General features: G+C 72.6%; 103 protein-coding genes, 1 tRNA gene, 1 pseudogene and 1 riboswitch (1 of these 106 running past the window's edge). Of the genes and pseudogenes, 59 read left to right on the forward strand and 46 right to left on the reverse strand.

Annotation, left to right across the window (positions count from 1 at the left end; all coding sequences use genetic code 11):
* Together ABT008_RS25585 and ABT008_RS25590 are read left to right on the forward strand one after the other, a co-directional pair.
* A partial coding sequence (locus ABT008_RS25585) for a ClpB D2-like domain containing protein (RefSeq protein ID WP_502890507.1) occupies positions 1-471 on the forward strand: 471 nt, incomplete at its 5' end.
* 313 nt (positions 472-784) lie between these two features.
* Positions 785-1,438 carry a C39 family peptidase gene (locus ABT008_RS25590; protein ID WP_350699340.1) on the forward strand — a complete coding sequence of 218 codons (654 nt, stop codon included), beginning with the start codon at positions 785-787 and terminating at the stop codon, positions 1,436-1,438.
* A gap of 283 nt (positions 1,439-1,721) precedes the next feature.
* On the opposite strand, the gene ABT008_RS25595 is transcribed toward ABT008_RS25590, so the two are convergent.
* Complete coding sequence (locus ABT008_RS25595) at positions 1,722-2,624, reverse strand: iron-sulfur binding domain-containing protein (protein ID WP_350699161.1); 903 nt, start codon at positions 2,622-2,624, stop codon at positions 1,722-1,724.
* 133 nt (positions 2,625-2,757) lie between these two features.
* Between ABT008_RS25595 and ABT008_RS25600 the strand changes: the two genes are divergently transcribed.
* The 3 genes from ABT008_RS25600 (at position 2,758) to ABT008_RS25610 (ending at position 4,733) form a co-directional block, all read left to right on the forward strand.
* A complete protein-coding gene (locus tag ABT008_RS25600) occupies positions 2,758-3,270 on the forward strand; it encodes a glycine cleavage system transcriptional repressor (protein WP_350699162.1) in 513 nt (170 codons plus the stop codon).
* A gap of 23 nt (positions 3,271-3,293) precedes the next feature.
* On the forward strand, positions 3,294-3,854 hold the full coding sequence (locus ABT008_RS25605; RefSeq protein WP_350699341.1) for a peptide deformylase: 561 nt from the start codon (positions 3,294-3,296) through the stop codon (positions 3,852-3,854).
* A 147-nt stretch (positions 3,855-4,001) separates the two neighbouring features.
* Positions 4,002-4,733, forward strand: a complete 732-nt coding sequence (locus tag ABT008_RS25610) for a hypothetical protein (protein WP_350699164.1) — start codon at positions 4,002-4,004, stop codon at positions 4,731-4,733.
* Between the two features lie 61 nt (positions 4,734-4,794).
* Here the strand turns inward: ABT008_RS25610 and disA are convergent, their stop codons facing one another.
* From disA to ABT008_RS25630, 4 genes are all read right to left on the reverse strand, one after another.
* Positions 4,795-5,973: a DNA integrity scanning diadenylate cyclase DisA gene (gene disA / locus ABT008_RS25615; RefSeq protein WP_350699166.1), complete on the reverse strand. Its 1,179-nt coding sequence runs from the start codon at positions 5,971-5,973 to the stop codon at positions 4,795-4,797.
* Between the two features lie 101 nt (positions 5,974-6,074).
* Positions 6,075-7,526, reverse strand: a complete 1,452-nt coding sequence (radA, locus tag ABT008_RS25620) for a DNA repair protein RadA (protein WP_350699168.1) — start codon at positions 7,524-7,526, stop codon at positions 6,075-6,077.
* 91 nt (positions 7,527-7,617) lie between these two features.
* The gene (locus ABT008_RS25625) at positions 7,618-8,355 is read right to left on the reverse strand and encodes a hypothetical protein (RefSeq protein WP_350699170.1); all 738 of its coding nucleotides are present in this window, start codon (positions 8,353-8,355) and stop codon (positions 7,618-7,620) included.
* A 141-nt stretch (positions 8,356-8,496) separates the two neighbouring features.
* Positions 8,497-9,336, reverse strand: coding sequence for a UbiA family prenyltransferase (locus ABT008_RS25630; RefSeq protein ID WP_350699172.1), 840 nt, complete (start codon positions 9,334-9,336; stop codon positions 8,497-8,499).
* A 45-nt stretch (positions 9,337-9,381) separates the two neighbouring features.
* On the opposite strand from ABT008_RS25630, the gene ABT008_RS25635 reads away from it, so the two are divergent.
* Genes ABT008_RS25635 through ABT008_RS25655 form a run of 5 tightly spaced genes read left to right on the forward strand, consistent with a single transcriptional unit; the run spans position 9,382 to position 13,774 of the window.
* Positions 9,382-10,119, forward strand: a complete 738-nt coding sequence (locus ABT008_RS25635; protein ID WP_350699174.1) for a class I SAM-dependent methyltransferase — start codon at positions 9,382-9,384, stop codon at positions 10,117-10,119.
* A gap of 41 nt (positions 10,120-10,160) precedes the next feature.
* On the forward strand, positions 10,161-11,333 hold the full coding sequence (locus ABT008_RS25640) for an acyl-CoA dehydrogenase family protein (RefSeq protein ID WP_350699176.1): 1,173 nt from the start codon (positions 10,161-10,163) through the stop codon (positions 11,331-11,333).
* Positions 11,334-11,367: 34 nt separating this feature from the next.
* Positions 11,368-12,417, forward strand: a complete 1,050-nt coding sequence (locus tag ABT008_RS25645) for a type III polyketide synthase (RefSeq protein ID WP_350699177.1) — start codon at positions 11,368-11,370, stop codon at positions 12,415-12,417.
* Between the two features lie 25 nt (positions 12,418-12,442).
* Entirely contained in the window at positions 12,443-13,048 is a 606-nt protein-coding gene (locus ABT008_RS25650) for a hypothetical protein (protein ID WP_350699179.1), read from the forward strand.
* Positions 13,049-13,075: 27 nt separating this feature from the next.
* Positions 13,076-13,774 carry a hypothetical protein gene (locus ABT008_RS25655; RefSeq protein ID WP_350699181.1) on the forward strand — a complete coding sequence of 233 codons (699 nt, stop codon included), beginning with the start codon at positions 13,076-13,078 and terminating at the stop codon, positions 13,772-13,774.
* Positions 13,775-13,874: 100 nt separating this feature from the next.
* On the opposite strand, the gene ABT008_RS25660 is transcribed toward ABT008_RS25655, so the two are convergent.
* The gene (locus ABT008_RS25660; protein WP_350699183.1) at positions 13,875-14,552 is read right to left on the reverse strand and encodes a hypothetical protein; all 678 of its coding nucleotides are present in this window, start codon (positions 14,550-14,552) and stop codon (positions 13,875-13,877) included.
* A 394-nt stretch (positions 14,553-14,946) separates the two neighbouring features.
* Here ABT008_RS25660 and ABT008_RS25665 point away from each other — a divergent pair, with 394 nt between their 5' ends.
* The 4 genes and pseudogenes from ABT008_RS25665 to ABT008_RS25680 all read left to right on the forward strand — a co-directional run.
* Positions 14,947-15,432, forward strand: coding sequence for a CarD family transcriptional regulator (locus ABT008_RS25665; RefSeq protein WP_007073334.1), 486 nt, complete (start codon positions 14,947-14,949; stop codon positions 15,430-15,432).
* Positions 15,433-15,488: 56 nt separating this feature from the next.
* Positions 15,489-16,184 carry a 2-C-methyl-D-erythritol 4-phosphate cytidylyltransferase gene (gene ispD / locus ABT008_RS25670; RefSeq protein ID WP_350699185.1) on the forward strand — a complete coding sequence of 232 codons (696 nt, stop codon included), beginning with the start codon at positions 15,489-15,491 and terminating at the stop codon, positions 16,182-16,184.
* A 16-nt stretch (positions 16,185-16,200) separates the two neighbouring features.
* Positions 16,201-16,680, forward strand: a complete 480-nt coding sequence (gene ispF / locus ABT008_RS25675; protein ID WP_350699186.1) for a 2-C-methyl-D-erythritol 2,4-cyclodiphosphate synthase — start codon at positions 16,201-16,203, stop codon at positions 16,678-16,680.
* Positions 16,681-16,689: 9 nt separating this feature from the next.
* A pseudogene (locus tag ABT008_RS25680) lies at positions 16,690-17,364 on the forward strand (tetratricopeptide repeat protein); the annotation flags it as partial.
* 873 nt (positions 17,365-18,237) lie between these two features.
* Here ABT008_RS25680 and ABT008_RS25685 read toward each other — a convergent pair.
* Positions 18,238-19,404 (reverse strand): homogentisate 1,2-dioxygenase, encoded by a 1,167-nt coding sequence (locus ABT008_RS25685; RefSeq protein ID WP_350699188.1) that lies wholly within the window; start codon positions 19,402-19,404, stop codon positions 18,238-18,240.
* 78 nt (positions 19,405-19,482) lie between these two features.
* Between ABT008_RS25685 and ABT008_RS25690 the strand changes: the two genes are divergently transcribed.
* The 4 genes from ABT008_RS25690 to ABT008_RS25705 all read left to right on the forward strand — a co-directional run bounded on the left by ABT008_RS25690 (position 19,483) and on the right by ABT008_RS25705 (position 23,399).
* Complete coding sequence (locus ABT008_RS25690) at positions 19,483-20,343, forward strand: hypothetical protein (RefSeq protein WP_350699190.1); 861 nt, start codon at positions 19,483-19,485, stop codon at positions 20,341-20,343.
* A gap of 31 nt (positions 20,344-20,374) precedes the next feature.
* Positions 20,375-21,571, forward strand: a complete 1,197-nt coding sequence (gene fahA / locus ABT008_RS25695; RefSeq protein WP_350699192.1) for a fumarylacetoacetase — start codon at positions 20,375-20,377, stop codon at positions 21,569-21,571.
* A gap of 171 nt (positions 21,572-21,742) precedes the next feature.
* Positions 21,743-21,952 carry a DUF397 domain-containing protein gene (locus ABT008_RS25700; protein ID WP_350699194.1) on the forward strand — a complete coding sequence of 70 codons (210 nt, stop codon included), beginning with the start codon at positions 21,743-21,745 and terminating at the stop codon, positions 21,950-21,952.
* Between the two features lie 187 nt (positions 21,953-22,139).
* A complete protein-coding gene (locus tag ABT008_RS25705; RefSeq protein WP_350699196.1) occupies positions 22,140-23,399 on the forward strand; it encodes an outer membrane protein assembly factor BamB family protein in 1,260 nt (419 codons plus the stop codon).
* Positions 23,400-23,505: 106 nt separating this feature from the next.
* Here ABT008_RS25705 and hisC read toward each other — a convergent pair whose 3' ends face one another.
* Genes hisC through hppD form a run of 4 tightly spaced genes read right to left on the reverse strand, consistent with a single transcriptional unit; the run spans position 23,506 to position 27,653 of the window.
* Positions 23,506-24,606 carry a histidinol-phosphate transaminase gene (gene hisC / locus ABT008_RS25710; protein ID WP_350699198.1) on the reverse strand — a complete coding sequence of 367 codons (1,101 nt, stop codon included), beginning with the start codon at positions 24,604-24,606 and terminating at the stop codon, positions 23,506-23,508.
* Positions 24,603-25,613 (reverse strand): RDD family protein, encoded by a 1,011-nt coding sequence (locus ABT008_RS25715; protein WP_350699200.1) that lies wholly within the window; start codon positions 25,611-25,613, stop codon positions 24,603-24,605. The genes hisC and ABT008_RS25715 overlap by 4 nt, the downstream gene beginning before the upstream one ends.
* 22 nt (positions 25,614-25,635) lie before the next feature.
* Complete coding sequence (locus ABT008_RS25720) at positions 25,636-26,436, reverse strand: RDD family protein (protein WP_350699202.1); 801 nt, start codon at positions 26,434-26,436, stop codon at positions 25,636-25,638.
* A gap of 11 nt (positions 26,437-26,447) precedes the next feature.
* The gene (hppD, locus tag ABT008_RS25725) at positions 26,448-27,653 is read right to left on the reverse strand and encodes a 4-hydroxyphenylpyruvate dioxygenase (protein ID WP_350699204.1); all 1,206 of its coding nucleotides are present in this window, start codon (positions 27,651-27,653) and stop codon (positions 26,448-26,450) included.
* A gap of 139 nt (positions 27,654-27,792) precedes the next feature.
* Between hppD and ABT008_RS25730 the strand changes: the two genes are divergently transcribed.
* Entirely contained in the window at positions 27,793-28,278 is a 486-nt protein-coding gene (locus ABT008_RS25730; RefSeq protein ID WP_350699206.1) for an Lrp/AsnC family transcriptional regulator, read from the forward strand.
* Positions 28,279-28,448: 170 nt separating this feature from the next.
* Here the strand turns inward: ABT008_RS25730 and ABT008_RS25735 are convergent, their stop codons facing one another.
* Positions 28,449-29,441 carry an ArsR/SmtB family transcription factor gene (locus ABT008_RS25735; RefSeq protein ID WP_350699208.1) on the reverse strand — a complete coding sequence of 331 codons (993 nt, stop codon included), beginning with the start codon at positions 29,439-29,441 and terminating at the stop codon, positions 28,449-28,451.
* A 66-nt stretch (positions 29,442-29,507) separates the two neighbouring features.
* Here ABT008_RS25735 and ABT008_RS25740 point away from each other — a divergent pair, with 66 nt between their 5' ends.
* The 3 genes from ABT008_RS25740 (at position 29,508) to ABT008_RS25750 (ending at position 34,288) form a co-directional block, all read left to right on the forward strand.
* Positions 29,508-30,773, forward strand: a complete 1,266-nt coding sequence (locus ABT008_RS25740; RefSeq protein ID WP_350699210.1) for an MFS transporter — start codon at positions 29,508-29,510, stop codon at positions 30,771-30,773.
* Positions 30,774-30,936: 163 nt separating this feature from the next.
* Complete coding sequence (locus ABT008_RS25745) at positions 30,937-32,370, forward strand: outer membrane protein assembly factor BamB family protein (protein ID WP_350699211.1); 1,434 nt, start codon at positions 30,937-30,939, stop codon at positions 32,368-32,370.
* 250 nt (positions 32,371-32,620) lie between these two features.
* Positions 32,621-34,288 (forward strand): fumarate hydratase, encoded by a 1,668-nt coding sequence (locus tag ABT008_RS25750; protein ID WP_350699213.1) that lies wholly within the window; start codon positions 32,621-32,623, stop codon positions 34,286-34,288.
* Between the two features lie 60 nt (positions 34,289-34,348).
* On the opposite strand, the gene ABT008_RS25755 is transcribed toward ABT008_RS25750, so the two are convergent.
* The gene (locus ABT008_RS25755; protein ID WP_350699215.1) at positions 34,349-36,769 is read right to left on the reverse strand and encodes a hypothetical protein; all 2,421 of its coding nucleotides are present in this window, start codon (positions 36,767-36,769) and stop codon (positions 34,349-34,351) included.
* 167 nt (positions 36,770-36,936) lie between these two features.
* On the opposite strand from ABT008_RS25755, the gene ABT008_RS25760 reads away from it, so the two are divergent.
* Positions 36,937-38,346, forward strand: a complete 1,410-nt coding sequence (locus ABT008_RS25760; RefSeq protein ID WP_350699217.1) for a class II fumarate hydratase — start codon at positions 36,937-36,939, stop codon at positions 38,344-38,346.
* A gap of 57 nt (positions 38,347-38,403) precedes the next feature.
* Here ABT008_RS25760 and ABT008_RS25765 read toward each other — a convergent pair whose 3' ends face one another.
* Both ABT008_RS25765 and ABT008_RS25770 read right to left on the reverse strand, forming a co-directional pair.
* Positions 38,404-38,712 (reverse strand): hypothetical protein, encoded by a 309-nt coding sequence (locus ABT008_RS25765; RefSeq protein WP_350699219.1) that lies wholly within the window; start codon positions 38,710-38,712, stop codon positions 38,404-38,406.
* Positions 38,709-39,002: a hypothetical protein gene (locus tag ABT008_RS25770; protein ID WP_350699221.1), complete on the reverse strand. Its 294-nt coding sequence runs from the start codon at positions 39,000-39,002 to the stop codon at positions 38,709-38,711. Before ABT008_RS25770 ends, ABT008_RS25765 begins: the two co-directional genes overlap by 4 nt.
* A 274-nt stretch (positions 39,003-39,276) precedes the next feature.
* Here ABT008_RS25770 and ABT008_RS25775 point away from each other — a divergent pair, with 274 nt between their 5' ends.
* Positions 39,277-40,074 carry a helix-turn-helix domain-containing protein gene (locus tag ABT008_RS25775; protein WP_350699223.1) on the forward strand — a complete coding sequence of 266 codons (798 nt, stop codon included), beginning with the start codon at positions 39,277-39,279 and terminating at the stop codon, positions 40,072-40,074.
* Positions 40,065-40,247, forward strand: a complete 183-nt coding sequence (locus ABT008_RS25780) for a DUF397 domain-containing protein (protein WP_350699225.1) — start codon at positions 40,065-40,067, stop codon at positions 40,245-40,247. Before ABT008_RS25775 ends, ABT008_RS25780 begins: the two co-directional genes overlap by 10 nt.
* Positions 40,248-40,551: 304 nt before the next feature.
* On the opposite strand, the gene ABT008_RS25785 is transcribed toward ABT008_RS25780, so the two are convergent.
* Positions 40,552-41,097 carry a CGNR zinc finger domain-containing protein gene (locus ABT008_RS25785; RefSeq protein WP_350699227.1) on the reverse strand — a complete coding sequence of 182 codons (546 nt, stop codon included), beginning with the start codon at positions 41,095-41,097 and terminating at the stop codon, positions 40,552-40,554.
* A gap of 84 nt (positions 41,098-41,181) precedes the next feature.
* Between ABT008_RS25785 and ABT008_RS25790 the strand changes: the two genes are divergently transcribed.
* Positions 41,182-42,141, forward strand: coding sequence for an EamA family transporter (locus ABT008_RS25790; protein ID WP_350699229.1), 960 nt, complete (start codon positions 41,182-41,184; stop codon positions 42,139-42,141).
* 155 nt (positions 42,142-42,296) lie between these two features.
* Positions 42,297-43,973: a S8 family serine peptidase gene (locus tag ABT008_RS25795; protein ID WP_350699231.1), complete on the forward strand. Its 1,677-nt coding sequence runs from the start codon at positions 42,297-42,299 to the stop codon at positions 43,971-43,973.
* Between the two features lie 83 nt (positions 43,974-44,056).
* Here ABT008_RS25795 and ABT008_RS25800 read toward each other — a convergent pair whose 3' ends face one another.
* Positions 44,057-44,920, reverse strand: a complete 864-nt coding sequence (locus tag ABT008_RS25800; protein WP_350699232.1) for a hypothetical protein — start codon at positions 44,918-44,920, stop codon at positions 44,057-44,059.
* A gap of 121 nt (positions 44,921-45,041) precedes the next feature.
* Positions 45,042-45,722 carry an IclR family transcriptional regulator gene (locus ABT008_RS25805; RefSeq protein ID WP_236145580.1) on the reverse strand — a complete coding sequence of 227 codons (681 nt, stop codon included), beginning with the start codon at positions 45,720-45,722 and terminating at the stop codon, positions 45,042-45,044.
* Between the two features lie 63 nt (positions 45,723-45,785).
* Here ABT008_RS25805 and cysS point away from each other — a divergent pair, with 63 nt between their 5' ends.
* Both cysS and rlmB read left to right on the forward strand, forming a co-directional pair.
* Positions 45,786-47,201, forward strand: coding sequence for a cysteine--tRNA ligase (cysS, locus tag ABT008_RS25810; RefSeq protein ID WP_350699234.1), 1,416 nt, complete (start codon positions 45,786-45,788; stop codon positions 47,199-47,201).
* Positions 47,201-48,322, forward strand: a complete 1,122-nt coding sequence (gene rlmB / locus ABT008_RS25815) for a 23S rRNA (guanosine(2251)-2'-O)-methyltransferase RlmB (protein ID WP_350699235.1) — start codon at positions 47,201-47,203, stop codon at positions 48,320-48,322. Before cysS ends, rlmB begins: the two co-directional genes overlap by 1 nt.
* A 77-nt stretch (positions 48,323-48,399) precedes the next feature.
* Here rlmB and ABT008_RS25820 read toward each other — a convergent pair whose 3' ends face one another.
* Positions 48,400-49,491, reverse strand: a complete 1,092-nt coding sequence (locus ABT008_RS25820; protein WP_350699237.1) for an ABC transporter ATP-binding protein — start codon at positions 49,489-49,491, stop codon at positions 48,400-48,402.
* Positions 49,492-49,815: 324 nt separating this feature from the next.
* On the opposite strand from ABT008_RS25820, the gene ABT008_RS25825 reads away from it, so the two are divergent.
* Positions 49,816-49,892: transfer RNA gene (locus tag ABT008_RS25825), tRNA-Thr, on the forward strand.
* A 294-nt stretch (positions 49,893-50,186) separates the two neighbouring features.
* Complete coding sequence (locus tag ABT008_RS25830) at positions 50,187-50,954, forward strand: enoyl-CoA hydratase/isomerase family protein (RefSeq protein ID WP_350699239.1); 768 nt, start codon at positions 50,187-50,189, stop codon at positions 50,952-50,954.
* A gap of 64 nt (positions 50,955-51,018) precedes the next feature.
* On the opposite strand, the gene ABT008_RS25835 is transcribed toward ABT008_RS25830, so the two are convergent.
* Positions 51,019-52,545, reverse strand: coding sequence for a hydroxysqualene dehydroxylase (locus ABT008_RS25835; RefSeq protein WP_350699240.1), 1,527 nt, complete (start codon positions 52,543-52,545; stop codon positions 51,019-51,021).
* 152 nt (positions 52,546-52,697) lie between these two features.
* A complete protein-coding gene (locus ABT008_RS25840; protein ID WP_350699242.1) occupies positions 52,698-53,162 on the reverse strand; it encodes an MSMEG_6728 family protein in 465 nt (154 codons plus the stop codon).
* A gap of 101 nt (positions 53,163-53,263) precedes the next feature.
* Between ABT008_RS25840 and ABT008_RS25845 the strand changes: the two genes are divergently transcribed.
* The gene (locus ABT008_RS25845) at positions 53,264-55,051 is read left to right on the forward strand and encodes a potassium channel family protein (protein ID WP_502890508.1); all 1,788 of its coding nucleotides are present in this window, start codon (positions 53,264-53,266) and stop codon (positions 55,049-55,051) included.
* Between the two features lie 33 nt (positions 55,052-55,084).
* Here the strand turns inward: ABT008_RS25845 and ABT008_RS25850 are convergent, their stop codons facing one another.
* Together ABT008_RS25850 and ABT008_RS25855 are read right to left on the reverse strand one after the other, a co-directional pair.
* Positions 55,085-56,317, reverse strand: a complete 1,233-nt coding sequence (locus ABT008_RS25850; RefSeq protein WP_350699246.1) for an APC family permease — start codon at positions 56,315-56,317, stop codon at positions 55,085-55,087.
* A gap of 9 nt (positions 56,318-56,326) precedes the next feature.
* Complete coding sequence (locus tag ABT008_RS25855) at positions 56,327-57,058, reverse strand: phosphatase PAP2 family protein (protein WP_350699342.1); 732 nt, start codon at positions 57,056-57,058, stop codon at positions 56,327-56,329.
* A 135-nt stretch (positions 57,059-57,193) separates the two neighbouring features.
* Here ABT008_RS25855 and ABT008_RS25860 point away from each other — a divergent pair, with 135 nt between their 5' ends.
* On the forward strand, positions 57,194-58,405 hold the full coding sequence (locus ABT008_RS25860) for a DUF4032 domain-containing protein (RefSeq protein WP_350699248.1): 1,212 nt from the start codon (positions 57,194-57,196) through the stop codon (positions 58,403-58,405).
* 11 nt (positions 58,406-58,416) lie between these two features.
* On the opposite strand, the gene nagA is transcribed toward ABT008_RS25860, so the two are convergent.
* From nagA to ABT008_RS25875, 3 genes are read right to left on the reverse strand one after another with little or no spacing between them, the layout of a single operon-like run.
* Entirely contained in the window at positions 58,417-59,526 is a 1,110-nt protein-coding gene (nagA, locus tag ABT008_RS25865) for an N-acetylglucosamine-6-phosphate deacetylase (RefSeq protein ID WP_350699250.1), read from the reverse strand.
* On the reverse strand, positions 59,526-60,593 hold the full coding sequence (locus tag ABT008_RS25870; RefSeq protein WP_350699252.1) for an ROK family protein: 1,068 nt from the start codon (positions 60,591-60,593) through the stop codon (positions 59,526-59,528). The genes nagA and ABT008_RS25870 overlap by 1 nt, the downstream gene beginning before the upstream one ends.
* Positions 60,590-61,519 carry an SIS domain-containing protein gene (locus ABT008_RS25875; RefSeq protein WP_350699253.1) on the reverse strand — a complete coding sequence of 310 codons (930 nt, stop codon included), beginning with the start codon at positions 61,517-61,519 and terminating at the stop codon, positions 60,590-60,592. Before ABT008_RS25875 ends, ABT008_RS25870 begins: the two co-directional genes overlap by 4 nt.
* 264 nt (positions 61,520-61,783) lie before the next feature.
* Between ABT008_RS25875 and ABT008_RS25880 the strand changes: the two genes are divergently transcribed.
* From ABT008_RS25880 to ABT008_RS25905, 6 genes are all read left to right on the forward strand, one after another.
* Entirely contained in the window at positions 61,784-62,569 is a 786-nt protein-coding gene (locus ABT008_RS25880) for a DeoR/GlpR family DNA-binding transcription regulator (RefSeq protein ID WP_350699255.1), read from the forward strand.
* 154 nt (positions 62,570-62,723) lie between these two features.
* The gene (locus ABT008_RS25885) at positions 62,724-63,734 is read left to right on the forward strand and encodes an ABC transporter ATP-binding protein (protein WP_350699257.1); all 1,011 of its coding nucleotides are present in this window, start codon (positions 62,724-62,726) and stop codon (positions 63,732-63,734) included.
* Positions 63,731-64,738, forward strand: a complete 1,008-nt coding sequence (locus tag ABT008_RS25890; RefSeq protein WP_350699259.1) for an ABC transporter permease subunit — start codon at positions 63,731-63,733, stop codon at positions 64,736-64,738. The genes ABT008_RS25885 and ABT008_RS25890 overlap by 4 nt, the downstream gene beginning before the upstream one ends.
* Positions 64,739-64,892: 154 nt before the next feature.
* The gene (locus ABT008_RS25895; RefSeq protein ID WP_350699260.1) at positions 64,893-65,303 is read left to right on the forward strand and encodes a DUF3263 domain-containing protein; all 411 of its coding nucleotides are present in this window, start codon (positions 64,893-64,895) and stop codon (positions 65,301-65,303) included.
* A 54-nt stretch (positions 65,304-65,357) separates the two neighbouring features.
* A complete protein-coding gene (locus ABT008_RS25900) occupies positions 65,358-66,329 on the forward strand; it encodes a hypothetical protein (RefSeq protein ID WP_350699262.1) in 972 nt (323 codons plus the stop codon).
* A 103-nt stretch (positions 66,330-66,432) separates the two neighbouring features.
* A complete protein-coding gene (locus ABT008_RS25905) occupies positions 66,433-66,933 on the forward strand; it encodes a GNAT family N-acetyltransferase (protein ID WP_350699264.1) in 501 nt (166 codons plus the stop codon).
* Positions 66,934-67,194: 261 nt separating this feature from the next.
* Here the strand turns inward: ABT008_RS25905 and ABT008_RS25910 are convergent, their stop codons facing one another.
* The 7 genes from ABT008_RS25910 to ABT008_RS25940 are packed head-to-tail and all read right to left on the reverse strand — an operon-like array spanning position 67,195 to position 75,613.
* Complete coding sequence (locus ABT008_RS25910) at positions 67,195-69,492, reverse strand: AAA family ATPase (RefSeq protein ID WP_350699265.1); 2,298 nt, start codon at positions 69,490-69,492, stop codon at positions 67,195-67,197.
* Positions 69,493-69,530: 38 nt separating this feature from the next.
* Positions 69,531-70,040: a hypothetical protein gene (locus tag ABT008_RS25915; RefSeq protein ID WP_350699267.1), complete on the reverse strand. Its 510-nt coding sequence runs from the start codon at positions 70,038-70,040 to the stop codon at positions 69,531-69,533.
* A gap of 41 nt (positions 70,041-70,081) precedes the next feature.
* Positions 70,082-70,846: a GTP-binding protein gene (locus tag ABT008_RS25920; RefSeq protein ID WP_350699269.1), complete on the reverse strand. Its 765-nt coding sequence runs from the start codon at positions 70,844-70,846 to the stop codon at positions 70,082-70,084.
* Complete coding sequence (locus ABT008_RS25925) at positions 70,824-71,306, reverse strand: DUF742 domain-containing protein (protein ID WP_350699271.1); 483 nt, start codon at positions 71,304-71,306, stop codon at positions 70,824-70,826. The genes ABT008_RS25920 and ABT008_RS25925 overlap by 23 nt, the downstream gene beginning before the upstream one ends.
* The gene (locus tag ABT008_RS25930; RefSeq protein ID WP_131055729.1) at positions 71,303-71,773 is read right to left on the reverse strand and encodes a roadblock/LC7 domain-containing protein; all 471 of its coding nucleotides are present in this window, start codon (positions 71,771-71,773) and stop codon (positions 71,303-71,305) included. Before ABT008_RS25930 ends, ABT008_RS25925 begins: the two co-directional genes overlap by 4 nt.
* The gene (locus ABT008_RS25935) at positions 71,770-74,454 is read right to left on the reverse strand and encodes a sensor histidine kinase (protein ID WP_350699273.1); all 2,685 of its coding nucleotides are present in this window, start codon (positions 74,452-74,454) and stop codon (positions 71,770-71,772) included. Before ABT008_RS25935 ends, ABT008_RS25930 begins: the two co-directional genes overlap by 4 nt.
* Positions 74,441-75,613, reverse strand: a complete 1,173-nt coding sequence (locus ABT008_RS25940) for a hypothetical protein (RefSeq protein WP_350699275.1) — start codon at positions 75,611-75,613, stop codon at positions 74,441-74,443. Before ABT008_RS25940 ends, ABT008_RS25935 begins: the two co-directional genes overlap by 14 nt.
* A gap of 367 nt (positions 75,614-75,980) precedes the next feature.
* On the opposite strand from ABT008_RS25940, the gene ABT008_RS25945 reads away from it, so the two are divergent.
* Positions 75,981-78,848: an alpha/beta fold hydrolase gene (locus ABT008_RS25945; RefSeq protein WP_350699277.1), complete on the forward strand. Its 2,868-nt coding sequence runs from the start codon at positions 75,981-75,983 to the stop codon at positions 78,846-78,848.
* Complete coding sequence (locus tag ABT008_RS25950; protein WP_350699279.1) at positions 78,848-79,747, forward strand: ABC transporter permease; 900 nt, start codon at positions 78,848-78,850, stop codon at positions 79,745-79,747. The genes ABT008_RS25945 and ABT008_RS25950 overlap by 1 nt, the downstream gene beginning before the upstream one ends.
* On the opposite strand, the gene ABT008_RS25955 is transcribed toward ABT008_RS25950, so the two are convergent.
* Positions 79,737-80,429 (reverse strand): DUF4232 domain-containing protein, encoded by a 693-nt coding sequence (locus tag ABT008_RS25955; RefSeq protein ID WP_350699280.1) that lies wholly within the window; start codon positions 80,427-80,429, stop codon positions 79,737-79,739. The genes ABT008_RS25950 and ABT008_RS25955 overlap by 11 nt on opposite strands.
* A gap of 399 nt (positions 80,430-80,828) precedes the next feature.
* On the opposite strand from ABT008_RS25955, the gene ABT008_RS25960 reads away from it, so the two are divergent.
* The 4 genes from ABT008_RS25960 to paaN all read left to right on the forward strand — a co-directional run bounded on the left by ABT008_RS25960 (position 80,829) and on the right by paaN (position 85,932).
* Positions 80,829-81,278 (forward strand): DoxX family protein, encoded by a 450-nt coding sequence (locus tag ABT008_RS25960; protein WP_350699282.1) that lies wholly within the window; start codon positions 80,829-80,831, stop codon positions 81,276-81,278.
* A 194-nt stretch (positions 81,279-81,472) separates the two neighbouring features.
* Positions 81,473-81,608, forward strand: a riboswitch (SAM riboswitch).
* 9 nt (positions 81,609-81,617) lie between these two features.
* The gene (gene thrC / locus ABT008_RS25965) at positions 81,618-82,904 is read left to right on the forward strand and encodes a threonine synthase (RefSeq protein ID WP_350699284.1); all 1,287 of its coding nucleotides are present in this window, start codon (positions 81,618-81,620) and stop codon (positions 82,902-82,904) included.
* A 282-nt stretch (positions 82,905-83,186) separates the two neighbouring features.
* A complete protein-coding gene (locus tag ABT008_RS25970) occupies positions 83,187-84,206 on the forward strand; it encodes a GNAT family N-acetyltransferase (RefSeq protein ID WP_350699285.1) in 1,020 nt (339 codons plus the stop codon).
* Positions 84,207-84,258: 52 nt separating this feature from the next.
* On the forward strand, positions 84,259-85,932 hold the full coding sequence (paaN, locus tag ABT008_RS25975; RefSeq protein ID WP_350699287.1) for a phenylacetic acid degradation protein PaaN: 1,674 nt from the start codon (positions 84,259-84,261) through the stop codon (positions 85,930-85,932).
* Between the two features lie 988 nt (positions 85,933-86,920).
* Here the strand turns inward: paaN and ABT008_RS25980 are convergent.
* Positions 86,921-87,451, reverse strand: coding sequence for a GNAT family N-acetyltransferase (locus tag ABT008_RS25980; protein WP_350699289.1), 531 nt, complete (start codon positions 87,449-87,451; stop codon positions 86,921-86,923).
* A gap of 210 nt (positions 87,452-87,661) precedes the next feature.
* On the opposite strand from ABT008_RS25980, the gene ABT008_RS25985 reads away from it, so the two are divergent.
* The 3 genes from ABT008_RS25985 (at position 87,662) to groL (ending at position 91,102) form a co-directional block, all read left to right on the forward strand.
* Positions 87,662-87,862: a cold-shock protein gene (locus ABT008_RS25985; RefSeq protein WP_099852798.1), complete on the forward strand. Its 201-nt coding sequence runs from the start codon at positions 87,662-87,664 to the stop codon at positions 87,860-87,862.
* Positions 87,863-87,988: 126 nt separating this feature from the next.
* Positions 87,989-89,206, forward strand: coding sequence for a hypothetical protein (locus ABT008_RS25990; protein WP_350699291.1), 1,218 nt, complete (start codon positions 87,989-87,991; stop codon positions 89,204-89,206).
* 273 nt (positions 89,207-89,479) lie between these two features.
* Positions 89,480-91,102 (forward strand): chaperonin GroEL, encoded by a 1,623-nt coding sequence (gene groL, locus ABT008_RS25995; protein WP_350699293.1) that lies wholly within the window; start codon positions 89,480-89,482, stop codon positions 91,100-91,102.
* Positions 91,103-91,154: 52 nt separating this feature from the next.
* Here groL and ABT008_RS26000 read toward each other — a convergent pair whose 3' ends face one another.
* From ABT008_RS26000 to ABT008_RS26010, 3 genes are all read right to left on the reverse strand, one after another.
* The gene (locus tag ABT008_RS26000) at positions 91,155-91,394 is read right to left on the reverse strand and encodes a hypothetical protein (protein ID WP_350699295.1); all 240 of its coding nucleotides are present in this window, start codon (positions 91,392-91,394) and stop codon (positions 91,155-91,157) included.
* Between the two features lie 69 nt (positions 91,395-91,463).
* Positions 91,464-92,405, reverse strand: a complete 942-nt coding sequence (locus ABT008_RS26005; RefSeq protein WP_350699297.1) for a GNAT family N-acetyltransferase — start codon at positions 92,403-92,405, stop codon at positions 91,464-91,466.
* A 51-nt stretch (positions 92,406-92,456) separates the two neighbouring features.
* Complete coding sequence (locus ABT008_RS26010; RefSeq protein ID WP_350699299.1) at positions 92,457-95,069, reverse strand: S8 family serine peptidase; 2,613 nt, start codon at positions 95,067-95,069, stop codon at positions 92,457-92,459.
* 50 nt (positions 95,070-95,119) lie between these two features.
* Between ABT008_RS26010 and ABT008_RS26015 the strand changes: the two genes are divergently transcribed.
* Both ABT008_RS26015 and ABT008_RS26020 read left to right on the forward strand, forming a co-directional pair.
* Entirely contained in the window at positions 95,120-96,979 is a 1,860-nt protein-coding gene (locus ABT008_RS26015; protein WP_350699301.1) for a glycerol-3-phosphate dehydrogenase/oxidase, read from the forward strand.
* Positions 96,980-97,089: 110 nt separating this feature from the next.
* Positions 97,090-97,590, forward strand: a complete 501-nt coding sequence (locus tag ABT008_RS26020; RefSeq protein WP_350699303.1) for a hypothetical protein — start codon at positions 97,090-97,092, stop codon at positions 97,588-97,590.
* 45 nt (positions 97,591-97,635) lie between these two features.
* Here the strand turns inward: ABT008_RS26020 and ABT008_RS26025 are convergent, their stop codons facing one another.
* Complete coding sequence (locus ABT008_RS26025; protein WP_350699305.1) at positions 97,636-99,030, reverse strand: FAD-binding oxidoreductase; 1,395 nt, start codon at positions 99,028-99,030, stop codon at positions 97,636-97,638.
* A 23-nt stretch (positions 99,031-99,053) separates the two neighbouring features.
* Between ABT008_RS26025 and ABT008_RS26030 the strand changes: the two genes are divergently transcribed.
* Complete coding sequence (locus ABT008_RS26030) at positions 99,054-99,443, forward strand: DUF4031 domain-containing protein (protein WP_350699307.1); 390 nt, start codon at positions 99,054-99,056, stop codon at positions 99,441-99,443.
* Here ABT008_RS26030 and ABT008_RS26035 read toward each other — a convergent pair.
* On the reverse strand, positions 99,333-100,004 hold the full coding sequence (locus ABT008_RS26035) for an HD domain-containing protein (RefSeq protein WP_350699308.1): 672 nt from the start codon (positions 100,002-100,004) through the stop codon (positions 99,333-99,335). The two genes, ABT008_RS26030 and ABT008_RS26035, sit on opposite strands and share 111 nt — an antisense overlap.
* A 163-nt stretch (positions 100,005-100,167) precedes the next feature.
* Between ABT008_RS26035 and ABT008_RS26040 the strand changes: the two genes are divergently transcribed.
* Both ABT008_RS26040 and ABT008_RS26045 read left to right on the forward strand, forming a co-directional pair.
* On the forward strand, positions 100,168-101,382 hold the full coding sequence (locus tag ABT008_RS26040) for an FUSC family protein (protein WP_350699344.1): 1,215 nt from the start codon (positions 100,168-100,170) through the stop codon (positions 101,380-101,382).
* Positions 101,383-101,400: 18 nt separating this feature from the next.
* Entirely contained in the window at positions 101,401-102,903 is a 1,503-nt protein-coding gene (locus tag ABT008_RS26045; protein ID WP_350699310.1) for a PrsW family intramembrane metalloprotease, read from the forward strand.
* Between the two features lie 16 nt (positions 102,904-102,919).
* On the opposite strand, the gene ABT008_RS26050 is transcribed toward ABT008_RS26045, so the two are convergent.
* Together ABT008_RS26050 and ABT008_RS26055 are read right to left on the reverse strand one after the other, a co-directional pair.
* Positions 102,920-103,087, reverse strand: coding sequence for a hypothetical protein (locus ABT008_RS26050; RefSeq protein WP_162854396.1), 168 nt, complete (start codon positions 103,085-103,087; stop codon positions 102,920-102,922).
* 143 nt (positions 103,088-103,230) lie between these two features.
* Positions 103,231-103,569: a GroES family chaperonin gene (locus tag ABT008_RS26055; RefSeq protein ID WP_131057469.1), complete on the reverse strand. Its 339-nt coding sequence runs from the start codon at positions 103,567-103,569 to the stop codon at positions 103,231-103,233.
* Positions 103,570-103,739: 170 nt separating this feature from the next.
* On the opposite strand from ABT008_RS26055, the gene ABT008_RS26060 reads away from it, so the two are divergent.
* Complete coding sequence (locus ABT008_RS26060; protein ID WP_350699311.1) at positions 103,740-105,038, forward strand: AI-2E family transporter; 1,299 nt, start codon at positions 103,740-103,742, stop codon at positions 105,036-105,038.
* 50 nt (positions 105,039-105,088) lie between these two features.
* Here ABT008_RS26060 and ABT008_RS26065 read toward each other — a convergent pair whose 3' ends face one another.
* Positions 105,089-107,323, reverse strand: a complete 2,235-nt coding sequence (locus ABT008_RS26065; protein WP_502890509.1) for an ATP-dependent DNA helicase — start codon at positions 107,321-107,323, stop codon at positions 105,089-105,091.
* A gap of 67 nt (positions 107,324-107,390) precedes the next feature.
* Between ABT008_RS26065 and ABT008_RS26070 the strand changes: the two genes are divergently transcribed.
* From ABT008_RS26070 to ABT008_RS26085, 4 genes are all read left to right on the forward strand, one after another.
* Positions 107,391-107,897 carry a DUF402 domain-containing protein gene (locus ABT008_RS26070; RefSeq protein WP_350699314.1) on the forward strand — a complete coding sequence of 169 codons (507 nt, stop codon included), beginning with the start codon at positions 107,391-107,393 and terminating at the stop codon, positions 107,895-107,897.
* A gap of 58 nt (positions 107,898-107,955) precedes the next feature.
* Positions 107,956-108,885: a PPK2 family polyphosphate kinase gene (locus ABT008_RS26075; RefSeq protein ID WP_350699316.1), complete on the forward strand. Its 930-nt coding sequence runs from the start codon at positions 107,956-107,958 to the stop codon at positions 108,883-108,885.
* Positions 108,886-109,014: 129 nt separating this feature from the next.
* The gene (locus tag ABT008_RS26080) at positions 109,015-109,641 is read left to right on the forward strand and encodes a DUF47 domain-containing protein (RefSeq protein ID WP_350699318.1); all 627 of its coding nucleotides are present in this window, start codon (positions 109,015-109,017) and stop codon (positions 109,639-109,641) included.
* A gap of 4 nt (positions 109,642-109,645) precedes the next feature.
* On the forward strand, positions 109,646-110,650 hold the full coding sequence (locus ABT008_RS26085; protein ID WP_350699320.1) for an inorganic phosphate transporter: 1,005 nt from the start codon (positions 109,646-109,648) through the stop codon (positions 110,648-110,650).
* Between the two features lie 62 nt (positions 110,651-110,712).
* On the opposite strand, the gene ABT008_RS26090 is transcribed toward ABT008_RS26085, so the two are convergent.
* Complete coding sequence (locus ABT008_RS26090; protein ID WP_350699322.1) at positions 110,713-111,681, reverse strand: Gfo/Idh/MocA family protein; 969 nt, start codon at positions 111,679-111,681, stop codon at positions 110,713-110,715.
* Between the two features lie 76 nt (positions 111,682-111,757).
* On the opposite strand from ABT008_RS26090, the gene ABT008_RS26095 reads away from it, so the two are divergent.
* Complete coding sequence (locus ABT008_RS26095; protein WP_350699324.1) at positions 111,758-112,603, forward strand: NUDIX hydrolase; 846 nt, start codon at positions 111,758-111,760, stop codon at positions 112,601-112,603.
* Between the two features lie 6 nt (positions 112,604-112,609).
* Here ABT008_RS26095 and mshD read toward each other — a convergent pair whose 3' ends face one another.
* Positions 112,610-113,551 carry a mycothiol synthase gene (gene mshD / locus ABT008_RS26100; RefSeq protein WP_350699326.1) on the reverse strand — a complete coding sequence of 314 codons (942 nt, stop codon included), beginning with the start codon at positions 113,549-113,551 and terminating at the stop codon, positions 112,610-112,612.
* A 57-nt stretch (positions 113,552-113,608) separates the two neighbouring features.
* Positions 113,609-113,801, reverse strand: the end of a protein-coding gene (locus ABT008_RS26105) for a polysaccharide deacetylase family protein (protein ID WP_350699328.1). The gene runs 689 nt beyond the window's last position; the window shows 193 of its 882 coding nt (coding positions 690-882); its start codon lies beyond the right edge, outside the window; its stop codon occupies positions 113,609-113,611.

Consider the following 113,801-nt stretch of genomic DNA (forward strand, 5'->3'; position numbering starts at 1 on the left):
GACCGGATGAAGCAGAAGGTCAACGACGAACTCAAGCAGCACTTCCGGCCCGAGTTCCTCAACCGCATCGACGACACCATCGTCTTCCACCAGCTACGCCAGAACGAGATCCTCCAGATCGTGGACATCATGATCGCCCGGATCGAGACCCAGCTGCGCAACAAGGACATGGGTCTCGAGCTGACCGACAACGCCAAGAAGTACCTGGCGCTGAAGGGCTTCGACCCGGTCCTGGGCGCCCGGCCGCTGCGTCGCACGATCCAGCGCGACATCGAGGACAACCTGTCCGAGCGGATCCTGTTCAACGAACTGACCCCCGGTCAGATCGTGGTGGTCGACTGCGAGGGCGACCCGAACGACATCGACAAGTCCAAGCTCGTCTTCAAGGGCTCCGACCGGCCGGTCACCGTGCCGGACGCGGTCCCGGCCGACCTCGGCGGCAGCACCGCTGCGGCAGGCGCAGACGAGTAGGTAGATCGGCTGGCTCGACCAGCGGCGGCCCGGTGGCATCTGCCACCGGGCCGCCGTCGTCTGTCGTCACCTCGGTGAGTCCCGAATCGGACATCCGGCCGGTTCGGCCGCATTCGGTGGCATTCCGCAGGGCGGCGGATGCACCCGCCGGTGTACGCCCGGTAAGCCCGGAATGTGTGGCCTATCCGAGCCGTTGCACCCATGGCAGGCCACCCCACCGATCGTGGTGCCACCTGCTTCTTCCTTCCGATGCGGTATCCGCACCCTCCTGTACTTCCGGGTGTCGTGTCGATCCCCCGAGCTGGAAGGCATGATCATGACGACGTTGATGCGTAAGGCCGCCCTGACCGCCGCCGGTGCCGTCTGTGCCGGTGGAATGATCAGCGGGCCGATGGCCGCGGTGGCGGCGACGAACAACACCGACGCCCTGTCCGCCGTGACGGATCGTGGCCACGGCAAGGGTGAGCGGCAGCTCAAGGTCCGCTACCAGGCCCAGCCGAACTTCTACTACTGCGGTCCGGCGGCGGTGCGAAACGCCCTCAGCGTGTTGGACAAGGACGTCTCCCAGGACGACCTGGCCCGTGAGATGGGCACCACCGAGCGGGGCACCGACTCCGCGTTCGTGATCACCAAGGCGCTGAACAACAAGGCCGGTAAGGACGTCTACCGCACCGTGGAGATCCCCGGCCAGGTCGCCGACGAGGCCGAGACCGAGCGGTTGCGCGAGGACGTCGTCCGTACGGTCGACGACGGCCGGAGCGTGGTCGCCAACGTCTTCGGCACCGCTTTCGACACCGGCGGGGGCAGCCACTCGTTCGAGGCCGGCCACTACATCTCGGTGACCGGCTATCGCGACGGCGGCAGCCAGGTGAAGATCGCGGACTCGGCGGATCCCGCCAAGGCCGAGTACTGGATGGACACCGAGGTGCTGGCGGACTGGATCGCCAGCCGCGGCTACTCCGCCTGACCGAGCACCATCGATCGGGCAGGCTTCCGGATGCGGATCGTGCGGATCGGGAAGGCCAGCCGCGCCAGGCAGAACCGAGCGGGCCGGCTCCCCATATGGGGAGCCGGCCCACTTGTCTGTCCAGCCCACAACCGGCCCGGTCCTGACATCAGATCGGCGTCCGGGCCACCGTGCGGGGTCAGGCGGCGTCCGGCTCGCCGTGCGAGGTCAGGCCGCATCCGGGAGTCCGAGGCCGGGCGGCGTCCGAGCGTCCGAGGTCAGCTCAGCGTCCGGGCGTCCGAGGTCAGGTCGGCACCGGGGCCGGTGGGCCGTCGCCGACCAGGCGGAACGCGGTCTCGCCGACCGGCTCGACCAGGCCGTCGGTCACCAGCCCGGACAGCGCCCGGGCCCGCTGCACGTCGTCCGACCAGACCTGGTCCAGCCGCTGGTGCGGCACCGGGCCGGTCGCCTCGCGCAGCACCCCGAGCAGCAGGCCGCGTACCTGGCGGTCGGTGCCGGCGTACCGCTGCGGTCGGCGGGTCGGGCCGTCCGGGGCCACCTGGCCCGACGCGCGCCACGCACAGCTCGTCTCGACGGGGCAGACGCCGCAGCGGGGCGAGCGGGCGGTGCAGACCACCGCGCCCAGCTCCATGAACGCGGCGCTGGCCAGGGCGGCGGCCGCCGGTTCGACCGGCAGCAGCTCCTCGGTGGCGACCAGGTCCGCCGGCCGGGTCGCCGGGCCGGCGTCCGGCTCTCCGGCGATCGCCCGGCAGACCACCCGCCGCACGTTGGTGTCGACCACCGGGTGCCGTTGCCCGTACGCGAAGGCCGCCACCGCCCGCGCCGTGTACGTGCCGACCCCGGGCAGGGCGAGCAACTGCTCCAGTTGATCGGGCACCTGACCGCCGTGCCGCTCCACGACGGCGACCGCGCACTCCCGCAGCCGGACCGCCCGGCGGGGGTAGCCGAGCCGCCCCCACATCCGGATCGCCTCGGCCGGGGTGTCCTGCGCCAGTGCCGCCGGGGTGGGCCAGCGGGCCAGCCACGCCTGCCAGGCGGGCAGCACCCGGACCACCGGGGTCTGCTGGAGCATGACCTCGCTGACCAGGATGGCCCACGGGCTGACGTCGGGATGGCGCCACGGCAGGTCCCGCGCGTTTCGCTCGTACCACCGGCTCACCAGGCCGGCGAAGGTGGGTTCTGTCATCGCGTCGCCGATCATGCCACGGGCGCCGGATCCCGCCGACTGGACGGTCCGGCCAGGGGCGCGGGATTCCGCCGACTGGACGGTCCGGGCGGGCCGCCACCGTCGGCGTTGGTGGATCGGGGAGAATGCCCGGATGAACGAGCTCGCGATCACCGTCATCGGTCGGGACCGACCCGGCATCGTGGCCGACGTCGCCGAGGTGCTGGCCCGGCTCGGGGCGAACCTCACCGACAGCACCATGACCCGGCTGCGCGGACACTTCGCGATGACCCTGATCTGTGTGGGCCCGGCCGCCGCCGAGGTGGAGGCCGCACTGGCCACGCTGACCGCCGACGGTCAACTGCTGGCGACCGTACGCGAGGTCACGCCGGACGGGGAGACGGCTCCGGCCGGCGAGCCGTACGTGGTGGCGGTGCACGGGGCGGACCGGATGGGCATCGTGGCCGCGATGACCCGGGTGCTGACCGAGGCCGGCGGCAACGTCACCGATCTGAGTACCCGGTTGGTGGGGTCGCTCTACGTGGTGGTGGCCGAGGTCGAGTTGCCGCCGGGTGCGGCCGGACCGCTCGCCGCCCGGCTGTCCGAGGCCGCCACGAATCTCGGTGTCGACGTCACTCTCCGTCCCGCCGAACCGGATCTGCTGTGAGCGGCGACGCGGGTACGCCGGACCTGGCCGCCGAGGCGTACGCCGGGTTGGGGGCATGGACGCCCGAGTCGCTGGGTGCCGGCGCGGTCCTGCCGGTGGTCTCCGCCCCGCACACGGTGCTCAGTCGGGCCGGCGCGGAGGTCGACCCGACCGACGAGGAGACGGTCCGGCTGGCGGCCGACCTGATCGCCACCATGCGGGTCTCGCCCGGCTGCGTCGGTCTGGCTGCACCGCAGGTGGGGGTGGGGGCGCACGTGTTCGCGGTGGACGTGACGGGCCACCCCAAAGCGGTCACGCTGCACGGCACGTTCGCGCTCTGCAACGCGCGGGTGGTCGAGGCGACCCGGTGGAAGGCGGGCCGGGAGGGGTGCATGTCGGTGCCGGACCTGACCGGTGACGTCAAGCGCGCGAGCCGGCTCGTGGTCGAGGGGGCGCTGCCGGGCAGTGGCGAGCTGGTACGCCTGGTCACCGACGGTTTCGAGGCGCGGGCCCTGCAACACGAGATCGACCACTGCGCCGGGCTGTTGTTCCTGGACCGGGTGGCCGGCGCGCACGCGATCTACCAACGCAAGGTGTATCTCTGACCGAGGCCGAACAGATACGGTGAGTGACGAATCGGCCTCGCTCACACCTCACACCGTCGTGAATGGAGAGTGGGTTCCGATGGGTGCTGTCGACCCCGGCGCGTCGCTACCGTCCGTCGTGTGCGACGCCGCTACGGTGGGGGCATCATGCGTCTGACGGTCGGCCCCCTGTCTCCCGCGGTGTATTGGCGGCGTCGTGCCGTCGTGCTCGGCGCGGTCCTGCTCCTGCTGGTTGTCGTGCTCTACTCCTGTAACGGGCAGAGCGGCGACCCCGGTGCGACCGGCAACGGTCAGCCCGATCCCGGTGCGTCGACCGGTACGCCGGGGCCGACCGGGTCGGTGTTGACCCCGGAGACCGGCTCGCCCCCGTCAGGGGACGCCGGGGCCGGTCCGTCCACGCCGTCCGGCGACCCGGCGGCCAGCCCGTCGAACGAGCCGTCGCTCAGCAACGACCCGCCGGTCAACAACACCTCGACCGACGACGGCTCGTGCACCGACAACGAGATCGTGGTGACCGCCCAGGCTCTGCCGGGCGAGGTGGTACGCGGTGCCGCCGTCGACCTGCACCTCAAGATCCGCAACCGGGCGGAGCGGACGTGTAGCCGGGACGTCGGCGCGGACGCGCAGGAGATCTTCATCAAGTCCGGCGCCGAGGTGGTCTGGTCCTCGGACACGTGTGGTACGGCCTCCGGGTCGGACGTCCAGTCCTTCACGCCGGGCTTCGAGCGTTCCTACCAGGTCGGCTGGAACGGCAAGGACAGCAGCCGGTGCGCTGAGGGAGTGGCGAACGGCCCGGTCGTGCAGGCCGGGACGTACGAGGTCTTCGCGCGGGTGGGTACCCGACTGAGCCAGCCGGCCAAGCTCCGGCTGACCGGCTGACAAGTACCGGCTCACGGCTCACCGGGCGGGGACCCGGGCCGGCCGGTGATCGCGGCCCGGCTCAGACGTAGCGTTCCAGGATGGACGCCTCGGCGAGCCGGGAGAGTCCCTCGCGTACGCCTCGGGCCCGCGCGTCGCCGACGCCCTCGACGGCCTGCAGGTCCTCGACCGTAGCGCCGAGCAGCCGCTGGAGGCTGCCGAAGTGCAGCACCAGCCGGTCCACCACCGCCACCGGCAGTCGGGGCACCTTGGCCAGCAGCCGGAAGCCGCGCGGGCTGACCGCCGCCTCCAGTGCGTCGGACGCGGCCGGGTAACCGATCGCCTTGGCGACCGACACCAGGTCGATCAGCTCGGTGGCGCTGAGCAGGTCCAGCTCGACCAGGGCCTCGTCGAGGGTGCGGGGCTTACGGCCGGTGGGCAGGTAGTCCCGGATGACGAGGGTGCGGTCGGCGTCCACGCCGGCCATCAGCTCGTCGAGTTGCAGGGCGAGCAGTCGGCCGTCGGTGCCCAGCTCGACCACGTAGCCGGCGATCTCGTCGGCGATCCGGCGGACCATCTCCAGCCGCTGCACCACGGCCACCGCGTCCCGGACGGTGACCAGGTCCTCGATCTCCAGCGCGGAGAGGGTGCCGGAGACCTCGTCCAGCCGGAGCTTGTAGCGCTCCAGGGTGGCCAACGCCTGGTTGGCCCGGGACAGGATGGCCGCCGAGTCGTCCAGCACGTGCCGCTGGCCGTTGACGTAGAGGCTGATGATCCGCATCGACTGACTGACCGAGATCACCGGGTAACCGGTCTGCCGGGCCACCCGCTCGGCGGTGCGGTGCCGGGTGCCGGACTCCTCGGTCGGGATGGTCGGATCGGGCATCAGGTGCACGGCGGCCCGGACGATCCGGGTGCCGTCGCTGGAGAGCACCACCGCGCCGTCCATCTTGCACAGCTCACGGACCCGGGTGGCGGAGAACTCGACGTCCAGCGGGAAACCGCCGGTGCACAGACCCTCGACCACCTTGTCGTACCCGAGGACGATCAGTGCGCCGGTGCGACCGCGCAGGATGCGCTCCAGGCCGTCGCGGAGCGCGGTGCCCGGTGCCATCAGCGCCAGATTCGCGCGCAGCGGGTCGCCGGCGCTGCCGCCCCCGGTCACGCTGACGCTGATCGGACGAGCGGGCGAGCCCACGGCACCGGTGCGGGCGTGGGGTGTCGCGCCGGCAGGCTTGGTGGTTTCGCGGTCGATCGGCACGGGCACAGTCTACGGACTGCCCTGCGGTGGGTGCTCCCGTGGTTACTGGGATGTGTCACGAATCGGCCCGTCCCGTCCGTCCCGTCCGCCGGAGATGCGGCTCACTCCGCCGAAGCCCGGGCTGCGGCCTGCAACGCCGCCCGGACGTCGGACACCTCCACCACCCGCATCTGCTCCGGCCCGGCGCCGGTGCTCGCGGGTCCACAACCGGGCGGCACCAGGGCCAGCCGGAACCCGAGCCGGGCCGCCTCGGAGAGTCGGCGCGGCACCGCCCCCACCCGGCGTACCTCGCCGGTCAGGCCGACCTCGCCGATCGCCACCAGGTGCGGCGCGATCGCCAGGTTCAGGCCGCCGGAGGCGACCGCGAGGGCGACCGCCAGGTCCGCCGCCGGCTCCACCACCCGGATGCCGCCGACGGTGGCCGCGAAGACCTCCCGGTCGTGCAGGGTGAGCCGCTCGGTGCGACGCTGGAGCACCGCCAGCACCATCGCCAGCCGGGCCGAGTCCAGCCCGGAGACGGTACGCCGGGGCGAACCGGCCACCGTGGCACCGATCAACGCCTGCACCTCGGTCACCAGTGCCCGGCGTCCCTCCATCGCCACCGTCACGCAGGTGCCCGGCACCGGCTCGCTGTAGCGGGTGAGGAACAGCCCGGACGGGTCGGCCAGGCTGCTGATGCCGCCCTCGTGCATCTCGAAGCAGCCCACCTCGTCGGCGGCGCCGAACCGGTTCTTGACGCCGCGCACCATCCGCAGCGAGGAGTGCTTGTCGCCCTCGAAGTGCAGCACCACGTCGACCAGGTGCTCCAGCACCCGGGGACCGGCCACCTGGCCGTCCTTGGTCACGTGCCCCACCAGCACGGTGGCGATGCCGCGCTCCTTGGCGACCGCGACCAGGGCGGCGGTGACCGCCCGCACCTGGGTCACCCCGCCCGGCACGCCCTCGGTGCCGGTGGTGGAGATGGTCTGCACCGAGTCGAGCACCAGCAGGCCGGGCTTGACCGCGTCGAGGTGGCCGAGCACCGCCGCGAGGTCGCTCTCGGCGGCCAGGTAGAGCTGGTCGTGCAGGGTGCCCATCCGCTCGGCCCGCAGGCGTACCTGGCTGACCGACTCCTCGCCGCTGACCACCAGCGAGGGGCTGCCCGCGCCGGCGGCCCACTGCTGGGCCACGTCGAGCAGCAGGGTGGACTTGCCGACTCCCGGCTCACCGGCGAGCAGCACCACCGCCCCGGGCACCAGCCCGCCGCCGAGCACCCGGTCCAGCTCGCTGACGCCGGTGGGCCGGGCGCGCGCCGGTGCGGCACTGATGGTCGCGATGGGCCGGGCCGGCTCGGCGGGCATCCGGGAGCTGACCACGCGTCCGGAGACGGTCGGGCCGGTGACGGTGCACTCGACCACCGAGCCCCACTCGCCGCACTCCGGGCAGCGCCCCACCCACTTGGGCGGCTGGTGCCCGCAGGCGTCGCACTCGTACGCGGGGCGGGGCTCGCGGGCGGCGGCCCGGCCGCGCCCGCCACCCGCTCCCCGGGCCGGGGTCGATCGGGAGATGCTCACCCGAGCGACGCTAACCCCCCGGTACGACGACGGCACCGCCGGCATGGGTGCACCACGCCGACGGTGCCGTCGGAAACTCCGGCGGGACGGGTCAGTGGCCGCCTTCGCCCTCGAACTCGGTGTGCCGCTCGATGATCGGCGACGGCGGCGGGGCCGGGCTGAGCGGCACGGCCACCGGCGCCGGGCTGGTGATCGTGTTGCCGTCGCCGAAGTCGAAGCTGACCGTGATGTTCTGACCCGCGAGCAGAGCCGAGTTCAGCCCGAGGAGCTGGAGCACCTGCTCGCCCTCGGTGTTGAGCTGCACGTAGCTCAGCGGCGGGATCTCGATCCGGGCCGGGCCGCCGGCCGGCGACTCGGTCGCGTCGGGCGAGTCGTCCGGCGACGGCGAGTCGTCGGGCGAGGGGGTGCCGTCCGGGGAGGGGGTGCCGTCCGGGGACTGCTCCGGCGACGGGGAGCCGGTCGGCGAGGGCGAGGCCGTGGGCGAGGGGCTGGTCGCGGCCTGGACCGTGGTGAGCACCACCTCGCGGGCATCCGACGAGGTGACGGTCACGGTGACCGGGTCGGGCGAGTCGTTGTAGAAGAGCGCGTTCAGGATCGCGTCGTCGCCGGCCTGGTAACCCTCCACGCCGGGGTAGGCGATCAACACGCTGCGTACGCCGTACCGGCCGTCCTCGGCCTGGAGGTCGACGCCCTGGATCGACGGGACCTTGTTCGCCGTCTCGGAGATCTGACCGGCGCCGCATCCCGACAGCAGCAGCATGCCGGCTGCCGCCGCGATCCCGGGCAGCAGTACGGCAGCCCGCCGGGAACCCCTGATCGAGCGCGTCACGTCGGTCCTCCTCGTCACGATCACACCCCGGCGACGTCGCCGGAACCGCTGGCCATACCCGCGCAGACCGCTTCCCAGCGTAGTTGGAGCTGATCGTGGCCCGCACGGCGACCCGGTGCTGCCACCTGCCGGGGGACGTGGTCAGACCAGTCGACCGCTCGTGACCAGCAGGACGACATCGATCAGGGCCACCAGCATGACCGCCCGGAAGGCGGCCACCGAGCGGGCGCCGGGCCGGTTGGCGGTGCGTCCGGCGTACCAGGCGAGAACCAGGATGATCACGGCCGCGACGACCGCCGCGAGCCCCAGCCCGGACGGCGGACCGGGCGGCCCCAGCACCAGCGTGACGGTCGCCGCGACGAGCAGCCCGACGGCGGCCGCCCGGCTGCCCGCCGGACCCACTCGATGCGGCAGGCCGCGCACCCCGGTCCGGGCGTCGTCGGCGAAATCGGGCAGCACGTTGGCGAAGTGCGCACCGGCGCCGAGCAGGGCCGCAGCGGCGATCAGCCACACCGGCGGCGTCGGCGCGCCGGGCAGCGCCAGCACCACGAAGGCGGGCAGCGCGCCGAAGGAGATGGCGTACGGCAGCACCGAGACCGGGGTCCACTTGAGCGGCCAGTCGTACAGCAGGGCCGAGACCAGCGCGACGACGGCGCAGAGCGCAGCGGCCGGGTTCGTGGTCAGGGCCAACCCCACGGTCGTGACGGCGGCCAGCCCGGCGGCCACCGCGACGACCCGCCGGCTGACCGCACCGGCGGCCACCGGCTTGTCGGTACGCCCCACCGCGGCGTCCCGGTCGGCGTCGAGCGCGTCGTTGGTCCACCCCACCGCGAACTGGCTCGCCGCCACCGTCAGCGCCACCACGGCGATCCCGCCGGGCGGGTGCCCGACGCCGGCCGCGAGCAGACCGGCCACTGTGGTGACGGCGACCGTCGGTTCCGGATGGCTCGCTCTGACCAGCCCTAACACCGTGGACGACATAACGGAAGTCTGGTCGTTACCGGCTGGTCGTGCCACGCTCGGTGAATGCGTGACGCCGGCTTGAGCCTGCCCCGCAACGACCCGCGTCAGTACGACGACCTGGCCGGCGAATGGTGGCGGCCGGACGGCGCGTTCGCGATGCTGCACTGGCTGGCCGAGGCGCGGGCGGCCATGGTGCCACCGGCGAGGCGACCCGACGCGCTCCTGGTCGACCTCGGGTGCGGCGCCGGTCTGCTCGCCCCGCACCTGGTCGGCAAGGGCTACCGCCACGTGGGGGTGGACCTGACCCGGTCCGCGCTGGCCCAGGCGGCCGCGCACGGGGTGACGGTGGTCAACGGAGACGCCACGGCGGTGCCCCTCGCCGACGGGTGCGCCGACGTGGTGGCCGCCGGTGAGCTGCTGGAACACGTACCCGACTGGCGGGCCGTGGTGGCGCAGGCGTGCCGCCTGCTGCGTCCCGGCGGGCTGCTGGTGCTGGACACGCTCAACGACACCGCGCTGTGTCGGCTGGTCGCGGTCCGCATCGCCGAGCGGCTGCCGACCGTGCCGCGCGGCATCCACGACCCACGGTTGTTCGTGGACCATCGTGAGCTGATGGCCGAGTGCGCCCGCCACGGTGTGGACCTGCGGGTCCGGGGTGTCCGCCCGGCGGTGCCGGGCCTGCTGCGCTGGCTGTTCCGGCAGGTACGCGGCGCGGCGACGCCGCCCGGTCAGGCGCCCCGGATCGTGCCGACCGGTTCGCCGGCCGTGCTCTACCAGGGACGCGGGGTGTACGGCGGGTAGCCGGTCCCGGCGGGGGTAAGGAAAGCCGAGAAGGGGGTTCCATGAGCGAGCGCTTGGCAGCGGTGGACGCCGCACGGAGACTGGCGCCCCGGCTGGCCGCCCGCGCAGCCGAGCACGACCGGGACGGGGCGTTCCCGGTCGACGACTTCGCCGATCTCGGTGCGGCCGGGCTGTTCGGGCTGATGGTCCCCGCCGAGCTTGGCGGCACCGGCTCGACGTTCGCCGGGTACGCGGCCGTCGCCACCGAACTGGCCCGGGGCAACGGTGCCACCGCTCTGGTGTTCAACATGCACGCCTCGGTCACCGGCGCCCTGGGCGCGGTCACCGAGGAACTGGCCGAGGCGTTGGGCGTACCGGAGGAGGCGCTCGCCGCCCGCGACCGGTTGCTGCGGGCGGCGGCCGAGGGTGCGTGGTACGCGGTCGCGATGAGCGAACGCGGGGCCGGCGCCCGGCTGTCCCAGCTCACCACGGTCTACGAGCCGGTGGACGGCGGCTGGCGGATCAAGGGCAGCAAGACCTTCTGCTCGGGCGCCGGTCACGCCGACGGTTACCTGGTGGCGGCCCGCAGCGCGGCCGACCCGTCGGTGGTCTCGCAGTTCCTGGTCCCGGCCGGTGCGGGCCTGACCGTCGAGCCGACCTGGGACGCGCTCGGCATGCGCGCGACCGCCTCGCACGACCTGCACCTGGACGTCACCGTGCCGGCCGATCGGCTGCTCGGCGGGGTCGAGGGCCTGGCTCTGGTGGTCGCCCAGCTCATGCCGCACTGGCTGGTGGCCAGCTACGCCGCCGTCTACGTCGGGGTGGCGCGGGCGTCGATCGACGCGGCGGCGGAACACCTGCACGCCCGGGGTCTGACGCACCTGCCGGCGGTCCGCGCCCGGTTGGGGCGGGCCGACGCGGCGGTGGCGGCGGCGCAGCTCGCGGTCGCCGAGGCGGCCCGCCGGGTGGACGAGGCGCCGGGCGACGCCGAGACGAACCGCTGGGTGTGGCGGGCCAAGCTGCTGGCCGGTACGACCGCAGCGGAGGTGGCCGCGTCCATGCTGGAGGCGGCCGGCACCTCCGCCACCCGGCGTGGTCACCCGTTGGAGCGCCTCTATCGGGACGCCCGTTGCGGGTCGCTGCATCCGGCCACCTCCGACGTCTGCGCCGACTGGTTGGGCATCGCCGCGCTCGGCGGCGACCCGGACCGTGACGGGTCGGCTCCTCGTTGGTGAGCGTGAGGAGCCCGAGCGAGCGGAAGGTGGGACGGTGACCGTACCGGTGATCGCGGGTGTGGGTACGGCTCATCCGCCCTCGGCCGACCAGCAGGAACTCTGGGAGAGGTTCTTCTCCCGGCACTACTCCGGCACCACCCGTGCGCTCGCCGAACGGATCTTCGCGAACTCGGGGGTGACCCGCCGACAGGCGGCGGTGAGCCCGTTGATCGAGGACGTCTCGGACTGGCCGACCGAGCGGCGGATGCGCCGCTACCAGGTGGAGGCGTTGCCGCTGGGCAAGGAGGCGGTCGGTCGCGCGTTGACCTCGGCCGGCCTGGACGCCGGGGACGTCGGTCTCTTCGTGGTCTGCTCCTGCACCGGGTACGCCACCCCGGGGCTGGACATCCTGCTCGCCCGTGACCTGGGCATGTCGCCGACGACACAGCGGATGTTCGTCGGCCACATGGGCTGCTACGCGGCCCTGCCCGGGTTGGGTGCGGCGAGTGACTTCGTGGTCTCCCGGGGGCGCCCGGCGTTGCTGCTCTGCGCCGAGCTGACCAGCCTGCACCTGCAACCCTCGTCGGCCCGGGTGGACACCCAGCAGATCGTCTCGCACGCGCTCTTCTCGGACGCTGCGGTCGCCGCCGTGATCATGCCCGGTGGCCGGGGGTACGCGGTCCGTGAGGTCACCTCGGTCACCGACACCTCCACGGCCGATCACATGACGTGGGACGTGACCGACACCGGCTTCCGGATGGGGCTCTCGCCGAAGGTGCCGCAGGTGCTGTCGACCCACGTACGCGGGCTGGTGGAGGATCTGCTGGCCCGGCACGGCGCCACGGTGTCCGGGGTGGACGGCTGGGCGGTGCACCCGGGCGGCCCTCGCATCCTGAACGTGGTGGAGCGGGAACTGGAGCTGCCGCTCACCGGGTTGGCGGCGTCCCGGGCGACGCTGGACGAGCACGGCAACTGCTCGTCCCCGACGGTGCTGCTGATCCTCGACCGTCTGCTGCGGGCCGCGCCGTCACCGCGCCGGGTGGTGATGCTGGCCTTCGGACCCGGTCTGACCCTTTACGCGGTTCTGCTGGAACGTCATGTCTGACCGTGCGGGCGGCTATTCTTCAAAGATGCACGTCGATCCGGTGCACCGGTTGCGCGGCGCTCTGCTCGCCGGGATCGGTGCGGTCGCGCTGATGCTCGGGGGCTGGTGGTGGCAGGCGCAGGAGCCGACGCCGGGTGCCCGGGCGCCGATCGCTTCCGGCGACGGCCCGAGGTCGGCGACGACGTGGCGGATGGAATCCGGCACCAGGACCAGTGTCGTACTCGACACACGAACCGGCGCCGTCGTCTCGGCGTCTCCCGGCGGCGGGTACGGGCCACCCGGCGGCACGGTGGACGCCTCGGCCAGTGCCGACAATCGGAGCCTACGGCGGGCGGAGGTCCGCAATGTGGTCTGGACCGAGCTGACGAAACTGACCGAGGGCGCGTCGGTGGTCCGACAGGCCCCGATCGGGTACGGGGAGACGTTCCGCCTCCGCTTCCGGTGCGTCGGGCCGGGAGACCTGTTGGTGACGGTGGACGGAGCGCGGGCGGCCGATCCGATCACGATCGGCTGCGACGGTGCGGCGGCCATGACGGAGGTCACCGGCACCGGCGGGCCGGTACGCATCTCGTTCTCCACGGCCGGTGCGGAGTCGTTGCAACTGGAGGCCCGCCTGATCGCCCCGTCCTGAGCCCTTCGAGCATCTACTCTCTCCGGCATGCGTGATGATTCCGTCCATCGGCTCCGAGGCGCTCTGCTCGCCGGTGTGGGCGTGGTGGCGCTCGTTGCCGGTGGCGGTTGGTGGCAGGCGAACGCACCAAGCGTCGGCACCGGTGCCCGGTCGGCGTCGGACGGCTCCCCGCAGACGATCGAGTGGCCGGTGGATCCGTTCGCCGGTGGTGGGAACCGGCAGAGCTCCGGTCCTGCCTCGGTCCGGCCCGAGGCGACGGCGTCGTTCTGGGTGGATCCGGCCACCGGCGCGGTGATCGGGGTGGATCCGGCCGCCGGTTCCTCTCTCGTGCTCGAACCGCGCGACGGCACGAGGCGCGTGCTGGCCGAAGCCGGGTCCGGCGACGTCGGCGCTCCGGACACCGGAGAGTCGGGCCGGCGGCGAGCGGGCGGCGGCAACGTGGTGTGGTTCGACCGGTCGGCGTTGCGGGCGGGCGAGCCCGTGGTCCGCACGGCTCGGGTCGGCGATGGTGACCAGTTGGCGCTGTTCGTCACGTGCACCGGCTCGGGCGAGGTCAATGTCGCCGTCGACGGTGCCCGGGGGGCGCTCTACCCACACAGGGTCGAGTGCACGGGAGCGGTGTCGACGATCGGGATCACCGGTGCCGGTGGGCGGCTGCGGGTCACGTTCCATCCCGGCGACGCGGCGCAGGTTCAGCTGGTGGCGCGCCTGGTCGCTCAGTCCTGAGATCGGCCGTGGCCGCCGACCAGCGGCCGGTGCCGGAAGGGCCGGGTGTCGCGGTGGCAGGACGGGCCAGGCGTTCGCGGTCCGGCTCGCCGGGTCGCGGTCAGCCCGCCAGACGGGCGAGTTCGGCCTGGTAGTCGGCGAGCGAGTGGACCTCGGGCACGACCAGGACGACCCGGCCGGTGCGGTCGGCGAGCAGGGCGGTCACGGTGTCCGGTCGGGCCGGCAGGTGCAGGAAGTCGCGGAGGCCACCGGCCGGATCGGCCAGCGCGCGGAGATCGGTGCCGGCCGGTGCGGCCCGGGGGCGGGCTGCGGCGACGGTGACCACGCTCACTCCGGCAGGTGCCGCCGCCGCTGCCTCAGCGACCCGCTCCGGGCAGGCGCAGCCGTCGACCAGCAGCACCACGGTCGGCACCAGGCCGCGCAGCGGCACCGGGGACTGGCCGCCGTCGACCAGGTCCAGGGCGGGCAGCGGTCGTCCGGTGAGCCGGATCGGTTCCGGGTCGCCAGTGCCGGTGGTCGGCCCGGGGGAGCGGCCGGCGCGGGGCCAGGTGGCGGCGGCCAGGCCGGCGACGGTCGCCACGACCGCGAGCAGCAGCGCGAGCAGCGGCAACGCGGACGAACGCCACCGCCGGGCTCGTCCGGCGGCGGGGCCGTGCAGCTCACGGCGTACCTGCGCGGCCTCGTCCGCGAGCGCGGAGGCGTCGTCGGGGACGACCACCCGGCCCCACTCGGGCGGCAGGTCGGGCAACCCGGGACCGTCGGCGTCGGCCTTGCCCATCACCACCTCCTCAGTGCGACCGGCGGTGGAACCGCCCTGTCGCCGGTCGCTCTCGACCGTCGCGGATGTGCGTACGTGGGCACCCCTCAAGCGTCTCGTACCAGGCCCGGGTCGCGCTACCGCTGCCCACACTCTTCAACGGCGGGATATCATGGGGCGGGTGGCGTAGGCCCTGACGTGCGATGCCAGTCGTGATCTTCGATGCTCTTCGCCGGGCGATGTCCGGGGGTCATCTGCTGATTACGCAGCGTGGTCGAATCATTGTTTGGGCGGTCTGTCAAGGCGAAGAAATACCTCTCACAGGGCCCCTGAGCTGCGCCAACGGTCAGGACAGCGGTGAGACATCGGTGCCTGAGCGTGTTACCCTAGACACAGCGAAAGGGGTTTCGAACCTATGGTTTTCAGTGTCGGCGAGACCGTTGTTTACCCCCACCACGGGGCCGCACTCATCGAGGCAATCGAGACTCGGGTCATCAAGGGCGAGCCCAAGCAGTACCTCGTCCTGAGGGTCGCGCAGGGTGACCTGACGGTCCGGGTGCCCGCTGAGAACGCCGAGATCGTGGGTGTGCGCGAGGTGGTCGGCGAAGAGGGTCTCGGCAAGGTCTTCGACGTTCTCCGGGCTCCGCACACCGAGGAGCCGACCAACTGGTCGCGGCGTTACAAGGCAAATCTGGAGAAGCTGGCCTCCGGCAACCCGCTGAAGGTGGCCGAGGTCGTGCGTGACCTGTGGCGCCGGGAGCGGGAGCGCGGGCTGTCCGCAGGCGAGAAGCGGATGCTCGCCAAGGCTCGCGACATTCTCGTCGGCGAGGTCGCGCTGGCCGAGAAGAGCACCAAGGACGAGGCGGAGACGCTGCTCGACAAGGTGCTGACCGAGGCCTAGTCCGCACAGCATCGTCGTACCCACTTCGTAGCGAAGAAACCATCGAGGACCGCGACGTGACCGCGCAGCTTAATCCGCGCGGTGACGTCGCGGTCCTCGTGCCTGCGGCCGGTGCCGGCGTACGCCTGGGGCCCGGCCGCCCGAAGGCACTACGCCTGCTGGCCGGCGAGCCGCTGCTGGTGCACGCGGTCCGCCGGCTCGCCGCCGCCGCGTCGGTGCACACCATCGTGGTGGCCGCCCCGGTCGCCGACGTCTCGGCGGTACGCGAACTGCTCGCCCCGGTCGCACCGGTGACGGTCGTGCCGGGCGGGGCGGAGCGGCAGGCGTCGGTCGCCGCCGCGCTGGCCGCCGTGCCGAGGGGCCCCGAGATCGTCCTGGTGCACGACGCGGCCCGCGCGTTGACCCCGTCGAAACTGGTGGAGTCGGTGGCCGCCGCGGTCCGGGACGGGCACGACGCGGTGATCCCCGTGCTGCCGGTGGTCGACACGATCAAGGAGGTCGACGCGGGCGAGGTGGTGCTCGGCACCGTCGACCGGGCCGCGTTGCGGGCCGTGCAGACGCCGCAGGGCTTTCGCCGGGCGGTGTTGACCGCCGCGCACGCCGCCGCCGGTGACCCGCTCACCGACGATGCCGGGCTGGTCGAGAAGCAGGGCGTACCGGTGTACTGCATACCCGGGTCGGACCACGCTATGAAGATCACTCGGCCGTTCGACCTGGCGCTTGCCGAGCACCTGCTCCTCCTCGGCGCCTAGCGCGTACCCTCGTTTCATGATCGTTCCTCGGGTGGCCATCGGCACAGACGTGCACGCCTTCGAGGCCGGTCGGCCCTGCTGGGTGGCCGGTCTGCACTGGCCCGACCAGGACGGCCTGGCCGGGCACTCGGACGCGGACGTCGCCGCCCACGCCGCCTGCAACGCGCTGCTCTCCGCCGCCGGCCTCGGCGACCTGGGCGCCAACTTCGGAGTGGACCAGCCCGAATGGGCGGGTGCCAGCGGGGTGGCGCTGCTCACCGAGTCGGCCCGCCGGGTGCGGGCCGCCGGTTTCGCCATCGGCAACGTGTCGGTGCAGGTCGTGGGCGTACGCCCGAAGATCGGTCCACGCCGTGCGGAGGCCGAGCGGGTGCTCTCCGAGGCGGTCGGCGCACCGGTCACCGTCTCCGCCGCCACCACCGACGGCCTGGGCTTCACCGGGCGCGGCGAGGGGCTCGCCGGGATCGCGGTGGCCCTGGTCCACGAGCCGGCGAGCTAGGCTCGCGCGATGTCCGCCGACGTCCCCACCGATCCGCCCACCGCCGACGGCTACCTTGAGCGCGCCACCCTCCTCGGCGAGCTGGGCCGCTACGACGAGGCCGCCGCCGAGCTGGGCTTCGCCCTCGCCCTCGACCCCGCCGCCGTCGAGGTGTCGACGATGCTGGCCCGGGTGCACCTGGCCGCCGGCCGCCCGGCCGAGGCCCTCACCGCCGCCGAGACCGCCGTGGCAGCCGCGCCGGGGCAGCTCGCCCCACTCGTCGTGCGGGGCCTGGCCCTGGGCGACCTGGAACGGTACGCAGACGCCGCCCGTACCGCCGACGAGATCCTGGCGCTGGGGCCGGAGGACGCGTACGCGCAGCGCAGCGCGGCGGCGATCCTGGCCGGCTCCCGCAACGGACAGCCGGCGCTGAACGCGGCCTGGCACGGGGTGGAGCTGGCGCCCGAGGAGCCGCAGGCGCATCTGGTGCTGGGCCTGGTGGCGGCCAACATGCAGATGTACGACCTGGCCGAGCGCGCCTACCGGGAGGCGCTGCGGCTGGACCCACGGCTGGCCGAGGTGAGCGAGGACGTCGGTGTGCTGCGGTTGGAGCAGCGCCGGTGGAGCGCGACTCTGGAGCAGCTCGCGGAGGCGGCGGTGGCGAGCCTGCCGCCCGATTCGGGCCGCCGGGATGGGTCGCGGACCGACCCGAACCGGCCGGACACCGTCCCGGACGACCTGAGCGGTCTCGACCAGAGCCGGAACGACACCTCGGACGGGCCGAAACCGGGTCAGAGCGGGACGGGCGGGCCGACTTCAGGCCAGGGCGGTCCCGGGTGGCCCGCCGCAGGCCGGAGCGGCCCGAGTTGGCCCACCGGCGGCCCGAGTTGGCCCACCGGCGGGCTGAGCTGGCCCACAGCGGGCCAGAGTGGGACGGGCCGCCCGGACGGACCGAGCGGACCTCAAACCGGCCAGCCGGACGCTCAGAGCGGCGCCGGTTGGCCCCTGAGCGGCCCGGGCGGACCGGAACAGGGCGGCGCGAACCAGGCCGGGGCGGGCGCCGGCCGGTCGGCCGGCGGGCGGGACGAGCCGCCGACCTGGCCGTCCGAGAGCGGGTCGGCCGGCGGGTACCAGGGTGATCCCTTCGCCGCGCCGGGCAGCGCGGGGCCGGTCGGTCCGGTCGCCGACCGCACCGTGCCGGCGGCGTTGCGGCAGCTCGTCGTCTGGGGCGCCGGCTGGTCGGTGATCGCCGCCGTCATGGTCGCCTGTTCGGCCGCCACCGGGCCCGGCTTCTCCCGCATGATGGCGCTGCTGGCCGCAGCCGGCGGCGGCTTCGTGGTGTGGCGGCAGGCGTCGCGGCTGCCCGGCCTGACCCGGACCGTGCTGCCGGTGCTGCGGCGTACCGACCGGACGCTCGCGTTCGCCGTCTACGGGGCCTGCGTGGCGCCCGTACTGATCCTGCTCTACGCCCTGCTGGGCACCCCGTGGCCGCTGGTGCTGGCGATCGGGGTGGCGATGGCCGCGCAGCTCGCGATCATCACCCGACCGGTCGCCTGACCGGCCGGGTGACGCGCTGGTTCAGGGCCGGCGGGCCCAGGTCCAGGCGTACGCGTCGTCCTCGCATTCGCTCGCCGCGTCGCACAGGTCGAGTGGCCGGAAGGTGTCGACCATGACCGCCAGCTCGTCGAAGAAGTCCACGCCGATCGAGCGCTCGGCCGCGCCGGGCTGGGGACCGTGCGTGAAGCCGGACGGGTGCAGCGAGATGGACCCCTGCTCGATGCCGGAGCCGCGCCGGGCCTCGTAGTTGCCGCCGGTGTAAAAGAGCATCTCGTCGGAGTCGACGTTGTGGTGGTGGTACGGCACCGGGATGGCGCCCGGGTGGTAGTCGACCTTGCGCGGGACGAACGAGCAGATCACGAAGTTCGGCCCCTGGAACGTCTGGTGCACCGGTGGCGGCTGGTGGACCCGGCCGGTGATCGGCTCGAAGTCGTGGATGGAGAACGCCCACGGGTACATGTGCCCGTCCCAGCCGACCACGTCGAACGGGTGGTTGGCGAAGACGTGTCGCGTCCAGCCTCGACGGTGGCGGACCAGCACGTCCACGTCGGTGCCGTCGACCAGCAGCGGCGTGTCCGGTCCCCGGACGTCGCGCTCGCAGTACGGCGAGTGCTCCAGGAACTGCCCGCGTACGGAGAGGTAGCGCTTGGGCGGGCCGATGTGACCGGACGCCTCGACGGCGAGCAGCCGGGTCGGCGTGTCACCGGTCGGCACCAGGCGGTGCACCGTCGAGGTCGGGATGATCACGTAGTCGCCGGCGGTCACGTCCAGCACCCCGAAGGTCGACTCGACCCGCAGTGCCCCGGACTCGACGTACAGGCAGTGGTCGCCGGTGGCGTCCCGGAACAGCGGAGAGGGCCGGTCGGCCAGCACGTACGCGATCCGGACGTCGTCGTTGGCGAGCAGGTAGCGCCGACCGAGGACCGGGTCCGCACCGGTGCCGTCGAGCTTGTGGGTACGCAGGTGCCGGGGCTTGAGCGGCAGGTTGGGCGCCCGGGTCACCGCCGGTGGGGTGAACTCCTCGGCGGCGACGATCGCGGTCGGCGCGTACCGGTGGTAGAGCAGGGACGAGTCGGAGGAGAAGCCCTCCTGGCCCATCAGCTCCTCGGTATAGAGGCTGCCGTCGGGCTGCCGGAACTGGGTGTGGCGCTTCCGTGGCACCTCGCCGACGCTGCGGTAGTACGGCATCTCGCCTCCCGTCACCAGCGCGTCCGATAGTCGGACGCTGTTGTCCGCTTCTTAGAGCGTCCCGTACATTCTTGTCTCGTGTCAACGCAGCTACCCGCGCTCGTCACCGGACTCGTCGACGACGCCGCCGTCTTCCCGCCGGGCAGCGCGTCGTTGCCCGACGCCCTCGCCGCCCACCGGCAGCACCGCACCGCCTGGTACGCCGACCTCGTCGGCCCGCTGCTGCTGCCGGCCTCGACAGTGGCCGCAGGCGAGCTGGACGGACTGGTCGATCCCGGGCTCGCCATCGGGCTGATCGGCGACACCGGTGTCGACCATTTGCCCTTCGCGCTGTCGTGCCTGCCGCCGCTGGGGGTGACCGCCCGGCAGGTCGAAGCGCCCGTCGCCCGGCGCGGCGAGGACCCGCAGCCCGGCCTGGCCGAGCTGGTGGCGCTGACCGAACGGCTGGACGGCGTACCCGTCTACGCCGAGATCCCGCTGACCTTCGGGCTGATGGGGGCGCTGGACGCGCTGGCCGAGGCGCGGGCCGGTGGACTGCCGGTCGCCGCGAAGTTCCGCACCGGCGGGCTGGCCGCCGAGCTGTTCCCCACCCCCGCCGAGCTGGCCGCGGTGATCTGCGCCTGCCGGGACCGACGGCTGCCGTTCAAGCTGACCGCCGGGCTGCACCACGCGGTGCGGCAGGTGGATCCGGAGACCGGATTCACCCACCACGGCTTCGGCAACGTGCTGGCCGCCACGCTGGCCGCCGCCGACGGAGCCGGGGTGGACGCCGTCGCCGAGCTGCTCACCGTGCGCGACGAGCGACCGCTGGTCCAGGGCACCGAGGGACGACGCGACTCGGCGCGCCCGCTCTGGGTGGGCTTCGGCTCGTGCAGCATTACCGAACCACTGACCGACCTGATCCGGCTCGGGCTGGTGAACGGAGGATTCGAGGGATGAGCGAGTGGGCACGGTGGAACGGAGGGTCGGCGTGAGCTGGGTGACGGGTGCCGAGGGTTCCGGGTACGGGGTGCACCACCTGCCGTACGGGGTGTTCCGGGTGGGCTCCGGCGAGCCCCGGATCGGCGTACGCGTCGGGGACCTCGTGCTGGACCTGGCCGGTGCGGAGGAGGCGGGCCTGGTGCTGGCCGGCGGCGCGCTGCGGCAGTCCACGCTGAACGCGTTCCTGGCGCTGGGCCGCCCGCAGTGGACCACCGCCCGACAGCGGATCACCGAGCTGCTCACCGACGAGGCCCACCGTGCGGCGGTGGAACCGCTGCTGGTGCCGCTGGCCGAGGTGACGATGGAACTGCCCTTCGAGGTGGCCGACTACGTCGACTTCTACTCCTCGGAGCACCACGCCTCGAACGTCGGGCTGATCTTCCGGCCGGGCCAGCCGCCGCTGCTGCCGAACTGGAAGCACCTGCCGATCGGCTACCACGGCCGGGCCGGCACGGTGGTGGTCTCCGGCACCCCGGTGGTACGCCCGCACGGCCAGCGGCCCGGTCCGCAGGGGCCGGTCTACGGCCCGTCCGCGCGCCTGGACATCGAGGCCGAGGTCGGGTTCGTGGTGGGCGTGCCGAGCCCACTCGGACGCCGGGTCGCCGCCGCCGACTTCGCCGATCACGTCTTCGGGGTGGTGCTGGTCAACGACTGGTCGGCTCGGGACATCCAGGCGTGGGAGTACCAGCCGCTCGGACCCTTCCTCGGCAAGTCGTTCGCCACCTCGGTGGCCGCGTGGATCACGCCGCTGGACGCGCTGCGACACGCCTTCGTACCCGCCCCGGAGCAGGACCCGCCGGTGGTCGACTACCTGCGCGAGGAGTCGCGCCTGGGGCTGGACCTGCGGCTGACCGTGCGCTGGAACGGCGAGGCGGTCAGCGAGCCGCCGTTCGCCGGCATGTACTGGACGCCGGCCCAGCAGTTGGCGCACCTGACCGTCAACGGCGCCTCGCTGCGCACCGGCGACCTGTACGCCTCCGGCACCGTCTCCGGCCCGCGCCGGGACCAGGTCGGCTCGTTCCTGGAGCTCACCTGGGGCGGCACCGAGCCGGTCGTGGTGGACGGAGCGGAGCGAACCTTCCTCGCCGACGGGGACACGGTGACCATCACCGCGACCGCTCCCGGACCGGACGGCAGCACCATCGAGTTGGGTGCGGTCACCGGCACGGTCACGCCCGCGAACTGACCCCAACCCGACACTATTCCTCGATCGCACTCGATGTGCGATCAAGGACCGTCACCGACTTCGTTGATGACCTCGGAATCGCGTCGCCACGAGGAGCCGGGCCGGCTGGTGCCCCCCGTTCCGGTCGGCCCGGCCCCGGCTGGCGACACGTCACAAACCGAGGAGATGACGATGCACGAACTCGTGGGCGCGGTCTGGCGCACCAGCAGCCGCTCGAACGACCAGGGACTCTGTGTGGAGGTGGCCGACAACCTGGCCCGTGTCCACGGTGTGGTGGGCATACGCGACTCCAAGGACCAGGCCGGGCCGGTCCTCGTGGTCAGCCCGCCGGACTGGACGTCGTTCGTCGGCGCGATCCGGGTCGGGCGCTTTACCCGCTGACACCGCAGGCCGTGTTCCGCGAGCGCCCATCGCTCTCGTGGGACACGGCCTTCCCGTGACCGACGGCCCCGACCCGGCCGTTCCCCGTACCGCGACGGCCCTACCGGTGGGCGTGACGTCCGAACCCTCGGGGCCGTACCCCGGCGTACTCAGCCCGGCTGGATAGGGTGCCGGTCGGAGGTGCGGGATGGGGTTGACGACGGGCCGGCGACGGATCGTGGCGGTGGTGTCCGTGGCTGTCATGGTCGCGGTCACTGCGATCACCGCGTATCGCGTACTCGCTCCGGCCGAGGTCAGCACGACCGCACGGGGCGAGTACCCGGCCGCCGCCGACCGGGAGGCCGGGGTGGTCGGCCGGCTGCCGGTGGCGCCGCTGATCGTCGACGGTCGCCTCCGCGTGTACGCGGCACAGCGTCAGGTGTACGCCGACGGGCCGGTGGACGCCCGGCACCGGGGCACGCCGTACTGGTCGTACCGGCGCTGGCCCGCCGAGGTGAGCGGGGTCGTCGCGAACGGAACCACGGTGGTCAGCCACTGGTCGGACGGGAAGCTGGTGGCGCTGGACGCGCGTACCGGACAGGTGGCCTGGCAGGTCGACGGGCCGGCACCCGCCGAGGGGTGGACCGCGCGCCGCACCGGTGCCGGCGCGGTCTGGAGCCCGGCGGGCCTGTTCCACGCCGGAGCCGGCGACTCGCCGACGATCGTGGTGTCCGGGCCGCAGCGACTCGCCGCCTTCGCGCTCGACGACGGCCGGCAACTCTGGTCGACGGAGGTGGACGGCGCTTGCCGCACCGACGTCGGCACCACCTCGACCGGCCGATTCGCCGTGCTGGACCGGTGTGGGGGTCCGGCGGTGGTCGAGTTCCGTGACGTGACCACGGGTGTGCCGGACGATCGCTGGGAGCCGCCGGGTGCCGCCGCCGAGTGGAGCGTCACGCCGGTCGGCTGCCTCACCGAGGGCGTGCGCTGCGGTGGCCTGCGTGTCACCGGCCCCGGCGACGACGGGGGGCGAGGCTGGCTGCTGGCGGCGGACGGCCCGGTGGCCGCAGCCGCACTCGATCCGGCCGACGCGGAGTTGACCGGCGAGTGGGTCGTCCGGGCGGCGGACGGCGTGGTCACCGGACGGTCCGCCCGTGACGGCGGGGAGGGCGAGGAGGTCTGGCGGCGTACCGACCTCGGGCCGGTCCGGATCGTGGCGGTCCAACCCGACCGGGTGCACCTGATCAGCGAGACGAACGACCTGATCACCGTCGACCCGGCCACCGGAGCCGAGCGGTCCCGCTTCGTGCTGAACGTGGGGGCCGACGGGGTGGGCTGGACGCCGGGGGCGGCGTACGCGAGCGGTGGCTACCTGGCGGTGGAGCGGCTCCGGCAGCCGCCCGCACCGGACGCCGACGACCAGCGCTACTTCCTCACCTCGGAACCGCTGGTGCTGGCGGCGACCTAGGAGCTAGCGAGTCTCGGGCAAATCGGACAAAAGTTACGTATGCTCTCGGTGGGCTTCCGGGCCGGTCCGCTGGGGGATGGCGGATCGGCCCGGCACCGCTCGTGGCTCAGCCCAGCGCGGACTCGGCGGCGGCCAGGAAGGCGTCGTTCTCCTCCGGCGTACCGATGGTCACCCGCACCCCGTCGCCCGCGAACGGCCGGACGATCACGCCCCGCGACTCGCACGCCTTGCCGAACGCCAGCGCCCGGTCGCCCAGCGGCAGCCAGACGAAGTTCGCCTGGCTGGTGGGCACGTCCGGGACGAGCTTGCGCAGCGCCTCGGTGACCCGGTCCCGCTCGGCCACCACCAGCGCGCACCGCCGCTGCACCTCGTCCGCCTGGGCCAACGCGGCCAGCGCGCCCGCCTGCGCCGCCATGCTCGTGGAGAACGGCGTGACGACCTTGCGGACCGCCGCCGCCACCTGCGGCTGCGCGACGAGGAAGCCGATCCGCAGACCGGCCAGTCCCCACGCCTTGGACAGGGTGCGCAGCACCGCCACGTTCGGCCGGTCGGCATAGGTCAGCCCGTCCGGCACCTCCGGGTCCGTGACGAACTCCCGGTACGCCTCGTCGATGACCACCAGCACGTCGTCCGGCACGGCGTCCAGGAAACGGTCCAGCTCGGCCCGGCGTACCGCGGTGCCGGTCGGGTTGTTCGGGTTGCAGACCAGGATCATCCGCGTCCGGTCGGTCACCGCCGTGGCCATCGCGGACAGGTCGTGCCCGTGCCCGGCCTCGTTGGGCACCTGCACGCTGGTCGCGCCGCTGGTCGCCGCGATGATCGGGTACGCCTCGAACGAGCGCCACGAGTAGACCAGCTCGTCACCGGGCAGGCAGGTGGTCCGGACCAGGTGCTCGGCCAGCGCCACCGAGCCGCAGCCGGTCGCGATGCGGTCCGGGTCCACGTCGTACCGGTCGGCCAGCGCCTGACGCAGCGCGACGACGCCCATGTCCGGGTAGCGGTGCACACCGGCGACCGCCTCGGCGACCGCCTCCACGACCCCGGGGAGCGGGCCGTACGGCACCTCGTTGCTGGCCAGCTTGATGGCCTCGGGCAGACCCAGCTCGCGGGCCAGGTCGGCCGGGCTGCGTCCGGGTACGTAGTTGGGCAGTGCGTCCAGGTCGGCGCGGGTCAGCCGGGGTGTCGGCCGTCGTCCGGTGTCGGTCATGGGGTGTCTCCCGATGTGTCTGCACGGTCGTCAGGGGTGCGGGGAAGCTGGACCACCACGGTCTGTGCCCGCTTGTCGTGCAGGGCCTGCCGTAGCGGATGGTCGAAGAGCGGCGAGAGCGCGTCGATCAACTGGAGCAGCAGGCCGAGGCCGCAGCAGTACCAGAGCAGGGTGGGCAGGCCGAGCGTGTTCCACCGGCGCAGGGCCCGGGCGAAGCCCAGCGGCGCGTCCGCCTCGACCGGCACCGCCTTGACCCGGAGCAGCCGCTTGCCGAAGGTCTGCCCGTTGGCCGCCATGGCCGGGACCTCGTACGCCAACCACAGCGCGGTGGCGAGCAGCAGGATCACCACCACCAGCGAGCCGGCCTGGTCACCCGCCGGGGGCAGCGGGTCCGTGGTGCGGTCCTGCGCCTCCACCCGCCGCCAGAACTCGTTGAGCGGCGTGGCGTACGCCTGCGCCAGCCAATAGACGAAGATCCCGTTCACGAACACGTTGAGCAGGAAGACGATGCCGAAGTCGATCAGTCGGGCGCCGAACCGGGCACCGAACGAGGCCAGCGGCAGACCGTGCGGCCGGGGCGGGGGCGGCTGACCGGGCCAGGTCGGATACGGCCAACCCGGCGGCGGTCCCGAGCCGGGCGGCCAGCCCGGCTGCTGTCCGGGGTGGCCGCCGTGCTGTTCGGTGGTGCCGCCGAGGTGGCCCGGCTGTGGTCCGGGCGTGCCGCCGGGCTGGCCGGGCCAGCCGGTGGGCTGGCCGGGTGTGCCGGTGGGCTGGCCTGGCCAGGTGTTCTGCGGGCCCGGCTCGGTGGGTGTGCCGGTCGGCGAGCCGGCCCCGGCGGCCGGGGTCGCCGGCTCGGGTTCGGGCGTCGGCTCGGGTTCCGGTGGGGGTGGGCCCTCGGGTGGGGTGGCGTCCACCGGGATGGGCGCGCCGATCCAACCCTCACCGTCCCAGTACCTGCGGGTCTCGGGGTCTGCGGGGTCGACGTACCAACCGGGTGCCACGCTCACGTTGCGGCCTCGCTGCGCTCGTTCACCTCGACACCTTAACGACGACGGTCCCGGCGAACTTGTCGTGGAGGCACTGCTGCCAGGGCTTGTCCCACAACTGCCAGAGCCCGTCGATGTAACTGCCACCCGGCACCAGGGAACCGCCGACGAACTGCACGAGGTACCGCTTACCGGCCGCCCGGCGGTCCAGGGTGTGCGTCGGGTCGAGCATCACCACCCGCAGGTTCATCACCCGCTTGCCGACGCTCTGCCCGCCGTTCCGGATCAGGTACTCCACGTGGTAGACCCAGTACAGCCCGAACATCGCCACGAAGAGACCGGCCTGGAGCAGCAGGAACGGCACCAGGAAGTCGGTGACCATGGTCCCCGGATCCGGCTCGACCAGGGTGCCGTCCGGGTTGGTCCGGGTCAACGTGCTGAACATCCGGAACCAGACGAAGAGGAAGGCCGGCACGAACAGCACCATCAGCACCGCGCCGGCGATCAACGCGTCGATCAGGTACGCGACCAGCCGGTCGCCGAAACCGGCCAGCGGCTGCCCGCCCGGCCCGAGTACCGGTGGCACCACACCCGGCGCCCAGCCCGGCGGCGGCGGTTGTCCGGGCGGACCCGACCAGCCCGCGCCCGGCGGCTGCTGCGGTCCAGGCGGGCCCGACCAGCCGGGCGGTGGCGGATAACCGGGTGGCGGATAACCGGGTGGCGAGTGGCCCGGTGGTGCGTACTGGGGCGGAATCGGATGCGGCGGGCCGAGGGGCGGCGGTGCGCCGCCGGCCGGGGGCGTAGGCCCACCGGCCGGCGACGGGTGCACGGGAGGCTGGGTCACGCTGGACAGTGTTACAGGTTGCCGCGCTTGTCCTGCTCCCGCTCGATCGCCTCGAAGAGCGCCTTGAAGTTGCCCTTGCCGAAACCGAGCGAGCCGTGCCGCTCGATCAGCTCGAAGAAGACGGTCGGCCGGTCCTGCACCGGCTTGGTGAAGATCTGGAGCAGATAGCCGTCCTCGTCCCGGTCGACCAGGATCTTGCGGGACTTCAGCTCCTCGATCGGTACCCGTACCTCGCCGATCCGGGCCCGCAGCTCCGGGTCGTCGTAATACGAGTCCGGGGTCTCCAGGAAGTCGACCCCGGCGGCGCGCATCGCGTCGACGCTGGCCAGGATGTCGTTGGTGGCGACGGCGATGTGCTGCGCGCCCGGACCCTGATAGAACTCCAGGTACTCGTCGATCTGCGACTTCTTCCGGGCGATCGCCGGCTCGTTGAGCGGGAACTTCACCTTGCGGGTGCCGTTCGCGACGACCTTGCTCATCAGCGCCGAGTAGTCGGTGGCGATGTCGTCGCCGACGAACTCCGCCATGTTGGTGAAGCCCATCACCCGCCGGTAGAACTCCACCCACTCGTCCATCCGGCCCAGCTCCACGTTGCCGACCACGTGGTCGACCGCCTGGAAGAACCGCTTGGGCTGCACCCCGGCGTCGATCATCGGCTGCCGGTCCACGATCGGCTTGCGGGCGACGAACCCGGGCAGGAACGGGCCGGAGTACCGGGAGCGGTCGACCAGGGTGTGCCGGGTGTCGCCGTAGGTGGCGATGGCGGCCAGCCGTACCGTGCCGTGCTCGTCGGTGACGTCGTGCGGCTCGGCCAGCCCGGTGGCGCCCTGCGCGGTGGCGTGCGCGTACGCGGCGTCCACGTCCGGCACCTCCAGCGCGATGTCCGAGACACCGTCACTGTGCCGGGCGACGTGCTCGGTGCCGGTGGCGTCCGGGCGGACCGCCCCGGTGAGCACGAACCGGGCCGAGCCGCTGGTCAGCACGTACTCGGCGTGGTCCCGGTGGCCCTGCTCCGGGCCCCGGTACGCCACGCAGGTCATGCCGAACGCGGTGGAGTAGTAGTGCGCGGCCTGCTTGGCGTTGCCCACCAGGAAGCGCACGTGGTCCATGCCCTTGACCGGGAACGGGTCCTTGCTGGTGTCGTGGTCGACGGCGCCGACGAGGGCGTCGATGTCGACCTCCTCGGTCGACTGGGGTCGGTCGATCGCCTGGGTCATGGTGGCCTCCCTTGCGTACCGGCCGGCCTCGTGGGCCGACGGGGTCGTCTGCTGCTGCGAGCATCGCGGTGACCGGGCTCACTGGGCAACACACTCCTCTTGCGCTGGTCAGGTTGCGCAAACGGTATGGTGTTCACGCATGAACCCTGGACAGGTTGTACAGCTCGACGCGTTGGACGCCAGACTGATCGAGTTGCTCGCCGAGGAACCCCGCATCGGTGTGCTGGAGTGTTCCCGTCGACTCCAGGTCGCCCGGGGCACCGTCCAGGCCCGGTTGGACAAGCTGGTCGGTCGGGGCGTGATCGCCGGCTTCGGGCCGGACCTCGGGCCCGCCGCCCTCGGCTTCACGGTGACCAGCTTCGTCACGCTGGAGATCAGCCAGCGGCTCGGACACGACCCGGTGACCCGCCACCTCGCGGCGATTCCCGAGGTGCTGGAGGCGCACACCATCACCGGCTCGGGCGACGTGCTCTGCCGCATCGTGGCCCGGTCCAACACCGACCTACAGCGGGTGATCGACCAGATCGTGGCGTACGAGGGGATCACCCGCGCCTCGACGATCATCGCCCTCGCCGAGCAGATCCCCTACCGCGTCCTCCCGTTGGTCCGCTCCGCCGTCGAATGAAGGCCGTCGTACGGCGGTTGTAGCGCCGCGCAGGGGGGTGCTGTGTAAGGAAGGGTCCCCTGCTAACGCCTCGTGTATAGGAAGGGACCCCTCCTAACATCCGGACCGGACCGGACGGGGCGGACGCGCTGGGCGCGTTGGACGCGGTGGGCGTGGCGGTGTGGGAGTCGTCAGCGTTCGGCCAGGGCGTCGCCGAGCGGGGTGCGTCGGTAGCGGACGGCGCGACCGGAACGTACCCGGCTGACCAGGCCCGCCTCGCGCAGCACGGTCAGGTGGTCACCGACCCCGCCCAGGCTCAGCCCGAGTTGGGCGACGAGCTGACTGGTGGTGGCGGGCAGCGCGAGCGCTCGTAACACCGCCGCCCGCGACCGCCCGACCAGGCGGTCCAGCACGTCGTCCGGGCGGCCCGGATCGGGTGGCCCGAGCATTTCCGCCGCACCGTAGGCCGGGTAGACGATCGCGAACGGCCAGGGCGGTTCGAGGTATTTGATCAAGATGCCGAAGACGGTGGGGACGAAGAGCAGGCCCCGCCCGGCCAAGGAATGCGTCTCCTCCTGGTGCGGGTCGTCGACCTCGATGGTGCCCACGTCGCCGCCGGGCACCCAGCGCAACCGGGGGTCCAGGTCCGCGACCGCCGCCCCCCAGCCGTACGCGAGCAGTCGACCCGCCCGGTGCAGCAGGTCGCGTTCCAGGACCGCCCGCAGGCGGGGCCAGTCCGGCTGTACGAGTGTCGTCCAGGCCGCCTCGATCGCGTCCGCGAGCAGGTCCACCACGTTCGGCGACCGGTAGATCCGGCGGGCGTACTCGGGTGGTGTGGTGTGCGGGGCGACGAGGTTGCGGGCCAGTTCGTCCCGGGCCTGGGCGAGCGGGGTGGCCCGGACCACCGCCAGTTCGTCGGCGAAGTCCTGGGCGGTGTCGGCCGGTGGCGGATGGATGAAGTCGGCGTTGTAGCCGCCCCGGCGCATCAGCGCCAGCAGCGCGCCCACCTCCGGCAGCTCGCGCCGCAGCCGCTCGTACACCGGCCGTTGCCGGGCCACCCAGGGGGTGAGCCCGGGGGCGGTGTTCAGCCCGGCCAGCAGCCGCAGCGCGGAGACCGTCTCACCCAGTGGTGAGACGGCGAACCGGCTCGCCGCCAGGTCAGCCGGGGTCACCTCGATGCGCATGCCACGACCTTTCGCTCCCTGGCGAAAGGATAGAGCCGGACGGGCCGTACCACGAAGCTTGCCGGCGTGAACAGCACCAGTACCACCGCAGCTCAGGCGGCTGCCGACCGGCCGGCGACGTTCCGGGACGTCTTCGCCGTCGCCGAGTTCCGGGTGATCTTCGCCAGCTTCGGCGTCTTCATGATCGGCGAGACGGTGAAGATGCTCGCCCTGTCCGTGCTGGTCTACGAGCGCACCGGGTCCGGCCTGCTGGCCGCCCTGGCGTACGTGACCGGGTTCCTGCCGCACGCCCTGGGCGGGGTGTTCCTGCTGGCGCTGGCCGACCGGTGGCCGGCCCGGGCCATGATGGTCGGGTACGACCTGCTGCGGATGGCCATGGTGGCGGTACTCGCCGTCGGGGTGCTGTCCCCGTCGGCCATGCTCGGGCTGGTCGCGGTGGTGGCCCTGTTCGGCCCGGTCAGCAACGCCGCCCGCACCGCGCTGTTGCCCGAGGTGCTGCACGGCGACGCGTACGTGCTGGGGCGCTCGCTGCTCTCGGTCGCCGCCGGCGGGACCCAAGTCGCCGGGTTCGCGGTCGGCGGACTGCTGCTCGGGCTGGTCGGCCCGTACGGTGCGCTCTGGTTGACCGCGGTGACCTGCGGGCTCTCGGCGCTGCTGGTGCGGGTTGGTCTCACCCGACGCCCGGCCCGCGTCAAGTACGCCCCGACGACCGACACGCCTGCGCGCGGTGCGGTACGCGAGACGCTGCGGGTCAACCGGACGCTGCTCGCCGATCGCCGGATCCGGGGACTGCTGCTAGCCCAGTGGCTGCCCGGCTCGCTGCTGGTGGGCGCGGAGGGGGTGGCCGTGCCGTACGCGGCCGACCTGGGGCCGGGGGCCAGCGCGGGCGTACTCCTGATGGCCGGCGCGGGCGGCATGCTCGTCGGTGACCTGCTGGTGGGGCGGTTCGTGGCGCCGGCCCGGCGGGAACGGTGGACGCCCTGGCTCGCGTTGCTGCTCGGCGTACCGATGCTCGCGTTCGTGGCCCGGCCGTCGCTGGTGCCGGCGGCGGCCCTGTTCGCGGTGGCCACCGCGGGCTTCGCCTATCAGCTCGGGTTGGCCCGGCGGTTCCTCGACGCGGTGCCCGAGGGGCGGCGTGGTCAGGCGTTCGGGCTGGTCAGCACCGGCATGATGGCGATGCAGGGGTTGGCTGCGGCGGGTGCGGGCGCGCTCAGCGAGGTGCTCGCGCCGGGCATCGTGATGGCGCTGGCCGGTGCCGCGTCGGCCACGGCGACGCTGATCCTGTGGCCGGTGCTCGCCCCGAGCGGCCGCACGCGCCGGGTCGCCGCGTGAGGTGCCGCCGCGTCCGGTCGCCGCGTTCGGTCGCCGCGTCCGGTCGTCGTGTGAGGTTAGGAAGGGACCCTTTTACCACCGGAGGCGTTAGAAAGGGTCCCTTCCTTTCACGACACGCGGGGCGGTGCGGGCGGTTGAGGGCGCGGGTGGCTACCGTGATCCGGTGGCGAAGGGCAGCGGGCTCGGCGTGCGTGGCGGCCTGCTGCTCGGGCTGGCCACGGTGGTGGCGCTCGCCGCGACCGGAGTGTGGAATCCGTTCCCCACGATGTGGGACTGGGTGAACCGGCGTCAGCCCATCTCCTCCCCGGACGTGCTGTGGCAGCAGCGCATCGGCGGCACCCCACGCAGCGTCACGATCGCCGGCGAGGCGGTGATCGTCGAGCAGCGCACCCGCGTCGAGGCCCGCAGCCTGGCCACCGGCTCCCAGCTCTGGGAACGCAAGGCCGACTGGAGCGCGGTGGCGGGCGTCGGCCCGGAGTCTGTCGTCGCCGTGGGCAAACTGCTGGTCAAGGGGTACGAGGTCCTTGACCCGAGCACCGGCGTGACGCGACGACGTGACGACGACGCGGTGGCCGTCTGGACGTACCGGAACATGCTGCTCGACGCGCGGTGCGTGGAGGCCACCGACTGCACGCTGAGCGCCTGGGACCCGCGCGGCTCCGCCCCGATCTGGACCGCGTTCCTGCCCGGAGTCAGCAGCGGCCTGCTCGCCGACAACCCGAACCTGCTGGACACCCGTCGACTCGGCACCAACCGCATCCACGAGGAGGTGGCCGGCCCGGAGTCGGTGCCGCCGCTGCTCGGGTTCCCGGTCGACGGCCGGGTGCACGTGGTCGACACCGCCACCGGCCGGGTGCTCCAGAACGTGGAGCCCGGCCGGGACGAGCGGCTGGCCGTGATCGGTGGGCGCCTGCTGCACATCGCCGCCCGCTCGCAGGACGGCAACTGCTACTTCGCCATCACCGGCCGCGACCCGGCCACCGGCCAGGAGGCGTGGCGGCGGTCGGGGATCAACCTGCGGACCGCCGACAGCGCGGGCTGCGTGCAGCGGGAGGACCCGTACGGTGCCCGCAACGTGCTGATCGGGGTCGCGCCCGATGGCCGGGAGGCGGTTCTCGACGGCTACGACGGGCGGCTGCTGCTGGTGGCCGCCGAGGGGGAGCGGGTGCTGGCCGTCGACGACCGGTACGGCGTGGTGCGGACCGCCGACGGGGACACCGTCTCCAGCCGGGAACTCGGCACCGACCGGACCAGGTGGAACCGGCCCACCGGGGAGAAGACGGGTGCCGCGCTGACCCCGTACGCGGCCGTGCTCACCGACGAGAAGCCGAACCGGCTGGTGGCGCTCGACCCGCGTACCGGTCGGGAACTGGCCGTGCTGCGGACCTCCGCCAACGCCCTCGCCGTCGGCCCCGCCGGCATGGTGATCGGCGAGGGCCGCGAGATCGGGTACGTCCGCTTCGGCGCCACGGGCGACCCGGCGCGCGACGGTGACGGGGGAGTGCCGGGTCCCGCCGGCACCGGGCAGGTGCCGCAGCCCCAGGAGAGTTGCGGCCCCAAGAACGAACTCTGCGCCGCCCCCGATCCCGGCAAGTGAGCCGGTCACCGGGGCGGATGAGTGCGACGCCCCACCACCTGACCCGGCGGGTGGGACTGATCGACCCTTCTGCCCTAGGCTTTGCCGTCATGAGCGAGCGCCAGCGAGCGAATCATCAACTCAGTGCGGTGATGGCCTCATGGCGGCACGCAGCGAAGCGGAGTGTCGTCATGAGCGAGCGCCAGCGAGCGAATCATCAGCGCAGTGCGGCGGTGCCTCGTGGCGGCGCGGAGCGAAGCGGAGTGCCGTCATGAGCAGTGCCGTGGACTTCTCGTACGCCCCCCTGCTGCCGACCGGTCCCGACCAGACGGAGTACCGCCTGATCACCGACGAGGGCGTCGACGTCGTCAACGGGCCCGGTGGTCGGCGGTTCCTCACCGTGGATCCGGCTGCGCTGACCGCGTTGACCGCCGAGGCGATGCACGACATCGCGCACTTCCTGCGTCCGGCGCACCTGGCCCAGTTGCGGTCGATCGTCGACGACCCGCAGGCTTCGCCGAACGACCGGTTCGTGGCGCTCGACCTGCTGCGTAACGCCAACATCGCGGCCGGCGGGGTGCTGCCGATGTGCCAGGACACCGGCACCGCGATCGTGATGGGCAAGCGCGGCCGGCACGTGCTCACCGACGGCAGTGACGCCGAGGCGATCTCGCGGGGCGTGTGGCAGGCGTACACGCGGTTGAACCTGCGCTACTCCCAGCTCGCCCCGCTCACCATGTGGGAGGAGCGCAACACCGGCAGCAACCTCCCGGCCCAGGTGGATCTGTACGCGGAGGACCCGGACGGGCACCCGGACGCGTACAAGTTCCTGTTCATGGCCAAGGGGGGCGGCTCGGCCAACAAGTCGTACCTCTATCAGGAGACGAAGGCGCTGCTGAACCCGACGCGGATGATGCAGTTCCTGGACGAGAAGCTGCGGCTGATCGGCACCTCGGCCTGTCCGCCGTACCACCTGGCGGTGGTGATCGGCGGCACCAGCGCCGAGTACGCCCTGAAGACCGCCAAGTACGCCAGCGCCAAGTACCTCGACGCGCTGCCCACCTCCGGCTCGATGACTGCGCACGGCTTCCGGGACCTGGAGTTGGAGGCCGAGGTGCTGGAGCTGACCCGCAACTTCGGCATCGGCGCGCAGTTCGGTGGGCGGTACTTCTGTCACGACGTGCGAGTGGTGCGGCTGCCCCGGCACGGCGCGTCCTGCCCGGTGGCGATCGCGGTGTCCTGCTCGGCCGACCGCCAGGCGGTTGCGAAGATCACCCCGTCGGGTGTCTGGCTGGAGCGACTCGAAACCGACCCGGCCCGCTATCTGCCCGAGGTCACCGAGGGGCAGTTGGACGCCACCGAGGTGGTCCGCGTCGACCTGAACCGTCCGATGGACGAGATCCGCGCCGAGCTGTCGAAGTACCCGGTGAAGACGCGTCTGTCGCTGACCGGCCCGCTGGTCGTGGCCCGCGACATCGCGCACTCGAAGATCGCCGAGCGGCTGGACGCGGGCGAGTCGATGCCGCAGTACCTCCGCGACCACGCCGTCTACTACGCCGGTCCGGCGAAGACCCCTGAGGGGTACGCCTCCGGCTCGTTCGGCCCGACCACGGCCGGGCGGATGGACGCGTACGTGGAGAAGTTCCAGGCGGCCGGCGGCTCGATGGTGATGCTCGCCAAGGGCAACCGGTCGACCCAGGTGACCCGCTCCTGCGAGCAGCACGGCGGTTTCTACCTGGGCTCGATCGGCGGGCCGGCGGCCCGGCTCGCGCAGGACTGCATCAAGCACGTCGAGGTCCTGGAGTACGCGGAACTCGGCATGGAGGCGGTCTGGAAGATCGAGGTGGAGGACTTTCCGGCCTTCATCGTGGTCGACGACAAGGGCAACGACTTCTTCGCCGAGGTGACCAAGCCGGTCCTCAGTATCGGTCGCCGCTGAGCACACCCGACATGACGAGGGGCGCCGGGCGGAAGCCCGGCGCCCCTGTCGTTGCGGAGGTCAGCTCTGGCTGCGCACGTAGAAGTAGTAGTAGTCCTCGCCGGACGTGATGCCCGACGCGGTCCTGCTCGACACGTACAGGTAGTTGCCGCCGTCGTACTGCGGGGTCAACGTGATCGTCGCCGTGCCGTCGGCTCCCGCCGCGACCGTCCGCTCCTCCCCGTTGTACCGGTAGACGAACTCGGTGCTGCCCGGCATCTGCGCGGTCAGCGTGAACTGACCTGGCACGTTCGGGGCACCGCCCCCGGTGGGCGGATAGTCCGCGCTGGTGACCGTCGGCGTCAACGGGTTGAGGGCGAAGGCGTACTCGACCTGGTCCGAGACCAGCGATCCCGACGTGGCGCGTACGGTCAGCCGCACCCAGCCGGAACGATCGGCGGGGTAGGACTGCGGCGTCCAGTTGACCTTGGCCATCCCGTCGGCGCCCGCCGTGACCGTCCGCTCCTCCTCGCCCTCGAAGGTATAGACGTAACCGGTCACCCCTTCACGGGCCGGGCGGAAGGTGAACTCACCGGTGACCCCCGGCCCGCCGCTTGACTGGTATTCGGGATAGTTCGCCGACTCGATCGTCGGTGCCCAGGAGGTCGCTCGGAAGTACGCCGAGGCGGTCTCGGAGACGGTGCCGTCGGCGGTCCGACTGTAGACCTCCATCCAGTGGAACCCGCCGAAGGTGGAGGTGAAGGTCACGCTCGCCGTGCCGTCCGCCTCGGCGGCGACCGTCCGTTCCGGCCCGCCGGCCACCGACCAGACGTACTCGGTCACGCCGGGCATGCCAGGGCGGAAGACGAACGTGCCGGCGGTGCCGACGAGGGCGCCCTCGCCGCCGCCGATGGGGTACTGCTCGGACGAGACGGTGGGCAGGGTCGCCAGACGGAACTGGAAAACTGCCTCGCCGCTGGGCAGCCCACCTGAGGTCCGACTGGTCACGGTGACCCGGTTCATGCCGGACTTGCGGGGGGTGATCGTCACCGTGGCGCTGCCGTTCGTCCCGGCCGGCACGGTGGCCGGCTCGCCGTCGTTGAGCCGGTAGGTGTACTCGACCACGTCATCCATGCCAGGCGTGAACGTCAGCTCGCGGGGCTCACCGATCGCGCCGTCCGGGTTCCCGTCGGTTACCTGAGGTGCGGTGTCGCGCACCGTGAACTCATACCTCATCTGCGCCGAGCGGTTGCCGGTCCGGTCCGCGGTCTGCACGTACAGCTGGTTGAAGCGGCTGCGCGTCGGCGTGTGGCTGATGGTGGCCGTCCCCGACCCGTCGGCGGCCACATAGTGGAGCGGACTGCTCTCGCCGTAGTAGAAGCCGGCGATGTCGTCCGCGCCCGGCGCGGAGAAGTGGAAGGCGCCGGGGATACCGGGACCGCCGTGACCTGGCTGGGTCCGGCCGGACGGGTAGTCGGTGGAGGTGACCGTGGGGGCCGGTGGGCGTACCGTGTCGACGGTGAACCGGCACTCTGGTGACCAGTCGGAACTGGCGTGTTGGTCGGCGGCGCGCACCGAGAAGGCGTACGTGCCGCCGTTGACCATTCCACCCGCCGGCACGGTGTAGAAGAAGCGGCTCGGCGCGTAGATGCGGTAGGACGTCCACTCGGTGCGCTCGGTGGGCCGATCGACGGGCCACCAGGCGAAGGTCGCGGTCACCGGATCTCCGGCGGACCCGTCTACCGCGTCCGGGTCGGTGACCTGGGCGCTGAGTACCGGCTCGGTGGTGCCGATCAGACGGCCGTCCGCGCAGGCCAGACCGGCGACGGTCCGCGCGCCTGGCACGTCGGGTGCGGCGTTGGCCTCGATCGAGATGCCCAGCGGCGTGATCCACCGGCTGAGGCGCTTGTTCTTCTCATGGTTCCCGGCGATCCGGGCCATCAGGGTGAGGCTGTCCTGACCGCGGGTCACCGCTTGGCGCAGCGTCTCGGTGAGATCGAGTTCGAGGTAGCTGGCCGGGCAGGCGGGGGAGTTGTAGACGTCCCCACCCCGCTCGTGTACCTGCGGGGCGGTCTGCCAGGTGGGCGGCGTCGACGGCGTGTCGGTACGCCAGATCTCGATCTTGCGAGGCTGGCCGCAGTCGGCCACCGACGACTCGCCGATGACCCCGACCGCGTTGATGATCTCCTTGCCCTGGTAGCGCGTGAGATCGAAGGTGAAGTACGCCCGCGAGGTGTGCTTGCCTCCGTCGGACGTCCAGGTGCCGACCGGCACCTTGTCGGTGGTGCCCATCGGAAATGCGACGGTCGGCTGCTTGAGGTCGGTGTGACTGATGCTCGTCGGGCGTTCGAACCTGGTCACCCCGGCGGCCGCCGGCGCGCTGGTGACGAGCACGGCGATCGGTGCGGTCAGCAGGGCGACCGCGCCCGTGATGAGGAATCGACGCGGTGTGCGCCGTCGGCGCGCGGTACGCACGCCGGTGTTGTCCCCGTTGTCCTGCAAGGTGTGAACCCTTCGATGAGAGTGGCAGACCTCGAAGATCTTAAAAGAATCGTTGTCTTGGTCGCGCCGCACTTTCGGGTGGAACGGCGCCTCCCGGCCGGTTGTTGTTCGATCTCAGGTCGAGCGGCTGGGGCGAACATCTGCACGTGCCCGCTACGCGGGGCAGGATGGTATGCGTGACGACTCCAGAGGCGACGGGCTACCGGATCGAACGCGACTCGATGGGCGAGGTGGAGGTGCCCGCCGAAGCGCTCTGGCGGGCCCAGACGCAGCGGGCGGTGCAGAACTTCCCGATCTCTGGCCGGGGGATCGAGCCGGCGCAGATCCGGGCACTCGCGCAGATCAAGGGCGCGGCGGCCGAGGTCAACGGGGATCTGGGCGTGATCGACGCGAACGTGGCCGCAGCGATCGCCGCCGCCGCCGCGCACGTGGCCGACGGCGGGTACGACGACCAGTTCCCGGTCGACGTGTTCCAGACCGGCTCCGGCACGTCGTCCAACATGAACACCAACGAGGTGATCGCCACGCTCGCCGGGCGGGAGTTGGGCGGCAGTGTCCATCCCAACGACGACGTGAACGCCTCGCAGTCCAGCAACGACGTCTTCCCCTCCTCGATCCATCTGGCGGCCACCGAGGCCGTCGTACGGGATCTGCTGCCGGCGCTGGACCACCTGGCCGCCGCGCTGGAGGCGAAGGCGTCGGAGTTCGAGACCGTGGTCAAGGCCGGGCGCACCCACCTGATGGACGCCACGCCGGTGACCCTCGGGCAGGAGTTCGGCGGGTACGCCGCCCAGATCCGCTACGGCCTGGAACGCGTGGAGGGCGTGCTGCCCCGGCTGGCCGAGCTGCCGCTGGGCGGTACGGCGGTGGGCACCGGCATCAACACGCCGCTCGGGTTCGCCGCCCGCGTGATCGAGAAGCTGCGTGACTCGACCGGGCTGCCGGTGAGCGAGGCGCGCAACCACTTCGAGGCGCAGGGCGCCCGCGATGCGCTGGTGGAGACCTCGGGCCAGTTGCGTACCGTCGCGGTGGGGCTTTACAAGATCGCCAACGACATCCGCTGGATGGGCTCCGGCCCGCGCGCCGGCCTGCGCGAACTGCGCATCCCCGACCTCCAGCCGGGCTCCTCGATCATGCCCGGCAAGGTCAACCCGGTGGTCTGCGAGGCGGTCCGGCAGGTCTGCGCACAGGTGATCGGCAACGACGCCACGGTGGCCTTCGCGGGCTCGCAGGGCGACTTCGAGCTGAACGTCATGCTGCCGGTGATGGGCCGCAACCTCCTGGAGTCGATCCGGCTGATCGCCGCGTCGAGCCGCCTGCTCGCCGACCGCTGCGTGGTCGGCCTGGTCGCGGACGCCGAGGTCTGTCTGTCGTACGCCGAGGGCTCGCCGTCGATCGTCACCCCGCTCAACCGCCACCTCGGGTACGACGAGGCCGCCTCGATCGCCAAGGAGGCGCTGGAGAAGCAGATCTCCATCCGGGAGGTGGTGGTGTCGCGTGGCCACGTCGAGTCCGGCAAACTCAGCGAGACCCAGTTGGACGAGGCGCTCGACCTGCTCCGCATGACCCACCCCTGAGAGTGGACCCCTGTGGGTGCGCCGGTCACGGGCCGGGGTGTCACGGGTCGGGGTGTGTCACGGGTCGGGCTGGTCACGGTCGGGCTGACCGCGCGGCACCCAGGCGAGGAAGCGGGCGAAGAGTGCCGCCGGAGTCGGTCCGTCGTGCGGGTTCAGGCGGTACAGGTCGGCGGTGGCGTCGTGCAGCACCGCACACAGGTAGACGCTGAGCGCGACGCGGTCATGGGCGTACTCGGCGACGAGGGCGAGCCGCGCGGTGGCGCAGGGCCAGGGTGCGGCGCAGACCCGGCACAGCCACAGCGGACGCAACGCCAGGTGCGGACGGACCGGCGTGACCGGCGTAACCGGCACCGACGGGCCGGTCACCAGTGGCCGCCGTTGGCCCGCCAGGACTGTGCCGGCGTGAGCCTGCCGGCCCTGCCGACCTGCGGGTTCGCCACGGTTGCCTGGGCCCACGAGGGACGGTTCGGAGGCGACGCGGCGGTCGGCTCGGTCGGCACCGAGGCGTGCCGGTCCGGGCAGGTGCGCCAGCGCAGGCCACAGGAGCAGTAGCGGCGCAGCCCACGCCAGACCCGACGGTGCCGAGGTGCGAGGGGGATCGGCCGCTGATTGCGGCGGGTGCTGCGGAACCAGGTCGGACGGGCGGGTCGGGACATGGCACGGGTGTCCTTTCGAGCTGAGTCGGATATGCCATCGCCCCCGGCAGTGGGACCGCCCGGCCGGGGGAGCGGACGGTCCCACCTCGACGTTTCGCGCTCGGGGGATGAGCGGTGAACGTCGGTCTTCACAGTCTGCTGACGACCCCACTACGGTCGGAAGGGTTCGACCGTCCTGTCCGAGGCCCACTGCGATGGCTGGGCTCGCCGGTGGCGGGGCGCTGGAGTCGATCGACCGGTTCCTGGAGGGCGGTTGGAGATGACGGGTGGGCAGATGACAGCGGCGACATTCCTGGTCGCGGAGCTGCGTCGGGCGCGGATGCGACGCGGCTGGAGCCAGGAGGACCTGGCCAAGGCGGTCAACTACTCGGCGTCGATGGTCAGTGCGGTGGAGTTGGGGCAACAGCCGCCCACCCCGAAGTACCTGGAACAGTTCGACAAGGCCCTCGACACCGGCGGCCTCTACGGCCGGATGCTCACCGACCTCGTCGCCCTCGACAAAGCCCAGGTCTGGCTACGCGGGGCACAGACGATCGTCGGGCAGGCGGCAAAGCTCCGGTGGTACGAGCCGCTGTATGTCCCCGGTCTGCTGCAAACCGAGGCTTACGCACGCGCCGTCTTCGAGGCTGGTGGTCTGCTGGATCCAGACGAAGTGGAGCGCAGGCTGACGGAGCGGATGGAGAACCAGTTGGTCCTGTCCGGGGACCACTCGCCCTACCTGATCGTGATCATCGACGAGGCTGCGATTCGGCGGTGTGTCGGCGACCGGAAGATCGTCTCCGAGCAGGTCTCGCATCTTGCTGACATTGCCGGCGAGCACCCCCGCATCCGGGTGCACGTGGTTCCGCAGGCGGCGGCGGAGTACCCCGGCCTGGGTGGACCCTTCCTGCTCGCGAGCGGGAGGGACGGCACCGAGGTGGCCTTTCTAGGTAGCCATATCGGTGGCCAGGAGCTGGATCGGTCGGAGGATCTCGATCTTCTCAGGCAGGTGTGGGAGGTTTGCCTTGGCGAGGCGTATACGCCTCGCCAGACGATCGAGCTGTTGAGGGAAGTGGCCGAGGCATGGAGCTGACCGGAGCCCATTGGCGCACGAGCAGTCGGAGCGCGCAGTCCAACGACTGTGTCGAGGTGGCGTTGAACGTTCGCGGGGTGGTCGGGGTGCGGGACAGCAAGGACCCGGCGGGACCGGTGTTGGCCTTCGACCCGTACGCCTGGCGGGTCTTTGTCGCCGCGCCGCCGCGCTGACGTGATCGCCTCGTCCTGTGGTGGGTAGGTTTCTTGTCGCTGGGGCGACAAGAAACCTACCCACCTCCTGTGCTTTCACCGACGGTGCTCGACCAGAGGGGACGACCGGTCGTCGCGGAGGGCGAGGCGTGCTGTCCCGTCGGCTCCGTGTGTCTCGGGATACCAAGATCATGCTCGATCCCGGATCGAGTGGCATCGGCCGCCCGCGATAACCACTCGATCCTGGATCGAGCGTGACCTTGACCGTGACCTCGATCCCGAGCGTGGCAGGGCGGGGCGATGAACGGCTCGGGGTCGGGTCAGGTCAGGAGCGGGCGGCGGCTTTGCGGGCACGGTAGGCGCTGACGGCGGCCCGGTTGCCGCAGCCCGCCTCACAGAACCGGCGGGACCGGTTCTTCGACAGGTCGACCAGTACGTTGTCGCAGTCGGGGTGGTCGCAGGTCCGCAGCCGGCGCAGCTCGCCACCGCGTACCACGTCGGCGACCGCCATCGCGGCCTCGACCGCCATCCGGGTGGCCAGCGGGGCGTCGCGGGGGACGGCGTGCAGGTGGTACGGCTCGTCGTCGTGCGTGATGAGCTGCGGCAGGGCGCGATGCTCGCGGAGCAGCCCGTTGACGATCTCGACGATCTCGTCGACGTCGGCGGACCAGAATCGTCGCAGCCGGGGACGCAGGGCGCGTACCGCGCGGAGTTCGGCCTCGCTGTGCTCGTGCCGGCCGCTGTAGGAGTGGGTGACGTAGAAGGCGTCCAGCGCGGCGACGTCGGGCAGCTTGTCGCCGTCCCGGCCGTCGGTGTTGACCAGCGCGGCGGCGGCGGTCAGCGAACATTCGGTGTCATGGGCGAAAAGCAACTTGACTCCTGTCGTGGCCCCGCTTTAGCGTCATCGGTGTAAGCCTAGTTTGCCCATGGCGGGCGACCGTGCCAAGGAGAGTCGATGCGTCATTCCCCCGTCGCGGGGGCCGGGCTCGCCCTGGCCCTGCTCTCCGCCGTCACGTTCGCCACCTCGGGCACCTTCGCCCGTTCGTTGATCAACGAAGGCTGGTCCGCCGAGGCGGTCGTCGTCGCCCGGGTCGGCATCGCGGCCCTGGTGCTGGCCGGGCCGGCCCTGCTCGTGCTGCGGGGTCGGTGGGCGGTGCTGCGCCGCAACATCGCCTCGATCGGTGTCTTCGGGCTGCTCGGGGTGGCACTCGCCCAGGTGTGCTTCTTCAATGCGGTCCGTTACCTGCCGGTCGGCGTCGCGCTGCTGCTGGAGTACCTCGGCATCATTCTCGTCGTCGGGTGGACCTGGTTGATCCAGGGGCAGCGCCCCCGCCAGCTGACCGTGGCCGGCTCGGCGGCGGCCCTCGCGGGTCTCTTCTTCGTGCTCGACCTCACCGGAGCCGGGCGGCTCGACCCGATCGGGGTGCTCTGGGGGTTGGGTGCGGCGGTCGGTCTGGCCGGCTACTTCGTACTGGCCGGCCGGGTCGACGCCGCGTTGCCGTCAGTGGTCATGGCCAGCGGCGGAATGGCCGTCGGTGCGGGTGCGCTGCTGCTGCTCGGCCTGCTCGGTGCGCTACCGCTGCGGGCCAGCTTCGGCACGGTCGAGTTCGCCGGGCAGGAGACGAGCTGGCTGGTGCCGATCGTCGGCCTCGCGCTGGTGGCGGCGGTGGTCGCGTACCTGGCCGGGATCGCCGCGGCCCGCGTCCTGGGTGCCCGGATGGCCTCCTTCGTCGGACTCACCGAGGTGATGTTCGCGGTGCTGATCGCCTGGCTGGTGCTGGGTGAACTGCCGACGGTCGTGCAACTGATGGGCGGCGCGTTGATCGTCGCCGGGGTGGCCCTGGTCCGCCTCGACGAGCTGCGCGCACCCGTCGCCGCAGATCAGGCGAAGGCAGCGGAGCCGGCCCTCACGTGAGCCGCGACAGTGTCCTCGCTTGCCGAGTTGCCTGCCGTCCTGGTCGGCCTTTCCGGCGAAGCGGAACTTCCGCCGTGTTACCGACGCCGGTCTGGCGAAACGTCATGCGTTGATGTCTGATGACGCCACGTCCCTCAAAGAGAGGATTCGATGTGGTGAGCAAGCGCTTCACCGTCGGCGTCGTCGCGACCGCGGCGGCACTGGCACTCACGGTGACGGGTCTGGGCGTGCCGGCCAGCGCCGAGCCGACGACCGTCCGGACGTTCACCGTGGTCGCGGAGGACGGGTACTCCGCCGACGCGGCCCTCGCCGCGATCCGGTCGGCCGGCGGGACCGTGGTGTCCCGCACCGACGAGGTCGGCGTGTTCCAGGTGACCAGTGACCGGGCCGACTTCGCGACGAAGGCTACGGCTGCCGCCGCGCTGATCGGCGCCGCCGAGCAGAAGGCGATCGGCCGCAAGCCCAAGCTGGACCGGGTCGAGCAGGAGCACCTGCTGGCCGTGGCCGCCGCGAAGGGCGCCGGCAAGCAGCGGGGCAAGAAACTGGACCCGCTCGACGACAAGCTCTGGGGCCTGGAGATGATCCGGGCCGACAAGGCGCGCAAGATCGAGCCCGGCGACCGTCGGGTGACCGTCGGCGTGCTGGACACCGGCGTGGACGCCGCCCACCCGGACATCGCGCCGAACTTCAACTGGGCCCTGTCGCGCAACTTCGCCCCGGACATCCCCGAGATCGACGGGGAGTGCGAGGTGCCGAGCTGCCTCGACCCGGCCGGCACCGACGACGGCGGGCACGGTACGCACGTCGCCGGCACCATCGGCGCCGCCGCCAACGGCTTCGGCCTCTCCGGCGTCGCCCCGAAGGTCTCCCTGGTCAACCTCAAGGGCGGCCAGGACTCCGGGTACTTCTTCCTGAACCCGGTGGTCAACGCGTTGCTGCACGCCGGCCGGTCGGGCCTGGACGTGGTGAACATGTCGTTCTATGTCGACCCGTGGCTCTATAACTGCACGGCGAACCCGGCCGACTCCCCGGAGGCGCAGGCGGCGCAGCGGGCCACGATCCGCGCCATGAAGCGGGCCCTGACCTTCGCCCACAACCGGGGCGTCACGCTGGTCGGTGCGCTCGGCAACAACCACGAGGACCTGGGCGACCCGCGAACCGACGTGTCCAGCCCGAACTACGGTGACGTCGCGCCGTACCCCCGGGAGATCGACAACGACAGCTGCTGGGACCTGCCCGCCGAGGGGCCGCACGTGATCAGCGTGTCCTCGGTCGGCCCGTCCGGCAAGAAGGCCGACTACGCCAACTACGGCACCGAGCAGACGGCGGTGGCCGCTCCGGGTGGTTGGTTCCGGGACGGCTTCGGGACCGACACGTTCCGCACCGACGCCAACATGATCCTCTCCACCTATCCCAAGAAGGTGCTCCAGGAGGAGGGGACGGTCGACGAGGCCGGCAACATCGTGCCGGGTGCCGAGACCTTCGTGTTCAAGGAGTGCAAGGCCAACGGGCAGTGCGGCTACTACACGTACCTTCAGGGCACCTCGATGGCCGCTCCGCACGCCTCCGGCGTGGCCGCGCTCATCGTGAGCAGGTACGGCAAGCCGCAGGGCCGGGGCGACTTCGGCCTGGCTCCGAAGCTGGTCGAGAAGCACCTGCTCCGCACCGCCACCGAGCGGGCCTGCCCCGAGCCTCGGTTGCAGACCTACACCAACGAGGGGCGGCCGGCCGAGTTCGACGCCTACTGTGACGGTTCGGTCGACTTCAACGGCTTCTACGGGCACGGCATCATCGACGCGTACGCGGCCGTGACCGCGCCGCTGCGCCGATGACCGGGTAGGACACCCGCCCTCGACGGGCGAACAGACGGCCCGGCCGGGTTGCCCCCGGCCGGGCCGTCCCCCGTTCTGCCCCCTCACCGGCGGCGTCCGCCGTCCAGAAGTGCGGCGCGGATCTCGCGGGCGACCCCGGGGAGGTCCTGGTGCAGGCGTCGACCGGTGACGTGCCGTATCAGCCAGCCCGCCCCGGCCAGCGGATAGAGCCGCTGACCGTCGAACTCCACCGCCACGCGCTGCTCCGGCCAGGCCAGGCCGGGTCGCAGCACCGCGCCGCCGGACAGGCTCACCGGATGGTGGGCCACCGGGCGCGGTAGCCCGGCCAGCACCAGTCCGACCCGCAGCCGCGACTCGTCGGGAGACTGCGCGGCCGGGTCGGCCAGGTCGAACACCCAGCGCGCCCGGCGCCCGCCGGGGCGGTCGTCGTTCGCGGCCGCCACCTCGGCCAACGCCGCCGGGGTGGTCAGCCCCCGGCCCAGCAGCGCGTCCACGATGCCGACCGAGCGGCTCGGCTCCAGCCACACCGCGCTCTCCCAGGCGGCCCGGGCGGTGTCGGTGTGCGGTGGAGTGCCCTTGATCGTCAGCCCGGCCAGCGACTGCGGGGACTCGGTGTGCACCTGGAGCCCGCGCTGGCTGCGTAGCCCGGCCCGGGTCGGCACCAGGACGTGGACGGCCTGGTCGAAGTCGGCGGCGTGCCCGATGCCGTGCAGATAGGCCGCGGACGGGCCTGCGACGGCCGCCCCGGCGGGCAGTTGCAGGGCCGCCGCGCGGCAGGCCAGGGCGTGGTCCCGGTCGAGTCGGGCGTCGGCGTAGACGTCGTGCCGCAGTCGGACCCAGGCGGAGTTGCGGAGTTGGTGGGCGGTGAGCAGACCTCGGCGGACGACGTCCGAGCCGCGGAATACCTGCCACGCCAGGGCGTCCGGTGGCTGTGTGCGAGCTGGCATGAGAGCAGCCTGCGACCCGTGTCACCGGCCCGGCGACCCCTGTGGACAACCGCGACGACGACCGGAACCACCGCCTGTGGACAACCCCCGCCGAGGGCGCGCGTTGTGGTATGTCGCCGGGTCAGCTCAGCGCGGTGGCGATCGCGGTGGCGGCGGCGAGCACCTGCGCACCGACCGCCTCGGCGTCCAGCGGGGCTAGGGCGACGACCCCCACACTGGCCTCCAGGCCCGGCACCCCGAGCACCGGCGCGGCCACCCCGTACGCGCCGGGTTGCAGCTCACCGGCGGTGCTCACCGGGCCGACGGCGCCGGTCCGCCCGGCGAGGATGGCCTGCCCGGCGGCACCCCGCTCCAGCGGGTGCCGGGCCCCGGTCCGGTACGCCACGTGGAACGACGTCCAACTCGGCTCCACCACCGCCAGCGCCACCCCCTCGCCGCCCTCCACCACGGTCAGGTGGGCGGTGGCCCCGGCCTGCTCGGCCAGCCGACGCAGCGCGGGCAGCGCGCCCTCGGCGAGCAGAGGTTGGGCCCGCCGGGCCAGGTGCAGCACCCCGGCACCGAGGCGGAGTCGACCGGCGGCGTCCCGGCGCAGCATGCCGTGCCCGGCCAGCGGGCCGACCAGCCGATAGACGGCCGCCCGACCGATGCCCAGCCGGGTCGCCGCCTCGGTGACCGTCAGCCCGCCCGACGCCTCCGCGACCAGGTGCAGCAACCGCAGGCCACGGTCCAGCGTCTGCGACGTCTCGCCACCGGGTACGGCGGGTGACGGCGGATCGATGTCGGGCGTCGCTGCGGAGTCCACGACCAGCAGCGTACGACCCGGCTCCGGCGGACCCGGAAAACGACGGACGGCTACCCTTGTACGGTGACGCTACGCCTGTATGACACCGCCACCCGATCGGTGCGGGACTTCGTCCCGCGGGAAGCCGGCAAGGTGGGGGTCTACCTGTGTGGTCTCACCCTCCAGGCCCCGCCGCACATCGGCCATCTCCGTTCCGGCGTCAACTACGACGTGTTACGGCGCTGGCTGCTGGCCGCCGGCTTCGAGGTCACCTTCGTCCGCAACCTGACCGACATCGACGACAAGATCCTGGTCAAGGCGCAGGAGCAGGCGCAGCCGTTCTGGTCGATCGCGTACGCCAACGAGTTGAAGCTCGGCGAGGCGTACCGGGCGTTGAACGTGCTGCCGCCGACCTACGAGCCGCGCGCCACCGGGCACATCCCGGAGATGCACCAGCTCATCGCGGAGTTGATCGAGCGGGGGCACGCGTACCCGGCCACCGACGACTCCGGGGACGTCTATTTCGACGTGCGGTCCTGGTCGGCGTACGGCGCGTTGTCCAACCAGTCGCCGGACGACATGCTCTCCGCCTGCGAGGGCCCGGAACGCGGCAAGCGGGACCCGCGTGACTTCGCGCTCTGGAAGGGCGTGAAACCGGACGAGCCGGCCGACGCCTACTGGTCCTCGCCGTGGGGGCGGGGTCGTCCCGGTTGGCACATCGAGTGCTCGGCGATGTGCTGGCGCTACCTCGGTGCCGAGTTCGACATCCACGGCGGCGGGCTGGACCTGATCTTCCCGCACCACGAGAACGAGCTGGCCCAGTCGCAGGCCGCCGACCTGCCGTTCGCCCGGTACTGGGTGCACCACGGCCTGCTCGGCATCGGCGGCACCAAGATGGGCAAGTCGCTGGGCAACACCCTCGACCTGGCCTACGTCGCCTCGCTCGGGGTACGCCCGGTCGAGCTGCGCTACTACTACGTGGCCGCGCACTACCGTTCCCGGATCGACTACTCCGAGGACGCGTTGCGGGAGGCGGCCGTCGCGTACCGGCGGATCGAGGGCTTCGTCCAGCGGGCCGTCGAACGGGTCGGGGTCGGCCAGGTCGGCGAGGTGCCGGCGGCGTTCGCCGCGGCGATGGACGACGACCTCAACACCTCGGCCGCGCTGGCCGTGCTGCACGACGTGCTGCGCGACGGCAACACCGCGTTGGCCGACGCGGACGATGTGACCGTCCGCACGACGCTCGCCGACGTCCGGGCCATGCTGGATATCCTCGGCGTCGACCCGCTCGACCCGGTGTGGACGGGTGGCGCCCGGGCGAGCGACCTCCGTGGCGTGGTGGACTCCCTGGTCGCCCTGGCCCTCGAACAGCGCGCACAGGCCCGGGTCCGCAAGGACTGGGCCGCCGCCGACGCGCTGCGGGATCAACTCAAGCGAGCCGGTGTGGTGGTCGAGGACACCCCGCAGGGCCCGCGTTGGACAATTGGAGAACATGACTGATGGCCGGCAATTCGCAACGCCGTGGCCGGCGGATGACGTCGAAGGCGGGAGCCCCGAAGGGCTCCGGCGGCAAGAACCGGGACTCCCTCGCCGGGCGTGGCCGGACCCTGCCGGCCGACGAACGTCCCTGGCACAAGGGTTACTCGGGCACCGAGAAGCTGCCCCAGCGCACCGCCTGGAAGCAGGAGAAGGAGCGGCGGGCGGCAGCCGAGGAGGGGCGTGCCCCCAAGATCGGCACGCCCGGCAGCAAGGACACCACCTGGGGTCGGGGCGGCGGTCGGGGCACCCAGGCGGCCAAGCCGACCCGGGGTAAGCAGCCCGTCGGGCGCGGCGGCCCCCGGGTCGCGCCGGGCCGCAAGTCGAACCCGGCGAAGGACACGCCGGAGCTGCTGGTCGGGCGCAACCCGGTGCTGGAGGCGCTGCGCGCCCAGGTGCCGGCCACCGCGCTCTACACGGCGCAGGGCATCGACGTCGACGACCGGATGAAGGAGATCGTCCGGACCGCGGCCGACCGGGGCATCGCGATCCTGGAGGTCAGCCGGGCCGAGTTGGACCGGATGACCGGGGGCGTGCTGCACCAGGGCGTCGGCCTCCAGGTGCCGCCGTTCGCGTACCAGCCGTTCGAGGACCTGGTCGCGGCGTCGGTGGAGCAGGCGGCACCGCTGCTGGTGGCGTTGGACGGCGTCACCGATCCGCGCAATCTCGGCGCGGTGATCCGCTCGGCCGCCGCGTTCGGCGCGCAGGGTGTCTTCGTACCCGAGCGGCGGGCCGCCGGGATCACCGCGACCGCCTGGCGGACCAGTGCCGGTGCGGCGGCCCGGGTGCCGGTGGCGCAGGTCACCAACCTGACCCGGGCGTTGAAGGCGTGCCAGGACGCCGGTTTCCTGGTGGTCGGCCTGGACGCCGACGGCGAGACGGACCTCTACGACCTGGAAGCCGCCGTCGGCCCGCTGGTCGTGGTGGTCGGCTCGGAGGGGCGCGGGCTGTCCCGGCTGGTCGGCCAGACCTGCGACCTGACCGTGAGCATTCCGATGATCTCCGAGGTGGAGTCGCTCAACGCGAGCGTCGCCGCCGCGGTGACGCTCGCCGAGGTGGCGCGCCGCCGCGCCGTCGAGCTCTGACCTCCCGCCACGAGCCACCGGGAGTACGCGGAAGGGGCGGCCCGCCATCGGCGGACCGCCCCTTCGCGGTTGCTACGTCAGATCCGCTTGCCGTTGGCGGCGTGGAAGACGTGGCTGCGGCCGGTACGCGGCTTCACGAAGATCGTGTCGCCCATGTTCGGGCTGTGCTGCCGGTCGGTCCGCACCACGAAGCGCTCGGAGGAGCCGTCCAGGGCGGCGTGCCCGTAGACGTTGGCGTCCGAACCGAGGTCCTCGACCAGCTCGACGACGACCGGCATGCCGCCCTCGGTCGGGCTGACGATGTCGCAGTCCTCCGGGCGGAAGCCCACGGTGACCTTGCCGTCGCCACCCTCGGCGCGGGCCGCCTCGGCCTGCTCGCGGGTCAGCGGGACGAACAGCTCGGCGAACGCCGCGCCCTGCTCGGTGAGCGGCACGGTCTTGATGTTCATCGCGGGCGAGCCCATGAAGCCGGCGACGAAGACGTTGGCCGGGGTGTCGTAGAGCGCACGCGGGGTGTCCACCTGCTGGAGCACACCGTCGAGCATGACCGCCACCCGGTGACCCATGGTCATGGCCTCGACCTGGTCGTGCGTCACGTAGACGGTGGTGACGCCGAGCTTGGCCTGCAGCGAGGCGATCTGGGTACGGGTCTGCACCCGGAGCTTGGCGTCGAGGTTCGACAGCGGCTCGTCCATGAGGAAGACCTGGGGCTCCCGGACGATGGCGCGGCCCATCGCGACACGCTGGCGCTGACCACCGGAGAGCGCCTTGGGCTTGCGGCTGAGGTACTCCTCCAGCTGGAGCAGCGCCGCCGCCTCCTTGACCCGACGGTCGATCTCGGCCTTGGAGGTCTTGCGCAGCTTGAGCGCGAACGCCATGTTCTCGTACACCGTCATGTGCGGGTACAGAGCGTAGTTCTGGAAGACCATCGCGATGTCGCGGGCCTTCGGCGGGAGGTGCGTGACGTCCCGGTCGTCGATGTAGATCGCGCCGTCGTCGACGTCCTCCAGGCCGGCGAGCATGCGCAGGCTGGTGGACTTACCGCAACCGGAGGGGCCGACCAGGACGAGGAACTCCCCGTCGCCGATCTGGAGGTCGAGCTGGTTGACCGCGGGGCGTTCGGTGCCCGGGTAGATCCGGGACGCCTTCGCGTACGTGACCGTAGCCATGAGGGGGTGCGCTTCCTTTCACCGGCAGGAACGTGCCGGACGATCCGAGTGAAGGAGCAACCGGCACGGGAGCCCCGTACCGGTGCCACGGACGACGTGAGGAAAACCCCGGTGTCGTCCGTGTCACTGCACGGTAAACGGCTTTCGCCGCAATGCCAAGGTTCGGGACGATGCATGGGACTGAGAGCATTCGCATTCCGGTCACTCGGGCACGGTCGGACACGAATCGACGCCCGCAGGTCGGGATGTTGACGTTTCCCGTGCTCGGGACCCCTGCCGAGCGGGAAAAGCAGACGTCGGTCGCTATGCTGACCGGGAAACAACGCCCCTGTAGCTCAGCTGGCCAGAGCACCCGCCTTGTAAGCGGGATGTCGCCGGTTCGATCCCGGCCGGGGGCTCCATCCGTATCGCGCACGGAACACCGGGCGACACCTCGTCGTAGCCGGGCGCTCAGGCGGGCTGTTTACCGTCCGCCTGGTCCCTCGGGCACCGGCGGACGTACGTCCTCGGCGCGCCCTTGGCGTGGCGCTGGGCCCGGTGACGGTCTGCCGCTATCGGCAGGAGTGCCGGTCGAAACGGGTCCGCCGAGGCGGCCCGTCGGTGAATGCCGGGCAGCTACCAGGCGTACAGCTCGGTTCACCGGACGGGCGCGGGGCCGGTGCGGGTTACCCTCAGGCCGTCGAAGGGGGTGGGTGGTGGCGGACGCGGAACTCGTCGTCGAGGTGACCGGCGCGGTGGCCACGGTGGTGATCCGCAACCCGGGCCGCCGCAACGCGATGACGACGGCGATGTGGCGGCAGCTCCCGGTGCTGCTCGACGGCCTGGCGGCCGATCCGGCGGTACGCGTCCTGGTGCTCACCGGCGCGGACGGCACCTTCTGCGCCGGTGCCGATCTCGGTGACCTCGACGAGGTGCTGAACCCGGGCGACGGCAACGTGGTGGACGTGGCGGAGCGGCGGCTGGCCGACTTCGCCAAGCCGACCGTCGCCGCCGTGCGGGGTGCCTGCGTCGGCGGTGGCTGCCTGCTGGCCGTCGCCTGTGACCTGCGGCTGGCCGCCGACGACGCGCGGTTCGGCGTACCACCTGCGCGGCTCGGCCTGGTCTATCCGGCGCCGGCCACCCGACGGCTGACCCGGCTGGTCGGCCCGTCGACGGCCAAGCATCTGCTCTACACCGGTGAGCTGGTCGACGCCGACCGGGCGCTGCGCACCGGCCTGGTGGACGAGATGCTTCCCGGCGCCGACCTGGCCGTCCGGGTCGCCGGGCTCACCGCGACGATCGCCGAACGCTCGCAGCTCAGCGTGGCCGCCGCCAAGGAGATCGTGGACGGTCGAGCCGACGCCGACCGCATCGCCTGGTGGCACGGGCAGGCGCGGGACAGCGGCGAGGCCCGGGAGGGCGTCGCGGCCTTCCACGAACGCCGTCCGGCCCGCTTCGGCTGGACCCCGCCGACGGCCGACTGACCCGTCCTCCCTGACCCGTCCCGCCCTGGCCCGGGTCGGTCAGGGGCGGACGAGACCCGGCGGCTCAGGGGCGGGCGAGCAGGCCCCGGGGGCGTACCGAGTGGATCGGCTCGGCCGCGCCGCCCTCGGCCCGCAGGATGTGGTTCGCGGCCAGGATGCCGGTGGCCGCGGACCGCTCCATCAGCGCGCTCGGGAAGTCGGTGCGAATGCCGTCGCCAGCCAGGTAGAGCCCGGCGGCCTCGGTGCGTACCCCGGGCCGTCCGGGATGGCTGCCGGGGGTGAAGGCGGGGGCCTTGGCCTCCACCCGGGCGCGCCGCTCGCGGACCCGCAGCCGGTGCGTCTCCGGCCAGAGCGCGCCCAGGTCGGCCCACATCCGGTCGGCCAGCTCGTCGGCGGGCACGTCCGGATCGCAGGCGTACGCGTGCAGCTCGATCACCGAGCCGCCGGTCTGCGCGGCCCAGCGTCGCGGCTCCTCCTCCAGCCGGTGGTACAGCGTCACCGAGTCCAGGGTGGACTGGCGGGACACCCCGTTGAAGGTCGCCCGACCCGGGTCCACGTCCCCGTCGCACCAGTGCCTCGCCACCGCGTACGGCGGACCGGGCCGACCGTACGCGGGCATCGCCGCCGCCATGGCCGGTGCCGCCTCGGCCAGTGTCGGGGAGGCGGCGACCAGGTCGGCCAGCGCCGGCGGGTCGAGGGCCAGCACCACGTGCCGGGCCGGGTACGAGCCGTCACTGGTGCGTACCCGCCAGCCGGTGCCCTCGCGGTCCAGCGCGGTCGCCGCGACACCGGTGTGCACGCGACCGCCGTGGCGTTCCAGGTGCCGGGTCAGCGGCTGCCAGATCGCGGTGGCGTAGTCCTCGTCCGGGCAGTCGAAGGCCAGCCCCTCGGGGTTGCCGAGCAGATAGAAGTGGAACTGGGCGATCATCTCGGCGGCCGACATCTGCGCCTCGTGGTTGAAGAACGAGTGCGAGAAGACCTCGAAGAGCATGGCCCGCGCCCGGTCCGGCAGCCGCAGCGAGGTGAGCAGTTCGTCGGCGGTGCGGTGGTCGAACTCGGCGTAGGTGCGCTCCGGATGGTAGGTCAGCAGCGGCAGGGCCGCGTCGCGGTCCATCGTGCGCAGGTCACGCAGTCGCAGGCTGGGGCTGCGGGCCAACAGGGTGAGCAGGTTGGCTGGCGGTGCGGGTGGCAACCGTCCGAACTCCTCGGTCGGCCACTGCGCGCTGAGCACCGGATAGCCGGGCACCGGGCGCAGGAAGCGGAGCGTCGGATCGACGCGACGCAGGATGTTGCGCCAGTTGTAGTACTGCCGGAAGAAGGCGTGGAAGCCGTGCTCGTCGACCTGCGGGGTACCGTCCGCGAGGGTGTCGGGCCAGGCGCCGAGCCGGCCGCCGAGCGTCGGTGCGGCCTCCAGCACCGTCACCTCGACACCGCGTTCGGCGAGCACCACCGCCGCCGACATCCCGGCGATGCCGCCACCGATCACGACCGCCTGCACCGGATGCGGCACCCGGGTCGCGCCACCGCCGCCCGGGTCGACCTGGTGCGGCCGTACGCCGATGAGCCGACCGAACACCTGTGACAGCTTCACACCGCACCTCCCGATGGCCCCTCAGTCTGCCCGACGGGGGTCGGCACCGCCGTACGTGCCGGTGCGCTCGGTGCCGCCGTACGTGCCGGTGCGCTCTCGTGTTAGCAGGGGGCCCTTGTAATACACGAGGCGTTAGCAGGGGACCCTTCCTTTCACCGGTCGGACGCCGGCCAGACGTACTCGACGTCGGTGGGGGTGTCGTCGCCGAAGATCGGGCGGTAGTGCGCGGGATCCTTGCGCAGCAGCGACGAGCGGTGGCTCAGGTGCAGGTCGGCGCGGCCCAGCCAGGGCGGCAGTTCGCCGGCCTCGGCCAACTCCTGCTGGGTACGGACCCGTTCGATGCCCCGGGCGGCGGCGAGGTCGGCGGTCAACGTGGTGGCGCAGGTGTCGGCCCGTCCGGTCGCACGCCAGACCGCGCAGACGTCCAGCCCGTAGCGGGTGAGGGCCTCCTCGTAACCGGTCCACATCTTGACAGCGGGATGGTGACGCCAGCCGTACCCGGGGCGGGTCAGCCCACGCAGCACCTGGATCGCCTCCACCCGCTGCTTGCCGAGCCGCCGTTGGTCCAGCGTGCCGGCGCTGGCCAGGAAGTCCGGGTACGGCAGGAAGGTCTGCATGGGGCTGCCGTACCCGTCCACGACCCGGACATGCCGGGCCGGGACCTGCATGATCGTCGCGGGGCTGCGCGGACTGCGACCGGCTGTTTACCATGCGAAGCATGGCGGAGCCGCTGCTCGATCGCGCCCGGCGGGCAGGCCGCCGGTTGCGGGTCAACGGGGAGCCACGGGCGCACTACGTGGTCTGCGGCCAGGATCCCCTGGCGTACTGGGTGGTGCGGGCGATGCTGGCCGCCGAGACGCAGGCCGGGCGGCTGCGGATCACCCTGATCGTGCCCGAGCGACAGCGGTCACCCGGCCCGGACGGGCGTGACCTGCCCGGCATCGAGGTGATCCCGGCCGACCGGCTGGACGAGGCCACGTTCCGCCGGGCCGGGCTGGCCGGTGCGGCCGGGCTGGCCCTGCTGCACCAGGACGACGTGGGCAACATGCAGGCCGCCCTCTGCGCACAGGAGGTCGAGCCCCGGCTGCGGCTGGTCGTGCGGATGTTCAACACCGGCCTGGCCAACGGCGTACGGCAGATCTTCCCCGATTCGTCGGTGCTCTCCGACGCCTCGATGGCCGCCCCGGCCTTCGTGGCCGCCGCGCTGGGCGAGGTCGCGCCGACGCACTTCCGGCACGGCGGGCGCACCCTGTACGTGGCCCGCCGCGACGACGTACGCCCGAGCGAGATCGTCTGCGGGGTGGCCGACACCCGCGACTCCCAGCAGGACCTGGTGCTTCCCGCCGACGACGAGGACGCCGACGTGGTGCTCGCGGAGGCCGTCGGCCGTCCGGCCGGCACCGAGTTGGCCGCCCGCCGGCTGGTCCGCGCCCGACGTCGGCGACGCCCGGTCGCGATGTTCCTCGGGGCCGTGCGGGGCTTCGCCACCCGCAAGATCGGCATCGCGGTGTTCGTGCTGCTCGCCGTGATCGCCGCGCTCGGCGGGCTCTACGGGCGCGCCGACCACGTCCCCTGGGCCGAAGGGCTCTACCTGACCATGGTCACCACGCTCAGCGGTCAGGACCCGAACACCGACAAGGGCGGCGTCGTGCAGGCGATGCAGGTGCTGCTCAACCTCGCCGGGGTGGCCCTGATCCCACTGATCACGGCGGTGGTCGTCGACGGCGTGGTCCGGGCGCGGCTGGCCCTGCACGCCGGGCGGAACTTCATCGAGCGTTCCGGGCACGTCGTGGTGGTCGGGTTGGGCAACATCGGCACCCGGGTGATGGCCCAGCTCAACGACTTCGGCGTCGAGGTGGTCGCGATCGACAGCAACGCCGACGCCCGGGGTGCCGGGTTGGCCCGGCGGCTGGGCGTACCGCTGGTGGTGGGCGACGCGGCGCAGGAGGAGACGCTGCGCGCCGCCTCGGTCGCCACCTGCCAGGCGCTGGTGGTGGTCTCCACCGACGACGGCGCCAACCTGCGGGCGGCGCTGAACGGCCGGACCGTGAACGACCAGCTCCGGGTGGTGCTGCGGCTCTTCGACGGCGACTTCGCCGAGCGGGTGCAGCGGGCCTTCGGCATCGGCACCTCCCGCAGCGTCTCCTACCTGGCAGCACCGTCGTTCGCGGCGGCCCTGCTGGACCGCGCGGTGATCGCCACCATCCCGGTGGGTCGGCACGCGTTGCTGGTGACCGAGGTCGCGGTGGCGGCCGGTTCGAGGCTGGACGGCCGGACACTCGCCAGCGTCGGCCGACCGGGCAGCGTCCGGTTGCTCGCGCACGCCCGGGTCGGGCAGCGTCTCGACTGGTCGCCGGACCGGCGGATGATGGTCTCGGCGGGCGACCGGCTGACCGTGATGGCCCGCCGCGCCGGGCTGAACTCCCTGCTCCGCGAGGTCGCGCCGCCCGAGCCGGAGCCACCGGCACAGACCGGCCCGCCGGTCCCGCGCGAGGCCGATGAGTGACGGCACCGGCCACCACCGAGTGAGCAGCTCGGGTCAGGCGCGGGTGGGGCGCAGCGCGTACCAGGCGGCACCGAGGGCGAGTACCCCGAGGCCGGCGAGCACGCTGGTCAGGGGCAGGTTGACCGCGAGCAGGATGCAGCCGACCAGGCCCACCACCGCGAGCGCCCGCACCGGCAGCCTCCGTGCCGGGTCCCGGCCGAGGGTCAGTGCCGCCGCGTTGGTGATCGCGTAGTAGACCAGCACGGTCACGCTGGAGAAGCCGATCGCGGCCCGGACGTCGCCGAGCGCCACCACCAGGATCACCACGGCGGCGACGGCCAGTTCGGCGCGGTGCGGCACCCGGTGTACGGGGTGCACGGCCGCCAGGGCGGCGGGCAGGTCGCGGCGGCGGGCCATCGCCAGCGTGGTGCGGCCCACCCCGGCCAGCAGCGACAGCAGCACCCCGGTCACCGCGACGGTCGCCCCGGCGCGGACCACCCACGCCAGGCCGGGCAGCCCGGCGGCGCTCACCACGTCGGCCAGCGGTGCGGTGGATCCGGCGAGCCGGTCGGGCCCGAGCACTCCGAGTGCGATCACGGCCAGCACCAGATAGATCACCAGCACCAGGCCGAGCGCCAGCGGCACCGCCCGAGGGATGGTCCGCTCCGGCTCGCGCACCTCCTCACCGAGGGTGGCGATCCGGGCGTACCCGGCGAAGGCGAAGAAGAGCAGCCCGGCGGCGGTGAGCACACCCCGCGCGGAGCCGCCGGGCTGGTCGATCCGGTCGATCTGGACGCCGGTCGCGCCGGCCACCGCGACCAGGGCCAGCACCGCCAGCACGACCAGCACCAGGACCCGGGTGGCGGTGGCGGTCTTGGCGACCCCGCGCAGGTTCACGCCGGTCACCGCGACGACGGCGGCGACGGCCACGAGCCGGGTCTGCCCGGGCCAGAGGTACGCCCCGACGGTCAGCGCCATCGCCGCGCAACTGGCCGTCTTGCCGACCACGAATCCCCAGCCGGCGACGAAGCCGGCGAACGGGCTGAGCCGTTCCCGGCCGTAGACGTAGGTGCCGCCGGACTCCGGGTAGTGGGCCGCCAGCCGGGCCGAGCTGGTCGCGTTGCAGAACGCCACGGCACCGGCCAGCGCCAGCGCGACCAGCAGCCCGGTGCCGCCGGCTGCCGCAGCGGCCGGTGCGAAGACCACGAAGACGCCCGCGCCGAGCATCGACCCCAGACCGATGACGACCGCATCCGGTACGCCCAACCGCCGTGCCAACCGTTCCACGGCGGCAGCCTAGGGGAGTTCGGTGAACGGAGCGCTCCAATCGCGTAGCCGACCGGGGAGCGGTAGCCCGTCCCAGGGCACCCGGTGCAGCAGCCGGTCCAGCAGCAGGCCCAGCAGCAGGGCGGCCAGGCCGTCGGTGAGCCAGTGGAAGTTCAGGTACGTGGTGGTGACCAGCAGGATCGCCGGGGGCGCGTACCGGACCAGCCGGTAGAGCCCGGTCGGGAGCCGGCCGGCGGTCAGCGAGAGCAGCAGCACGGCGATCACGCCGTACCAGACGATCGCGTTGGCCACGTGGCCCGACGGGTACGACAGTGAGTAGACATCCGGTGGCAGTGCGTGGAAGATCTGCACCGCCTCCTCCGGTGCCAGGAACGGCTCCTTGACCGAGGCGGTCGGGGCGGCCCGGTCGGTCCAGAGCTTGAGCGGGCCGATCGTCAGCATGGTGATCACGAAGGCGGCCCCCACCAGCAGGAACGGCCGGATCGTACGGCGCCGCCAGGCCACCGCCACGGCCAGTCCGCCGGAGAGCGGCAGCAACAGCCCGCCGCCCTGACCGAGCAGGTTGAACGCCCGGGCGATCCAGTACACCGGGGTCGGTGCGTGGGCGAAGGCCCACTCGCTCACCGCGAGGTCGAGACCGTAGTACCGGCCGGTGGCGAGCACTGCGGTCAGCGCCGCGAACCCGGCGATCAGCAGGGCGTCGAACCACCAGCCGGCCGGGCGTACCGGCGCCGGGCGCAGCCTCCGGGGTGTCGTTTCCCGCACCCCGCCACGCTACCGGCCCGCCCGGACGGACGGACCGCGCCTCCGCCTCGGCACTGTGGGGCCGACCACGCGGGGAAGCGTTCCGGGCGGCGAGCCGTCAGACTTGACGCCGTGCGGATCACTTCGGCCCTCGTAGACCCGGCGTTGCTCGACCTGCCCTGGTCGACACCGCTGGAGGAGTGGCCGGCCGAACACCTGGTCGCGCTGCCGCAGGGCATCTCCCGGCACGTGGTGCGCTTCGTACGCCTCGGCGGGTTCGTCTACGCGGTCAAGGAGACCGGCGAGCGGGTGGCCGAGCGGGAGTACGACCTGCTGCGGGCGCTGGAACGGATCGACTTCCCGTCGGTGGAGGCGGTGGCGATCGTCGCCGACCGGCAGTCCGACGCCGGTGAACCGCTCGACCCGGTGCTGATCACCCGCCACCTCCAGTTCTCCCTGCCGTACCGGGCGTTGTTCTCGCACACGCTGCGGCCGGAGACGATGGGCCGCCTGCTGGACGCGCTCGCCGCGCTGCTGGTCCGGATGCACCTGACCGGCTTCTTCTGGGGCGACTGCTCGCTGTCGAACACGCTGTTCCGGCGGGACGCGGGCGCGTTCGCCGCATACCTGGTCGACGCCGAGACCGGGGCGCTGCGTAGCGCGCTCTCCAACGGCCAGCGCGGTGAGGACCTGGAGATCGCCCGAGTCAACATCTTCGGCGAGGCGCTCGACCTCGCCGCCGCCGGCCTGCTGCACGACTCGATCGACCCGGAGGTGGTCTGCGAGGAGGTCGTGCAGCGGTACGAGCGGCTCTGGCACGAGATCACCTACGAGCAGCAGGTGGAGCGGGACGCCCGACACGACGTCGAGGGACGCATCCGGCGGCTGAACGAGTTGGGCTTCGACGTGGCCGAGGTGGCCATGTCGACGATCGACAACGGGCGGTACCTGATCCGGCCGAAGGTGGTCGACGCCGGCTACCACCACCGGCGACTGCTCCGGCTCACCGGTCTGGACGCCGAGGAGAACCAGGCCCGCAGGCTGTTGAACGACCTCGACGCGTACCGGGCGGAGAGCGACCTGATCGACGAGCAGCAGGCCGCGCACCGCTGGTTGACCGAGGTGTTCGAGCCGGTGGTCCGCGCCGTGCCCGCGCACCTGCGGCGCAAGTTGGAGCCGCAGGAGCTGTTCGCGCAGATCATCGAGCACAAGTGGCTGCTCTCCGAGGAGGCTGGCCGGGACGTCGGAATGCGGCACGCGGTGCACTCGTTCCTCGGCGACGTGCTGGTGCACCGCCCCGACGAGCAGGCGGTGCTCGGCGTGGAGATCCCGGCGCCCCGCTGACCCCGGTCGGGTCACTCGACCCAGGCGCCGCCGCGCATCACCCGGACGACCCGCAGGTCGTCGTCGAGCACCACCAGATCGGCGCGCAGGCCGGGCTGGAGAGCGCCGACCTGGTCGGCGAGGCCGATCGCGAGGGCCGGCGTGGTGGACACCATGCGGACCGCGTCGGGCACCGGGACCCCGGCGGACACCGCGTTGCGCAGCGCCGCGTCCATGGTCAGGGTGCTGCCGGCGATCGCGCCGTCCCGGGCCAGCCGGGCCTCGCCGCCGGTCACGGTCACCGCCTGCCCGCCCAACTCGTACTCGCCGTCGGGCATCCCGGCGGCGGCCATCGCGTCGGTGATCAGCGCACAGCGCTCCGGGCCGGCGGTGCCGGTGGCGAAGGTCAACGTGCCCTGGTGCAGGTGCACCCCGTCGGCGACCAGCTCGCACACCACGTTGGGCGCGGTCAGCAACGCCACCACCGGCCCCGGCTCGCGGTGGTGCACCGGACGCATCCCGTTGAACAGGTGGGTGCCGACGTTCGCCCCGGCCGCCACCGCGGCCACGGTCTGCTCGTACGTCGCGTCGGTGTGTCCCACCGCAGCGACCACGCCGTGCCGGGTGAGCAGCTCGATGGCCTCCAGCGCGCCGGGGCGCTCCGGGGCGAGGGTGACCATCCGGATGGCCCCGTCACCGAGCTTGATCAACTCGTCCAGCTCGTCGGTGGACGGGTCGCGGAGGAACTCCGGGTTCTGCGCGCCGCACCGGGCGGCGGACAGGTACGGCCCCTCGAAGTGGATACCGGCCAGCACGCCGTCGCCCACCAGCGGCGCGAACGCGGTGGTGGCCGAGCGCATCAGGTCGAACGGCGCGCTGACCAGGCTGGCGAGCAGGCTGGTGGTGCCGTGCCGCAGGTGGAACGCGGCGGCGGCGCGGGCCTGGTCGGCGTCGCCGGTGGTGAAGGTGTGCCCACCGCCGCCGTGGGTGTGCATGTCGACGAAACCGGGCACCACCCAGTGGCCGTCCCGGACCGACGGGTACTCGGCGACAGCGCTGATCCGGTCACCCCTGACCTCGACGCAACCCTGCCGGACCACCCCGCTCGGGGTGACCACCTTGCCGTTAACCCGTTCGGTCATCACGTCTCCAACTGGTCGAGGGCGAGCAGGGCGGCACCGAGGCAGCCCGCCTCGTCGCCGAGGGCGGCCGGGACCAGTCGCGGCTCCCGGTGGAACGTCAGCCGGTCCCGCAGCGCCGTACGCAGCGGGTCGAACAGCCCGGCACCGGCCTGGGCGAGCCCACCGCCCAGGACGATCGTCTCCACGTCGAAGAGGGCCTGGCCGGTGGCCAATCCGTCGGCCAGCGCCGCGACGGCCTCCCGCCAGACCCGACTGGCGATCTCCTCACCGGCCGCCGCGCGGGCGGCCACCTCGGCGGCGCTCACCATCGTCTGCCGCGTACCCGAGCCGGTGGCGGACCCGCCGTCCGACCCGGCGCGGTCGGTGGCGGCGCTCGACCCGGCGTGTTCGGCGTCGGACCCGTCGGTGGCCGGCGTGGTGGCGGACCCGTCGATGACCGACGTGCTGGCGGCGGTGGTGAGTGCGGCGTAGCGGCGGGCGACGGCCGAGGCGGAGGCGATCGACTCCAGGCAGCCGGCCCGGCCGCAGCCACAGGGCGGGCCGTCCGGGCGGACCAGGATGTGGCCGAGTTCGCCGGCCGCGCCGTGCGCGCCGGTGGCGGCCGATCCGGCGACCACGTGTGCGGCGGCGATGCCCGTGCCGATGGCCACGAACAGCACGTGCCCGGCGTCGCGACCGGCCCCGAGGCGCGCCTCGGCGAGTCCGCCGGCCCGCACGTCGTGCCCGAGCGCCGTGGGCAGGCCGAGCCGTGCCGTGGCCAGCGCCCGCAGGGGTACGTCCCGGAAGCCCACGTTCGCCGACCAGACCGCGACGCCGCGTGCCTCGTCGACGACGCCCGGCACCACGATGCCGAGCGCGGCCGGGGCGAGGCCGTCGGCGCGGGCCTTGTCGGCCAGCCCCTCGGCCACGGCGAGGATCGTGTCGACGACCGCCTCGGCTCCCCGGGCCGCCTCGGTGGGGTGTCGTTCGGCGTGCACCACGGCACCGTCGGGTCGGATCAGCGCGCACTTCATCCCGGTGCCGCCGACGTCGAGTGCGACGACGACCCGCTCGTGTGCTGCGGTCACGTGAGTACCACGGACCTGCTCAGGTGCCGGGGTGCGTCGGGGTCGAGCCCGCGACTGGTGGCCAGGGCGACGGCGAAGCGTTGCGCCAGGATCAGGTCGGCCATCGGGTCCACCGGCGTACGCCCGGCGGCCCAGCGGCCGAGCACGGTCCGGACACCGTGGGTGCGGCTGTGCGCGAACGCGGCACCGGTGGCGGCGACGTCCTCGGGCAGCCCGTCGGGCAGCTCGCCGAAGGCCCAGACCAACCGGCCGGGCGCGGCCACCGAGATCGGGCCGTGCCGGTAGTCCATCGCCGGGTACGCCTCGGCCCAGAAGGTGGCCGCCTCGCGGCACTTGAGCGCCGCCTCCTGGGCCAGTCCGATCGTCCAGCCCCGGCCGAGGAAGGTGACCTGCTCGATCAGGCTCGGGTCGATCGGCAGCGGAGCGCGGACCGCGACCTCCGCGTCGGCGACCAGCGCGGTGATGTTGTCGCCCAGGTGGGCGCGGAGCAGCGCCAGCGCGGTGGTGGGGAAGCGGGTCTGGATCACCGAGCGCTCGTCGGCGAAGGGCATGGGGACGCTGGCGTCGGCGATGTCGACCGCCGGTGAGGCGGGGTCGCCGACCAGCACGGTGGTCGGGATCTGCCCGCGTACCGCGGCGAGCAGGTCGAGCACCTCGGTCGTGGTGCCGGAGCGGGTGATCGCCAGCAGCCGGTCGTACCGTCGGCCGGCGGGGAACTCGCTGGCCTGGAAGGCGTCGGTCTCGCCGTGCCCGGCGGCCTCGCGGCGGGCCGCGTACGCGGAGGCCATGAACCACGAGGTGCCGCAGCCGACGACGGCGACCCGTTCACCGGTGCGGGGTAGCCGGTCGACCACCGAGGGAGCCAGCTCGGCCGCCTGGCGCCAGCAGTCCGGCTGACTCGTGATCTCCGCGGAAACGTAGGTCATGAGAACTCCTCGCAGGCCGGCTCGCTGCGCGGGGCAGCGTGTCGCGTGGTGCAACGTGTCGCGCGGTGCAACTCAGGTGCGCAGTGCGGCTAGCTGCGCGATTAAGCTCGTTAACCGCATCTTTCGAGCGCCATTCTGCTCGAAACGCGGTGGTAATGGCAACCGCAGGGGTGAACGCGCAGCCGGAGGTTTTGCCACATCGTAGTTTCGCGCACTACTGTGCACGCAACCAATCACGGATCGTGCAGTGACGGAGGCTCCGGGGTGGACCGCTACGCGAGATGGAACGCCCTGCTCGAAATGCTGACCGACTCCGGTCGGGTCACCGTCGAGGAGGCCGCCGAGCGCCTGGACGTCTCCCAGGCCACCATCCGCCGCGACTTCGACCAGCTCGCCCAGCAGCAGATGATCACGCGTACCCGGGGTGGTGCGGTCGCCAACGGCGTCTCGTACGACCTGCCGCTGCGCTACAAGACGGCCAAGCACTCCGCCGAGAAGCAGCGCATCGGCACCGCCGCCGCGGCGCTGGTGTCGCCGGGCACGGTGGTCGGCCTCAACGGCGGCACCACCAGCACCGAGGTCGCCCGGGCGCTGGCCGTCCGCCCGGATCTCAACACCAACGCCGAGGGCGCGCAGTTGACCGTGGTCACCAACGCCCTGAACATCGCCAACGAGCTGCTTGTCCGGTCTCGGATGAAGGTCGTGGTGGCCGGCGGGGTGGTGCGGCCCAAGTCGTTCGAGCTGGTCGGCCCGCTGGGCGGGGCGCTGCTGCGCGAGGTCACCCTGGACGTGGCGCTGCTCGGCGTGGACGCGATCGATCCGCAGCTCGGCGCCGCCGCCCACCACGAGGGCGAGGCGGCGATGAACAACCTGATGGTGGCCCGGGCCAAGCGGGTGGTGATCATCGCGGACTCGTCCAAGTTGGGCGGTCACGCCTTCGCCCGCATCTGCTCGGTGGACCGGGTCGAGACGCTGGTCACCGACTCGGGTGCGGCACCCGAGGTGGTCGATGCCTTCCGCGTCGCGGGCGTCCACGTCATCTGCGCCTGACGTGTAAGGAAGGGCCCCTTCCTAACGTCTCCGGTAGAGCAGGGGACCCCTGCTAACACATCTCCCGGCGTGGCGGTGCATACCGGGTATTGTCATCCGCTGCATACCGCGTATGGTGTCGTCGTCGCCCACACACCAACGGGGGAGGTGCAGCTTGCCAGCTGTCCTGGAAATCGAAGGTCTACGAAAGACGTACCGGAGCCGACGACGTGGCACCCGCAACGCCTTGGACGGCTTCGACATGCGCGTCGAGGCGGGGCAGGTGCACGGGTTCCTCGGCCCCAACGGGTCGGGCAAGACCACCACACTGCGTACGCTGCTCGGCCTGATCCGGCCCGACGGCGGCCGAATGGCGATCCTCGGGCACGAGGTGCCCGCAGCGCTGCCGCAGGTCGCCGGTCAGGTCGGCGCGATCGTGGAGAGCCCGCAGTTCTTCCCGCACTTCAGCGCCAAGGACACCCTGTCGCTGCTGGCCGGCGCCGGTGACGTGCCCGCGCAGCGGGTCGACGAGGTGTTGGAACTCGTCGGCCTGCGCGACCGGGCCGGGGAGCGGGTCAAGACGTACTCGCTCGGCATGAAGCAGCGACTGGCGGTCGCGTCGGCGCTGCTCAAGAACCCACGGCTGCTGATCCTGGACGAGCCGGCCAACGGCCTCGACCCGGGCGGCATCCGGGAGATGCGCACCCTGATGCGCAACCTCTCCGAGTCCGGGATGACGGTGGTGCTGTCCAGCCACATCCTCGGCGAGATCCAGCTCATCTGCGACTCGGTCACCATCATCTCGCTGGGCCGGCGGGTCGCCTTCGGCCCGGTCGACGAGGTGCTGGCGCAGCACTCGTCCGGCGGGGTGCGGGTCCGGCTGGAGGCCGTGACCGACCTGCCGGTCGCCGCCGCCGCGCTGACCCAGGCCGGCGTACGGGTCACCACGAACGACGACCACCTGATGCTCGCCGGGGTGGACAAGCCGGCCACCGTCACCCGGCTCCTCGCCGAGCAGGGCCTCTACGTCAGCGAACTCGCACCGATCGCGGTGGACCTGGAGAGCGTCTTCCTCGAACTGACCGCCACCGCACCGGTCCCCGGTCAGCACCGGCAGGTCGACCAGTCCGTACGAATGGATGGGGCGGCACCGTCCGCGCCCACCGCAGGAGGTTGGGGCGCGTGAGTCTCTTCCGTACCGAGCTGCGCCGGTTGGCCAAGCGGCGCTTCACCCGCTTCATGACGGCCGGTGGCCTGCTGGTGCTGGCCCTCGTCGTGGTCGGCATGTTCCTCAGCAACCAGAAGATCGGCGCCGGCCAGTGGGCCGAGGCCGAACGCGCCGCCGACCGGCAGCACCAGGAGCAGGTCCGCGGGGCCGAGCAGGAACGCGCCGCCTGCGAGCGGGCGAAGACGGCGGGCGAGGAGTTCTGGACGGACGACTGCGCCGACATCAGCGCACCGGCGCGTGAGGACATCCAGGCGGAGTGGTTCCTGCCCTCGACGTTCGACTTCCGGGACAGCTTCGGCGACATGCTGATCCCGCTCGCCGCGATCCTGGCCCTGATCGGGTTCGTGGTCGGTGCCTCCTTCGTCGGCGCCGAGTGGAGCACCGGCGGGATGATGAACCTGCTGCTCTGGCGACCAAAACGGCTGACCGTGCTGCTGACCAAGCTGGGCGCGCTGCTCACCGGGTTGCTCGCCCTGGCGCTGCCCGCCACGGTGGCCTGGTTCGGCAGCCTGTGGCTGGTCGCCAACCTGCGCGGCAGCACCGAGCAGATGACCTCCGGCGTCTGGCAGTCGTTCCTGCTCACCGGAGCTCGCGGCATCGTGCTGGCGCTGGTGGCGGCGACCGTGGGCTTCGCCCTGGCATCGTTGGGTCGGCACACCGCGATGGCGCTCGGTGGGGCGATCGGGGTGCTGGTGGTCGGTCAGGTGGCGATCGCCATGCTGCTGAGCATGATCCAGGTGCGTTTCCTCGACGCGTGGCTGCTGCCCACCTACGCGTACGCCTGGATGACCAAGAAGGTCGAGCTCCAGGACTGGCGCTCCTGCAACGACTCGTACACCGGCGTGTGTGAGCCGGCCACGCTGGACATCACCTGGCAGCACTCGTCGGCGTTGTTCACCGTCGGCATCGTGCTGGTCCTCGGCGGGGCACTCTGGGCGATGCGCCGCCGCGACATCAACTGACCCGACCGACTGCGGACACCACCGCCACCACCGACCTCGGGGTCAGTGGTGGCGGTGGTGCGTTCGCGGCGCAGTGCATCGGATGATGCCCCTGGTTAGGCTGGTGGACCCGGTTGGCGCTGCTCGCGCCGGCCGCCCCTCGCAGAGGAGCCCCATGCAGCCCGCCGACGCCGCTGAGACAGCGGAGACCGGTCCGGACGCCGTCACGGTGCCGCCGCCACGGTCCGCCCCCGAGGTGGAGTCGACCCCGGCACCGCCGGACGTGGTCGCCGCCGGCGCGGGTGGACCCGACCCGGACGGCGACGCCGCGCCGGAGGCGGCCGCTGCGCCCCCCGCAGGGCTCAGCGAGCGCGACCGCGAGATCCTCGCCTTCGAACGTCAGTGGTGGCGGCACGCCGGTGCCAAGGAACAGGCCATCCGGGACCGTTTCGGGCTCTCCGCGACCCGCTACTACCAGTTGCTGAACGGATTGCTGGACAATCCGGCCGCGCTGGCCGCCGACCCGGTGCTGGTGGGTCGGCTGGTCCGGTTGCGCGCCTCCCGCGCGCGGAACAGGCGCCGCTGACCGGGGAGAATGTCGGACCGCGCGGTGGGTAGCCGGGGCACGGAGGTGGCGACGATGACCGGAGCCGGCCCGGCGCGACCGAGGCGTACCGCACAGGCGACGTATCCGAGGACGGACGCGGGGCTGCCCGAGGCCGTCTCCGAGGAACGTCGGCGGGGCGCGGCGGTCGGCACCGCGCCGACCATGCGGGTACGCTCCGCGTCCGCCCCGCCACCGGGCCGGACGGTCAACGAGGACCTGGTGTTCCGGTTCGGCCCACTGGTCGGAGTGCTCGACGGGGCGACCGTGCCGGAGGGCTTCGACACCGGCTGCGTACACGGGCCGCAGTGGTATGTCCGGCACCTGGCCGCCCGGCTGGGGCTGGCCGAGGCGACCCGGCCGGCGGCGACGTTGGTGAGCAACCTGGCGGCGGCGATCCTGGCGGTCCGCGCCGACCACGATGGGCAGTGTGACCTCGACCACCCCGGTACGCCGTCGAGCACGGTGTGTCTGCTGCGCGACGGTGGTGACCAGGTCGACTACCTGGTGCTCTGCGACAGTCCGCTGGTGCTCGACATCGGCGGACGGGTCGGGGTGGTCACCGACGACCGGCTGGCCACCTCGGTGGCCCGCCTGCGTGCCGTCGCCACCGCGCTGCCCGATTCGGCCGACCGGGCGACCCGCTTCCGGCACGCCGTCACCGCACAGCGCGAGCAGATGAACCGTACGCACGGTTACTGGGTCGCCGCCGCCGACCCGGACGCGGCGTACCAGGCGGTGGTCGGCACCCTGCCGTTGCGGGGCCCGGAGGCGCTGCGGCGCGCGGTGCTGCTCAGCGACGGAGCCTCCGCCGCCGTCGAGGAGTTCGGCCTCTTCGACTGGGCCGGCCTGCTGGACGTGGTGTCCACCGGCGGGCCGGGCGCGCTCGTCGACCTGGTCCGGGCGGCCGAGCGGGACCACCCCGACCGGCTGCGCCGGCACAAACCGGCCGACGACGCGTCCGCCGTCTACTGCGAGTTCACTCGGTCGGACGACAGCGGAGCGTGAGGTAGGACGAAATCCGGTCCGACCGGTCGAACCCGTCCACCGGAGGGGTCGGTCGGCGCGGACCGGGTGGACTTGCGGCGCCGGGCGCGGGAGACTGCGGCACGTGACGGGTGCGGTCCGGTTGGAGCCGGTAGACGAGAAGAACCTCGAACCGTTGCTCTCCGTAGCGGCGGCCGAGGCGGAACCGGCCGAGGTGATGCCGCCGGTGGAGGCACCGGCCGGTTGGTCGCACGCGCGGCGCGAGGCGTTCCGGGACTACCACCGGGCCAGCTTCGGCGGGCTCGACGGCCCGACCCGCACCGCCATGTACGCCATCCTGGCCGGCGGTGAGGTGGTCGGCATGATCCGGATGACCCGGCGCGACACGCCGGACACCGTCGAGGTGGGCATGTGGCTGGGCCAGTCCGCCCGAGGCCAGGGCATCGGGCGGGCGGCGCTGTGCGAACTGCTCAACCTCGCGCCGGACGCCGGGGTGCGGACCGTGGTCGCGGACACCACGGCGGACAACCACGGCGCCCTGTACGTGCTGGAGAGGTGCGGCGCCAAACTGCGCGAGGACGGCGACCGGGTGTCCGCCGAGATCTCCCTCGACCCCACCCGCTGACCCCACCCCCCGCCCACCCGTCCCCGCCGCTTCGCCCACCCGTCCCCACCGCCACGTCGCCCCGTCCCCACCGCCTCGCCGATCATGGAGGTGTGGTCGACGAATCGCACCGATACGCGGCTTTCGTCACCGCCACAACTCCATGATCGTCGGGGTGGTCGGGGTGGTCGGGGTGGTCGGGGTGGTCGGGGTGGTCGGGGTGGTCGGGGCGCGGGGCGTCGGGGCGCGGGGCGACGAGGGGCGCGGAGTGGTCGGGGTGGGTCAGCTGCGCTTGTCGGCGTATGCGGCCAGCCAGGCGACCTGGGCGGGGTCGAGGGACGGGCGTACCCGGGAACGGGCGGTGGCGACGTGGTCGGCGGTGACCGTGGCGGCGGTCAACGACTCGCGCATCGCGGCCAGCGCCGCCTCCCGGACCAGCGCCGCGCAGTCGGCGGCGGAGAAGCCGTCCAGCTCCGCGCCGAGCGAGGGGAGGTCGACGTCCTCGGCGAGCGGTACGTTGCGGGCGGCGGCCCGCAGGATCTCCGCCCGCGCCTCGGCGTCCGGCGGCGGTACGTAGACCAGCCGTTCCAGCCGCCCGGGACGCAGCAGCGCCGGGTCGACCAGGTCCGGCCGGTTCGTCGCGCCGATCACCACCACGTTGCGCAGCGACTCGACGCCGTCCATCTCGGTGAGCAGCGCGGCCACCACCCGGTCGGTGGTGCCGCCGTCGCTGGCCTGGCCGCGTACCGGCGCCAGGGCGTCCACCTCGTCCAGGAACACCAGCGTCGGCGCGGCCTCCCGCGCCCGCCGGAACAGTTCACGGACCGCGCGTTCGCTCTCGCCGACCCACTTGGACAGCAGCTCGGCGCCCTTGACCGAGAGCACGTTCGCCCGGCCGGACCCGGCCAGCGCGGTCACCAGGAACGTCTTGCCGCAGCCGGGCGGACCGTAGAGCAGCACGCCACGCGGTGGCTGCACGCCGAGGCGGGCGAACGTGTCCGGGTAGGTCAGCGGCCACAGCACCGACTCGGTCAACGTCTGCTTGACCTCGACCAGGTCACCGACGTCGTCGAGGGTCACCCGGGCCAGTTCGAGCGTGGAGGCGGCCATGGTGGTCGGCCGGACCACCTCCAACGCGGCGGAGAAGTCGGCCATCGCGACGGTCGGGTTCTCCACCGACTTCTGCCGCAGGGCCGCGCGCACGCCGGCCTCCCGCACCAGCGCGGCCAGGTCGGCGGCGACGAACCCGGGGGTACGCCCGGCGACCTCGTCGAGCCGTACGTCCTCGGCGAGCGGCACCGGGCGGGTCAGCACGGTGAGCTGTTCCCGACGCAGGGCGGCGTCGGGCAGCGGGACGTCGATCCGTAGCGAGAGCAGGTCCGGGGCGCGCAGCGCCGGATCGACGGCCTCGGAACGACCGGTGGTGCAGACCACCGCAGATCCGGCCCGGACGATCTCGGCCAGGCACTGCCGGAACACGGTCGCGACCGGGCCGGGACTGTCCGCCGGGGCCAGTGCCTCCACGTCCGAGACCAGCAGCACGGCCGGGCCACCGGCGACCACCTCGGCGGTCACCGACCGGAGCCGGGCCGCGGCCGAGGAGTTGGTCAGCGCCGCGACCTCGGGCGCCCAGAGTTGGTGCACCCGGGCACCGACCTGCGCGGCCACCGCCCGGACCAGCGCGGACTTTCCCGAACCGGCCGGGCCGGCGACGAGTACGCCGAGCGCGACGGTGGTGCCCAGCCGGCCGAGCACCTCGCCGTGGTGGAAGCCCAGGTCGAGCAGTTCGGTCAGCTCCTCGGCCTGCGACCGCAGGCCGGGCAGCTCGTCCACCGAGGGGACGTGCTCCTGGTGCACCTCGCTGTCGACCCAGACCTCGGCACCGGTCTCCGCGTCGGCGTCGGTGCGCCGGTCACCGCCCACCGTCGTACGCCCACCGGCCGGTCGCCCCAGCCCGGCGGAGACGGCGGTCGCCGACCGGCGGACGTCGGTCTCGCCCCGGGTCTCCGGGCCGTGCTCCCACCCGACCAGGGTGTCCATGGTGACCAGGGCCCCCGGGGCGGGGTCGGCGTCGACGACGCGGAGCAGTGTGCTGGTCCAGGCGTAGCCGACCCGGGTGGAGAGGCTGCGTCGGGCGGCCTCCACCAGCGTGCGCGTCGAGGCGTCCGGCAGGACGTCCTGGGGCAGCAGGGAGACGTCGTCCCCGGCGGTGACCACTTTGCCGAGCAGCGCCAGTCGCAGCATCTCCGGGGAGACCACCGCGACGATCTGGGCCGGGCCGGAGAGCAGCACCCGCCGGGCGGCGCTGACCGGGGCCGCGCTGACCGTGACCTCCCCGCCGTCGCGGACACCGAGGTTGCCCAGCGTCAGGTCGTCGGCGTGCAGCAGACCGGCGCCGGATCCCGGCTCGGCCTCGGCGGCGATGCCGGCGGTCACCCGCCGACCGGTCAACCGGACCGGATCACCGGCCCGTAACCCGAGCGCGGTGAGCGCTTCGGGGTGCAGCCGGACGATGCCACGCCGGGCGTCCAGCGCGGCCGGACGCAGACTCGCGATCAGGGTCAACTCGGGTTCGCCCACCCGAGCGACCCTAACCGGCCCGGTCACCCCATGTGCGATCAGCCCGGCGGATGCTCGCCGGTGAGCAGGGACGGGTCACGACGGATCAGCTCGGCCAGCCGGGCTGCCGGGTCCGGCTCCGGCGCGTCCGGAGTGTCGGACCAACCGGGCGCGGTGCCGGTCGTCAACGGCCAGGCCGGCGGCGGGGTGGTGGGCTGCCCGCTGACCGCGACCTCCTGGCCGACCCAGGCCACCCGCAGGTCGTACGCGGTGCCGTCGTGGTCGACCCGGGCTGTGACGCTGGTGCCCGGATGCGCCGCGACCACGGCGCGCAACGCCTCGGCGACCTCCTCCACGACGTGCCGCGGGGGCGTTCCGGGTACGCGCTCCGACGCCCCGGCCCAGCCGGGACCCGCGTTACGGCTGTCCGTCCGGCTCACCGCCGCACCGGACGGCACGTCCGGCCCCGGCTCGGGCTGGTCGTCGGCCGACGGATCCGTGGACCGGCGGCGCAGCGCCTCCTCGCGCCGACGCATCCGGGCCAGTGTCTCGTCCAGTCCGCCCCTCATCCGCCTCACCCCTTCCCACGAGCGGCCGTGAGCCGGTCGGCTCAGGCCCGCTTGTCCCGGATCGCCCGGTCCAACGCCCGATCGAGGACGACCAGCAGGGCGTCCCGCACCGAGAGCCGGTCCCGGGCGTCGAACTGCACCAGAGGTACGTGCTCACCGATGGCCAGGGCCCACCGGATCGCGTTGAGGTCGTGTGCCAGATGCCCGTCGAAGGCGTTCACCCCGACCACGAAGGGCAGGCCGGCCCGTTCGAAGAAGTCGATCGCCGGGTAGCAGTCGTCCAGCCGGGCGCTGTCCACCACCACCAGCGCGCCGAGCGCGCCCCGGGCCAGGTCGTCCCACATGAAGCCGAAGCGGGCCTGGCCGGGCGTGCCAAACAGATAGAGCTTCAGGCTGCGGTCGATGGTGACGCAGCCGAAGTCCATCGCCACGGTGGTCGTGGTCTTGTCCGAGCGCTGGCCGGGGTCGTCGACCCCGATGCCGGCGATCGTCATCTCCGCCTCGGTGGTCAGCGGCACGATCTCCGATATGGCGCCCACGGTGGTCGTCTTACCCACTCCGAAGCCCCCGGCCACCAGGATCTTGACCGGGATCGGCGGGGTCCGGCGGTGCGCACCCGTACCACCGGATCCCGCCGGGGGCCGGTACGGCGGTGGCGGGGCCACCGGGGCGGGGGGCGGCGGCGGGGTGGCCCGTCCCACCGACGGGGGGACCGGCGCGGAACCGCCGTAGCGGGCCGCGGCGCTGTTGGCGGAGAGCGCGCCCTGCGGGGCGACCGGCCAGTCAGGAGATTGCACGAAGTCCATCAATCACTCGCAGGATGACGTCGGGGTCGAGGGCGTCGTCGGCATCGTTGACGTGTACGTCCAGATGGCCGGCGGCCCGCAGGTCGCCCACCAGGACCCGGGTCACACCGAAGTGCAACCGGGTCTTGGCGGAGATCTCGGCGACCGAGATCGGGTCGCCGCAGAGTGCCACGATCGCCTGGAGTTCCGGGGTCAGCCGGGCGGTCACACTGGTCCACGGTTCGGGGCCGGGCCGGGCGGTCACCTGGGTCTCCAGGCCGATCGACGGGTCCGCGCCGGCCACCCGCCCGGCCGTGAGCACGAACGGGCGGAGTCCGGTCGGACCGGCCGCCTCGGGTTCCGATCCGACCGCCGCCGGTGCGTCCGCCGGTCCGGCGTCGCCGGCCGGGGCGGGCTCACGCAGGTAGGGCCGGATCCGGAACACCGGCTCCGGTTCCGCACCGGCGGCGTCGGGATTCATTGCTGAACGGAGTTCTTGAGTTCGGCGATCAGGCGCGGGGTGAGCGCGCTTCCGGCCCGACCGGCGAAGAGGGTCATCTCGTACGCGACGGTGCCGAGGTTGGCCGACCGGTCGGCGACCACACCGAGCACCGAACCGCTGCTGATCGCGCTGATCAGCAGGTAGCCCTCGGCCATGTCCACCACGACCCGGTTCAGCCCGCCCAGCGCGTACCAGCTCGCGGCGCCACCGGCCAGGCTGGTCATGCCGGAGACCACTGCGGCGAGTCGCTCCGCGTTGGACCGGTCCTTGATCGCGGACATGGCCATCAGCAACCCGTCGGACGAGACGGCGATCGCCTCCAGCACCCCTGCCGTGCTCGAGGTGAAGGTGTCCAGAAGCCAGTTGAACGTGCGGGCCTCGGGACTGAGGTCGCCGGCCGGGTGACTCTGGTGGTCGAGGTTCTCGTGTACGTGCGGGCTGGTCAAAGTGGCGTTCCTTCTTCGTCGCTGCGGTCGGGACGGGCATCGCGCAGAGCCCGGGCGACGCCGGTCTCGAACGCGTTGATGAGATCGCGGACCTCGGCCGGGTCACCGGGGTTCTGCGCCATCGTCTGGCGGGGCGTGGTGGCGATCAGGTTTGCGCCCGGCACCCGCCGGCTCAGTTGGATGGGTGCACCGGAGGGCGCGGGCTCGACCGGCTGCGGGAGCGCCGCCGCCCGGCTCTGCTCGGCCCGGCGTACGCCCGACTCGAACTGCTCGACGAGGGCACGGGCGGCGACCGGGTCGGCGCCGGTGGCGTCCACCGGACCCACCCGGGGTGCACTTCTGGACAGGCTGGCACCGGGCACCCGCTGCCGGATGCCGGGCAACGGGCCGGTCGGGCCGCTCGGCGCGGTCGGGGTGGGCGGGGCAGGTGGGGTGAGCGGCGGCACCTGTGCCGGCTCGGTCCCGGCCGGTGCAGCGGGGTCGCCGGCGGCCGGACGGTCCGGTGTGACGGTGTGGTCGGGTGTGCGCGTGTGGTCCGGTGCGACGGTGTGGTCCGGCGTCACGGTGCCCGGAGCGGTGGCGAAGGCGTCCCAGGACGCACCCAGCTCCATGCTCTCGGTGGCCCGGCTGAGCAGCTTCTGGTCGAAGCCGGGCAGCGCGGCGGCCTCGACCGGTGGCCGGACCGGACCGTCGGCCCCGACCGGCACCGGTTCGGCCTGGGCCGGGCCGCCCAGCGCCGGCACGGGCGGCGGGGTGCCCGGGTCCGGCTGGTGCCGGGTGGGCAGCGCGACGGGCACGCTGGCCCGGGCGGTGGGGATCACGCCGCCGGTGCCGAAGACCAGCGACGCCCGGGGGATCAGCACGGTGGCGGTGACGCCGCCGCCCGGCGTCGCGGACAGGCCGACGCCCCAGCCGTGCCGGCGGGCCAGCCGACCCACCACGAAGAGTCCGAGCACCTCGGTCGGAGCGAGGTCGAGCCGTTCCCGGCGGGTGAGCCGGACGTTCTCGTCGGCCAGCCGGGCCTCGGTCATGCCGATCCCGTGGTCGACCACGGTCAGCCGGGCGCCGTCCTCGGTGATCTCGCCGCCGACCACCACCCGGGTGTGCGGCGGGGAGAAGACCGTGGCGTTCTCCATCAACTCGGCCAGCGCCAGCACCAGGTCACCGATGATCGCCGGGGCCGCCGACACCTCGGCCGGGACCGCGACGTCGACCCGGGTGTAGTCCTCGATCTCACCGAGGGCGAGGCGGACCGCGTCGGCCAGCGGGACCGGCGCGACGTGGGTGACGTCGCCCGTGGCGCCGGAGAGCACCACGAGGTTGCCGGCGTTGCGCCGCAGCCGGCTGGAGATGTGGTCGAGGCGGTACAGGCTCTCCAGCCGTCCCGGGTCGGCCTCCTGCTGCTCCAGCCGGTCGATCAGCGCGATCTGCCGGCCGACCAGGTTCTGCGTACGCCGGCCGACGTGTCCGAACATCTGGGCCACGTTGCGCCGGCTGGCCACCTGCCGTTCCACCAACTGGGCTGCGGTGCTCTGCACCCGCTCGAAGGCACGGGCCAGGTCACCGATCTCGTCCCGGGCGCGTACGTCGACCCGGTCGAGCCGGATCGGCTGGGCGTTGTCGGTCTCGTCGTCGGCGACTCGCACCAGTTCGGACTCGGCGACCCGGGCGACCCGGTCGGCGGAGCGGGTGAGTCGGGTCAGCGGCCGGGCGACGGTCCGGCCGATGGCCAGGGCGAGCAACACCACCACGACCAGGATCAGCAGCACCAGGGCGGTCACCCAGTACGCCTCGGCGAGGGCGGTCTGCCGGTCCGCCCGCACCTCGGCGGTCACGTCCGCGACCAGCTTCTTCTCCACGAACTGACCCAGGGTGATCAGTGAGGAGATGGACGGGTAGAGGACCTCGACGGGCGTCTGCGACACCGCGCCGACCGGGTCCAGCGAGCTCTGGTCCAGGAAGCCGGGCCCGGTTCGGGCGTCCAGGGCGGCCTGCTCGATGTCCATCAGAGCCAGTTGCTCGGGCGTGATCAGGCCGATCAACTGGTTGGTCTGCGACTGGAGGGTGGCCATGTTGGCCACGAAGACGGTGGCGAGCTGCGGGCTGGGCTGGGCCGCGACCAGCACCAGCAGGGCGGCGCCGCTGCCGAGCCCCTCGCTCTTGCGCAGGATCCCGTCCAGCGCCAGCACCTGCCGCCCGGCCGAGGTGCGGGTGTCCACGTCGTACGGCAGGCGCAACGAGTCGATCAGTCTGATGTGCACCGGCCCGTACGCGCCGATGACCTGGTCCGGGCTGGCCTGTCCGGCCAGCGTGGCGCTGCGTACCGGGGCGAGTTGCCGGACCCCGTCGAGCGCGGTCGACACCTCGGGGGACAGTTCGTCGCCCAACTCGGTGCGCAGGTCGACGATCAGGTCGTCCACCTCCGCGATCTCCTGCACCAGGTCGGTGCGCTCCACCTGCCGCAGCAGCAGGCCGATGGCGAGCATCCGCTCCCGCTGGAGGTGTTGCAGCAGGGTGCCGACCCGGCTGGCGACCTTGACGGTGCTCTCGATGTCGCCGGCCCGCTGGGCGACCCCGGCGCGTTCCCACACCACCGGCAGCGTCAGCCCGAGCATGCAGAGCAGGGGGATGAGCACCAACAGGGCGAGTTTGCCCCGGATCCGGAGCCTATCGAGCAGCATCGAAGGGCCTCCACCGATCCGGGTCGTGGCCGTGCCCGACCGGCTGGAGCGCGCGATCGCCCGGCGTACGGGTGGGCTCCCACGGGCTGTCGGCCGGCTGCTCCGGGTCGCCGGCTTCGGCGTCGGTGGCCTGCGGCCGGCCGGTGGTGTCTCTCGGGCGAGACAACCACCCGCTCACCGCCAGGGCGATCAGCAGCAGCCCGGCGATTCCGCCCGCGACCATGGTCAGCAGGTCGTCCCGGTCGAGCTGGTCGATCCGCTCCACCAGCAGCCGGTCGATCTCGTCGAGCAGGATCGGCTGGAGCTGCGTGGCGGCCCGCTGGGCGTCGTCCCGCGCGCTGGTCAGCCGGACCAGGTTGACGGTGCCGGTCCGGTTGTCCGGCTGGGAGTGGACCGCCATCGCCTCGGCCGCCCGCTGGTAGGCGTCGAACGGCGTGAGCACGCTCGCGCCCAGGTCGGCGCTGGCCGAGCTGTCCACCACCGCGCGTAGGTTGTTGACCAGGTCGTTGGCGGGTTGCAGCGCGGCGAGCCGCAGGGTGGCCAGCTCGCTGAGGGTGCGTACCCGGTCGCTGGCGGGCCGCTGCTGGGCCAGGACCGCTATGTCGACGAGCCGCCCGGCGGCCACCGTCGCCTCCGGCATCTCCTCGCCGACGCCGTCCTGGAGGAAGTACGAGGCGGCGCCGGAGTCCCGGATCAGGCCGGAGGTCTCGCGCACCTTGCCGTGCAGGGCCAGCAGCAGGTCGGTGACCTCCCGGTACGCGCTGTACGCCGCCTCCGGGTCGAGCGAACGCTCGGGCAGCGCCTCCAACTTGGCCCGGATCCCGGCCCACCGTTCGCTGGTGCTCAGCTCGCCACCGATGCGGGCGTCGACGGCGGCGGCCCGCTCGACGGCCTGCTGGAGGCTCTCCCGAGGCGGTTGGCGGTCGGCCACGGCGGCGCTCTGCGCGTCGACCAGCGCCTCGGTCACCGGTCCGAGGGCGCGCAGGTACTCCACGCCCAGTCGCTCCTGCTTCAGGGCCTCGCGGTCGGCGTCGATGTACTGGTGAGCCCGTACGACGAGGAACGCCACCGGCAGCAGCAGCGCGGTGGCGAGTAGCAGCGGCAGGATGCGGCCCGGTGTCCGGGGCCGGCGACGGACCCGCGAAGCGGGAACGGTCATGGTTTCTCCTCCGGGTGGCGCAGCGGTCGGGGGATGGCGTCAAGGAGCCGGTCCCGTGCGCCGGACCGGAAAACTAATCGAACCGGGACTGTCTGTATCGGTCTCTCCGGGTCAGGTTTGCGTCACTTCGAGCGATGTGACGGAGGATTAACTGATTGACTACGGTGGGTTCTTTTTCCGTGGAGATACGTCGTAGTTGCGCGTAGTTTCCAGTGAAAGGCATTAATTTCCATGATGCGAAGTCATCTCAAAGGTTCGCCTGCGGAGGATGTGCGGTCGACCTCTTGCGGATGACGATCGGCCGAGTAGGACGGACGTACGGCGGATCTCAGCTACCACTCAGGTTGCGGGCCGTACCGTGTGCCGAATGAGATCGCCGTTCTCGGCCGCACGGATTCGTCGTGCCCTACCCACCGGCCGCCGGTCCGTCGCCGCGTCAGTGGCCGTCGCCCTGCTGGCGGCGGTCGTCGTCTGGGCGGTGTGGCCGGACCGGCCGAGCTTCCGGACCGAGTCCGCGATGCTCACCGTGCGATCCGGGCCGAACGGCGACGAGCCCGTCGACCTGGACACCACGCTGTACCTGCCGCGCGAGGCCGCCGCCGACCGGAAGGTGCCGGCGGTGCTGCTCGCGCACGGGTTCGGCGGCACCAAGGACTCGGTCCGCACCGACGCCGAGGACCTGGCCGACCGGGGTTACGCGGTGTTGACCTGGACCGCCCGGGGCTTCGGCCGCAGCGGTGGCCAGATCCACCTGGACAGCCCCGACCACGAGGTCCGCGACGCGCAACGACTGCTGGACTGGCTGGCCGAGCGTCCGGAGATCCGGACCGACGCGACCGGCGACCCCCGCGTCGGCGTGGTCGGCGGCTCCTACGGCGGCGCGCTGGCGCTGCTGCTCGCCGCCCAGGACCAGCGGGTGGACGCGATCGTCCCGATGATCACCTGGAACGACCTGTCCCGCTCCTTCCTGCCGGAGAGCACCGGTGGGGAACCGACCGACGGGGTGTTCAAGTCCGGCTGGGCCGGCATCTTCTTCGGTGGCGGCGGCGCCACCGGCTCCGGACCGGCCGGGATCTCCGGCACCGGCGCCGAGTCGCCGGAGGGCGCGCCGGACGCCGGGCCGCCCAGCCCCGCGCCGGGCCAGGGGCCGGGCACCGCCCCGGGCGCCCCGGTCGCCGGTGGCCTGCCCGATCCCTCCTGTGGCCGGTTCGCCGCCGACGTCTGCGCCGCGTACCTGCGCATCGCCGCCACCGGTCAGGCCGACCAGGCCGCCGTCGACCTGCTGCGCCGGTCCAGCCCGGCCGGCGTGCTGGACCGGATCAAGGCGCCCACCCTGCTGGTGCAGGGCGCGGCGGACACCCTCTTCCCGCTCGGCGAGGCCGACGCCAACGCCCGGGGCATCGCCGCCAACGGCACCCCGGTGCGGGTCGCCTGGTTCACCGGCGGCCACGATGGCGGCTCCGGACCGCAGACCGACTCCGACCGGGTGAAGTTCCTGACCGCGCAGTGGCTCGACCACTACGTCGCGGAAACCGGGGACGCACCTGGCGACACCTTCACCTTCTCCCGGATCGCCGGCTTCGACGCGATGGACCGGGGGCTGGTCGCCACCGGCTACCGCACCGACGACTACCCCGGTCTCGGCGGCGACTCCCGCCGTGAGGTGACCGTGGCCGGGCCGCCCCAGCCGGTGGCCAACCCGCCCGGCGGCAACCCCGCCGCGATCTCCTCGGTGCCCTTCGCCGGCTCGTTGAGTTCCCTGCTCAGCGGGGTGGCCGGCGACATACCCGGGCAGCACGCCCGGTTCGAGTCCGAGCCACTGACCGAGGCGGTCGACATCGTCGGCTCGCCCACCGTGTCGCTGCGGGCCGCGTCGAGCAGCGGCGAGGCGGTCCTCTTCGCCAAGCTCTACGTCGTCGACCCGGAGGGGGCGGCCACCCTGCCCAGCGGGCTGATCGCGCCGATCCGGCTCACCGGCCTGCCGGCCACCGTCGACGCCGCCGAGCCGGTCACCGTGACCCTGCCGGCGATCGTGCACCGGGTGGAGGCCGGGCACCGGCTCCGGCTGGTGGTGGCCACCTCGGACCAGGCGTACACCACCCCGATCGAGCCGGCCGTCTACACGGTCGCGGTCGGTGAGACGCCGGTCAGCCTGCCGACGGTCGACAGCGACCCGATCCCCACCGAGGCGGCGCTCTGGCGCTGGGTGCTGGTCGGGTTGATCGCCGCGATCGTGATCGGGCTCGTCGTGCTGGTGGCCGTGCTGCGCCTGCGGCACCGCCGCCAGGACACCTCGATCCATCCCGAGTACGCGGACACCCCGCTGGCCGTGCGCCACCTGCGCAAGGAGTACGCCGACGGCTTCGTGGCCGTCTCCGAGGTGGACTTCGAGGTGCACCCCGGTCAGGTGGTCGGCCTGCTCGGGCCCAACGGTGCCGGCAAGACCACCACCCTGCGGGTGCTGATGGGGCTGACCCAGCCGACGGCCGGGGAGATCTATGTCTTCGGGCACCGGCTGGTGCCCGGCTCGCCGGTGCTCTCCCGGATCGGCGCGCTCGTCGAGGGGCCCGGGTTCCTGCCGCACCTGTCCGGCCTGGAGAACCTCCGGGCGTACTGGCGGGCGACCGGACGGCCGGAGGCCGACGCGCACTTCGAGCAGGCGCTGGAGATCGCCGGGCTGGGCTCGTCGGTGCACCGGCGGGTCCGCAAGTACAGCCACGGCATGCGGCAACGGTTGGCCATCGCCCAGGCCATGCTCGGCCTGCCCGAGCTGCTGGTGCTCGACGAGCCGACCGACGGGTTGGACCCGCCGCAGATCGCCGAGATGCGTCGGGTGCTCCAGCGGTACGCCACCGACGGCCGCGCGGTGCTGGTCTCCAGTCACCTGCTCGCCGAGGTGGAACAGACCTGCACGCACGCCGTGGTGGTCAACAAGGGCCGGATCGTGGCCTCCGGGCCGGTGGAGGACATCGTCGGCGACTCGCCGAGCGTGCTGTTCGAGGTGAGCGACCCGACCGCGGCCCGGGACGTGCTCAACGACCTCGGCGGCGTACGGGTGCTGGACGACGCCGACGGGCACCTGGTGGTGGACACCAACGGCACCGCCCGTAGCGAGGTGGTCGCCGAGCTGGTGCGGGCCGGTATCGGGGTGGACCGGGTGGTGCCCCGGCGCCGCCTGGAGGACGCGTTCCTCGCCCTGGTGGGCGAGAACTCTCGGGGAAGCGGGGACCGGTGATGGCGGGATCGACCGTGCAGCCGACGCGGGAGGAGTCCGGGGTGGCTCCGTCGGGAGCCGCCGCCGGCTACCGGCCGTCGAGGACGCTGCCGTTCGGGGCCGAGTTCCGCCGACAGGCGGCGCGGCGGCGTACCCAGTTGGCGCTCGGCTTCATGGTGCTGCTGCCGTTGATCATTCTGATCGCGTTCCAGTTCGACTCGGGTGACGACGACAGCGGCCGGGGCGAGTTCGGCAGTCTGGTCTCGTTCGCCACCTCCGGCGGGCTGAACTTCACCCTGTTCACCATCTTCGTCTCCGCCTCGTTCCTGCTGGTCGTGGTGGTGGCGCTGTTCTGCGGTGACACGGTGGCCAGCGAGGCGAGCTGGGGCAGCCTGCGCTACCTGTTGGCGGTGCCGGTGCCCCGGGCCCGGCTGCTGACCGTGAAGCTGCTGGTGGCGCTCGCGTACTCGGCGTTCGCGCTGGTGCTGCTCGCCGGCACGGCCCTGCTGATCGGCACCCTCCGGTACGGCTGGTCACCGCTGCGCAGCACGGTCGCCGCGCAGCTCGAACCCGGCGAGGGGCTGCTCCGCCTGCTCGCGGTGCTCGGCTATCTGGCGGTGGTGCTGCTGGTCGTCGCCGGTCTGGCGTTCCTGCTCTCGGTGGTCACCGACGCCGCGCTGGGTGCGGTGGGCGGTGCGGTGCTGCTGTGGATCCTCTCCAGCATCCTGGACCAGATCACCGCGCTCGGCGCGATCCGGTCGTTCCTGCCGACCCACTACAGCACCGCCTGGCTGGGGTTGCTCTCCACGCCGGTGCAGACGGACGACATCGTCCGGGGTGCCATCTCGGCGATCTGTTACGCCACCCTCTTCTGGGGACTCGCCTTCTGGCGCTTCACCCGCAAGGACATCACCAGCTGAGTGCGGCGTCGACGCCGCCGTCCGTCCGGTCGGCGGGCGTCGGCGTCGAGGCCGTTCGCTCCTTCCAGGCGCTGACTCCGATCCGGCCGGTGTTGCCGAGGTCGATCGGCCCCTCCATGTCGAGGTCCTGCGCCGGCTGTCCGGTCACTGGAGCGATCTCCAGGCGCGCGGCGTCGGTGGCGACCACGGTCGGATCGTCGACCAGGTTGCGCCAGATCACGGCTGCTCCGGCCGCGTCGCCCGGGCCCAGCACCAGCGGCCGGGGTGGGGCGTCGAAGCCCGAGGCGATCCCTGCCGCCCCGGGGACCACCCGAACGGTGATCCGTGCCCCCTCGCCGTCGTAGAGCCGCAGCGCCGGGTAGCCGTGCAGCCGGTACGGCTGGTCGCCGCAGTTGACCAGCTCCACACCCATCGCCCGGAGCCCCATCGCCGCGTTGACACCGAGGTAGCGGATCAGTACGCCTGATTCGGGACAGACCTCCGGTCCGTCCGGGCCGGTCGGGGTCGGTGCCGGCGCCGCCGCCGTGCCGGTCGGTTCCGCCGGGGCGTCACCCGGCCCGCCGCCCTGCCCGTCGACCGGTGCGCAGCCGGCGAGCATCGCGGCAGCGGTCAGCAGTGCGACGAGCCGAGGACGCCGGCCGGCCGGGCCCGCGTCGCCGTATCTCGTGGTGGTAGTCGGCATCGATCCCCCGTGGATGTCTCGCATCGGTTCATCGTCGCATCGCACCTTTCGATCGCCGGATAGGGAACCGGTGCCCCCGGGTGGGCGGCTCGTGGCGGCGTCGCGGGACCGGGCACCGCTCGGCGTACCGGCTGGTGGGACGAAGGTGGCCGCCTCCAGACCCGTCTGGGCGGCCGGCCCCGGCCGGTGGGGGCGCAACATGTTGCCGTCAGATGTCCACCGTGTACAGGGAGACTTACGGAGGGTGACCAAAAGGATCATCGTCGCGGGGGGTTTCTTTGGAAGTTCCAGTCGCTACCATCGATGTGGGAGCGTTCCCAAAGGAAGAGATTGCATCGACAAATATTTATCAGTCCCGCATTCTGGTTGCCCTCGTCCATCCACAATGGAGGTTCCGGAATGCGTACTGACCGGTTCGGCGGGCCGGCCCTGTCCCTGTTCCGCATGGTCATCGGCCTGCTGTTTCTCTGCCACGGCTTGTCATCCCTGTTCGGCGTCTTCGGCGGCGCCCGGGGGAGCGGCGAACCCGTCCCGCTCGGCACGTGGCCGGGCTGGTGGGCCGCTCTGATCCAGGCCGTCTGCGGCGCCCTGGTGCTCGTCGGTCTGTTCACCCGACCGGCGGCCCTGGTGGCGTCGGGCTCGATGGCCTACGCCTACTTCGTCGTCCACCAGCCCGAGGCGCTGCTGCCGCTGCGCAACCACGGTGAGCTGTCCGTGCTGTTCTGCTGGTCGTTCCTGTTGATCGCGGTGCTCGGCCCGGGTAGCTGGGCGCTGGACAACCTGCTGCGCCAGCGCAACGGGGCCGCACTGGACGTGAAGGCGGCCGAACGCAGGTCCGTACCGGCCTGATCCGGCTGGTGCGGCGACCAGGTCGACGCTCGTGCGCGACCCTGGACCGGGTCTCCTCCGGCACCGCCGGAGTCGTCCGGTCCAGGGTCATCGCGGTCTTTCAGGCGGTGGCGGCGGTGAGGAATCGCTCACAGGCTGAGATCGAACGCTGACGAGCGCGCCGGGATTGCCTAGACTCGGCGGCACAACTGAATACCTCATCCAGAGGGGCTGAGGGATACGGCCCGACGACGCCCCGGCAACCACCCCGCGCGCTCATCGCTGAGCGTCCCGTGGGGCAGGTGCCAATTCCGTCCCCGCCGCAGGGTGCGATGTGGGGGAAGATGAGAGGACTCGGACATGACGTCGACGCTCGCCCCTACCGGGATCGACACCACCGCCAGCCCCGCCCGCGCCTTGGTCTGCCGTGCCTGTTCCGCCCGCTACCCGCTGGCCGCACAGCACGCCTGTTACGAGTGTTTCGGCCCGCTGGAGGTCGACTACGACCCGGCGGCCCTCGCCACCGTGACCCGCGAGCAGATCGAGGCGGGCCCGCAGAACATCTGGCGCTACGCGGCGCTGCTCCCCGCCGGCCAGGACCCGGCCACCCGGGTCACCCTGGACCCCGGTTTCACGCCGTTGGTCGCCGCCGACCAGCTCGCCGCCGAGCTGGGCATCACCGGCCCGCTCTGGATCAAGGACGACAGCGCCAACCCCACCCACTCGTTCAAGGACCGGGTCGTCTCGGTCGCGCTGACCGCCGCCCGGGCACTCGGCTTCTCCCGGTTCGCCTGCGCCTCCACCGGCAACCTGGCCAACTCCGTCGCCGCCCACGCGGCCCGGGCCGGTACCCCGTCGGTGGTCTTCATCCCCAGTGACCTGGAGCAGGGCAAGGTCGTGACCACCGCCGTCTACGGCGGTGACCTGGTCGCCATCGACGGCTCGTACGACGACGTGAACCGGCTCTGCGGCGAGCTGGTGGAGACCGACGAGTTCGAGGACACCGCCTTCGTCAACGTCAACGTCCGGCCGTATTACGCCGAGGGCTCCAAGACGCTCGGCTACGAGGTCGCCGAGCAGCTCGGCTGGCGGATCCCGGCCCAGGTGGTCATCCCGATGGCCTCCGGTGAACTGCTCACCAAGGTCGACAAGGCGTTCAGTGAACTGGTCGAGATCGGCCTGGTCGAGGCGCCGGCCGGTGGGTGGAAGGTCTTCGGTGCCCAGTCGGCCGGCTGTAACCCGATCGCCACCGCCCTGCACGGCGGCGGCGACACCATCACCCCGGTCAAGCCGACCGGGATCGCCAAGTCGCTCAACATCGGCGACCCGGCCGCCGGCCTGTACGCGCTGGAGGCGGTACGCCGTACCGGTGGCTGGATGGACTACGCCGACGACGACGAGATCCGGGCCGCCGTGCGGCTGCTGGCGCGTACCACCGGGGTCTTCGCCGAGACGGCCGGCGGGGTGACCGTCGCGGTGCTGCGCAAGCTGGTCGAGTCCGGAAAGCTGGACCCGACCGCCGAGACGGTGGTCTACAACACCGGCGAGGGGCTCAAGACGCTCGACGCCGTCGCGGGCGAGGTCGGGCCGACCCACCGGATCAAGCCGTCGCTGCGGGCCGCCCGCGACGCCGGACTGCTCGGCTGAGGCACACCGCGAGCCCGTCGGCCGGGTGGCATGTTGCACGCCGACCGATCCGCCGGGTAACGGGCTTTTAGCGGTGAGTGCAGAAAACACGCCGTCGAGTACTTGACGGCAGGAACCGGGCGGCGCAAGATGCTTCGTGCGGGAGGGCGTTTCGCCGTAGACTTTCAGTCTTTACGACCCAGCGCCGGAGGCGTTGTGCGATCGTCCCTCCCGACCAAGCTTTCCGAAGGGGCCGGCGAATAATCGCTGGCCCCTTCGTTCGTCGTCGCGCAGGCTGCGGACATGGCCATCACCATCACCTCCTTCGGTGCCGACGACGAGTCGGCCATCGAGCAGGCGTTCCGGGTCGGCGCCGACTACTGCGCCACCGACCTGCCGGACTACCCCCCGTTCAGCCGGCAGCGGTTCATCTCGTTGTTCCGGCAGCCGATGCCGGGCACCGAGACGCTCGCCCTGCTTGCCCACGTCGACGGCGTCCCCGCCGGCTACCTGCTGCTCGACCTGCCGCAACTCGACAACACCGAGAACGCCTCCGCCGAACTCGTCGTGCATCCGGACCATCGCCGCCAGGGAGTCGGTCGGGCGCTGTTCGAGCACGGCCTGCGCCTGCTGCGTGAGCGCGGACGCAAACGGGTCAGCGCGATGAGCCGGGCGCACCTGCGCGACGAGCCCGACCGGCCCGGCCCGGCCACCCGGTTCGCCGCCACCGTCGGCGCCGTCGACGCCCTGGCCGACGTACGGCGGCGACTGCACGTCGCCGAGCTGGACCAGGCCGCACTGGACACGATGCTGGCCGACGCCCGGTCCCGGGCCGCCGACTACGAGGTGCTGTTCTGGCGCGGGGGTACGCCGGACGACCTGATCGCCGACGTCGCGTACCTGGACGGACGGCTGCTGGCCGACGCGCCAATGGGTGACCTGGCGTGGGAGCCCGAGCAGGTCGACGCGGAGCGGGTACGCGGGACCGAGCGGGCGCTCGAAGCGCGCGGCAAGCGGCGCTACCACGCGGGCGTACGGCACCGGGAGTCCGGTCGACTGGTCGCCTGGACCCTGCTCGACATGTCACCGACCGCCGACTGGCACGCCTTCCAACAGATCACCATCGTCGACCCGGAGCACCGGGGGCGCCGCCTCGGCCTGCTCACGAAGATCGAGAACCTTCGTCACCTGCTCGCCCACGAGCCCGCCGTCCAGGTGATCGACACCTTCAACGCGGACAGCAACGACCACATGATCACGATCAACGAGCAGCTCGGTTTCCGGGTGATGGACCGGTGGAGCAACTGGCAGCTCGACGTCTGAGGTGTGACACGCCCCTACTGATCCCGGGGCTTCCTGTTGCATGATGGCGGGCATGACGGAGACCCCGCACCCCCTCTACGACAGGCACGCCGACACCCTCGACCGCGCGCTGACCGCGATCACGGAGCGCGGGTACTGGTCCGCCTATCCGGAATCACCCAGCCCCCGGGTGTACGGCGAGACCGCGGCTGCCGACGGCAAGGCCGCCTTCGAGGCGTACCTGGGTGGAGACTTCCCGCTCGACCAGCCGGGCGACGGCGACCGGGTCGCGACCGAGACCAGCCCGTTCGGCGTCCCATTGGACGTCCGCTACCCGCACGCCACCGCCGACCAACTCGTCACCGCCGCGTCCGCGGCGCTGCCCGCGTGGCGGGACGCCGGGCCGCAGGTGCGGGTCGGGGTCTGCCTGGAGATCCTCGACCGGCTGCACAAGCACGTCTTCGAACTGGCCAACGCCGTGCAGTTCACCAGCGGACAGGCGTTCGTGATGGCCTTCCAGGCCGGCGGCGCCCACGCGCTCGACCGGGCGCTGGAGGCCGTCGCCTACGCGTACGCGGAGATGACCCGGCACCCCGGGACCGCCGCCTGGGAGAAGGCCGCCGGCAAGGGCGACCCGCTGCGGATGACCAAGACGTTCCACGTGGTGCCGCGCGGCGTCGCCCTGGTGATCGGCTGCAACACGTTCCCGACCTGGAACTCGTACCCGGGCCTGTTCGCCTCGCTGGTGACCGGCAACCCGGTGGTGGTCAAGCCGCACCCGCGCGCGGTACTCCCGCTGGCCGTGACGGTGCGCTACGCCCGGGAGGTGCTCGCCGAGGCCGGTTTCGACCCGAACCTGGTCCTGCTCGCCCCCGAGGCGCCGGGCGAGAAGCTGGCCTCGACCCTGGCCCTGCACCCGGCGGTCAAGATCGTGGACTTCACCGGCTCCACCGAGTACGGCGACTGGCTGGAGACCAACGCCCGCCAGGCGGCGGTCTACACCGAGAAGGCCGGGCTCAACACCGTCGTGGTCGACTCCACCGACGACTTCGCCGGCATGTGCCGCAACCTCGGCTTCACCCTGACGCTCTACAGCGGCCAGATGTGCACCACCTCGCAGAACATCCTCATCCCCCGGAACGGCATCGACACCGACCAGGGACACAAGAGCTTCGACGAGGTGGCCGCCGGAATCGCCGCCGCCGTCGGCAAGCTCACCGCCGACCCGGCGCGCGGGGTCGAGCTGACCGGCGCCATCGTCAACGACGGCGTCCTGGACCGCCTCGACGAGGTCACCAAGGTCGGTACGCCGGTCCTGGAGTCGCGTACCGTCACGCACCCGTCGTTCCCGGACGCGGTGGTCCGTACGCCGACGGTCGTCAAGCTGGACGCGAGCGAGACCGCGACCTACTCGCGGGAGTGGTTCGGACCCATCTCCTTCGCCATCGCCACCGACTCCACCGCGCACAGCCTCGACATCCTCCGCGCGACCGTGGGGGAGAAGGGCGCGCTCACCGCCGCCGTCTACTCCACCGACGAGGCGGTGCTGGACGCCGCCGAGAACGCCGCGATCGAGGTCGGGGTGCACCTGTCCGGCAACCTCACCGGCGGCGTCTTCGTGAACCAGTCGGCGGCGTTCTCCGACTTCCACGGAAGCGGGGCGAACGCGGCGGCGAACTCGGCGCTCACCGACGGCGCGTACGTCGCCAACCGCTTCCGCATCGTGCAGAGCCGGCGGCACGCCTAAGGGGTGTGGGTTTCGATTGCTTGCGGTGTGGGGTTCCGGGTGCTTGCGGTGGGGGGTTCCGGGTGCTTGCGGTGGGGGGTTCCGGGGCAGCCCGACCCGCTCCGGGCGGTCAGGCTTGATCCCTGCGCGGGTCGGGCTGCCCCGGAACCCCGGTGAGTCACCGTCAGAGCATGAGCTGAGCTGATCGGCGGACGGGTCAGGGCTGTCGTCCGCGTTGTGCGGTGGCTCGGGACCCGGGTTCTGCTCAGGCTTGGGGCGGCTCGGCTCGGCTCGGCTGGGCTTGGCTTGGCTGGGCTGGGCTGACTCTGCTCGGTTTGCTCGGCTCTGCGCGGGCCGGGCCCAGTCGATCGGGGCGGGCCGAGTCGGTCGGGCGGGCTGGGCCGGGCCGAGTCGGGCGGGCCGGGCCCAGTCGGTCGGGGCGGGCTGGGCCGGGGCGGGGCGGGCTGGGGCAGGGTGCTGGGGACGGTGCCGGCGGTACTCCAGCCTGCCGCCTTTGCTCTGCTTCACTCCACGCAACACTTCCAGGAGATCGTGCTGGTTCTGGGCAATTGTCATGGCTTTGCCAGTGCGGTATCTGCCAAGAGGAACGGATCGCCCTGTTCGTTGCGTGGGTTGAAGCAGAGCAAAGGCGGCGCAGGGGACCTGGCGCACGCCGTATCCGCCGGGACATCCTGGCCGGTCCGCCACCCCGCGACCGTCGTCGCCGAGCAGGAGTTGGGCCGAGCGGTAGTTGGGGGTTGCAGGGGCAGGCCGAGTAGAGGTTGGAGCAAGCAGGCAGAGGGCGAGCAGGGGTCGGCCGAGCAGGGAGAGGGCGAGTGGGGCGGCCCGCCCCGAGGGCAAGCCCACGGGGTCAGCCGGACCTGGTCGGGTTTCCGGGCAGCCCACCCCGTGGAGGGATCAAGCCTGACCGCCCGGAGCGGGGTGGGCTGCCCGGAAACCCTCACCCCGACCAGGGTGGCCCCCCGGACACCCCCTGCCCGACCGCCGACTACGCCCGGCGACGCATTTGGAGTTCGCGGAGGGCGGGGACGGTCGGGTGTGGCACCCGTACCCCGGTGTCGGCGAAGCCGATCCGTTGGTACGCGCGGTACGCGCGGTCGTTGCCCACCACGACTTCGAGCATCAGTTCGCGCCGCCCGCAGTCCCGGGACCAGGCACCCACCGCTTCGATCAGATCCGCGAGCAGGCCCGTGCCGCGCCACGTCGGGGTGACGTAGACCGCGTAGACCACGGTGACCGCGAGTTCCGTGGGGTGGGCGACACCGCCGGCGTGCCCGACCAGCCGGCCGCCGGGGTCCGCCACGAACTGGGCGGTGTGGGTGCCGGCCGAGACCTGGGCGATCCGGGCGGCGTACTCGGCGTGCGGGCGGGCGGCGGCCTCCGCGATCGTCTCCAGGAAGGCCAGCGGGGCGTCGGCGAGCATCTCCAGACGGAGCGCCCGCATCCGGGCGGCGTCCGTCGGCTCGACCCGGCGGACGTCCGCCCGCAGGGTGCCGGTCCCGTCGATGGCGCTGGTCATGTCGGCATGCTTACCACAATGACGTACGGCGATGTCGTCAGTCGGAATACGCCCGATTTGTGGTCGTGCGCGGTCGTCACGCCTCGTGTAGCGTGCGATTTCGGTCACCGTTTTCGGGGTCGTCGCGGATCGCTGAAACCGGTGGTCTTCGGGTGCTCGGCGTGCCGGTGCCCGGAGTTGTGGTACGCCGCGCAGAGTGAGGACAACACCGTGGCACAGGGCACCGTGAAGTGGTTCAACGCCGAAAAGGGCTACGGCTTCATCGCCGTCGACGGCGGGCAGGACGTCTTCGTCCACTTCTCCGCGATCGAGATGGACGGCTACAAGGCGCTGGACGACGGCCAGCGGGTGGAGTTCGAGATCGCCCAGGGCCAGAAGGGCCCCCAGGCCGAGCGGGTACGCGTCATCTGAGCACACCCGGACCTCGCCCGGCTGGTCGTCGGACGGGGTTTTGGGAACGTGGCCGATGCAGGGCTGCGGCGCCGGGGCCGACCAGGGAAGATCATGGGCCGATCCAGCCATCGCTGAGGAGCGTCCATGTCCGACCAGCCGCCCCCGGCGGGTCCGTCCTCGTCCCCCGACGAGCCGGACCGGCCCTCGCCCGCGAACGAGCCGACCCCGCTGGTGAATGAGCCCGACAGTGCGGGGTCGGCTGACGCCCCGCCGGGGGGCGGCGTTCCCGAGTCCGGCGTGCCCGGCCTACCCGACGCAGCGACGCCCCATCCGGGCCAGCCGTATCCCGGTCAGCCATATCCGGGTCAGCCGTACCCGGGCCAGCCGTACCCGGGGCAGCCGTACCCGGGGCAGCCCTATCCCGGTCAGCCGTACCCGAGTCAGGTCGGGGGGCCGCTGCCCTATCCCGGTCAGCCCTATCCGACGTCGCCCTACGGTGGGTACCCGGGGCACGGCCTCGACCCGGCCAGCCCGTTGGTGAATCCGCCCGGTGCCGGAGTGGGTGGCTGGTACGCGCGCTGTGTCGGCGCGGTTCGCCGGGGCTGGCCGGTACTGCTGCCGATCGTTCTGATCACGCAGGTGCTGCCGGCGGTGGTGGTGGCGGTGCTCGGGCTGGTGATCGACCCCACCGCGCGCTGGGAGGACCAACTCGCCAGCGACAGCGCCGCGCTGCCCACCGGGTTCTGGGCCGATGCCTTCGTGTGGGTAGGCAGCCTGTTCGGGGCGGGTCTGATCGCCAGCCTGGCGCAGTGCGTGGGGTGGGCCGCCGGCACCTGGGTGATCGCCCGGCAGGCGGCGGGTGCCCCGGTCGACCTCGGCACGGCCCTGCGCTACGGGCTCCGGCGGGCGCTCGGGCTCTGGGGTTGGACCCTGCTGGTCGGCATGATCGTGCTGTTCGGCCTCTGCCTCTGCTTCCTGCCCGGTATCTACGCGGTGTTCGCGCTGGCGATGGTCGGCCCGGTCTACCTGTTCGAGCGGAACAACCCGATCGGCCGTTCGCACCAGATGCTGCGGCAGCGGCTGGGCCTGCTGCTCGGCCGGTTGGCGCTGGTGATCGGCGCGGTGATCGCCGTGTCGTTGGCCGCGGCCATGATCGAGCAGGTGGCGCTGCTGTCGATCGGCACCGGTCCGATGGACACCCGGATGGTGACCGTGGGCACGGTCGTGGTGACGGTGATGACGGCGCTGCTGACCCTGCCGGCCCACCTCGCCCAGTTGGTCGGGCTGGTCGTCACGTACGCCGAGCAGCGGGCACACGAGGGTCCGGTGAACGACGCCCAACTGGCGCACGAACTCGGCTGATCGCGGCGGTCGTGCTTGCACTCGGCAGGGCAGAGTGCTAAACAAGTCATTGGCACTCGCATGGCGTGAGTGCCAATTGGTCGGGACGGTGGGGCCACCGCCGCACTCGGGGGACGACCCCGGGCGGGGCAGTGGCCGGTCGTCGCGGGCTATCCGGCCCGGCCGAGGAGACGTCGCCGTCGCCAGGTGGCGACGTCCCAAGGTGCGTACACCAGACGGCCCGTCCGGGGCACACCCCGGCTGGTCCGTGAGTGTCCAGGAGGACAACGCCGTATGGCCAAGATGATCGCGTTCGACGAAGAGGCTCGCCGCGGCCTCGAGCGGGGCATGAACCAGCTCGCCGACGCCGTGAAGGTGACCCTCGGCCCCAAGGGCCGCAACGTCGTGCTCGAGAAGAAGTGGGGTGCCCCCACCATCACCAACGATGGTGTGAGCATCGCCAAGGAGATCGAGCTCGAGGACCCGTACGAGAAGATCGGCGCCGAGCTGGTCAAGGAGGTCGCCAAGAAGACCGACGACGTGGCCGGTGACGGCACGACGACGGCGACCGTCCTGGCCCAGGCTCTCGTTCGCGAGGGTCTGCGCAACGTGGCCGCCGGCGCCAACCCGATGGCCCTGAAGCGGGGCATCGAGACCGCCGTGGCCAGCGTCTCGGAGGAGCTGCTGAAGCTCGCCAAGGACGTCGAGACCAAGGAGCAGATCGCCTCCACCGCCTCCATCTCCGCCGGTGACAACACCGTCGGCGAGATCATCGCCGAGGCGATGGACAAGGTGGGCAAGGAAGGCGTCATCACCGTCGAGGAGAGCAACACCTTCGGGCTGGAGCTGGAGCTCACCGAGGGTATGCGCTTCGACAAGGGCTACATCTCGGCCTACTTCATGACCGACCCGGAGCGTATGGAGGCCGTCTTCGACGACCCGTACATCCTGATCGCCAACAGCAAGATTTCGTCGGTCAAGGACCTGCTCCCGATCCTGGAGAAGGTCATGCAGTCGGGCAAGCCGCTGCTGATCATCGCCGAGGACCTGGAGGGCGAGGCCCTGGCCACCCTGGTGGTCAACAAGGTCCGGGGCACCTTCAAGTCGGTCGCCGTCAAGGCGCCGGGCTTCGGTGACCGCCGCAAGGCCATGCTGACCGACATCGCCATCCTCACCGGTGGCCAGGTCATCAGCGAGGAGGTCGGCCTCAAGCTGGACGCCGCCGGTCTCGACATGCTGGGCCGCGCCCGCAAGGTCGTGGTGACCAAGGACGAGACCACCATCGTCGACGGTGCCGGTGACGCCGAGCAGATCCAGGGCCGGGTCAACCAGATCCGGGCCGAGATCGACAAGAGCGACTCCGACTACGACCGGGAGAAGCTGCAGGAGCGCCTGGCCAAGCTGGCCGGCGGTGTTGCGGTGATCAAGGTCGGCGCGGCCACCGAGGTCGAGCTCAAGGAGCGCAAGCACCGCATCGAGGACGCCGTCCGCAACGCCAAGGCCGCCGTCGAGGAGGGCATCGTCCCGGGTGGTGGTGTCGCGCTGGTGCAGGCCGGCAAGACCGCCTTCGACAAGCTGGACCTGGCCGGCGACGAAGCGACCGGCGCGCAGATCGTCAAGATCGCGCTGGACGCCCCGCTGCGGCAGATCGCCGTCAACGCCGGCCTGGAGGGTGGCGTCGTCGTCGAGCGCGTCCGCAACCTCGACGCCGGCCACGGCCTGAACGCCGCGTCCGGTGAGTACGTGGACCTGCTGGCCGCGGGCATCATCGACCCGGCCAAGGTGACTCGCTCGGCGCTGCAGAACGCCGCGTCGATCGCCGCGCTGTTCCTCACCACCGAGGCCGTCGTGGCGGACAAGCCGGAGAAGACCCCGGCCGCCCCGGCTGGTCCGGGTGGCGGGGACATGGACTTCTGAGTCCAGCTCCAACGCCGGAAAGGGCGGGCCGCGTCAGCGGTCCGCCCTTTTCCTATGTCGGTAGCGGCCGCTCGTCGCGCCGCTGCGGTCGGTCGTACGGTGGGCGGTGCGGTGCCGGTTCGTCGACCAGGATGAGCGGCTCCTCGGGTGCTTCGGCTGCCCCGCTCATCTCCGCCAACTGCTCGGCGTCGCCGTAGTCCAGCCGGTCGATCGGCAGTTGAGCCGGAAGCTCGGGAACCGCGACCAGGGGCACCGCCAGGGCGTCCCGGGTCTGCTCGTCATCCGTGGTCATGGCTGCCTCCTCTATGCAAAACCGTAGGGGGCGTCGATGACCGGGGTGGGTGAACGGTGCTATCGGCGCCTATGTGCCGGTTGACTCGTTCCGGGTGCCGAGCGCCCTGCGGTACAGGAAGAAGACCCGCTCGATCCGGGCACCCGCGCTGCCCGAGTAGAAGGGCACCGGCCCGACCCAGCCGATCTGCGCGAACTCGACGCCAGCCGCCCGCTGGTCCTGAAGGCAGCGACGGAGCAGGACACCGCCGATCCCCGACCCTTCGGCGGCGGGCGCGGTGCCCATCGGCCCGAACCAGCTCGGCCGGGACGACCCGTACGCGGCGAAGCCGAGCAGCTCACCGTCGCGCTCGGCCAGGTGGCAGCCGGCGTCGGGACGGCCCACCGAACCGGCCAGCTCGGCGTCCCAGGCCCCGCCGAAGGTCGTACGCGCGAACGCGGCGAGCGCCGGCAGGTCGCTCGACTCGGCCCGGCGTACGGTCACGCCCTGCCCGGCCAACCGGGCCTCGGTGGCTTCGGTGGAGCGCAGGGCCGGCGACGAGTCGTACGACAGGTCGGCGGTCATGTTCCAGGCGGTGCCGTCCTGGCGGTAGCCGAGCGCGAGCGCGAGACAGATCGCCGGGGTGTAGCGGACGTCGATGCCGGGCCAGCCGTAGTGCGGCGGGTTCCCGGCGAGCACCATCTCGACCGCACCCGACTCGGCCAGCACCCGCTCGGCGTGCCCGAGCAGGGCCCGAGCCACCCCCTGACGGCGTACCTCCGGGGCCACCGCCAGCAGGTCCACGTGCCCGGCCTCGCCGGAGCGCGACCCGATCAGGACGCCGACCAGGGCATCCTCCCGGTACGCGCCGAACACCCGCACCGGCCGGTCGGCGGCGGCCCGGTGCCAGAGCGTCGCCACGAGCGCTTCCGCCTCGGCCGCGTCCTCCGGCAGGTCGAGCGCCCGGCGACACAGGTCCACCACCTCGGCGGCCCGCTCGACGGTCAACTCGACGATGGTGGTCCCGTCCATGCCTGCCGACCCTAGATCACGACCAGTCCGGTGTCAGGCCGCGATCCGGCGTCATCCCCGGGCGGCCTCGACGGCGGCGTACGCGTCGACCAGCCCGGCGCCGGCCACGTTCGCCGTACCGCCGCAGTTGCGGGAGCCGCTCGGGGCGTCGATCGGGGTGGCCGTCTCGCGCAGGATCCGCCGGGTCCGGTCCAGGTCACCGACGAGCTCCGGGTTGGCCGACCACATCAACGCCACCACGCCCGCCACCTGGGGGGTCGCCATGGACGTACCGGCGAGCGTGGCGTAACCACCTCCGGGCATCGCGGAGAGGATGTCCGCGCCCGGCGCCACCAGGTCCGGCTTGTGCACGCCCGACGGGGTGGGACCTCGGGACGAGAAGTCGGTGACCCGCCGCCGCTCGTCCACCGCGCCGACCGTCAGCACGTCCGGGTACGGGGCCGGCGGGTCCTGGATGGACCGGCAGTACGGGCCGGTGTTGCCGGCGGCGGCCACCACGAGGATCCCGGCGGCCTCCAACGCGTCGACGGCCGGCAGCAATGTCCGGGGGTCACAGCCCTCGATCGACGGGCAGCCCCACGAGTTGGTCAGGATCTCCGGGGCCCGGGCCGGGCGCCCCTGCGCGAACGGGTCGCCGCCCGGCGGGAAGGGCGCCAGCATGAACTGGAGACAGTCCAGGTACGCGGCGGGGCTACCCAGGTTGCGGTCGAGGTTGACGCAGCCCACCCACTGCGCTCCCGGTGCCACGCCGATGCCGCCCCGCCCGACGGCGCTGCCCGCCGTGTGGGTGCCGTGCCCGCTGCGGTCGGTCGGCGTACGGGTGTCGTTCCACGGGTCGAACCACGAGTCGTCGCCGCCCCGGAAGCCCGGGGTCAGGGCCGGGTGCCCGGCGTCCACCCCGGAGTCCGAGCTGCCCACGGTCACCCCGGCGCCGGTCACCGCCAGCTCGGACCAGACCCGGTCCGCACCGATCATGGTGATGTTCCAGGGTGGTCCGGTCGGCGCGGGCGCGTCGCCACGCGTCGTGCCGTCCGGCACCGGTAGCGGGCGCAGCCGCTGGCTGACCAGGACCCGCGCCACCTCGGGCCGGGTCGACAACCAGGCCCGCGTGACCGGCCCGCCGTCCACCTCGATCGCGTTGACCAGGTAGTAGGCGGTGTGGTCGAGCCGTAGGCGGCGCAGGTCCCGGCGCAGGTCGGCCTGGGTCCGCTCGGCGGTGTCGACCAGCCGCCGGTAGACCTCCTCGGCGCGGGCGTCCCGGCCCGCCTTGCCCGCCCCGGCCGGCAGGCCGGTGAGGTCGGCCTGCTCGCGCAGCACCACGAACAACCGTTCCCCGTGCAGCCCCGGCTGGCCGGCGACGACGCCTCCGACGCCGACCGTCAGCAGCATCACCACGGCGGTCGTCCAGGCCGTGGCCCGGCGCGGCGGGCGTGCCGAGGGCCGGGCCAGCACCAGCGCGTACGCGGTCGACAGCAGCAGCGCGATGAGGAGCCCGGCGCCGGTGGTGACGGCCACCCAGAACGGGATGTCCCGGCTGCCCGACAACAGCAGGGTGACCTCCTCCGGGTCGGTGAAGGCCAGCGGGCCGAACACGCCCAGCCCGACCAGCCAGGCGGTGGGCAGGCGACCGTGCCGCCGATCGGTACGCCGGGCCAGGGCCCGCAGCGCGGCCAGCGCGAAGCCGGCCGGTGGCAGGGTCAACAGCAGCGGCAACTGGGCACCCGACTGGCCGGTACCGGCGCCGACCAGCAGCAGCACCACCCCGGCGACCAGCCCGCCGAGCAGCACCAGCCGGGCCGGTCGGGGCGGCTCGCCGACCTCGTGGTGGCCCCAGAAGCGGGCGTCCAGCAGTTCGCCGGCCAGCGCTCCCACGGCGGCGGCGGCCAGCCCGGCCAGCAGCGTCTCCAGCAGTCCGCCGAGCGCGCCGAACCGGACCCAGGGCATCAGCAGGACCAGCCCGCCCGCGATCCCGAGCAGGGTCACCACGGTCGGACGCGGAGCTGGCGGCGCGGCCCGATCGGGTCCGGCGGTGCCCGGCGGCTCTTCCACCGGTTCGGAACGATCGCTGACCGGAGCAGGGACCGGCTGCTCTCCGGGCGACTCCGGCCCCGCCCCGGGCGTACCCGGCGGCGTCGTGGGCGGACCCGGCGGCGTCGTGGGCGGACCCGCCGGTGTGGTGGGCCAGCCGGGCGGTGTCGTGGGCCAGCCGGGCGGCGGGAGCGGCCCGGGGCGGGCGCGGCGGGGAGCGGGGGCCAGGCGGGGGGAGAGCCGGTGCGCGAGCAACGCCAGCAGCGCGGCGGTCACGGCCAGTGCGGCGAGGTACGCCTCGTGGTGCACCGGGGGGATCGTCCGCAGCAGCCCGAGCACGCCCATCGCGAGCGTCGCCGCCAGCCAGACCCGGCCGGCGGCGCGGATCGTGGTCGAGCGGGGGACCAGGGCCAGCGGCAGCGTGGCGGCACCGATCAGGAGCACGGCGAACAGGCCGGCCAGCGGCCAGAGCGGCACGAACCGGTCCAGCCCGCTGAGCAGCAGCACCTGGTCGACCAGCCAACCACCGGCCTGTGTCAGCAGGGCGATGGTGACCGTCACGCCACCGACCAGCACCGCTGCGACAGCGGCCCAGGGACTGCCGGCGTCACCGGACGTCAAGTGATCGTCACGCATCCGCACACCTTACGGTCCGGCTTCCACCGGCCGTCCCGGGCGGCCGTCGAATGCCACCAGGTGATCGCTGCGGCTACCGTGGACGGGTGCGCGATCCCCACGTCTTGCGATCCGTTGCCGGCCAGCTCTCGCCCGCCCGCCGGGCCGACGACCTGCGTCGGCTACGGGCCGAGCGCTTCGACGTACTGGTCATCGGCGGTGGCGTGACCGGAGCCGGCGCGGCCGTCGACGCGGCCTCCCGTGGGCTGAAGGTGGCCCTGGTCGAGGCCCGCGACTTCGCGGCCGGCACGTCCAGCCGATCCAGCAAGCTGATCCACGGCGGCCTGCGCTACCTGGAGCAGTTGGAGTTCAACCTGGTGCACGAGGCGCTCACCGAGCGGGGCCTGTTGGCCACCCGGTTGGCGCCGCACCTGGTGCGTCCGGTGCCGATCCTGGTGCCGCTCCCCGCCGGGCAGGGCGTACGCGATCTTCCGGCCCGGGTGCTGCGCCGGGCGTACTACGGCGCCGGAGTGGCCGCGTACGACGTCTTCGCGGGTCTCTTCGGCGGCGGCCGGGGCATGCCGCTGCACCGGCACCTGAGCCGCGAGGGTGCCCGCCGGGTCTTCCCGAGCCTGCGCACCGAGGGACTGGCCGGCGCGATCCGCTACTACGACGGCCAGGTGGACGACGCCCGCCTGGTGGTGACGCTGGCCCGCACCGCAGCGAGCCTGGGCGCGACGGTGGTGAGCAGCGCCCGGGCGGTCGGGCTGATCCGGCAGGCCCGCGAGGTGACCGGGGTACGGGTCCGCGACCTGGAGGCACCCGCCGGGTCCCCGGAGGGCGAGTTCGAGGTACGCGCCCGCACCGTGATCGCCGCCACCGGCGTGTGGACCGACGACATGTCGCGGATGCTCGACGACGTCGGGTTGCGGCGCGGTATCCGGGTCCGGGCGTCCAAGGGGGTGCACCTGGTGGTGCCCCGCTCGGCGATCACCGGCGAGACCGGGCTGATCCTGCGTACCGCCCGCAGTGTGCTGTTCGTGATCCCCTGGGGCGGGCACTGGATCATCGGCACCACGGACACCGACTGGCGGCTCGACCGCTCGCATCCGGCGGCCTCCGCCAGCGACATCGACTACCTGCTGCGGCAGGTGAACACGGTGCTGGACCGGCCGCTCACCACGGCCGACATCGAGGGCGTGTACGCCGGGCTGCGCCCGTTGCTGGCCGGCGAGGCGGACTCCACCTCGAAGCTGTCCCGGGAGCACGCCGTCATCGAGCCGATGCTCGGGTTGTTGCTGGTGGCCGGCGGCAAGTACACGACGTACCGGGTGATGGCGTCGGACGTCGTCGACCGGGCCGCGCACCGACTCGGTACGCAACGCCCGTCACGGACCGCCGACCTGCCGTTGCTCGGTGCGGACGGGTACGCGTCGATGTGGCGGGACCGGGCCGACCTGGCCCGTCGGCACGGGGTGCCGGTCGGGGTGGTCGAGCACCTGTTGGAGCGCTACGGCAGCCTGACCCTGGACCTGCTCGCCCTGATCGACGCCGACCCGTTGCAGGCGTCCCCGCTGGCCGGCGCGCCGGAGTACCTCGCGGCGGAGGTGACCTACGCGGCCCGTGCCGAGGGTGCGCTGCACCTGGAGGACGTGCTCACCCGGCGTACCCGGATCTCCTTCGAGACCGCGCACCGGGGGCTGGAGTCGGCCGAGCACGCGGCCGAGCTGATGGGCGCGGTGTTGGGCTGGGACGGGGCCCGGCGGGAGCGCGAGGTGACGCACTACCGGGCGCGGGTGGAGGCGGAGCGGCAGTCCCAGTTGATGCCGGACGACGCGACCGCCGACGCCGCCCGGCTGGGCGCGCCGGACGTGCGCGGCTACCCTGCGGACCGTGGCGCCGACGACGGCGCGGCCGGGCTGCCGCGCTGACCGTGTCCATTCTGGAGATCAGGCGCGGTGGATGTCCGTCCGGACGGTTCCGTGCCCTACCTACGGTAAGGTAAGTTCCGCGCGTGATAGCGCAACCCTGGTCACGGCTGGTGTCCCTGCCCGTCACCGCCCTGGTGGTGGTCGCCCTCAGCGGATGCGCCCCGTTCGGCCAGCGCGCCGAACCGGAGACGTCGGCGAGCGGGTCGACCGCCGACCAGCCGGGTGCCGGCGGCGCCGCGACCAGCGGCCAGGGGCGGGTTAGCCTGTTGCAGAACCTCGGCAGCGACGGTCCACTGCGCACCCTGAACGTGGCCCCCGATGGCCGGTGGGAGTGCATCGACTGTGCCGGCGACGGCGTCACCTCGACCGGCACGCTCAGCGAGGAGCACCGCGAGCGGTTGCAGCAGTTGCTCGCCGATCCGGGGCTGGCGAAGGAGACCGACGAGGCCCGGGGCTACCGGGTCACCTGTGTCGGCGCGTTGACCTCCAGCCTGCTCACCTCGGCGGGTCTGATCACCTCGCAGGACTGCCCCGGTGAGGAGCGCCCCGCGGTGGCCGAGGAGATCCTGCTGCTGCTCACCCAGAACACCCCGGCCGAGATGGTCGGCTGAGGCCGCCCGCTCGGAGCACCTCGCCGGGATCGAGAATCCCGCCGCTCAGAGCACCTTGCCGGGATTGAGCAGCCCGGACGGGTCGAGTGCGTCCTTGATCGCCTGATGCACCCGGACGCCCACCGGCCCGATCTCGCGGGCCAGCCACTCCCGCTTGAGCAGCCCGACGCCGTGCTCGCCGGTGCAGGTGCCGCCGAGTGCCAGGCCGAGGCGCATGATCTCGTCGAAGGCCCGCCGGCCCCGTTCCAGACTGGCCGGATCGGCCCGGTCGACCACGATGTTGGGGTGCATGTTGCCGTCACCGGCGTGACCGACCACACCGATCGGCACCCGGCACTCGGCGGCGATGCGGGCGACCCCGTCGAGCAGCGCGGCCAGCGCCGCCCGGGGCACCGCCACGTCGTCGATGACCAGGCCGCCGTTGCCGCCCGGGTACGTGTCCGAGGCGTACTTCTCCATCGCCGGGTGGGCCAGGCGTCGGGCCTGTAGCAGGGCGGCGGCCTCCACCGCGTCGGTGGCCGTGTACACCTCGGCGGCACCGGCGTCCGTGCAGACGGCGGCCAACTCGGCCAGGTCCTCGGCGGCGCGGGGACCGGTGTCGACGGCGGCCAGCAGCAGCGCTTCGGCGTCGGTGCGCAGCCCCATCGGCCGGTACGCCTCGATCGCCACCAGGTGCGTGCGGTCGAGCAGTTCGAGCAGGCTGGGGGAGAGCCCCCGGGCGGCGATCCGGGCCACCGCGTCACCGGCCTCGGCGGTGGAGCCGAAGACCGCCACCAGGGTCAACGACTCCGCCGGGGCGGGCCGCAACGCCACGGTCACCTCGGTGATCACCCCGAGGGTGCCCTCGGAGCCGACGAAGAGCCGGGTGAGGTCGTACCCGGCCACCCCCTTGGCGGTACGCCGGCCGGTGCGCAGCACCTCGCCGGAGGCGAGCACCAGCTCCAGGCCGAGCACGTACTCGGTGGTGACGCCGTACTTGACGCAGCACATGCCGCCCGCGTTGGTGGCGACGTTGCCGCCGATGGTGGAGGACTCCCAGGAGCCCGGGTCCGGCGGGTACCACAGGCCCTGCTCGGCCACGGCCGCGCTGAGCGCCGCGTTGACCACGCCGGGCTGGACCACCGCGATCCGGCTCACCGGGTCGATCTCCAGGATCGCGTCCATCGCCACGGTGCTCAGCACCACCGCACCCGCGACGGCGTTCGCCGCACCGGCCAGGCCGGTCCGCGCGCCCTGCGGCACCACCGGTACGCCGTGCCGCCCGGCCGCCCGGACCACGGCGGCCACCTCCTCGGTGCGGCGCGGCCGGACGACCGCCAGCGGCGTACCGGACTCGCACAGGTCGGCCTCGTCCCGCTCGTGCCCGCGCAGCAGGTCGGGGTCGGTGAGGACCGCGTCCGGGCCGAGCGCGGCGCGGAGGTCGTCGAGGAGGCTGGCCATGGGGCCGAGGCTACGACCGGCCGATGGTGATCATCAACTTCGGGTCGCCGCCGGGTACCGTGGCTGCCGTGATCTACGTGGACCGGCCGGCCTGGCCGGCGCGGGGTCGTCTCTGGTCCCACCTGATCAGTGACGTCTCCGTCGCCGAGTTGCACGCCTTCGCCGAGGCGCTCGGCGCTCCCCGGCGCGGCTTCGACCGGGACCACTACGACATCCCGGCGGAGCGTTTCGCGATGGCGGTCTGGCTCGGCGCGCAGGTGGTGCCGAGCCGTGAACTGGTCCGGCTCCTGCGGGCCACCGGCCTACGTCGCCCCAAACACCTCGCCGCCCGCGTCCCGGCCGGTCAGGGCGGTCAGTTCGCGGGTCAGGTTGGCCCGGGCCCGCGCCTGTCCGGCGTGCGCCAGCGGGGCTGACCGGAACAGCGCGGGCAGGCCGAGCAGGCCGGCGAGCACCCGGGCCCGACCGGCCCGGTAGTCCGGCTCCGGCACGTGGGCGTACTCCCGGCGGATCGCGGCCGCGTACCTGTCGTACTCCGGCTCCGGTGCGGCCAGCACCGCCAGGTCGGCGTCGGAGAGCAGCACACCGTCGGCGTCCGCCGGGTCCACCGCGTGCCCGGCGGTGAGCAGGACCAACCGGCCGACCTCGGCCACCTCGGCGGCGGGCAGCCCGACCCGGGTGAGCAGGACCTCGGCGAGCGCCGCGCTGTCGCGTTCGTTGCGGTCGCCGGGTGCCCGGGGGTCGTACACGGCGTCGTGACACCAGGCGGCGAGCCGGACCAGGTCGGGTCGGGACGCGGCCGGTGCGTACCGGTCGACGACGTCCAGCACCGCGGTCAGGTGGTCGACGGTGTGGTAGTGGCGGTGCGGCTCCCGCCACCGGGCGAGCAGCTCGGCGCCGGCGTCGTCCACCGCCGTCGGCGTGGTCGCGCCCGCCGATCCGGCGGCGGCACGCCAGCGTTCGATCAGTCCCGTCACCCGGACGAGTCTGCACCACCGGGCGCCTTCTCGGGTCCCGGCGGGTCCGTCACCCGATGGGTGGGTGCACCCACCCAACGAGGATTGTCCCTTCGTGCCGTGGGTAGTCGCGGCCATGGCGGTGGCCCGGGACCGACGATTGCGCCTGCTGCGCGGCAACCGCATGCGCGACGGCCTGTCGGACGTGGACACGCAGCGGATCGCGGACACGGTCGCGCAACTGCACCACCGGGGCAAGGCCACCCTCAAGGACCGCCTGCACCGGGTGCGGATGTCGCTCGCCCTGGCCCTCCAGGCGGGTCTCGCGGCCGGGCTGGCCTGGGTGGCCGCGCACGAACTGCTGGGCAACCCGCAGCCGGTCTTCGCGCCGATCTCGGCGGTCGGCACCCTCGCCGTCTCGGTTGGCCAGCGGTTCCGCCGCACCGCCGAGCTGATCATCGGCGTGGGTGTCGGGGTGTTCGTCGGCGACCTGCTGGTCTATGTCCTGGGCACCGGTCCCTGGCAGCTCGGACTGATCGTCACCTCGGCGATCCTGCTCACCATCTTCGCCGGTGGCAGCGTCGCCATCGTCATCCAGGCGGCGGCCACCGCGGTGCTGATCGCGACGCTCAGCCCGTCGGTCGAGGACCTGGAGATCCCCCGGTTCATCGACGCGCTCGTCGGCGGCAGCATCGCGTTGCTGGTCACCGCCGTCCTGCTGCCACTCAACCCGCTACGGGTGCTCAACCGCGCCGCCCGGCCGGCCCTGGACCTGCTCGCCGAGCAGCTCGACCACGCCGCCGACGGACTGCGCGACCGGGACCGCGACCGGATCCAGCAGGCGCTGGACCGGTTGCGGGACAACAAGGAGGAGCTGTCCGCCCTCACCGAGGCGATCGAGGGCGCGAAGGAGACCGCCCTGCTCTCCCCGGCGCGCTGGCACCGGCGCAGCGAACTGACCCACTACGCCGAGGCGGCCGAGCCGATCGACCGGGCGATGCGCAACAGCGGCACGCTGATCCGGCGGGCCGTCACCCTGATCGAGGACGACGAACCGGTCCCGGGGCCGATGCCGGACGCGGTCGCGCACCTCGCCGAGTCGGTTCGCCTGCTCAAGAAGGAGTTCGCCCAGGGCGAGGAGCCCGAGCAGGCCCGGGAGCGGTCGCTGCGCGCGGTCAGCGAGGCCGGTAGGGCGTACGCCGAAGGGGTCGGATTCTCCGGCAGCGTGGTGGTCGCCCAGGTGCGTACCACCGCCAGCGACCTGATGGTGGCCTCGGGGATCAGCCAGGAGGAGGCGAACCGGCTGGTCCGGCAGTCCTTCGGTGAGCTGGACCGGCCCGGTGCGCCGGCCGGCCCGGAACCGGCCGCCAAGGCGCCCACCGCACCCCCGGTCGGCTGAGCCGGGGGCGTGGTGCCGATGCGCCGGGCCGGGTGGGCTCGGCATGACTACGCTGACCGCATGGCCGACACCCCGTCCGGCGGATACCTGCCGCCGTCGCCTCCCGTGCCCGGCGCGCCACCCGGTGGCCCCGGCGCGCCCGGCATGCCACGACGCCGGTTCCGCTGGCGGCGGGCACTGGTGCTGGCCGGGGTGATCCTGCTGATCGCCGTCGGCGCGATCTTCATCATCTTCACCATCGGTGCCAGCATCGGTACGGAGGCGTTGCTGGTCGGCACGGCCGCCGCGATCCTGCCGGTGCCGGTGCTGGTGGCCTGCTTCCTCTGGCTCGACCGGTACGAACCGGAGCCGTTGAAGTATCTGATCTTCTGCTTCGCCTGGGGTGCCTTCGTCTCCACTTCGATCTCGCTACTGGTCAACGAGACGGCCGCCAACTGGTTCGACGACCAGGGACTGCCCGCCGGGCTGACCGCGGTGCTGGTCGCGCCGTTCATCGAGGAGCTGACCAAGACCCTCGGCCCGATCCTGCTGCTGATCTTCCGGCGGCGGGAGTGGTCGGGCATCACCGACGGACTGGTCTACTGCGGACTCTCCGCGATCGGCTTCGCGATGGTGGAGAACATCCTCTACCTCGGTGGCCTCGGCTACGCCTCGGGCGTCGAGCAGTACGGCCCGGCGACCGGCGCACAGCAGGTCATCGCCATCTTCATCGGCCGGATCCTGCTGTTCGGTTTCGCCCACCCGCTGTTCACCTCGTTGGCCGGCATCGGCCTCGGTATCGCCGCCCGGTCGGCCGACCGGCGGGTCCGCTTCTTCGCCCCGGTCGCCGGCCTGCTGCTGGCGATGATGCTGCACGGAGCCTGGAACCTGCTGCCCACGCTGGCCGAGGCCACCGGCGAGGTGCTGATCTCGGTGGTCGGCATCGTCGGTGTGATGGTGCCGATCTTCTTCGGCATGGTCGGTTTCGCGGTCTGGCTGCGGGCCTGGGAGGGCCGGCTCACCGAGCGGGTCCTGCCCGACTACGTCCGCGCCGGGTGGCTGACCCCGCCGGAGGTGGCGGCGCTGAGCAGCCTCGGGCGGCGGCACGCGGCCCGGGTGTGGGCACAGCGCGTGGGTGGCGAGGCCGGGCTGCGGGCGATGCGCGGCTACCAGTTCGCGGCGACCCGGCTGGCGCTGCTGCGCGACGGCGCGACGCGGGGCCTGGACCGCCGGCCCGCCGACCGGGAACGGACGGCACGGGAGGAACGGGAGCTGTTGGACTCGATCAGCCTGTACCGGTCGTACTTCGTGGGCCGGGACCCGCAGACCCCGGTGGGTGTCTGGGACGGGCAGCGATACCACCTGCGCTTCCCGGACGGCTCACGGCGAGCGGTCGAAGCACCGGAGGAGCCGGTGGTGCCCATCCCGGTGGTGCTCGCGCCACCGCAGCCCCCGCCGCCGCCCGCCTATCCCGCCGGGTACGGCCCGTACGGCTGGCACGGGCAGCACCCGCCCGCGCACTGGCCGCCGGGCCACCGCTGAGCGGGCGGGCGCCTGTTCAGGCCATCAGGCTGGTCAGGAAGTCCCCGAGCCCCTGCGCCATCATCATCAGGGCCGCCCCGATCGACCGGAACATCTGGGCGGCGCCCTCCGGCCGGAAGGCCATGAAATAGATCAGGAACGCGAGGCTGCCCCAGGCCAGCACCTTCTTCACGAATACCGGCATCGTCCCTCCCCAGGGCCGGTGGTGCGGCTGGCTTCCCGCCGGGGAGCGTGGCAAACGACGCGGACGGAGTCAGTGCCGTCCGGGGACGGTCGGGCAGCCCACGAGGGGCGCTGTCGTCGCCGGGTGTCTCGGTGCCACCGGGGTCACAGATAGAGCCCGGTGGCGTCCTCCTCGACCCGCTCGGCGGCCACCGCGTGCACGTCACGCTCGCGCAGCAGCACGTAGCCGCGCCCGTGCAGCTCCACCTCCGAGCGGTCGTCCGGGTCGAAGAGCACCCGGTCGCCGGAGACGATCGAGCGTACGTGCGGCCCGACTCCGACGGCGGTGGCCCAGGCCAGACGCTTGCCCACGGCTGCGGTGGCGGGGATGACGATGCCGGCGGTGGAACGGCGCTCGCCCTCGCTCCCCTCCACCCGCACCAGCACGCGGTCGTGCAGCAGCCGGATGGGCAGGCCGGAGTCGAGATTCGGGTCGGCTGTCACGCCGCAGACGCTACCGTGTCGCCTCCGACGCACCACCGGTGGTCACCCGGGTTGGGCAGCCGTCCGTGGGGGCAATGTGTGGCGGAAGTTTGCCCTACCGTGGAGCGGTCGGACGTATCCTGTCCGCCCCTGGCGCCCATGCGCGGGCCGAAATCTGCCTGGAGGTGCCCGTGAGCCGGTTCGAGCGGATCCGCAGCCGCGTGCGTCGCGTGTACGAGTCGGGTCGGGATTCGGTGCGTACCGCCCGGAACCGGCCGCCGGACGTGCCGGAGCCGGCCGCCACGGCCTCACCGTCGCGGCCCGGTCCGGCCGCGACGTCGGCCGCCATCGTGGTCGACGAGGAGTCACCGGAGCCCGGGCCGGCCTCCACTTCCAGCCGCGACGACGCGGACGTGCCGCACGCGTTACGCATCGCCGCCGGCTGGTCCTGGCGGCTGATCGTGGTCGGCGTCGTGTTCTGGGCGCTGGTGAAGGTCGTCAGCACGATCAGCATCGTGATCATTCCGCTCGCCGTCGCTCTGTTGCTGTCGGCGTTGCTGGCCCCTGCCGTCGGGTGGCTGCTGCGGGCCCGGTTCCCGAGGTCGCTGGCGACGGCGGTGGTGCTGGTCGCCGGCCTGGCCGCGGTGATCGGCACGTTGACCCTGGTGGTCAACGAGTTCATCAAGGGCGTACCGGAACTGGCCGCGAAGTCGACCCAGGGCCTGCAACAGATCCAGGACTGGCTCAAGACCGGGCCGCTGCACCTGTCCGACAACGACCTCGACCGGTACATCGAGGAGATCCAGCAGTTCGTCAACAACAACACCGAGCGGTTCACCACCGGCGCCCTCTCCACCGCCGCGACCCTGGCCGAGGTGCTGACCGGTACGGTCCTGGTGCTCTTCGCGGCGTTCTTCTTCCTCCGCGACGGCACCGTCATCTGGCGGTTCCTGGTCCGGCTGTTGCCGGTGGCGGCGCGTTGGAAGGTCGACGACGCCGGCCGGGCCTCCTGGGCGACCCTGGGCGCCTACGTCCGGGCCACCGTGCTGGTCGCCTTCATCGACGCCGTCGGCATCGGGATCTTCCTCGTCATCTTCGACATCCCGTTCGCGTTCCCGCTGGCCGCGCTGGTCTTCCTCGGCGCGTTCATCCCGATCGTCGGTGCCACGCTCTCCGGTGGCGTGGCGGTGCTGGTCGCGCTGGTCGACAGCGGTCCGGTGACCGCGTTGATCATTCTCGGCGTGGTGATCGGCGTGCAGCAGGTGGAGGGGCACATCCTCCAGCCGCTGATCATGGGCCGGGCGGTGGCCATCCACCCGCTAGCGGTGATCATCGGGTTGGCCGCCGGCGTCGTGCTCGCCGGGATCACCGGCGCCCTCGTCGCCGTGCCGCTGATCGCGGTGCTCAACACGGCGGTACGCCGCCTCGCCGCGCGCAGCGTGCCGGACACCCCGCCGGACGCGGTGGTCGTCGCCTCCCGCGCCCCCTGACCCACGGTGGTCCGACCCTGCTCGGCTTGCCCGGCGCGGCCGAGCCGACGTCAGTCGGCGGCGAGCCGGGTCAGCGCGCCCTGGACCACCTCACGCCGGGTCGTGTACCAGAACGGCGGCAGTGAACGGCGCAGGAACGGCCCGTACCCACGGGCGGTCTCCAGCCGGGAGTCGAGCACCGCCACCACGCCCCGGTCACCGGTGGCCCGGATCAGTCGCCCGACCCCCTGGGCCAGGCGGACCGCCGCGATCGGGACGCTGACGGCGGCGAAACCGGAACCGCCCTGGGCGTCCACCGCCGCCGCCCGCGCCGCGGCCAGCGGCTCGTCCGGCCGGGGGAAGGGCAGCCGGTCGATCACCACCAACTGGCACGCGTCACCGGGTACGTCCACCCCCTGCCACAGCGACATCACCCCGAACAGGCAGCTCGACCGCTCCTCCCGGAACCTGCGCACCAGCAGTGGCAGCGCCTCCTCGCCCTGGAGCAGCACGGGCAGGTCGGTGCGCGCCCGCAGCAACTCCGCCGCCTGCTGCGCGGCCCGCCGGGAGGAGAACAGCCCGAGCGTACGGCCGCCCAGCGCGGTGACCAGGGAGAGCAACTCCTCCCCGGCGGCGTCCGGAAGCCCGGAGACACCGGGCCGGGGCAGGTGCGCGGCCACGTAGAGGATGCCCTGGCGCGGGTAGTCGAAGGGGGAGCCGACGTCCAGCGACCGCCAGCCGGGGCCGGAGTCGGTCGCCGCCTCGGCCCGGGACCCGGCGGGATCGCCGCCCGACCCGGTGTCGACCGGCGTTGCGCCGCCCGACGCCGTGCGGGGGCGGCGGGTGGTGTCGGCGAGCGCGGCGGCGGCCGGCGTCGGCGGGGCGGGCGGCGGCGCGTCCAGCCCCAGGGCCCGGGCCACGGTGTCGAAGCGCCCGCCCAGGGCCAGGGTCGCCGACGTGGCCACCACGGTCCGCTCGTCGTACAGGTGCGTGGCGAGCGTGCCAGCGACCGAGAGGGGCGCGACGACCAGGGCCCGCCGACCGGTGTTGTCGTTGCGCTCCACCCACGCCACGTCGTGCTCCGCCTCGTCCAGCAGCCGCTGGGCGGTGGTGGAGAGTTCGTCCAGCACGGACTTGGCCTGCTGCTTGCGTACCGGGTCGGGGTCGTCGGCCTTGATGTCACCGATGCTGTCCAGCGCCGCGCGGGTCGCCGCGTCGAGCAGCGTGCAGGCTTCCCGCAGCGGGTCGGGCAGGCCACCGGTGATCCGCCCGACCGGCGCCTCGGCCAGCCCGACCGCGAGGGCGTCACCGGACGCGGTCAACGCCTCGGCGGTCTCCGGCCGCAGCAACGGGCGGGCCCGCCGGGCGGAACGGTCGATCAGCTCCGGAGTCAGCTCGGCCTGGGCCGCCGAGGAGACCCGGTCGGCCAGCTCGTGCGCCTCGTCCACGACGAGCAGCTTGTGCGGCGGGACGATGTGCCGTCCGGCGAGCATGTCCACGGCGAGCAGGCTGTGGTTGGTCACCACGATGTCGGCCTCCCGGGCGCGGGCCCGGGACGCCTCCGCGAAGCACTCCGCTCCGTACGGGCAGCGGCTCGCGCCGACGCACTCCCGGGCCGGCATGGAGACCAGCCGCCAGGCCTGGTCGTCGACGCCCGGGTCGAGTTCGTCCCGGTCACCGGTGTCGGTCTCCATGGCCCAGTCCCGCAGACGCTGGATCTGCTTGCCGAGCCGACCTGCCTCGCCCAGCCATTTGGTGCCGCCGCCGGGACGCTCGGTCGGTGCGTCGAAGAGGGTGTCCTCCGGCTCGTCCTCGTTGGAGTTCTCCAGCCGGGCCAGGCAGAGGTAGTGGTGACGGCCCTTGAGCACGGCGAAGCTCGGCCGTCGGCCGAGCACCGGCTCGACCGCGTCGGCCAGTCGCGGCAGGTCGTGCTCGACCAGTTGGGACTGCAACGCCAGGGTGGCGGTGGAGACCACCACCGGACCGTCGACGGTCAGCGCCGGCGCCAGGTAGGCCAGGGACTTGCCGGTCCCGGTGCCGGCCTGCACCAGCAGGTGGTCGCCGGAGGAGACGCACTCCTCGATGGCCGTGGCCATCTCCTGCTGACCGGGGCGGGCGGCGCCGCCGGGCACCGCGCCGACCGCGGCGGCGAGCAGGTCGGCCCCGCCGGGCCGGTCACCTCGACGGCGGGCCTTGGCGCGGGCGGAGCCGGTGGCGGTGCGGGGCGGAGTCACCGTGGCACGGTACCCGCCGGGGCCGACGCGGACCGTACCGAGCGGCCGTGTTGCGGTGTCACGGTGCGGCAGATATCTCCCCGTCGTCCGGTAACTTCCTGACGGCGTCGGGTGGGCGGAATCGGTTAGGGTGCGACTCATGCCGAGCGACGTGGTCCGCGTGATCTACCGCAAGTACGACGGCAGCGCCCACCGCGACTACCCGGCCCGCCGGCTGACCGAGGACGACCTCGGCGTCTGGCTCGGCGTGTCGGCCGGCACCAGCTCCGTCTACCACGGCCGCCCGTCGGTCGAGCAGATCCCGTTCGTGTTGCTCGTGCCGCATCACGCCTGGTGGACCGGCATGTTCAACCCGCCCCCGCGCACCAGCGAGGTCTACTGCGACATCACCAGCCCGGCCCGCTGGGAGGGCGAGGACACGGTGCACCTGATCGACCTGGACCTGGACGTGGTCCGGCGTCGGGAGACCGGCCTGGTCGAGCTGCGCGACGAGGACGAGTTCGCCGAGCACCGGGCCCGCTTCGGCTACCCCGACGACCTGGTGGTGGAGGCCGAGGCGGCGGCACGGTGGCTGCTCGGTGCCCTGGGTGACGGCACCGAGCCGTTTGCCTCCGCGTACCGCAAATGGTTGGCCTTGGTGGTCTGAGCCCGGCCCGCGTCGGCGTCGCCGCGCGCCACCACCGCCGTCGCGCGATGATGCTGCGATGGGCTACGAGGGAACTGACGTGGTGGCGCCGGTCGGCGGCGCGGTACGCGACCTGCTCCGGGTGCCGCCCGGAGCGCCGGTCGACCTCGGGGCGATCGATCCGCGTGCGACGCCCGGGCTGCCCGGCCCGGAGGTGACCGGGCCGGACCGCAAGGGCTGGGCCCGCCGGCAGGTCAGGTGGGTCGGCGACGGGTTGGCCCGCCAGCAGGAGATGCTGTTCGCCGGTGCGAAGGCCGACCCGGGGTCGGGACGGCGGGTGCTGCTGGTCCTCCAGGCGATGGACTGCGGTGGCAAGGACGGCACGGTCAAGCGGGTGGTCGGCGCGATGAACCCGCTCGGCGTGCACATCCGGGCGTTCGGGCCGCCGACCGCCGAGGAGCTACGGCACCATTTCCTGTGGCGAATCCGACAGGCGCTGCCGCCCGCAGGTCATCTGGGGGTGTTCAACCGCTCGCACTACGAGGACATCCTGGTGCCCCGGGTGCAGGAGCGCGCGCCGGAGGAGGTCTGGCGGCCCCGGTACGCCGAGATCGACGACTTCGAGCGGGAGTTGACCGACGGCGGGACGGCGATCGTCAAGGTCTTCCTGCACATCTCGCACACCGAGCAGGCGCGCCGGCTGCTGGCCCGGCTGGACGACCCGACGAAGCACTGGAAGTACCACCCCTCCGACGTCGACGCCCGCGCCCGCTGGGACGACTACCAGGCCGCGTACGCGGAGCTGCTCGGTCGGTGCGGCAGTGGCGCCGCGCCCTGGTACGCGGTGCCGGCGGACCGGAAGTGGTTTCGGGACTGGGCGGTGGCGCACCTGCTGCGTGAGACGTTCGACACCCTCTCGCTCGGGTATCCGCCCGCGGATTTCGACATCGCGGGTGAACGGGAGCGGTTGTTGAGGACAGCGGGTCTGCTGAAGGTGAACGGAAGTTGAACGAGCGGTGAATGGCACCTGGCCAGGGGTGGGCCGACGAAAGACCGCTCGGGGGGTTCCCTAGCATTCCCTCAGCAGGGCGCCGGACGGCGGCTGCACCCCTACCACCGACACGACGAGGTCCGTGCTGTGAGGTTTTCATTCCGCCCCAATGAGGGCGCCTTCTACGAGCTCTTCACCAGGGCTGCGCAGAACCTGGTCCGGGGTACCGCGCTGCTGAACGAGCTGGCCCTGCCCGATGTCGAGGTGCAGTCGGTCAGCGAACGGCTCACCGAGGTCGAGCACGACAGTGACCAGATCACCCACGAGTTGTTCAAGAAGATCAACTCGACCTTCGTCACTCCGTTCGACCGGGAGGACATCTACCGGTTGGGGTCGCTGCTGGACGACGTGATGGACCACCTGGAGGCGGTCGGCAACCTGCTCTACCTGTACGGGCTGACCAAGCTGCCCTCGCTGCCCCGGGAGATGCACGAGCTGGTGCACGTCCTCGACCAGCAGGCCAAGTTGACCGCCGAGGCGATGCCCCGGCTGAAGTCGATGAAGGACCTGGAGGACTACTGGATCGAGATCAACCGGCTGGAGAACGACGGCGACCAGGCGTACCGGATGCTGCTGGTGCGGCTCTTCTCCGGCGAGTACGACGCCTTGACCGTGCTGAAGATGAAGGAGGTCGCCGACGAGCTGGAGGCCGCCTGCGACGCCTTCGAGCACGTGGCGAACACCGTCGAGACCATCGCGGTCAAGGAGTCCTGATCCTGTGAGTCCCGAGCTCATCGCGGTGCTGGCGGTGATCGGGGTGGCCCTGGTGTTCGACTACACCAACGGCTTCCACGATGCCGCGAACGCGATCGCGACCAGCATCTCCACCCGGGCGCTCACACCCCGGGTCGCGCTCGCCATGGCGGCGGTCGGCAACTTCATCGGCGCCCACTTCGGCGCCGAGGTCGCCAAGACCGTCGGCAGCGGGCTGGTGGACCTACCCACCGGTGTGTCCAGCCTCGGTATCGTTTTCGCCGGTGTGATCGGCGCGATCACCTGGAACATCATCACCTGGTATTTCGGGCTGCCCTCGTCCTCCTCGCACGCCCTGATCGGTGGCCTGGTCGGCTCGACCGTCGCGGCCTCCGGCACCGTGCTCTGGTCGGGCATCGGCGAGAACGTGATCATCCCGATGATCCTGTCGCCGATGGTCGGCTTCATCCTCGGCTACATCGCGATGGTCGCCGTGCAGTGGATCTTCCGGAAGGGTCACCCGGGCAAGCTGAACCGGGGCTTCCGCTGGGCGCAGACCGCCTCGGCGGCGGCCATGTCGGTCGGCCACGGCATGCAGGACGCCGCCAAGACCATCGGCATCGTGGTGCTCGCCCTCTTCGTCGGTGGCTACCAGGACGACGCCACCTACATTCCGGAGTGGGCGTTCTGGACCTCGGCCGCCGTGCTGGCCGCCGGCACGTACGCCGGTGGTTGGCGGATCATCCGTACCCTCGGGCGGAAGATCATCGACCTGCGTCCGCCGGAGGGCTTCGCGGCCGAGACCGTGGCCAGCGGCGTGCTCTACTTCAACGCGCTGGTGCTCGGCGCGCCCATCTCGACCACCCACACGATCACCTCGGCGATCATGGGCGTCGGGGCGACCAAGCGGCTCTCCGCCGTGCGGTGGGGCGTGGCCGGCAACATCGTCGGCGCCTGGATCCTGACGTTCCCGGCAGCCGGGTCGATCGGCGCAATCATGTACTTCGTCGTGCGCCCCCTGTTCAGCTGAGATGAAAGGAAGGGTCCCCTGCTAACGCCTCGCGTATAGCAGGGGACCCTTCCTCACATCGCTCAGAGGTAGGAGACGCCGATCTGCGCGCGGACGTCGTCCAGCAGGGTCATGATCTCCAGGGTCGCCGAGTGCGGCACCAGCGGGCTCTCGGTCAGCCCCTCGGCCAGGCAGCGCTGCACCTCGATCGCCTCGTACTGGTAGCCGTTGCCGACCAGCTCAGCGCCGATCGTCTCGGCCGGCGCGTCCGCCCGGTGCAGGGTGAAGCCGTCCGGCCGGAAGAACGGATCGGGCAGCTCGATCCGCCCGGTGGTGCCGATGATCGAGGCGGTGAGCCCGGTCGCCCCGACCATGCCACAGCTCAGCGTGGCGACGGCGCCGGAGTCGTACCCGAGGACGATGCCGGTGTTCTCGTCCGTGCCCTCCGGGCCCAGCTTCGCCCACGACCGGACGTGCTGCGGCACGCCGAGGATCAGGTGGGCCAGGCTCACCGGGTAGACGCCCAGGTCCAGCAGCGCACCCCCGCCCAGCGCCCGCGCCCGCATCCGGTGCTCGGGCGGGAACGGCCCGGCCACGCCGAAGTCGGCCCGTACGCCGGTGACCGTGCCGATCGCCCCCTCGGCGATCAGCTCGCAGGCGCGCAGGATGAGCGGGTTGCACCGCATCCACATGGCCTCCATCAGGAAGACGCCGCCCGCGCGCGCGGTCTGGACCAGCTCGGTGCTGGTGGCCAGGTCGAGCGTGAACGGCTTCTCCACCAGCGCCGGCTTGCCGGCGGCCAGGCAGGTGCGGGCCGCCTCGTAGTGCGCGGCGTGCGGGGTGGCGACGTAGATCACGTCCACCTCGGGGTCTGCGGCCAGATCGTCCCAGGTGCCGTGCGCTCGGGTCGCGCCGTGTCGTTCGGCGAAGCGCTCGGCGCTCTCGGCGGTCCGTGAGCCGACCGCGACGAGTTCCGCGCCCGGCACCAGGCGGAGGTCTTCGGCGAAGCGAGCGGCGATGTGGCCGGTGGCCAGGATGCCCCAACGAGTCATGGCGTGACGCTACCGAAGATCACCTCCGGGCGGCACCGCTGATCCACCGCTCGGGACATCGCTCTAAGCTCGGCGTATGACCCTGGATCGTGGTTATCCCGCGCCGCCCGCGCTGGTGGAGCACGCCCGCCGGTTCCAGGCGTCGGGCGGGGTTCCCGCGGTGCCCCGGACGGCCGCCACCGTGCTGCTGCTGCGCCCGGCCGACGAGGGCTTCGAGGTCTATCTGATCCGCCGGGTCGCGGCGATGGCCTTCGGCGGCATGTACGCCTTTCCCGGCGGCGGCGTCGACCCCTCGGACTCGACCGCACACCTCGACTGGGCGGGGCCCGAGCCGGCCGACTGGGGCGTACGGCTCGGTGTGCCGCCGCAGGCCGCGCAGGCGGTGGTCTGCGCGGCGGCCCGGGAGGTGTTCGAGGAGGCCGGGGTGCTGCTCGCCGGCCCGGACGCGGGACGGGTGGTCGGCGACGTCAGCGACGACGGCTGGGAGGCCGCCCGGGTCGACCTGGAGCAGCGGCGTACCGGCTTCGCCGAGTTGCTGGCCGCGCGGGACCTGACGCTCCGCTCCGATCTGCTGCTGCCCTGGAGCCGCTGGGTGACCCCGGACTTCGAGCCGCGCCGCTTCGACACGTACTTCTTCGTCGCGCTGCTGCCCGAGGGACAGCGGACCCGGGAGGTCTCCGGCGAGGCCGACCACGCCCTCTGGATCCGTCCGGCGGACGCCTGCCGACGGGCTGCGGCCGGTGAGTTGACGATGCTGCCGCCGACCCAGGTCACGCTCGCCGAGGTGGCCGCCTGCGACGACCTGGCAGCGGTGGCGCGAGCGGCGGCGGCCCGGGACGCGGCCACCCCGATCACGCCGGTGCTGGACCTCTCCGACGAGGTCGATCCCCGCTTCTATCTGGGTGACCCGCCGACGCGCTGACCCGCCTCAGCCCAGGTGGTAGTTGACGTGGGCGGACCAGCGGGCGAACCCGGTCCGTTCGTAGAGCGCCACCGCGCCGGTGTTGGACTCGTCCACATAGAGCATCACCCGGTCCAGCCCGCGCTGCTCCCGCAGGTACGCCAGCCCCGCCGTGGTCAGCGCCCGACCGAGTCCGCCGCCGTGCGCGGACGGCTCCACCCCGAGTACGTACACCTCGCCGATGCGCGCCGAGCCTTCCCGCTCGTGCACCTTCGTCCAGTGGAAGCCGAGCAGCCGACCGGTCGCCGATTCGACGGCGAGCAGGAAACCGGCCGGGTCGAACCACGGCTCGTCGAGGCGTACCCGTAGGTCGTCGGCGCTCCACCGGCCCTGCTCGGGATGGTCGGCGAAGGCCCGCGCGTTCAGGGTCAGCCAGGCGTCGTCGTCCTGGCCGGGGCGGAACGCCCGCAGTTCCACCCCGTCGGGCAGGCGTGGCGGGTCCAGCGCGGTCAGCGGCCGACGCAGTTGCCAGAGCACCCGGGCGCGGCGGAAGCCGAGGTCCACCGCGAGCGCGGCGGCCGACGGGTGATCGCCGTGAGCCCAGGCGCGCAGCGGCCCGGTGGCGGCGGCGACCACCGCCCGGGCCAGCGCCCGACCGATGCCGCGTCGCCGGTACGCCGGGTGCACCACGAGTTCCGCCCCGATCCCGCTGCCCGGGTCGCCGGTGTCCAGGTGGGCGTACCCGGTGAGGGTGCCGTCGTCGCGGGTCAGCAGGTGGATCGCGGGTGCCCGCTCGTCACGCAGCCGGAGCAGGACGTGTTCGTCCAGCGGGTCCGCGCCGTCGGAGTCGCCCGCAGCCCGGGCCAGCGCCAGCACCTCGGCGATCTCCGTCGGCCCGAGCCGCTCGGTGCGGTGGACCTGGTCGCCGGTCGGGTGGACCTGGTCGCCGGTCGATCGAGTGCCGCTCATCCCGTCACCGTATCCGGGTCACCGGCGACATCGCGGCGGTGGGCGGGACGACGCCGGTCAGAAGCCGTGACGCGGCAGCGCCTGTACGTCGAGCCGGCCGCTCAGCTCGGGCAGGATGCGGTACAGAGCGTCCACTGTGCCCTGTCGGTCGCCCCCGGCGTCGTGCAGCAGGACGATCGAACCGGGCTGCACCCCGTCGAGCACCGACGCGGCGATCCGGGTCGCGCCGGGCCGCTGCCAGTCGGAGGTG

Origin of the sequence: Micromonospora sp. NPDC002389, from assembly GCF_040296095.1 — a bacterium.
Taxonomy (GTDB): Bacteria; Actinomycetota; Actinomycetes; order Mycobacteriales; family Micromonosporaceae; genus Micromonospora.

Coding starts and splice junctions, on each gene's coding strand:
- ABT008_RS25595 (WP_350699161.1), bottom strand. CDS start 2,624: ATGACAGAACCCACCTTCGCCGGCCTGGTGAGCCGGTGGTACGAGCGA.
- ABT008_RS25600 (WP_350699162.1), top strand. CDS start 2,758: ATGAACGAGCTCGCGATCACCGTCATCGGTCGGGACCGACCCGGCATC.
- ABT008_RS25610 (WP_350699164.1), top strand. CDS start 4,002: ATGCGTCTGACGGTCGGCCCCCTGTCTCCCGCGGTGTATTGGCGGCGT.
- ABT008_RS25630 (WP_350699172.1), bottom strand. CDS start 9,336: ATGTCGTCCACGGTGTTAGGGCTGGTCAGAGCGAGCCATCCGGAACCG.
- ABT008_RS25635 (WP_350699174.1), top strand. CDS start 9,382: ATGCGTGACGCCGGCTTGAGCCTGCCCCGCAACGACCCGCGTCAGTAC.
- ABT008_RS25640 (WP_350699176.1), top strand. CDS start 10,161: ATGAGCGAGCGCTTGGCAGCGGTGGACGCCGCACGGAGACTGGCGCCC.
- ABT008_RS25650 (WP_350699179.1), top strand. CDS start 12,443: ATGCACGTCGATCCGGTGCACCGGTTGCGCGGCGCTCTGCTCGCCGGG.
- ABT008_RS25655 (WP_350699181.1), top strand. CDS start 13,076: ATGCGTGATGATTCCGTCCATCGGCTCCGAGGCGCTCTGCTCGCCGGT.
- ABT008_RS25660 (WP_350699183.1), bottom strand. CDS start 14,552: ATGGGCAAGGCCGACGCCGACGGTCCCGGGTTGCCCGACCTGCCGCCC.
- ABT008_RS25665 (WP_007073334.1), top strand. CDS start 14,947: ATGGTTTTCAGTGTCGGCGAGACCGTTGTTTACCCCCACCACGGGGCC.
- ispF (WP_350699186.1), top strand. CDS start 16,201: ATGATCGTTCCTCGGGTGGCCATCGGCACAGACGTGCACGCCTTCGAG.
- ABT008_RS25685 (WP_350699188.1), bottom strand. CDS start 19,404: ATGCCGTACTACCGCAGCGTCGGCGAGGTGCCACGGAAGCGCCACACC.
- ABT008_RS25700 (WP_350699194.1), top strand. CDS start 21,743: ATGCACGAACTCGTGGGCGCGGTCTGGCGCACCAGCAGCCGCTCGAAC.
- ABT008_RS25705 (WP_350699196.1), top strand. CDS start 22,140: ATGGGGTTGACGACGGGCCGGCGACGGATCGTGGCGGTGGTGTCCGTG.
- hisC (WP_350699198.1), bottom strand. CDS start 24,606: ATGACCGACACCGGACGACGGCCGACACCCCGGCTGACCCGCGCCGAC.
- hppD (WP_350699204.1), bottom strand. CDS start 27,653: ATGACCCAGGCGATCGACCGACCCCAGTCGACCGAGGAGGTCGACATC.
- ABT008_RS25730 (WP_350699206.1), top strand. CDS start 27,793: ATGAACCCTGGACAGGTTGTACAGCTCGACGCGTTGGACGCCAGACTG.
- ABT008_RS25735 (WP_350699208.1), bottom strand. CDS start 29,441: ATGCGCATCGAGGTGACCCCGGCTGACCTGGCGGCGAGCCGGTTCGCC.
- ABT008_RS25750 (WP_350699213.1), top strand. CDS start 32,621: ATGAGCAGTGCCGTGGACTTCTCGTACGCCCCCCTGCTGCCGACCGGT.
- ABT008_RS25760 (WP_350699217.1), top strand. CDS start 36,937: ATGGTATGCGTGACGACTCCAGAGGCGACGGGCTACCGGATCGAACGC.
- ABT008_RS25770 (WP_350699221.1), bottom strand. CDS start 39,002: ATGTCCCGACCCGCCCGTCCGACCTGGTTCCGCAGCACCCGCCGCAAT.
- ABT008_RS25775 (WP_350699223.1), top strand. CDS start 39,277: ATGACAGCGGCGACATTCCTGGTCGCGGAGCTGCGTCGGGCGCGGATG.
- ABT008_RS25780 (WP_350699225.1), top strand. CDS start 40,065: ATGGAGCTGACCGGAGCCCATTGGCGCACGAGCAGTCGGAGCGCGCAG.
- ABT008_RS25790 (WP_350699229.1), top strand. CDS start 41,182: ATGCGTCATTCCCCCGTCGCGGGGGCCGGGCTCGCCCTGGCCCTGCTC.
- ABT008_RS25800 (WP_350699232.1), bottom strand. CDS start 44,920: ATGCCAGCTCGCACACAGCCACCGGACGCCCTGGCGTGGCAGGTATTC.
- rlmB (WP_350699235.1), top strand. CDS start 47,201: ATGGCCGGCAATTCGCAACGCCGTGGCCGGCGGATGACGTCGAAGGCG.
- ABT008_RS25820 (WP_350699237.1), bottom strand. CDS start 49,491: ATGGCTACGGTCACGTACGCGAAGGCGTCCCGGATCTACCCGGGCACC.
- ABT008_RS25840 (WP_350699242.1), bottom strand. CDS start 53,162: ATGCAGACCTTCCTGCCGTACCCGGACTTCCTGGCCAGCGCCGGCACG.
- ABT008_RS25845 (WP_502890508.1), top strand. CDS start 53,264: ATGGCGGAGCCGCTGCTCGATCGCGCCCGGCGGGCAGGCCGCCGGTTG.
- nagA (WP_350699250.1), bottom strand. CDS start 59,526: ATGACCGAACGGGTTAACGGCAAGGTGGTCACCCCGAGCGGGGTGGTC.
- ABT008_RS25875 (WP_350699253.1), bottom strand. CDS start 61,519: ATGACCTACGTTTCCGCGGAGATCACGAGTCAGCCGGACTGCTGGCGC.
- ABT008_RS25895 (WP_350699260.1), top strand. CDS start 64,893: ATGCAGCCCGCCGACGCCGCTGAGACAGCGGAGACCGGTCCGGACGCC.
- ABT008_RS25900 (WP_350699262.1), top strand. CDS start 65,358: ATGACCGGAGCCGGCCCGGCGCGACCGAGGCGTACCGCACAGGCGACG.
- ABT008_RS25915 (WP_350699267.1), bottom strand. CDS start 70,040: ATGAGGGGCGGACTGGACGAGACACTGGCCCGGATGCGTCGGCGCGAG.
- ABT008_RS25920 (WP_350699269.1), bottom strand. CDS start 70,846: ATGGACTTCGTGCAATCTCCTGACTGGCCGGTCGCCCCGCAGGGCGCG.
- ABT008_RS25925 (WP_350699271.1), bottom strand. CDS start 71,306: ATGAATCCCGACGCCGCCGGTGCGGAACCGGAGCCGGTGTTCCGGATC.
- ABT008_RS25935 (WP_350699273.1), bottom strand. CDS start 74,454: ATGCTGCTCGATAGGCTCCGGATCCGGGGCAAACTCGCCCTGTTGGTG.
- ABT008_RS25940 (WP_350699275.1), bottom strand. CDS start 75,613: ATGACCGTTCCCGCTTCGCGGGTCCGTCGCCGGCCCCGGACACCGGGC.
- ABT008_RS25945 (WP_350699277.1), top strand. CDS start 75,981: ATGAGATCGCCGTTCTCGGCCGCACGGATTCGTCGTGCCCTACCCACC.
- ABT008_RS25950 (WP_350699279.1), top strand. CDS start 78,848: ATGGCGGGATCGACCGTGCAGCCGACGCGGGAGGAGTCCGGGGTGGCT.
- ABT008_RS25955 (WP_350699280.1), bottom strand. CDS start 80,429: ATGCCGACTACCACCACGAGATACGGCGACGCGGGCCCGGCCGGCCGG.
- ABT008_RS25960 (WP_350699282.1), top strand. CDS start 80,829: ATGCGTACTGACCGGTTCGGCGGGCCGGCCCTGTCCCTGTTCCGCATG.
- thrC (WP_350699284.1), top strand. CDS start 81,618: ATGACGTCGACGCTCGCCCCTACCGGGATCGACACCACCGCCAGCCCC.
- ABT008_RS25970 (WP_350699285.1), top strand. CDS start 83,187: ATGGCCATCACCATCACCTCCTTCGGTGCCGACGACGAGTCGGCCATC.
- paaN (WP_350699287.1), top strand. CDS start 84,259: ATGACGGAGACCCCGCACCCCCTCTACGACAGGCACGCCGACACCCTC.
- ABT008_RS25980 (WP_350699289.1), bottom strand. CDS start 87,451: ATGACCAGCGCCATCGACGGGACCGGCACCCTGCGGGCGGACGTCCGC.
- ABT008_RS25990 (WP_350699291.1), top strand. CDS start 87,989: ATGTCCGACCAGCCGCCCCCGGCGGGTCCGTCCTCGTCCCCCGACGAG.
- groL (WP_350699293.1), top strand. CDS start 89,480: ATGGCCAAGATGATCGCGTTCGACGAAGAGGCTCGCCGCGGCCTCGAG.
- ABT008_RS26000 (WP_350699295.1), bottom strand. CDS start 91,394: ATGACCACGGATGACGAGCAGACCCGGGACGCCCTGGCGGTGCCCCTG.
- ABT008_RS26005 (WP_350699297.1), bottom strand. CDS start 92,405: ATGGACGGGACCACCATCGTCGAGTTGACCGTCGAGCGGGCCGCCGAG.
- ABT008_RS26010 (WP_350699299.1), bottom strand. CDS start 95,069: ATGCGTGACGATCACTTGACGTCCGGTGACGCCGGCAGTCCCTGGGCC.
- ABT008_RS26015 (WP_350699301.1), top strand. CDS start 95,120: ATGCCACCAGGTGATCGCTGCGGCTACCGTGGACGGGTGCGCGATCCC.
- ABT008_RS26025 (WP_350699305.1), bottom strand. CDS start 99,030: ATGGCCAGCCTCCTCGACGACCTCCGCGCCGCGCTCGGCCCGGACGCG.
- ABT008_RS26030 (WP_350699307.1), top strand. CDS start 99,054: ATGGTGATCATCAACTTCGGGTCGCCGCCGGGTACCGTGGCTGCCGTG.
- ABT008_RS26040 (WP_350699344.1), top strand. CDS start 100,168: ATGCGCGACGGCCTGTCGGACGTGGACACGCAGCGGATCGCGGACACG.
- ABT008_RS26045 (WP_350699310.1), top strand. CDS start 101,401: ATGCGCCGGGCCGGGTGGGCTCGGCATGACTACGCTGACCGCATGGCC.
- ABT008_RS26050 (WP_162854396.1), bottom strand. CDS start 103,087: ATGCCGGTATTCGTGAAGAAGGTGCTGGCCTGGGGCAGCCTCGCGTTC.
- ABT008_RS26070 (WP_350699314.1), top strand. CDS start 107,391: ATGCCGAGCGACGTGGTCCGCGTGATCTACCGCAAGTACGACGGCAGC.
- ABT008_RS26075 (WP_350699316.1), top strand. CDS start 107,956: ATGGGCTACGAGGGAACTGACGTGGTGGCGCCGGTCGGCGGCGCGGTA.
- ABT008_RS26090 (WP_350699322.1), bottom strand. CDS start 111,681: ATGACTCGTTGGGGCATCCTGGCCACCGGCCACATCGCCGCTCGCTTC.
- ABT008_RS26095 (WP_350699324.1), top strand. CDS start 111,758: ATGACCCTGGATCGTGGTTATCCCGCGCCGCCCGCGCTGGTGGAGCAC.
- mshD (WP_350699326.1), bottom strand. CDS start 113,551: ATGAGCGGCACTCGATCGACCGGCGACCAGGTCCACCCGACCGGCGAC.